This is a genomic window from Streptomyces sp. NPDC091387, from assembly GCF_044756945.1.
Taxonomy (GTDB): Bacteria; Actinomycetota; Actinomycetes; order Streptomycetales; family Streptomycetaceae; genus Streptomyces.
Genome location: NZ_JBIVTZ010000013.1, coordinates 1 through 114,019, shown reverse-complemented (window position 1 = coordinate 114,019; position 114,019 = coordinate 1). Strand labels below are relative to the sequence as shown.

Genomic DNA, 114,019 nt, shown 5'->3' with positions numbered 1-114,019 from the left:
GCCGGGCGCCCGGATGAAGGGTGATCGACGTGTAAGTTCCGGGGCCGAGAGCCTTGGAAGGGACCAATCCGGTGAACAAGAAGCTTGCGGCCGCGCTGTCCGGCGGTGCGGTACTGGTACTTACGCTGTCGGGCTGCAGCGACGACAGCGACAACAAGGTGAACGACTGGGCCAAGAAGGTCTGTGACCAGGTCCAGCCCCAGCTGCAGAAGATCGCGAACGCCAACGCCTCCATCCAGCAGCAGACCGCCGACAACAGCAAGCCCGCCGACGTCCAGGAGACCGACTCGGCCGCCTTCCAGCAGATCTCCCAGGCCTACAAGGCGCTGGGCTCGGCCGTCGACTCGGCGGGCCCGCCGCCGGTCGACGACGGTGAGACCACGCAGAAGGAGGCCGTGAAGGAGCTCAACGCCTCCTCCGTGGCGTACGCGGATCTGCAGAAGAAGGTCGATGACCTCGACACGAAGGACCAGGCGAAGTTCGCCGACGGCCTCAAGGGCATCGCCGACGAGCTGAACAAGATCAGCACCAACGGTGACCAGGCGCTGAAGGAGCTCCAGTCCGGCAAGGTCGGCACCGCGATGGCCAAGCAGGAGGGCTGCCAGAAGCCGACGGCCTCTGCATCGCCGTCGGCCGACTCCTCGAAGTCGGCTTCGCCGTCGAAGGACTCGAAGAACTCCGGGGACCCGAAGGACTCGAAGGAGGCGTCTTCTGCCGCCTCGCCCAGCGAGAAGTCGTAACCGGGCAGCCCCCGGCCGCGGCCGCACACCCCGAAATACCCCGAACGAGCAGCTGTACGACCGCCGGCCGGTGGCCGTACGACCGGCCCGGCGGCCCCTGACGGGCCGGCGGGCCGCTGCCGTTGTCAGTGGGAGCCGCCACAATGGGTCACGTGAGTAAGACCAGCCTTCCCGCACCCGACCACGCGACCCGGCTCCGCGAAGCCCTGCTCGCCGCCGCCTTCACCGCCGACGGGCTCCTCGACCTGCTCGGTGCGCCCGCCTACGCCGCGCTCGCCCGCAGCGAGACCGTTCCGGCGCTGCGGGCCACCCGGGGGGACGCGCCGCTCGACACGCTGGTGCGGCTCTTCCTCCTCCAGCGCCCGGTTCCGGCCGGGCGGGCGGCTGCCGTGCTGCCGCTGCCGGAATGCGTGGCGGACGGCTGGCTGACCGAGTCGGACGGCGAGGTGCGCGCGTCCGTCGACGTGCGGCCGTACAGCGGGCCGGACGACCAGGACTGGTTCATCGTCTCCGACCTGGGCTGCGCCGTCGGCGGTGCGGGCGGTATCGGCTCGCACGAGGAGGGCGTCGTCCTCGGTATCGGCGGCGCGTCCACCACCCTCGCCGGGATCACTGTCCGCAGGCCGGTCGCCTCCGCCCTCGACATCGGGACGGGCTCCGGCATCCAGGCGCTGCATGCCTCGCAGCACGCCACCAGGGTCACCGCCACCGATCTCAACCCGCGGGCCCTCGGCTTCACCCGGCTCACGCTCGCCCTGTCCGGCGCCGCCCCGGCCGATCTGCGCGAGGGTTCCCTCTACGAACCCGTCGCCGGCGAGACGTACGACCTGATCGTCTCCAACCCGCCCTTCGTCATCTCGCCCGGTGCCCGGCTCACCTACCGCGACGGCGGCATGGCGGGCGACGACCTGTGCCGGACCCTGGTGCAGCAGACCGGCGACCGGCTGAACGAGGGCGGATACGCCCACTTCCTGGCCAACTGGCAGCACACCGAGGACGAGGAGTGGCAGGACCGGCTGCGTTCCTGGGTGCCGCACGGCTGTGACGCCTGGGTCGTGCAGCGCGAGGTCCAGGACGTCACGCAGTACGCGGAGCTGTGGCTGCGCGACAGCGGCGACCACCGCACGGATCCCGCGGAGTACGCCGCGCGGTACAACGCCTGGCTGGACGAGTTCGAGGCCAGTGGGACCAAGGGCGTCGGCTTCGGCTGGATCACGCTGCGGAAGTCCGCCGCAGCCGCCGCCGGGGACCCGTCGATCGTGATCGAGGAGTGGCCGCACGCGGTGGAGCAGCCGCTCGGACCCGCCATCGAGACGCACTTCGCCCGCCAGGACTACCTGCGCGACCAGGACGACGCCGCGCTCCTGGCCGGCTACTTCACCCTCGCCGCCGAGGTCATGCAGGAGCAGGTCGGGCTGCCGGGCGCGGAGGATCCCGAGCATGTGGTGCTCCGTCAGAACCGCGGTATGCGGCGCGCGACGAAGGTCGACGCGGTCGGCGCCGGATTCGCCGGCGTGTGCGACGGCTCGCTGCCCGCGGGCCGGATCCTCGACGCCATCGCCCAGCTGATGAACGAGGACCCGGTGCTGCTGCGCGACCGCACCCCGCAGGCCATCCGGCTGCTGGTCGAGGAGGGCTTCCTGGAGCCGGTGCCCCCGGCCGGCCGGACAGCCGGATGACCCGGATCGCGCCGGTCGCGCCATAGCCCGGCGCGACGCGGATCGCGATCAGCCCGCTGTGGGCCGTCTCCTGCCCGGGGCGGCTCAGCGCGGGGCCGCGCAGCCCTCGAAACCGGGCTCCGCTCCGGTTCGGCCGTGCGCTGCCGTATGTACCGAACGGCCTTCCCATCAGCGTCTTCACGCTCTGAGCTGCGTGCCTGCTGCTCGGTCTGCGGATTCCGGTTCGCGCTCCGCCCAGGTCGTTGGCAGTACTGCTCGCCGCGGCGGTGCGGCGCGCGGTGTTCGGCCTGGAGCCGGGGCCCACGATTGCGTACCGCCGCAGGCCCACGCTGTCGAAACGGCACGCGAGTTGTCCGTCGTCGGCCGCACGTACGGATGACGTGTTCACAGCCCGGACCCGCTGTTCACCCGGGGTTCGCGTCGCGGACGTTCCGTGGTGCGAGCCTCCCCCCGAAACGGTGCGACACGAAGCCGTGCGGCGCGGTGTGACCGCGGGTACCCGCCCCGGTCCGCGCCGGGGGGACAGAGAGGCGTACGGACATGGAGAGCGGACCTGCGATCTTCACCGGAACGGTATTCGCGCTGTTCGGTGCCGCGCTGCTGCTGTGGACAGGGGCGTGCGTGCTGCACCGTGCGCCGGTGGCGCATCGGGTGAGCCCCGTCGCCTCCGCCGCTCTGGCCACGGCGTTCGGCGTCGTCTTCCTCGTTCTCGGGGTGTGGTGCTTCACACGTGTCTGAGAGGGGCACCTGAGAAGCGCACCTGAGACGGTCATCTGAGACGGTCATCTGAGACGTGAGTGTGAGACAGGCGTCTGAAACGTGTGTCTGAAACACCGGTTTGAACACGCGTCCGAATCTGCCGTGAACCGCTCGCCGCCCTGGGCGGGCCCGGAACACGCCCGGACGCCCCGCACCTCGCCCCCGGCATCCTCAGGGCGGCCAGACCGCCTCCGAAACCCGCAGGCAGCGGCCCTGCGAGCGGCGGACCGAGCGGGCCGGGCGGCAGGAAAGGCGGAAGTCGGGTTACCGTTCGAGTGGCCGTTGCGGGCTTTTGCCGTTTGACACGGGGGCGGGTTGTACCGTCACACTCCGCAGCGACAGCACTGTCGGCAGCGCGATCGCGCTGCCCGGATGCCCACCGAGCGTCGACCGGAGAGAAGAGCGAAGTTGTCCCCGACCAGCGAGACCGCACAGGGCGGCCGCCGACTCGTCATCGTCGAGTCGCCTGCCAAGGCGAAGACGATCAAGGGCTATCTCGGCCCCGGATACGTCGTCGAGGCGAGCGTCGGGCACATCCGCGACCTCCCGAACGGCGCCGCGGAGGTGCCGGACGAGTACACCGGCGAGGTGCGTCGGCTCGGCGTCGACGTCGATAACGACTTCCAGCCCATCTATGTCGTCAACGCCGACAAGAAGGCCCAGGTCAGGAAGCTCAAGCAGCTACTGGCCGAGTCGGACGAACTCTTCCTCGCCACCGATGAGGACCGCGAGGGCGAAGCCATCGCGTGGCACCTGCAGGAAGTGCTCAAGCCCAAGGTCCCGGTCCACCGGATGGTCTTCCACGAGATCACCAAGGAAGCGATCCGGGCAGCCGTCGCCAACCCGCGCGAGCTCAACCAGCGCATGGTCGACGCCCAGGAAACCCGCCGGATCCTCGACCGCCTCTACGGCTACGAGGTCTCGCCGGTCCTGTGGAAGAAGGTCATGCCGCGGCTGTCTGCGGGCCGTGTCCAGTCCGTCGCCACCCGCCTCGTCGTCGAGCGGGAGCGCGAGCGCATCGCCTTCCGCTCCGCCGAGTACTGGGACCTGACCAGCACGTTCGCCACCGGCCGCACCGGTGACGCCTCCGATCCCTCGACGCTCACCGCCCGCCTCAGCGCGGTCGACGGGCGCCGTATCGCCCAGGGCCGCGACTTCGGTCCGGACGGGCAGCTCAAGTCCGGCTCCGGCCAGACGCTGCACCTGGACGAGACGAACGCCAACGCCCTGGCCGCCGCGCTCGCCGACTCCGCGTTTGCCGTACGGTCCGTCGAGTCGAAGCCGTACCGCCGTTCCCCGTACGCACCCTTCCGCACGACGACCCTCCAGCAGGAGGCGAGCCGGAAGCTCGGTTTCGGGGCCAAGGCCACCATGCAGGTCGCGCAGAAGCTGTACGAGAACGGCTTCATCACCTATATGCGTACCGACTCCACGACCCTCTCGGACACCGCGATCTCCGCGGCCCGTGCCCAGGTCACGCAGTTGTACGGGGCCAACTACCTGCCGGACAAGCCGCGCACGTACGCCGGCAAGGTCAAGAACGCGCAGGAGGCGCACGAGGCGATCCGCCCCTCCGGCGACCGCTTCCGCACCCCTGCCGAGACCGGCCTCACCGGCGACCAGTTCCGGCTCTACGAGCTGATCTGGAAGCGGACCGTCGCCTCCCAGATGAAGGACGCGGTCGGTAACTCCGTCACTGTCAAGATCGCCGGCCGGGCGAGCGACGGCCGGGACGCCGAGTTCTCCGCGTCCGGCAAGACGATCACCTTCCACGGCTTCATGAAGGCGTACGTCGAAGGCGCCGACGACCCGAACGCCGAGCTCGACGACCGTGAGCGCCGGCTGCCGCAGGTCGCCGAGGGCGACGCGCTGACCTCGGACGAGATCTCCGTCGACGGCCATGCGACGAAGCCGCCGGCCCGGTACACCGAGGCCTCGCTGGTCAAGGAGCTCGAAGAGCGCGAGATCGGCCGTCCGTCGACGTACGCCTCGATCATCGGGACGATTCTCGACCGCGGATACGTGTTCAAGAAGGGCACGGCACTCGTGCCGTCGTTCCTCTCCTTCGCCGTGGTCAACCTGCTGGAGAAGCACTTCGGCCGGCTCGTCGACTACGACTTCACGGCCCGCATGGAGGACGACCTCGACCGCATCGCACGCGGTGAGGCCCAGTCCGTGCCGTGGCTGAGGCGTTTCTACTTCGGCGCGACCGCCGGGGACGCGGCGGCCGGTGCCGGAAAGGCCTCCGACGCGGGCAACGGCGACGGCGACCACCTCGGCGGGCTCAAGGAGCTCGTCACCGACCTCGGTGCCATCGACGCCCGGGAGATCTCCTCGTTCCCCGTCGGCAACGACATCAAGCTCCGGGTCGGCCGGTACGGCCCGTACATCGAGCGCGGCGAGAAGGACTCCGAGGGCCACCAGCGCGCGGACGTCCCCGAGGAGCTGGCGCCCGACGAACTGTCCGTCGAGTACGCGGAGGAGCTGCTGGCCAAGCCGAGCGGCGACTTCGAACTCGGTGCGGACCCGGTCAGCGGGAACCAGATCATCGCCAAGGACGGGCGCTACGGCCCGTACGTCACCGAGGTGCTGCCCGAGGGCACCCCGAAGACCGGCAAGAACGCGGTGAAGCCGCGGACCGCCTCGCTCTTCAAGTCGATGTCGCTGGACACGGTGACGCTGGACGACGCGCTGAAGCTGATGTCGCTGCCGCGCGTCGTCGGTGAGGACGCCGAGGGTGTCGAGATCACCGCGCAGAACGGCCGCTACGGCCCGTACCTGAAGAAGGGCACGGACTCGCGGTCGCTGACCTCCGAGGACCAGCTCTTCGACATCACGCTCGACGAGGCGCTGGCGATCTACGCCCAGCCGAAGCAACGCGGCCGGGCCGCGGCCAAGCCGCCGCTGAAGGAACTGGGCACGGACCCGGTGAGCGGGGCGCCGGTGGTCGTGAAGGACGGCCGCTTCGGCGCGTACGTCACCGACGGCGAGACGAACGCGACGCTGCGGTCCGACGACAGCGTCGAGGAGATCACGCCGGAGCGCGGGTACGAGCTGCTCGCCGAGAAGCGGGCCAAGGGGCCCGCCAAGAAGAAGACGGCGAAGAAGGCCCCGGCCAAGAAGACGACCGCGAAGAAGGCGCCGGCGAAGAAGGCGACCGCGGCGAAGAAGACGACCGCGAAGAAGACGACCGCGACGGCGGCGAAGAAGACCGCGGCGAAGAAGACGACTGCGGCGGCGAAGAAGTCCGCTTCCGCGTCTGCTTCTGCGGCGTCGACGTCGACGGAGGAGTGACCTCGCGGGGTTTCTGAACGCCGGACGGGCCGGGGGTGTCTCTCCCTCGGCCCGTCCGGCGTTTGTGCTGTTCTGGCGGTGCGGTGCGGTGCGGTGCGGTGCGATGGGTGTGGTGGGGCGCGCCTGCGGCGGGCTTTGCCCCTCCCCGCCCCTTCCCGTAACCAGGGCTCCGCCCCGGACCCCGCTCCTCAAACGCCGGAGGGGCTGTAGGGCGGGTGGAACGGGGGTGGGGTGGGTGTCCCCGGTGGTCGGGTCAAGCGTCGGAGGGGCTGTAGGGCGGGTGGAACGGGGGTGGGGTGGGTGTCCCCGGTGGTCGGGTCAAACGCCGGAGGGGCTGAAGGGCGGGTGGAACGGGGGTGGGGTGGGTGTCCCCGGTGGTCGGGTCAAGCGCCGGAGGGGCTGAAAGGGCGGGCCGGAATCGGGTGGGGTGAGTGTCTGATGGTCGTATGTTCGGACGCGGGCCCCGGGCACCGGTCCGCTCCCGATAGGCTGGGCGGATGACGCGAGCCGAGCAGCCAACGGTCGTGAGCCCCACCTCCGACACACTTGCCGCAGACTCACGCGAGCGCGCCGTACGAGCCCTGTTGCGTATTCCCCCGCTGAAGCGGTTGTGGAGCGCCCAGCTCGTCGGCGGTATCGGCGATGCACTCGCCCTTCTCGTGCTGGTGTTGCTGTCGCTGCAAGCGGCGGTCCTTGAGGGCTCATTCGGATCCGGATACCGCGGGGCGGCCTTCGCCGTCGCCGCCGTGTTCGGTGCCCGGATTATTTCCACCTTGCTCTTCGGAGCCGTACTTCTGGGGCCGTTGACGACCCTGACGGCACCGGGCGGGCCGATCGACCGGCGATGGCTGATGATCGGGGCGGACGGGCTGCGGCTCGCACTGCTCGTCGTCGCACCGCTGTGGATCGACTGGATGCCCGACCGGGCACTCATGATGGTCCTGATCACGGTCTTCGTCACCGGCGTCGGTGAACGCCTGTGGCGGGTCGCCAAGGAGAGCGCCGCTCCCGCGCTGCTGCCCGCCCCGCCCATCGAGGGCGCCGCGGTCCGCCCGCTGCCGGACCACCTCGGCGCGCTGCGCCGGCTCTCCCTGCGCACCGACTTCGCCGCCGTCCCGGTCGCCGCGGCCGTGCTGCTGGTGGCCACGCTGATCGGGAATCTGCTGGGCTCGGGCCTGGACTGGTTCTCCTTCCACCATGCGGCCCTCGGCTCGTACGTCGCGGCCGGGCTGTTCTCCTCCTCCATCTCCATCCTGTACTTCCTGGAACTGCCCGCTACGCCCACGCCCCGGCCACGCTCCCCCTTGGAGGGGCTGCGCCGGCCGTCCGGCGGCGACGGACCCGACAAGGGCCGCACCGGTGCCGTCCCGCTGATCATCGCGACCTGCGCCGCTGTCGCCGGAGCGATCGCGGCCGCGGGCGCCGCCGCCGTACTGCACGCCACCGACCTGGGCGGCGGCCCCGCCACCCTCGCGCTGCTGATCCTCGCCCTCACCGGCGGTACGGGGGTCGGTATCCGCACCGCGGGCAAGGTGCTGCCGACGCTGTCGCGGCGACGGCTGCTCTCTCTGGCCACCGCCGTCACCGGCGTCGCGCTCCTGGTGATGGGCCTGGTGCCGGACACGGCGACCGTCATCCTGATCGCGGTGCTCGCCGGATACGCGGCGGGCGTCGCCGCGAACACCGGTCATGTCCTCGTCGACCAGGAGACCGAGGAGTTCCGCCGGGCCAGGACCACCGAACACCTCCAGGCCGTCGTCCGGGTCCTGATCGCGCTCGGCGCGGTCGGGGGCCCGCTGCTGGCCGCCGCGATCGGCACGCACCGGCTGACGGCCGGTGACTTCGTCTTCGCGCACGGCGGTGCGGCTTTCACCTTGATGCTGATCGGCGCCCTGCTGCTGCCGGTCGCCGCGATCGTGCTCGCGAAGACGGACGACCGTTCCGGAGTGCCGCTGCGCCGTGATCTGCGCGAGGCGCTGCGCGGCGGCGAGCCGGCCGTCGCACCCGCCGCGACCGGATTCTTCCTCGCCCTGGAGGGCGGTGACGGAGCGGGCAAGTCCACCCAGGTGGAGGCGCTCGCCGAGTGGATCCGGGCCAAGGGCCACGAGGTCGTCGTCACCCGGGAGCCCGGGGCCACGCCTGTCGGCAAGCGACTGCGGTCGATCCTGCTCGACGTGTCCTCGGCCGGGCTCTCCAACCGTGCGGAGGCGCTGCTGTACGCCGCCGACCGCGCCGAGCACGTCGACTCGGTCGTGCGTCCGGCGCTCGAGCGCGGCGCGATCGTCATCTCCGACCGCTACATCGACTCGTCCGTCGCCTACCAGGGCGCGGGCCGCGATCTCGCGCCGACCGAGATCGCCCGCATCTCGCGGTGGGCGACGAGTGGGCTCGTACCGCATCTGACGGTGCTCCTGGACGTGGACCCGGAGACGGCGCGCGAACGGTTCACCGAGGCGCCCGACCGGCTGGAGTCCGAGCCGCCCGAGTTCCACGCCCGCGTGCGCTCCGGCTTCCTGACGCTGGCCGCGGCCGACCCGACGCGCTATCTCGTGGTGGACGCCGGCCAGGACCCGGAGTCGATCACCACGGTCGTACGGCACCGGCTCGACCAGCTCCTTCCGCTCTCCGAGGCCGAGATCAAGGCCCTGGAAGAGGCACGCAAGGCCGCCGAGGAAGAGGCCAGGCGCCTCGCCGAGGAAGAGGCGGCGCGCAAGGCGGAGGAGGAGCGCCTGGAGCGCGAGCGGCAGGAACAGCTCGCCAGGCTCCGTGCCGAGGAGGAGGAGCGCAAGCGCCAGGAGCTGGAGGAAGCACGCCGCCGCGAGGCCGAACGCCAGGCGGAGGAGGCCCGGCAGCGCGCCGAGGAGGCCCGCCGGATCGCGGAGGAGCAGCGAGCCCGGCTGGAGGCCGAGGAAGCGGCCCGCGAGGTCGAGCAGGCGCGGCTGCGCCGCCAGGCCGAGGAGGAGGCGCGGTTGCGTCAGGAGGCCGAGGTACGGCGTCTTGAGAAGCAGCGCAAGGCCGAGGAGTCGCTGCTGAGGGCCGAGGCGGCACGCCGCCAGGCCGAGGCCGACGCGGCTGCCGCGGCCGAGACCGCGCGTGCGGAGGCTGCCGCCGCCGAGCGGGAAGCGGCAGAGGCCGCCGCGGAGGCCGAGACGGCAGCGCGGGCTTCCCGGGCGTCCGGGTCGTCTTCTTCGTCCGGGTCCTCAGGGTCCTCCGGGTCGTCAGGGTCGTCACGGCCGTCCGTGCCGGACAACGAGCTGACGGTGCCGACCCCGCTCGTCAACCCGAACGAGATCACTCAGCCGGTTCCTTCCCCGGTGGAGCCGTCGTCCGGCTCGACCCGTTCCCGTTCCTCGTCCGCCACCTGGCCCTCCGACGAGGCCGAGACGACGATGATCCCGAAGTTCACCGACCCGGACGAGCGCTCCGGCGGACGGGACGCGGCGGGTTCGATGGACGAGACGACGGTGCTCCCGCCGGTACGGGACGCGGGCCGCACGTCCGCGCGGGACGCCGATCCGGCCGACCGGGTACCGCGGGGCATCTTCCGGGACGAGCACCCGGCCGGCTCCGTACCGGAGCGCGAGAACGAGCGCACCCGTGAGCTCCCGCAGGTCACCGACCCGCACGCGCCTCAGCAGCCGGCTGCGGACCAGCAGGAGCGCTCCGCCCGGCCGTCCCGGCGGCCCCGCCCCGACTGGGCGGAGGAGACCCCGCTGGACGACCTGCCGACGCTGGCGGACGAACTGCTCGGCGACCACGACGACGAGGGCCCGGCATCCCCGGGCCGGGGACGTCGCCCGCGCCGCTGATCCGGTACGTACGGGAGCCCCGGGTGCCTGGCGGTGCCCGGGGCTCCCGGCGCGTTCCCCCGCGCCTGCCGGTCAGCCAGGTCACCCAGGCCGCCCGGGATACAGGTCACTCCATCGTCCGTCTGCCGGCATTGTCAGACCCGTCCCCCACAATGGGAAGCCGGATCGACGCCTGGCCGGTGCCGGACCGACGAGAGCCGCGGCACGGGCCGGGGAGAGATCCACGGCGAGGGCCAGGACGAGATCCACGACGAGCCACACAGGGCCGCGCCGCCGTTCACACGGAGGGCAGCGCGGCCGCACACCACCGGAAGGGCGGTGACCCATGTCCGTATGGGACGACCTGGTCGGCCAGGACCGGGTGCAGGAGCAGCTCGGCGCCGCCGCCCGGGACGCCGACGTGCTGGTCTCCGCCATCTCCGCGGGAGAACCGGTGCCGCCCGGCTCGCGGATGACCCATGCCTGGCTGTTCACCGGCCCGCCGGGCTCCGGACGGTCCACCGCCGCCCGCGCCTTCGCCGCCGCTCTGCAGTGCACCAGTCCGGACCGCGCCCTGGGCGGGGCACCGGGCTGCGGTTTCTGCGACGGCTGTCACACCAGCCTCATCGGTACACACGCCGATGTCGACGTGATCCGCACCGACCTGCTCTCCATCGGTGTGAAGGAGACCCGCGAGCTGGTCCGCCGCGCCCAGCTCTCCCCGGCCGTCGGACGCTGGCAGGTCATCGTCATGGAGGACGCCGACCGCCTCACCGAAGGCGCGGGCAATGTTCTGCTGAAGGCGATCGAGGAGCCCGCGCCGCGCACCGTGTGGCTGCTCTGCGCGCCCTCGCTCGAAGACGTACTGCCGACGATCCGTTCCCGCTGCCGTCACCTCACGCTGGGCACCCCGTCGGTCGAAGCGGTCGCCGACGTCCTGGTGCGGCGCGACGGCGTCGACCCGGAGCGGGCCGCGTCCGCCGCCCGCGCGACCCAGGGCCACATCGGCAGGGCGCGCCGCCTCGCCACGGACGAGCGGGCCCGTTCGCGCCGGGCGGCGGTCCTCAAGCTGCCGCTGCGGGTCGAGGACATCGGTGGCTGCCTCAAGGCCGCTCAGGAGTTGATCGACACCGCCACCGACGACGCGAAGCAGGTCGCAGAGGACGTGGACGTCAAGGAGACGGAAGACATGAAGGCCGCGCTCGGCGCGTCCGCCGGGGGCCGGATGCCGCGGGGCACGGCCGGGGTGATGAAGGAGCTGGAGGAAAGGCAGAAGCGCCGCAAGACCCGTACGCAGCGCGACAGCCTCGATCTGGCGCTCACCGAACTGACCGGCTTCTACCGCGATGTGCTCGCTCTTCAAATGGGCTCGCGGATCGCCATCGCCAACACCGACGCGCAGGACTCCCTCGACCGCATCGTCCGCTCGTCCACCCCCGAGCGGACCCTGCGCCGGATCGAGGCGGTGATCGCCTGCCGCCGGGCGCTGGACCGCAACGTGGCCCCGCTGCTCGCGGTGGAGGCGATGACGATGGCGCTGCGGGCGGGGTGACGTAACGAGTCCGGTGGCCGTCGCGATCCGCTGACCGGCACCTAATCACCCGAATGAGCAGGGAATCGGGCGAGTCGTCACCCGGCGGCTACGCTCCGGACATGGACACCAGGCGCCCGCTCCGCACTCTCGCCCTCGCGCTCGGCACTGCCGGCCTCCTCATCTCCGGCTGCACCAGTGGGAGTTCGACGACGAGCGCCTCCTCGCCCGCGCCTGCGGCCACCGCCTCCCGCGTCCCCGCGGCGCTGAAGACGTTCTACGCGCAGCACCTCAGCTGGCGGGACTGCGGTGTCACCGGATTCCAGTGCACCACGATGAAGGCGCCGCTCGACTACGCGAAGCCGGACGGCGGCGAGATCAAGCTGGCGGTGTCCCGCAAGAAGGCCACCGGGCCCGGCAAGCGGATCGGCTCCCTGCTGGTGAATCCGGGCGGCCCCGGCGGATCGGCCATCGGCTATCTCCAGGGCTACGCCGCGATCGGCTACCCCGCCCAGGTGCGGGCCCGCTACGACATGGTGGCCATCGATCCGCGCGGGGTGGCGCGCAGCGAACCCGTCACCTGTCTCACCGGTCCGCAGATGGACGCCTACACCCAGGTCGACCAGACGCCGGACGACGCGGGCGAGGTCACCGCGCTGAGCGGTGCGTTCAAGAAGTTCGCCACGGGCTGCGAGCAGCGCTCGGGGGAGATCCTGCCGCATGTCTCCACCGTCGAGACGGCGCGTGACATGGACATCCTGCGCGCGTTGCTCGGTGACGACCGGCTGAACTACGTCGGGGCCTCGTACGGCACGTTCCTGGGCGCGACGTACGCCGAACTCTTCCCCGCACGGGCCGGGCGGCTCGTCCTCGACGGCGCGATGGACCCGTCGCTTCCCTCGGTCGAGATGAACCGCGACCAGACCGCGGGGTTCGAGACGGCGTTCCAGTCCTTCGCCGGTGACTGCGTGAAGAAGGCGGACTGCCCGCTCGGCACCACGTCCACGTCCGAGGCCGCGAACCGGCTGAAGCAGCTGTTCGCCGACCTCGACGCCAAACCGATTGCCACGGGTGACCCCCGCAAGCTCGGCGAGTCCCTCGCCACCACGGGCGTCATCGCCGCCATGTACGACGAGACGGCCTGGCCCCAGCTCCGCGAGGCGCTCACCGCCGCCGAGAAGGGCGACGGTTCCGGCCTGCTCTCCCTGGCGGACAGCTACTACGAGCGCGAGCCCAATGGCTCGTACGCGAACCTGATGTACGCCAACGCGGCCGTGAACTGCATCGACCTCCCGCCCGCGTTCACCACCTCCAAGGCCGTCACCGAGGCACTCCCCACCTTCGAGAAGGCCTCCCCGGTCTTCGGCAAGGGCTTCGCCTGGGCCTCCCTGAACTGCGCCTACTGGCCGGTCCGCGCCACCGGCACCCCGCACCGCATCACGGCGGAGGGCGCGGCCCCGATCGTGGTGGTCGGTACCACCCGGGACCCGGCCACCCCGTACAAGTGGGCCGAGTCCCTGGCCGGCCAGCTCTCCTCCGGCACCCTCCTCACGTACCAGGGCGACGGCCACACGGCGTACGGCCGCGGCAGCGACTGCATCGACACGGCGATCAACACGTACCTCCTGGAGGGCACCCCGCCGAGCGACGGCAAGAAGTGCTCCTGATCCCACCCGCCCCGCCGCTGACCTGCGACTACACCCCGGCGACAGGCCGGTACGGAGCACCCTCGGAAACTGTGTAGACTTGGGCCCGCTGCTGATCGCACCATGGTGTGACAGGGCGTGCCGCCTTAGCTCAGTTGGCCAGAGCAACGCACTCGTAATGCGTAGGTCTCGGGTTCGAATCCCGAAGGCGGCTCTGTAGAAGCCTCAGGACTCACTCGCCGTGACCTGGGGCTTTTGCTTGTCCTTTTCCCTGGCCCTTTTCTCGGGTTCTCCTTTGCTGCCTGGTGTTGTGCGCCGTGACGATCGGGCGTTGTGACGGTCGGGCGCTGTGACGGTCAGGTGTTCAGTGGCGCGAACAGCGGCTGGACGGTTTCGGTGGCCAGGTCGCGCAGCCAGGTGTGGGCGAGGTCGTTGTCGTAGCGCTGGTGCCACAGCGAGTGCAGCGGGACGTCGGGGAACCGGAGCGGCGGCGGCAGCGTGACCAGGCCGAGGTTCCCCGACCTGATCGTGGAGATGTCTCAACTGGTCAGGACCGGGGCTCTGCTCCCCGCTCAAGCTGCTCGGGGTCGGGCATGCCGAGCACGGAAGGGAATCGAAGCCGACCTGTGGGAAGGTGATCCGCTCCGTCGGCCCACGCCCGGAAGCCCGCTATGGCGAAGGCGAGGTGAAGCTGCCCGGTCGCGCGACGGCATACCGGCGGCTCGACGGCCTGGAGCGGCGGCGGCTCAAGCGGCGCAGCCTCCCGTGTGGGCACATCCTCGGCGCAGGCCACGTACAACCGCCGCTGCGGCAGCAAGGCTGGTTGGCCTGCCGCTCTGCTGCGGCCGGCGGCAGGAACAGATCCGCAAGCTGGAACAGGGCCTGGACGGCGAGCTCCTGGTCCGCGGCGGAGTCAAACACTCCATGCAGCTCACCATCCTCGGCAAGAAGGTCGTGGCCGCCGCGGCTCCGTATACCGACCAGGGCGGTGACCTCCACGGACCACGCCACAAGCCGAAGGCCCTAGCCTCGCCCGAGCCGCGGCAGCCCGCGGGCATGAGCAACGGTGAATCTGGGCGCCTCCTGCGCGGGCCGCGAGGAATCTGGATCATGGGAGGGGGTGTTCTTCGCCCGCGTCGAGGAGCTCGGTCACGAGCCGACGGGCGTACGCGGCGTCGAGTCCGGCCGGGCGGAAGAGGATGCGGTACATCAGGGGGGCGACCACGCGGTCCATCGCCGTCTCGACGTCGGGAGTGTTCTCCTCGCGGCCGATCGCGCGGGCGAGCATGACGTCGACCTGTTCGGCCGCGTAGGCCGAGCACTGACCGGCGTAGCTGCCGTCCGGGTCGCCGAGCAGAGCGTCACGGATGTAGGCGCGGCCGGAAGGGGACGACATCTCGTCAAGGAACTGTTCGGCCCAGGCCGTCAGGTCGGACAGCAGGTCACCGTGGTCCTCCGGCGCGGTGTCGGGCCGCAGGCGCTCCACCGCGACGTCCGACAGCAGCTCCTGAAGGTCGCCCCAGCGGCGGTAGATCGTCGAGGGGGTGACTCCGGCGCGCTGGGCGACCAGCGGGACGGTCACCGCGTCGCGGCCCCGCTCCGACAGGATGTCGCGGACAGCGGTGTGCACCGAAGCCTGGACCCGTGCACTGCGCCCGCCGGGGCGCACCATCGGCTTACGACTCATGACTCCACTTTAAAGCACAGTTCTTGCGTTTAGGAGGAGTGTGCCGGCTCGACGGCCGCACCAGGGCCCCCTCGCTGCGGGCACCCAGTCCTGATCCCGACCGGAGCCGAACGTCATAGGGGCCGGTCAGGAACCGCCCGGCCCGCAGGCCGCTCTCAGGCGGCAGGCGCGAGCGATCGGGCGGGCTGCGTCCGCTCGTAGGCGTGGCCCACCCGCAGCAGCTGCCGCTCGCCGAAGGGTCGCCCGAGCAGCTGCATGCCGATCGGCATGCCTGCCGTGTCGTGGCCCACCGGGACGGACAGGGCGGGCACTCCGGTGATGTTGGCCGGGGAGGACAGACGCACGTAGGCGTCGGAGACGGCCTCGGTCGAGCCGTCGGACCAGGTGACGCTCTCCTGGCCGGCCTTCACCGCGGTCATCGGGACCGCCGGGGCGGCGATCACGTCGACCTTCTCCAGAATGCGGGCCCATTCTTCCTGCATGAGCGTCCGGGAGCGCTGGGCACGCAGATAGTCGCCCGCGCCCATCAGCTCACCGGCCTCCAGGAGGATGCGGACGTCCGCCCGGTACAGCTCGGGGACGGTACGCAGCGTGCCCTCGTGGTAGGCGGTGGCCTCCGGAACCATCAGCCCCCACTGCGTGGCCTGGATGTACCGGGTCATCGGGATGTCGATCTCGACGAGATGGGCGCCGAGCGTCTCCAGCTGCGCGATGCCCCGGCGGACGGCGGTCTCCACCTCCGCGTCGACATGGTCGAAGTAGTAGTTGCGTGGTACCCCGACGCGCACGCCCGCCAGGTCCGGCTCCCGTTCCGGCTGGTGGTCGACGGCGGGGGCGTCCAGTGAGGCGGGGTCACGCGGGTCGTGCCCGGCGAGGACGTTCAGGACCAGGGCCGCGTCCTCGACGGTGCGGGTGACCGGGCCGACGTGGTCCAGCGACCAGGACAGCGATGTGACGCCGTGGCGCGGCACCAGCCCGTAGGTCGGCTTGAGGCCGACGACCCCGTTCAGCGCGGCGGGAACCCGGATCGACCCGCCGGTGTCGGTGCCGAGGGCGAAGGTCGCCGCCCCAGCCGCCACCGCGACGGCGGACCCGCCGCTGGAGCCTCCCGCGACCCGGCCGCGGTCCCAGGCGTTGGCGGTCTGCGGGGTGGTCAGGCCGTAGGCGAACTCGTGGGTGTGGGTCTTGCCGACCAGGACGGAGCCTGCGGCCCGCAGCCGGGCGGCGACCGTGCTGTCGGCGGCGGCGCGGTGGCCGGCCCGGACCCGGGAACTGGCGCTGGTGGGCGAACCGGCGACGTCGATCAGGTCCTTGAGCCCGGCCGGGACGCCGTGCAGTGATCCCCGGAACATGCCGCGGGCCGCTTCCCGCTCGGCCTCCCGCGCCGCGCCGCGGGCCTGCTCGGCGGTGACCGCGACGTACGCCTCGACGTGCGGGTCCACCTGGTCGATGCGTTCGAGGACCGAGTCCACCAGCTCGACGGGGGACAGCCGGCGGGCCCGGATCCGCTGCGCGGCGTCGGCGAGGGTCAGCTCATACGGCTGCATCGTGCTTCTCCTTTCCGGCGCGGTAGGCGCCGGCGGGCGGGGTGTCCCCGAAGTCCAGCTCACGCAGGACCGAGACGACGGAGTGGATGTGGTTGGCGGTGGTGGCGACTGCGGCGTGGCGGTCATCGGGCAGCGGAAGTCCGGCACGGGCGGCCCAGAGGTCGGCCTCGGGCGGCGTGAGTTCAACGGGGGGCACGGGTTTCTCCTGATCAGGGGGGGCGTGGCAACGAAGCCCCCGCGCTAAAAGCCAACGGTTTGCGTTAACCCGACCATAGGTCCTACTGTCGAGTTAACGCAAATTCATTGCATTTACGGAAGGGGTCCCATGCCCGGCGTCATGTCCGACGCACCCGCGCACGTCGCCCATCGGGCCGCGAAGAGGCGCACGGCTTCTTTCGCCCTCGACGTGTCGATACTCGCGGCCCTCCTGGCCGCGTCCAGCGCTCCGACCCCGCTCTACCCTCTCTACCAGGACCAGTGGGGCCTCTCCGCGCTCGCCGTCACCGTGGTCTTCAGCGCGTACGCCCTGGCCCTGTTGCTGGCCCTGCTCACCACCGGAGCGCTCTCCGACCACCTGGGGCGACGCCCTGTCCTGGCAGGCGCCCTGCTCATGGCGGCCGCCTCCATGGTCCTCCTGGCCTCAGCGGACGGCGCGGGCTCCCTGACCATCGCCCGGGTCCTGCAAGGAGCGGCCACCGGCGCGGCCACCAGCGCCGCGGGCGCGGCGCTCCTCGACCTGGAGAACCCCCGGCGCCCGGGCCGGTCCGCCCTGGCCAACAGCGTCACCCCGGTCGCCGGTATGGCCACCGGCGTGCTCGTCTCCACCCTGCTCGTCCGTTTCGCCCCCGCCCCCACCGTCACCGTCTACGTACTGCTGGCGGCGTTGTTCCTCGCCCAGGCGATCGCGGCCACCTTCACCACGGAGACGGCCCACCGCCGCGTGGGAGCGCTGCGGTCGCTGCGCCCGCGGGCCGGCGTCCCGCCCCCGGTCCGCCGCACCCTGCTGGCCGCGGGCGCCGCTGTCGGCACCGTCTGGGCGCTGGGCGGCTTCTACTCCTCCCTCGGCCCGGCCCTCGTGGGCCTGGTGGCCCCCGACGCCCCGCAAGCAGCCCGTGGCATGGTCTTCTTCACCCTCAGTGCCACCGCCGCGCTCACCGTATGGGCGCTGCGGCGCAGGCCGCCCCGCGCCACGGCGATCGGCGGCTGCCTGTCCGTCCTGCCCGCCGCGGCCCTGACCCTGAGCGGTCTGCACGGCGCCGGGCTGCCCGCGGTCTACGGCGGCGCGGTACTCGCCGGCATCGCCTTCGGCGCCGTTTCCCAGGGGGCGCTGCGTATGCTCCTCGCCTCGCTCGACGAGCGGGACCGCGCCGCGACACTGGCCGCCTACTACATCCTCAGCTACCTCTCCATGAGCCTGCCCGCCGTCGCCGCGGGCGCCGCCACCCAGCACTACGGGCTGGGGGCCACCTCACACGCCTACGCCATCACCGCCGCTCTCCTCGCTCTGGCGGCCCTGGCGGCACTCACCGCGTCACGACACGGGGCGGCCCGCCCCGAAGCCGGCCGCTCCCACTGAAGAGAACAACCGACCGCTTCCGTCGAAGAGAACCAAAGGAAACGACACACCATGCACACCTCCCCCGCTGCCACTCCCATCCCCTCCTGGACCGTGGGCGGCGTCACCGTCCACCGCATCGACGAAGTCGCTCTGCCGCTCGCGACCGGACCCTGGCTGCTGCCCGACGCCACCCCTGAGATGGTGACCGCCCAGGACTGGCTGCACCCCCACTTCGCCGGCCAGGACGGGATTCTGCACATCGACAGCCACAGCTTCGCGTTCGTCGTGAACGGGCTGCACGTTCTCGTCGACACCGGCATCGGCAACGGCAAGGAGCGGGCCAACCCGGCCTGGCACGACCTGCGGACCGACTTCCTGGAGCACCTCACCGGCGCCGGTTTCCCCCCGGACTCCGTCGACCTGGTGATCCTCACCCACCTGCACGCCGATCACGTCGGCTGGAACACGCGGCAGGTGAACGGCGAATGGGTCCCCACCTTCCCCAACGCCCGCTACCTCACCTCCCGCGCAGAGCGGGAGTTCTGGGCCACGTACGACATGGAGGAGCCTCGCGAACAGATGTTCCGCGACTCCGTGATCCCGGTCGAACAGGCGGGTCTGCTGAGCACGGTCGACGTCCCGCACGAGGGGGCCGAGATCGCCCCCGGCCTGCGCTTGATCCCGACACCCGGCCACACCCCCGGCCACGTCGCCGTGGAACTGACCAGCCAGGGTGAGACGGCACTGATCTCCGGCGACTGCGTCCACCACCCCGTCCAGCTCGCCCACCCCGTCATCGGCTCCTGCGTCGACATCGACCCGCGGCAGTCCGAGGCCACCCGCCGCAAGCTGCTCCGCTCCCTCGCCGGCACGGACACCCTCCTCCTCGGCACCCACTTCGCACCGCCCACCGCCGGCCGCGTGATCGCCCACGGGGACGCCTACCGGTTGGAGCCCGTCCCCGCTTCCTGATGCCGTTGCCACGCCGCCCAGGGCACCGCAGGTATGGCCCAGCCCCTCGGCCCCCACCAGGGCCGCTCCTCTCGAATTCGCCGCCGAGGGCCCGGCCAGGATCTCGGTGGGCCGAGGGCGAACTGGCCGGGGCGCGCTCCCGGCCGGGGAGTGGTGGGTCGTGGACCCCGCCGAGGGCAACATCAACCACGTCCAGGCCCTGCCGGAGTGGGCCGTCACCGCGACCCTGGTCCGCGACAACCGGCCGGTGCTCACCGGCGTCCACCTGCCGCTGACCGGCGACACGTACACCGCTGTCGCCGACGGCGGCGCCCGCCTCAACGGCCTCCCGTTGAAGGTGTCCGCCAAGGCCGACCTGGGTGCCGCGCTCATCGGCACCGGTCAGGCCAGGCCCGGCGAGGACGAGCGCACCTTCCGGCGGATCGGCGACTCCGTCACCGCCATGCTCGTCAACGGACTCGTGGTGCACGTGTCGGTTCCCGCCACGACGCAGCTCATCCATGTCGCCGCCGGCCGCACGGACGCGTTCTGGCAGTTCTCCGACGTCCGCTCCGGGCTGGTCGCCGGCGCCCTGCTCGTCTCCGAGGCCGGAGGCACCGTCACCGACCTGGCGGGCGAACCCTGGAGCACGGGCGGCCGCGACTTCCTCGCCGCCGCCCCCGGCGTCCACGCCGCCGCTCTCAAGGTCCTCGCGCCGATCGCCTGAACGGTCACCCGCGCTGCCACCTCCACCAGCCCCGCCCGACACCGCGAGGAGCATCACCTCATGACCGGCATCGGCATCCTGGGCACCGGCCGAGGCCACGAAGGGGAGGGGCGTGTGAAGGGTTGGGGAGGGGGGTGGACGGGCCGGTCGGTGTGGGGTTTCGCCTGGTACATTGCAATGCATGGAACCAGGTGAGGTGAGACGTCGGCCCACGGGCAGGGCGCAGTTCACCGCGATCCGGCCCGGTTCCCGTGGGGCCGTCGACCACTCCTCACGCCGGGCACGGGGCTCGGTGGGCACCTGGAAGGGCACACTCTTGAAGACCGATGAATCACTGGTGCGGGACTACCTCGCGGCAGTCGAACGCGAGACGTCGACGCTGCCGCCCGCGGCCCGCCAGGAACTCATCGCCGACCTCGGCGAACACATCGAGGTCGCGCTCGCCGAACGGCCCGGCGGTACCCGCGAGATCCTGCGCGAGGTGGGCGACCCCCGCGCGATAGCCGCGACGGCGTTCCAGGAGCTCGGCGGCGGCACCGCGGGAGCGAGGGCCCGCAAGCCGGGTCGCCGCCGCTCTCCGGTGTGGCTGCCCCTGGTACTCCTGCTGGTCAGCACCGTCCTGCCCTACCTGGCCCGGAACGTGGTCCTGAACTGGATAGCCCTCGCGGGCCTGGTCTCCGGCGTCGTGATCGTGTGCCGGGCCCGCTACTGGACGGTGGCCGAGAAATGGACCGGGGTGGGTCTGGCCTTTCTCGTCCCTCTCGTGATCAAGGTCGGCTGGTACGTCTTCGTCCTCGACGATGACGGAAGCGCCGCTGACCCGGCGCTGCGCTGGTCGGTCGTCGCCCTGACACTCGTCGTGACGCTGGCCGGTACCGGGTGGCTGTGGCGGACCAAGCGCCCGTGAACCGTCCCTGACGAGCGGTTACGCCGAGCCGCCGTTGCTCTTCAGCAGCTGGCCATTGATCCACTGGCCCTGCGGTGAGCAGAGGAAGTCGACCAGGTGCGCGGTGTCCCGAGGGGTTCCGAGGCGGCCGAGCGGGGTGCCCCGGAGGCAGGACTCCGCGACCTCCTCGTTCATCCAGCCGGTGTCCACCGGGCCGGGGTTGATGACGTTGGCCGTCACGCCCAGGTGCGCCAGCTCGTGCGCGGCGGCCAGGGTGATGCGGTCCAGGGCGCCCTTGCTCGCGCCGTACGGGAGGTTGCCGACGGTGTGGTCACTGGTCAGGGCCACGATCCGGCCGGTCCCTGCCGGGGCGCGGAAGCGCAGCCCGTACTCCCGGATCAGCAGCCAACTGGCGCGGGAGTTCACGGCGAAGTGCCGGTCGAAGCTCTCGACCGTGGTGTCGAGGAGCCCGGAGTCGACCGACTCCGCGTGGCTCAGCACGAGCGCGGTGACCGGTCCGATGGTGCGTTCGGCCTCGTCGAAGATCCGGGCCGGGACGTCGGGATCGACGAGGTCCGCCTCGATCGCCGCGGTGCGCGCGCCCTGCTCGGCGAGGGATGCGGCGATCGTCGTCGCCGCCCCCTGCTCTTCGCCCCAGGCCATGCGCCTGTCGTAGGGGGTCCAGTAGCTGAACGCGATGTCCCAGCCGGACGCGGCCAGTCGGTGGGCGATGCCCGCGCCGATGCCGGCCGTACGGCCGACGCCGGTGATCAGCGCGAGGGGGCGGGGCGACGTGGCTCCGGGGGATCGCGGGGAGGGCTGGGGCTGCTGCTCGGCTGTCGTCACAGGGCGGGATCCTTCTCGACGGCCGCACTGCCCGCAACAGCATGTGGAGCCCGTCGGTATCCGGCCACCGTTCGTGGGTCCTCACCGCCGGCCCGGCCCGTACCAGGGACGGTGACCCCGGCGGTGACCTGGACCCTGTCCCGCTAGCCCCGCAGGTACGCCAGTACCGCCAGCACCCGGCGCTTCGTCCGCTCCGAGGCCAGGGCGGTGGACCCGGCGGACGCGGCGGCGGTGTCCGCGCTGTCGGTGGTGGCGGGCCGGTTCGCCGACCTCGACGACGGCGGCATCGTCGTCAACGAGGAGTGGCTGACCACGACGATCGGCGAGCGCGTCGGCGTCTGGCTGGGCGACGGCCGCAAGGTCACCCTGCGGGTCGTGGCCGTGCTCTCCACCGGTACGGGCAACAACGGCGTCTACCTCACCCCGCGCAACGCCGCCGGGGCCGGGATCGACCGGATCGACGTCCGGGTCCGGAGCGGCACGGACCGGTCGGCCGTGGCGGAAGCGCTGTACGCGGCCGGCCGGGCGACCGGCACCGACGTGCTGACCACGGCGCAGTGGGTGAGGGCCGGCCACCCGCCCACCGGCGGCAGTACCCGGCTCGGGCTGCTGATGATCCTGGCGATAGCACTGGTGTACACGGGGATCGCGCTGGCCAACACCCAGGTGATGGCCACCGCGGACCGGGTGCGGGACCTGGCGGTGCTCCGTCTCGCCGGGGCGACGAAGGCGCAGGTGCTGCGGCTGGTCGGGGTGGAGGCGCTGGCCGTGGTCGCGGTGGGTGCGGTGCTCGGCGCGGTCGTCGCCGCGCTGAACCTGCTCGGCGTACGGACCGCGCTCGGACTGCTCGACGTCGGGTCCGGCGTCGTCGTCCCCTGGGCGGTCATCGGCCTCGTGGTGGCGGCGAGCGCGGTCCTGGCCGTGGTCTTCGCCGTGCTGCCCGCCTGGCTCGCGCTGCGCACCCGGCCGGTCGAACTGGCGGGCACGCGCGAGTGACTGTGCTCCGCGGTGGGCCGGCGGACCGGGCCCACCGCGGGCCCGGTCCACGGCCGGATCTCATCCCGACAGTGCGGCGACCAGGGCCGACGCGTCACCGATGAGGGCCACCTCGGCCGGGCTCATCGTCGGATTGGCGGCGCGGCGGGCCGCCGCGGCGGCGAGGTGGCGGGCCGGGATGCCGTCGTCGGCGGCGGCCAGGAGGGGCATCAGGGTGTCCAGCAGCGCGCGGGCACCCGCCGCTTCCGGGACCTGGGGATCGACCGCGACCTGGGCCAGGATCAGCGCGGACATGGCCCGGTCCAGGGCGGGCGGGCCCTCCTCTGTGTTGCTCCAGTCGATCACCATGGGGCCGTCGGCCGTCAGCATCACGTTGCCCGGATGCAGGTCGAGGTGGAGGATCCGGTCCCCGGGATCCTCCGAGAGCCGGGCCGGGACGCTGTGCAGATCGGCGAGCAGGCCGGCCAGCATGGCGGAGCCCTCGTCCCCGCCGAGCGCGCCGGAGACCAGGGCCTCCAGCATCGTCGGACCGGTCAGGCGCTCCATGACCAGATCGCCGGGACCTGCCGACACGGGCAGCGGACCGAGCCGGGGGATCGGGTAGCCGGAGGCCGAGAGGTAGGACATGACAGGCATCTCGCGGGTGGCGTCCAGCCCGACGCGGTAACGCCGCAGGACCCACTGCTCATCCAGTTCGTATACGTCGGCGGAGCGTCCGGTGCCCAGCAGTTGACCTATTCGCATGAGGGGAACCTACTCGCGCCGGTCGCGGGCGGGGAGACCGGGAGCGGGTGTTTCGCCGTATCGCCGCCGGTCACGGCTGCCCCATAACGTGACGCGATGGGCGGACGGGATCTCCTGGAGCCGGTTGCACGCGGCTACGTTGTCGGCAATTCCCCCGCAACCAAGGAGAGTTACGTGGAGAGATCCATGCTCCGAAGACGTGCATCGGCCGTGTGCACCGCCACCGTGGCCGTCGGTGTGCTCGCCCTGGCCGGACTGACCGGCACCGCGTCCGCCGACCCGTCCCCCGCACCCTCCGCGCCCGTCGCCGGGGCGGAACAGCTCTCTCCCGGCTTGCTCAAGGCGATGGAGCGCGACCTCGGGCTCAGCGCCGACCGGGCGCGGTCCAGGGTCGGCGCGGAGACCCGCGCGGCAGCCGTGGCCGCCGGGCTGCGGCACTCGCTCGGCGCCGGATTCGCCGGGGCCCGGGTGAGCGGCGACGCGGCGGAACTGACCGTCGCCACCACCGACGCGGCGGACACCGCGAGGATCACCGAGGCCGGTGCGCGGGCCGTCGTCGTCGGACACAGCCTGGCCGAACTCACCTCTGCCAAGGCCGCCCTCGACCGGGTGGCGCTCCACCGGGCGCCGGAGGACATACCCGTCTGGTACGTCGATGTGCGCACCAACCGCGTCGTTGTCGAGGCCGGCCGGGGCGCCGCCACCGACACCTTCCTCGCCGCGGCCGGAGTGCCGCGGAAACTGGTGACGGTCAGTCAGTCAGCGGGTGTACCGCGTACGTTCACGGATCTGCGCGGCGGTGACGCGTACTACATGAACGGCACGGGCCGCTGCTCCATCGGCTTCCCCGTCAAGCGCGGCACCCAGGGCGGCTTCGTCAGCGCCGGGCACTGCGGAACCCCGGGCGTCAGCACCAGCGGCTACAACCAGCAGGCCCAGGGCTCCTTCCAGGGCTCCACCTTCCCCGGCCGCGACTACTCCTGGGTCGCCGCGAACACCGGCTGGACCCCGCGGCCGCTGGTGAACGGCTACGGCAACGGTGATGTGACGGTCACCGGTTCCACCGAGGCGCTGGAGGGCTCGTCGGTCTGCCGCTCGGGCTCGACGACCGGCTGGCACTGCGGCACCGTCCAGCAGCGCAACAGCAGCGTCACCTACCAGGAGGGCACCGTCTCCGGAGTGACCCGCACCAACGTGTGCGCCGAACCCGGCGACTCCGGCGGCTCGTTCATCTCCGGCAGCCAGGCCCAGGGCGTCACCTCCGGCGGCACCGGCAACTGCTCGCAGGGCGGCACGACGTACTTCCAGCCGGTGAACCCGGCGCTCCAGGCGTACGGACTCACCCTGGTCACCAGCGGCACCCCGCCCGATCCGACCGACCCGACCGATCCCACCGAACCCGGCGGGAGCTGGGCGGCCGGCACGGTGTACGCCGCGGGCGACGTGGTGACGTACGGCTCGGCCGGCTACCGCTGCCTCCAGGGGCACCAGGCCCAAGCCGGCTGGACGCCCGTGAACGTCCCCGCCCTGTGGCAGGCGCTGTAGCACCCGGACCGCGTTCCGAGCCCCTCCGGCGATCGAGGAGCGGGGCCCGGCGCAGTGCCCCGGGCCCCCACGCACCCGCACGTGCCCTTCCCCACCATCCCGAGGAGTCCGCCATGACCCCCGACCCCGTTGACCGCTTCTCCGAAGACCGGCGGATCAGCCGTAAGACACTGCTCAAGGCGGCCTTGGTGGCCACCGCGGTCCCGCTGTTCGCCGGGACCGGGGTGGCGCTGGCCCGCGACACCGGTACCACCGCCCTGCCGCTCGCGCCGACCCCGGACTGCGACGACGGCGACGAACCGACCCACGACCAGATCGAGGGCCCGTACTTCAAGCCCAACTCCCCGCTCCGCACCAGCCTGGTGACCTCCAGTACGCCCGGCGTCCGGCTGACCGTCAGCGGCTACGTCTTCGGCCGGGCCTGCGAGCCCGTCGCCGGGGTGCTGCTCGACTTCTGGCAGGCCGACACCAACGGCGGTTACGACATGAGCGGGTTCGGCTTCCGCGGGCACCAGTTCACCGACGCCTCCGGCGCGTTCACCCTCTCCACCGTCGTGCCGGGGCTGTATCCCGGCCGCACCCGGCACATCCATGTGAAGGCCCAGGCGCCCGGCTCGGGAATCCTCACCACGCAGCTCTACTTCCCGAACGAGCCGCGCAACAACACCGACGGCATCTTCGACCCGGCGCTCCTGATGAACGTCCGGGCGGTCGGCTCCGCGAAGGAGGGGACCTTCGACTTCGTCCTCGACATCGCGCAGGACCCGACGGACCCGACCGATCCGACGGACCCGACCGATCCGGGCGGCGGCTGGGCGACGGGCACGCTCTACAACGCGGGAGACCGCGTCACGTACGGCGGGGTCGCGTACCGCTGTCTGCAGGCGCACACCGCCCTGACCGGCTGGGAGCCGCCGAACGTCCCCGCGTTGTGGGAACGCGGGTAGACGAGCGGACCGGCGGGCACCACCGCCGCCGCGGGTGCCCCGGGCTCCTCCCCCGGGGCACCCGCCGTTCCCGGGCCGGGGCTGCTCCACGGGCCGCCGTCGCGGCTGTGCGCGCAGTAGCCTGGAGGGACGGCAGGGGGATGGCGGGGGACGGGCCGAGGAGGCCAGAACGCATGGAGACCCTGATCGCCGTGGTGGCAGTCATCGGCATGATCGCCGTGGTGGCGCTCGCGATCCATCTGCTCAACGGACGCGACCGCCACCGGCACCTGGCCGCCGCCGCTGTTCCCCGGGACCACGGGCTCACCGTGTTCCGCACCCCGGCCGCCGGCCGCCGTGGCGGCGGCACGCCGCCTCCGGCGCCACATCCGCCGCACAGCCCCTGACCCCCTCGTTTCCCTGACCCTCATTTCGCGTCCGAGTAGCGCCGCACCACCGCCGTGGTGAACGGGAAGCGCACCGGTGTCTCGCCGAAGGCGGTCCGTCCGGCCAGTTCACCGGCGGCCCGGATCGCCTCCACCACCGTCTCGGCCTCCTCCAGCGGACAGTGCACGACCACCTCGTCGTGCTGGAAGAAGACCAGTTCGGCCCGGAGCCCGGCGGCGCCGAGCGACTGACGCAGGGCGGCCAGGAGCAGCAGTGCCCAGTCGGCGGCGCTGCCTTGCACCACGAAGTTGCGGGTGAAGCGGCCGCGCGCGCGGGCGTCGGACGAGGCGTAGCCGGGTGTGAAACCGCCGTCCCCCGGGCGCTCGGAGCCGTCCGCCGACAGGTCGTCGCCCTCCTGCGGGATACCGGCCTCGCCGTCGTCCCCGCGGCCGGCCGCGGGCGGGCTGGTGCGGCCGAGCCAGGTCCGTACGAGACGGCCTTCCTCCCCCGCCTTCGCGGCATCGTCCACATAGGCGACGGCGTGCGGGAATCTTCGGCGCAGGGCGGCCAGATTCTTCAGGCCGTCCCCCGAGGTCTGGCCGTAGACGGCGCCCAGCAGGGCGATCTTGGCGTGGTCGCGGTCGCCGTGGAAGGCGCGGTCGGACAGCGCGGTGTAGAGGTCGCCGTCGTGCCCGGCCACCTCCATGAGGCCCCGGTCGCGGGAGATCGCGGCCAGCACTCGCGGCTCCATCTGGTCGGCGTCCGCGACGACCAGCCGCCAGCCGTCGTCGGCGACGACCGCCTGCCGGATCACTTTGGGGATCTGGAGGGCGCCGCCGCCGTTGGTCGTCCAGCGGCCGCTGACCGTGCCGCCCGGCTGGTACTCGGGGCGGAAGCGGCCGTCGCGGACCCAGTCCTGGAGCCAGCTCCAGCCGTGGGCCGTCCAGATCCGGTAGAGCTTCTTGTACTGGACGAGCGGCCGCACCGCCGGGTGGTCCAGCTCCTCCAGCTCCCAGCGGCGGGTCGACTTCACCTTGATGCCGGCCTGGGCGAACGCCCGCACCACGTCGGCGGGGAGGTCCGGGCGGACCCTGCGGCCGAAGGCGGCGGACACCTCGTCCGCCAGCTCGGCCAGCTTGCGGGGCTCGCCACCGCCCGCGTACCGCTCGCCCAGCAGCTCCTGGAGGACGTCCCGGTGGACGTCGGCCCGCCAGGGCAGCCCCGCGCGGTTCAGCTCGGTGGCTACCAGCATGCCGGCCGACTCGGCAGCCGTCAGCAGGAGCATCCGGCCCGGACGGTCCGTGGCGTCGTGCCGGGCGAGCTGGTCCGCGTAGACCCGGAGCAGGGCGTCGAAGGGCAGGTCCGTGCCGGACCTGGGCTCGAACAGGGAGGACTGGGAGCCGGGCTCCGCCGAGCGCGGCGGTGGATCGGGCGGCACCGCGACGCCCAGCAGCCGGGCGTGGGCGGCGGCCGCGGAGCGGGGTTCGCCGAGCCGGCCCTCGTGTGCCAGCAGGAGGGACTCGGCGGCCTCGATGTCGTAGCAGCGCGCCACGGGCACCCCGGCGGCGAGCAGTCGGGGGTAGATCTCGGCGGTCGAGCGCCACACCCAGCGGGTGACTCCGGGACGCGAGCGGACGGCCTCGACCAGATCGGGTTCGGTCACGACCGGGGCGGTGGGCAGGCCGGTGCGGTCGAGCGGGACGAGGCGTGCGCCACCGCTCTCCGTGGTGGCCAGCGCCCAGCGTTCGGTCATATGGCCGAGTCTGGCACCCGGCACTGACAGCGAGGCGGCGTGCGCGCACGCGTCGAGGACGGGAGGATCGGCAGGGGCCTGCTTCGGGGCCCGCAGCAGCCACCGAGGGGACAGGCGCGATGGAAGCGATCGTTTTCGAGGAGTTCGGCGGACCCGAGGTCCTGCATCCGGCCCGGGTCGAGGACCCGCACCCCGGTCCGGGGCAGGTACGGGTGAAGGTCATGGCCGCCGGGGTGAATCCGATGGACTACAAGATCCGGCACGGCTGGATGCAGGATGCCTTCCCGACCTCGCTCCCGGCGATCCCCGGCGTCGAGTTCGCCGGGGTGGTCGACCGGACCGGGGAAGGGGTCACCGGTGTCGAGGTGGGTGACGAGGTGCTGGGCTGGAGCGCCACCGGCTCCTACGCCGAGTACGCCCTGGCCGATGCCGCGCTCGTCGCCCCCAAGCCGGCCGAGCTGAGCTGGCAGGACGCGGCGGCGCTGACCATCGCGTCGAACACCGCCCAGCGCGTCCTGGACGAGCTCGCCGTCGGCGAGGGCGACACCCTGTTGCTGCACGGGGCGGCCGGAGCCGTCGGCTCGGCCGCGGTGCAGCTGGCGGCGGCCCGGGGCGCGACCGTGATCGGTACGGCGTCCGCGGCCAACCACGACTATCTGCGGGTGATCGGCGCGACCCCGGTGGAGTACGGGGAGGGGCTGGTCGACCGGGTGCGCGAGGCCGCTCCACAGGGGGTGGACGCGGTCTTCGACGTGGCGGGGCGCGGCGCGCTGCCGGACTCCATCGAGCTGCGCGGCGGCACCACCGACCGGATCGTCACCATCGCCGACCAGAACGCGGCCGAGTACGGGGTCGCCTTCTCCGGGGGCGGCTCCCGGTCCGGCGCGCAGCTGGCGGAGCACGCCCGGCTCGCCGCCGACGGCGAGCTGCGGGTGCCGGTCGAGCGGGCCCTGCCGCTCGTCGACGCGGCCGACGCGCAGCGCCTCAGCGAGGCGGGGCACGTACGGGGGAAGCTCGTCCTCCTGCCGTGACGCGTACCGGCCGGGCGCCGGGGCCGGTCTGGCGAGGGCGCGCGTACCGGTAGGCCCGGGATCTCGGGTGCCGGGTCGGCGGAATTCATCCACAGCCTGTGGATGAATTCCGCCGACCCCGCCCCGCCTACCCTGACCTCATGGAACCGGTGATCGACCAGGCATTCGCGGCTGCCCTCTACTCGGACGGCGACGCCGGTCTCGACACCGGCGCCTCCCTCCTCGCCGCCGATCCGGCGGCCGACGCCGAGCTGCTGCGGCGCGGCGAGGAGTTCGTCCGGCGCGCCTGGGAGCGCGGCTGGCTGCCCGCGGATGTCGTACGGGTCGTCCGGCGCGAACTCGACGAGCACCGGGCCGGTCTGGCCGCCGGGCTGATCACCTCGGAGGTCCGGCGGTACGAGCGGCTGCCGCCGCGCTGGCAGCCCCAGCTGGACGAGCTGCCCCCGGCGCCTCCGGTCAACCGGCCCGACCGGTTCACGTACGCCTCCGAGCTGCTCGGGCTCTACCGGCTGCTCCTGCGGCTGCCCGCCATCGAGCCGGTCGGACCCCCGCCCGGCGCCCCGCGTGACGGGCTGAACCTGCCGCCCGCGCACGACGAACCCCGCATGCTGACCCGTATCCGGGCCCTGCTGGCCAAGGCGGAGGCGACCGGGTTCCCCGAGGAGGCGGAGGCGCTCACCACCAAGGCGCAGGAGCTCATGGCCCGGCACAGCATCGACGAGGCGCTGCTCGCCGCCCGTACGCACAGCAGCCGCGCGCCGGGCGCCTGCCGGATCGGGGTGGACGCCCCCTACGAGACGGCCAAGGCGATCCTGCTCGACGCCGTCGCCTCCGCGAACCGCTGCCGGGCCGTGTGGAACAGCGACCTCGGCTTCACGACGGTCGTCGGCTTCGAACCGGACCTGGAGGCCGTGGAACTGCTCCACACCTCGCTGCTGGTCCAGGGCACCGTGGCGATGACCAGGGCCGAGGCGGGTCAGCGGGCCGGCGGGCGCAAACGGACCAAGACCTTCCGGCAGTCCTTCCTGATGGCCTACGCCCAGCGGCTGGGCCGCCGGCTGGCCGACGGCACCGCCCGCGCCACCGCGCAGGCCGACGCCGAGGGCGGCGCGGCCGGCCCGTCCACCGCGGCGGACCCCGGGCTGCTGCCCGTGCTGGCCGCCCGCGACATGGCGGTCACGGACACCGCCGAGCGGATGTTCCCGCAGACCACGACCACCCGGGTGCGGGGCGCCACCGACCCGGACGGCTGGAGCCACGGGACGGCCGCCGCCGACCGGGCCCGGATGGGCGCGGACGCCCCGGAGATCTCCGGCTGACGGCATCGCGCACCACCCGCGCGCGGGCGGTGGAGGCGGTGGGTCCGGTCCGGTGACAGGGCCCGGCCACTGGTCGCGACAACTCGGGCATAACGGTAAATCCGGCTAGGCTCTCGGCATGAGCTGGCTCCGGGCGCTGAAGGAGACCGCCCGCTCGGGGCTGACGATCGAGCGGCGGCGCCTCGAACCGCTGATCGCCATCCGCGGCGCGGCCGGTCTGGCCCTGGTGATCGGCGTGAGCCTGGCCTTCTTCGGGCCCGTGGTCGCGGCCAGCTCCGCGTTCGGCGCGTTCCAGGCGGCCGTCGCCACCTTCCAGCGCAGCTGGCGGCCGCGCCCGGTGCTCGCTCTCATCTCCGGCGCGAGCCTCGCCGTGTCCACGTTCCTCGGCTATGTCACCGGTTCCCGGCTGGCGCTCTTCATGGTCCTGCTGGTGCTCTGGACCTTCTTTGCCGGGCTGGCCTGGGCGGCGGGCCCGACAGGCGGCATCATCGCCGCGTCCAACGTCGCGATCATGCTGGTGACGATCACCCTGCCCACCTCCGTCGCCCAGGCGGCCCTGCACGGGGCGATGATCGCGTTCGGCGGAGTGGTCCAGGCGGCGCTGATCGTGCTGTTCCCGGTCCGAAGATGGGGCGCCCAGCGCGACGCCCTCGCCGACGCGCTGGCCGCAGAGGCGGACTACGCCCGCAGGCTGCGCCACGACCCGGTCGCCCACTTCGACCCGGTGCCGCTGATGGAGGCCCGCAGCGCGGCCGCGGTCACCCCGCGCCAGGCCCGCCGCCGCCCGGCCGAACTGCACGGCTCACGCGGGGTCGCCGAGCGGATCAGACCGGTGCTCGCCTCGCTCGCGGACCCGGCCATGGGCGTACCGGCCGAGGGCCCGGAGCGCGACCGGGTCCGTGAACTGCTCGCCGCCGCCGCGTCGCTGCTCGACGCGGCGGCGCGGGCGATCCGGCACGGCGACCCGGTCCGGCTCCCCGAGCCCGCCCTTGCCGCCCTGAAGACCCCCGACACCGGGGCGCTGCTCACCGGCCCGCCGCTCCGCGCCGCCGACCGGCTGGCCGCGCTGCTCTCCGACGTCATCGAGGCGGCAGAGGGCGACGGCACCAAGGAGGAACGGGCCGAGGCCGAGGAGACCACCGACGCCATCGCGGCGGGCCGGGGCCGCCGGCAGCCGGAGCACCAGCGGCGCCCCACCCTGCTGCGGCTGGTCCCGGTCGTGCTCAAGTCGATGCGCGGCGAGCTGCACCGCGGCTCCCCGATCCTGCGGCACGCCATCCGGATCTCCGTCGTCGCCGCCGTCGGCTACCTCCTCGGCACCCTGCTGCCGTACGGCCACGGCTACTGGGCGCCGATGACGGCCGTCATGGTGATGCGGCCGGAGTTCTCCCAGACGTACGAACGCTCCGTGGCCCGCTTCGGCGGCACCGTCGTCGGGGTCTTCCTCGCCACCGCGATCGTCCAGACCGCCCACCCCGACGTGGAGCTGTCCGCCGCGTTCGCCGTGGTCTGCGCCCTCTTGATGTACCTGCTGATGCGCACCGGCTACTCGGTCGGGCAGGCGTGCGTCGCCGCGTACGTCGTCTTCCTGCTGGGCATGGCGGGCGACGACTGGTCGCAGACCGTGCTGGAACGGGTCGTCCTCACCCTCGGCGGCGGGCTCCTCGCGATGCTCTCGTACGCGGTCTACCCGGCGTGGGAGACGCCGCGGCTGCGCAACCGGCTCGGCGACTGGCTGAAGGAGGACGGCCGGTACGCCGCCTCGGTCGTCGACCAGTACGCCGATCCCGCCGACCGCGGGCACGGCGACGTCCGCAACGCGCTGCTGCGCACCCGTGCGGCCCGGGTCGCCTGGCAGGAGGCGGTGGCCACCGCCCAGCACGAACCGGTGCGCCACCGCGGTCTCTCGCGCGCCGCCGCGGACGACACCCAGCACGCCCTGTCCCAGCTCGGCCGGGTCGCGATGCTGATGGAGGCGCACCTCCCGGAGGGCGGCGCCACCCCCGTGCCGGAGGCCGCCCCGCTGGCCGAGGCGCTGCGCCGGTCCACCGAGCAGGGCGCGAAGGCGGTGCGGGAGAGGCGGGTGCCGGACTGGGGTCCTGTGCGGGAGGCGCTGGAGAAGTGGGACGAGGAGGAGCGGCTGCGCGAGGGGGAGTCGGACCCGGTCGTACGGAACGGGGCCGGCCTCCTGCTCGAAGCCCTGGAGGAGTTCTCCCGCGGCCTGGACGACGGTTCGCGGCCCGGTTCCGACGACGACTGAGGCCGCGGTCGAGGCCGGACCGCCCGCCAGGGGCCGTACCTGCCGGGGGTGTTACGGGGTCGGCAGGCCGGGCAGTCCTTCGAGCGAGTCGGCGTCGGTCTTGGCGAAGGTGTCCTTGGTCCCGCCGTCCCACGAGACGACGAGGGTCTTGCCGTCGTTGGACTCGACGGCCCCCGCGGTCCGGCCGGTGTCGCCGTCGGCGCACGTGAGTGCCAGCGTCACCTTGTCCGTGCCCTTGGCGCTGCCCGAGCAGACATGGGAGTCGGCGACGACGACGGCCTTCCCGGATGCGACGGACAGCACCACGGCCTTGCCGTCGGTCAGCCCGGCCCAGGCGCCCTCCAGCGCCTTGAGCCCGCCGGAGGAAGCGCTGTCCCCGTCGCCCGCCGCGGAGCCGGAGCCGTCACCGGTGCCGGGCGCCGGGGGCGTGGTGGAGCCGGAACTCCCGTCCGTGCCACCCTTGTCGCTGTCGCTGCCGCAGCCGGTCAGCGCGAGAGCGGTCAGCAGGCCGGTGGCGACAACTGCACCAGTACGTACGAGTTTGCGCATGTGGAATTCCCCCTGGATGACGAAAGACCATCCAAGCTACCAGTGGGTCGCCACAGGCTTGAGAGCGCCAACTCGGGGAATCGGGAGCGGAACCGGCCCGTCCTACGTCTCTTCTGCGAGAAGCTGTAACCAGGGGAACACCGCCCGTGCACGTGCATCTGCCCATGCATCCGCTCATGCAGGAGAAATTGAACAGAGCTATGATCCGAGACAGTTGACACTTGCACCTTGCAACTCGGGGAGCGTCCTGTGCACCACGTGTACAACGGCATGGCGGCGACAGAGCTTCGCGGAGTCGCCTGGCAGAAGAGCAGACACAGCAACTCCCAGGGATCCTGCGTGGAGTTCGCGAAACTGCCCGACGGGGATGTGGCGATGCGGAATTCGCGCCACCCCGACGGTCCGGCGCTGGTCTATACGCCGGCCGAGATAGAGGCGCTGCTGCTCGGCGTCAAGGACGGGGAGTTCGACCACCTGGTAGCGGAGGGCTGACCTCCGTCCCGCCGTGCGACACCGCCCCGCCGTCGTGCGCGGCGTCGCCCGGTCCGCCCGGCGGTGTGTCACACCGGGTCGGACAGCCGGAAGAGCGCCCAGACGACCTTCCCGCGCAGCGCGGCGCCGGGGGCGCCCTCCGTACCCAGTACGGGTGAGTGGTGCCAGCCCCAGCAGTCGCTGAAGGACTCCACCAGGAAGAGGCCGCGGCCCGACTCCGCCGAGTCGGCGGCCTCCGAAGCCACCGGGCTCGCCTGGCTCGGGTCGCGCACCGCGCACACCAGCCGTGACGTCCAGCGCATCAAGTGCAGCCGCACGGGCGGGTCCTGGGGTTCGCGCGGGATGTCGGCGGGCAGCGCGTGCCGCAGGGCGTTGGTGACCAACTCCGAGACGACGAGGGCGACATCGTCGAACCGTTCGTTCAGATCCCAGCCGGTCAGGGTCGACCGGGTGAACTGTCTGGCCCCTCCGACTGCCTCGTAACGGGCAGGCAGCGTACAGGTGGCTGATCCGGAGACGGCAGAGGGATCGATGGGGGGAAGCCCCTGCCGTAACGGCTCGAGCATCGTCGATCCATTCGTCCCCATACGAGGCACTCCCGGGATTCGCGGCTGTCTCGGTACTACGGGTACTCGGGTACAGCGGCACAACACGAACGAGCACGCAGGTGCGCGACGCCCATGGTTCCGAATGCGCAGGGCAGATGCAAGGGCAGATGCACGTGCACGCGCCTGACCTGTCCGGTCCCGTGCCGGTTCTTGCTCATTTCTTCCTGTGGGGAGATTTGGGGTCTTGGGCAAGTCTTCCCATTTCCGTAATCGAATGAGTACGGGCTGAAGCGTTTTGATGGCAGAATCCGGCTCTTGGGGTTCAGGGGGAGCCCCGATGCCCGGGAAGCGATGGGGAGGGTTGGACCAGTGGCGGCAGGCGAGTCGAGTGGATCCGTGGTGCGGCGCATCCTGCTGGGCTCACAGCTCAGACGGTTGCGTGACTCGCGCGGTATCACCCGTGAGGCGGCCGGCTACTCCATCCGGGCTTCCGAATCGAAGATCAGCCGCATGGAGTTGGGACGGGTGAGCTTCAAGGCCAGGGACGTCGAGGACCTGCTCACGCTCTACGGCGTCACGGACGAGGTGGAGCGCGACTCCCTGCTCGGCCTGGCCCGTGAGGCCAACGTGGCAGGCTGGTGGCACAGTTTCGGCGATGTGCTGCCCGGCTGGTTCCAGACATACATCGGTCTGGAAGGGGCGGCCTCGCTCATCCGGATCTACGAAGTCCAGTTCGTGCACGGCCTGTTGCAGACCGAGGGGTACGCCCACGCGGTCGTCTCCCGGGGAATGCGCGGAGCCCCCGCCGCCGAGATCGACCGCCGGGTCGCGCTGCGGCTGGAGCGGCAGAAGGCACTCGTCGCCGAGCGGGCCCCCCGCTTCCACGCCGTGCTGGACGAGGCGGCGTTGCGCCGGCCGTACGGCGGACGCGAGGTGATGCGCGGGCAATTGCGGCATCTGATTGAAATGTCGGAACAGCCGAACGTCACTCTCCAGGTGATGCCCTTCAGTTTTGGCGGACACGCGGGGGAGAGCGGCTCCTTTACGATGCTGCGATTCCCGGAATCCGATCTGTCGGACATTGTCTATTTGGAGCAGCTGACAAGTGCGCTCTATCTGGACAAGGCAGAAGAAGTCGCCCAGTACGAAAAGGCGATGGTGCGGCTCCACGCGGACAGCCCAGGTCCCGAGGAGAGCCGGGATCTCCTCCGTGGTCTACTCCAACTCTCCTGATATTTCAGTACCATGACACCCCCACAGGAGTCTGCACCTGCAGTAAGGGATCGCATGTCCTTCTTCCGCGAGCTGGCCGACCAGTACATCGACGGTGAATGGCGCACCGGCACCGGCTCGTGGGACATCATTGATTTCAATCCCTACAACGGGGAAAAGCTCGCCGCGATCACCATCGCCACCGTCGAAGAGGTCGACCGCGCCTACCGCGCCGCCGAGCGCGCGCAGCGGTCCTGGGCCACCACGAGCCCGTACGAGCGCGCCCGGGTCATGGAACGGGCCCTGCGCATCACCGAGGAGCTCGCCGACGAGATCGTCGAGGCCGTCATCGACGAACTGGGCGGCACCCGGTCCAAGGCGTGGTACGAACTGCGCGCCGCCCAGGAGTTCCTGCGCGAGGCCGCCCATCAGGCGCTGCACCCCGGCGGCCGGATCCTGGCCTCCCCGGTGGACGGCAAGGAGAACCGGCTCTACCGGCGTCCCGTCGGGGTCGTCGGCGTCATCAGCGCCTTCAACTTCCCCTTCCTGGTGACGATGAAGTCGGCCGCGCCGGCCCTGGCGCTCGGCAACGCGGTCGTCGTCAAGCCCAACCAGAACGCCCCGGTGGTCGGCGGCGGGCTGGTCGCCAAGATCTTCCACGACGCGGGACTGCCGGCCGGACTGCTCAACATCCTGGTCACCGACGTGGCCGAGATAGGCGACGCGTTCATAGAGCACCCCGTCCCCAAGGTGATCTCCTTCGCCGGATCGGACCGGGTCGGCCGCCATGTCGGCGCGACGGCGGGCGCGCTCTTCAAGCGCACCATCCTCGAACTCAGCGGCAACAGCGCCCTGGTGGTGCTCGACGACGCGGACATCGACTACGCGGTCGACGCCGCGGTCTTCAGCCGCTTCGTCTACCAGGGCCAGGTCTGCATGGCCGCCAACCGCATTCTGGTGGACCGGGCCGTCGCGCCCGAGTTCACCGAGAAGTTCACCGCACGCGTGGCGGCGCTGCGGACCGGGGACCCGCGTGACCCGGACACCCAGATCGGCCCCGTCATCAACACCTTCCAGGCGGACGCCCTGACCGCGCTGGTCGACCAGGCGGTCGCGGACGGGGCCACGGCACTGGTCAGGGGCCGCACCCGCGGCAATCTGGTGGAGCCCACCGTCCTCACCGGACTCGCGGACGACTCCCCGCTGCTCGCTCAGGAGATCTTCGGCCCGGTGGCGCTGCTGGCCACGTTCGACGGCGAGGACGAGGCCGTACGGATGACCAACGACAGCCCCTACGGGCTCAGCGGCGCGGTGCACACCGCGGACGCCGAACGCGGGGTCCGGTTCGCCCGGCGGATCCGCAGCGGGATGTTCCACGTGAACGACGCCACCGTCCAGGACGACCCGCTGGTCTCCTTCGGCGGCGAGAAGCAGTCCGGGACGGGCCGGCTGAACGGTGAGGCGACGGTGGACGCCTTCACCACCCAGAAGTGGATATCGATCCAGCACGGCCGGAGCGTTTTCCCGCTCTGAATCACGCACCGCTACTCTCATCAAAGTTGAGTAGAAAGGTGTGTGGGTATGTCCGCGATCCGGCTGCTGGTTCTCTGTGCCGTGCGGCAGCACGGCCGGGCGCACGGCTATCAGATCCGCAACGACCTGGAGTACTGGGGCGCCCACGAGTGGTCCAGTGCCAAGCCGGGATCGATCTACCACGCACTGAAGCAGATGGCGAAGCAGGGCGTCCTGCTCGCCCACGAGGTCGCCCCGAGCACCGCCGGCGGCCCGCCGCGTACCGAGTACGAGATCACCGAGCAGGGCGACGAGGAGTACTTCACGCTGCTGCGCGCGGCGCTGACCTCGTACGACCAGAAGCTGGACGTGCTCTCCGCGGGACTGGGCGGCATCGTCGACCTGGAGCGGTCGGAGGCGGTGTCCCTGCTCAAGGAGCGGGTGGCGGGTCTGGCCACGTGGCGGTCGGCGGTCACCGAGTACTACACGCCGGAGGCGGGTCCCGAGTCGATCGGCCACATCGGCGAGATCATGAACATGTGGGTGCACTCGGCGGACGCCGGCGCCGACTGGACGCGCGGGCTGATCGCCCGGATCGAGGGCGGGGCGTACACCTTCGCGGGTGAGGGCGAACCGTTCGTCGGCGTGCTCGCCGAGGGCGAGGAGAACCCTTACGCCACCGGTGTCGCCGATCCGGGGGACGCTCACTAATCAAGTTTGACGAATGCGGTGCGGCCGGTTACCTTTCCTCTGCTAGTCAAGTTTGACTACGAGGGGGGTGTGACGATTTTGACCGATGCGATCGTCGTCGAAGGAGTGCACAAGCGATACGGGGCGAAGCGTGCCCTGGACGGCCTCGACCTCGCGGTCGCCCGCTCCACGGTGCACGCGGTGCTCGGCCCCAACGGCGCGGGAAAGACCACCGCGGTCCGCATCCTGTCGACGCTGCTGCGGCACGACGGGGGCCGGGTGGAGGTGGCGGGGCACGACGTACGGCGGCAGGCGGGCGAGGTCCGGCGCCGGATCGGGCTGCTCGGGCAGCACGCGGCGGTCGACGAGCAGCTCGGCGGCCGGCAGAACCTGGAGATGTTCGGGCGGCTGTACCACCTGGGCGCGCGCCGGGCGGGCGTCCGGGCCGACGAGCTGCTGGACCGGTTCGGGCTCGCGGACACCGGCCGCAAGGCGGTCGCGGAGTACAGCGGCGGTATGCGGCGGCGGCTCGATCTGGCCGCTTCGCTGATCACGGACCCGGAGGTGCTCTTCCTCGACGAGCCGACGACCGGACTCGACCCGCGCGGCCGGGCCGAGGTGTGGGCGGCCGTGCGCTCCCTGGTGGGCGGCGGCACGACCGTACTGCTGACCACCCAGTACCTGGAGGAGGCCGATCAGCTCGCGGACCGGATCTCGCTGATCGACGGCGGGCGGGTGGCCGCGGAGGGCACGGCGGACGAGCTGAAGGCGAGGGTGGGCGGCGACCGGATCGACGTCGTCGTCCGCGACGCGGCCCAACTGGACCGGGCGGCCGGGCTGCTGACCGGCGGCGCGGTGGTGGACCGGGACCGGCGGCTGGCCGGCGCACCGGCCGGGGACCGTATGGCCACGCTCGCCCGGACCGTACGGGTGCTGGAGGAGGCGGGCATCGAGGCGCAGGACATCGCGGTGCGCCGGCCGACGCTCGACGAGGTGTTCCTGTCCCTGACCGGGCACGGGCCGGACGACGTGGAGGTGGCGGCATGAGCGCGGCGGGCTGGGCGGTAGCCGATTCCTGGACCATGACCCGGCGCGAACTGGCGCACTGGGCACGGCAGCCGGTGCAGGTCGTCGTGGGTCTGGTCTTCCCCGTGATGCTCCTGCTGATGTTCAACTACCTGGTCGGCGGCGGCCGGGGCGTCGAGGGCGACACCGCCGCGTACCTGGTGCCCGGGATGCTCGCGCTCACCATGGCCTTCGGCCTGGAGTCGACCATGCTCGCGGTGACCCAGGACCTGAACAAGGGGGTCGTCGACCGGTTCCGCTCGATGCCGATGGCCTCCGGCGCGGTGCTGGTCGGCCGGTCCGTCGCCGACATGCTCCAGTCGGTGGCCGCGCTCGCCGTGATGACCGCGGTGGGGTACGCGATGGGCTGGCGCTGGCACGACGGGGCGGTCGCGGCGCTGGGGGCGGTGGGGCTGCTCCTGCTGCTGCGGTTCGCGATGCTGTGGCTCGGCATCCTGCTGGCGCTGGTGGCCGGGCGGCCGGAGATGGTGCAGGCGGTGCAGATCCTGGTCTGGCCGGTCGGCTTCCTCTCCAACGTGTTCGCGGTGCCGGAGTCGATGCCGGGGTGGCTGGGCGCGGTCGTCGAGTGGAACCCGATGTCGGCGACGGCCACGGCGGTACGAGGGCTGTTCGGCAACCCGGGCGGCGGCGGGGACTCCTGGGCCGCCGCCCACGCCGGACTCCTCGCGGTGCTCTGGCCGTTGGCGCTGCTCGCGGTGTTCCTCCCGCTGGCCGTGAGGCGGTTCGCACGGCTGAACCACTGAGGGTTCCGGCGCCACCGCCCTCGGTGGCGCCGGCCTCTCAGTGGTGGAACGCCGTGGCCGAACCGTGGTCCCGGCTCAACGGGTGCTCCTGGGCGCGCAGTTCGGGCAGCAGCAGTCGCAGGTCCTCCAGCAGCAGCTCCGCGAGGTCAGAGGAGAAGCCGTTGCGGCACACGATCCGCAGCACCGACAGGTCCTCGCGGTTCGCGGGGAAGGTGTACGCCGGCACCAGCCAGCCGCGCTCACGCAGCCGCCGCGACACGTCGAAGACGTCGTACGCCGTCACCTCCGGCACGGTCGTCAGCGCGAACACGGGCAACTGGTCCCCCCGGGTGAGGAGCCGGAAGTCGCCCAGGTCCTCGATCTGTTCGGCCAGGCCGCGGGCCACGTCCCGGGACGCCTGCTGCACGGCCCGGTAGCCCTCCCGGCCCAGCCGCAGGAAGGTGTAGTACTGCGCCACCACCTGGGCGCCGGGCCGGGAGAAGTTCAGCGCGAAGGTCGGCATGTCGCCGCCCAGGTAGTTGACCCGGAAGACCAGTTCCTCGGGCAGTTCGGCGGGCGAGCGCCACAGCGCCCAGCCGACACCCGGGTAGACCAGCCCGTACTTGTGCCCCGAGGTGTTGATCGAGGCGACCCGGGGGAGCCGGAAGTCCCAGACCAGGTCCTCGTCCAGGAACGGCGCCACCATCGCCCCCGACGCCCCGTCCACGTGGACGGGGATGTCGAGGCCGGTGCGCTCCTGGAGGGCGTCGAGGGCGGCGCACAGCTCCTCGATGGGCTCGTAGGAGCCGTCGAAGGTCGAGCCGAGGATGCCGATCACGCCGATGGTGTTCTCGTCGCAGAGGTCGGCGGCGGCCTGCGGGTCGATGTGGAAGCGGTCGCCCTCCATCGGGACCAGGCGCGGTTCGACCTCCCAGAACGTGCAGAACTTGTCCCAGCAGACCTGCACGTTCACGCCCATGACCAGATTGGGCCGGGCGGTCGCCGGGTAGCGGTCGGCGTTCCGCTTGGACCAGCGGCGCTTGAGCGCGAGCGCGGCCAGCATGCAGGCCTCGCTGGACCCGGTCGTCGAACAGCCCACGGCCGTCGAGGGATCGGGGGCGTTCCACAGGTCGGCGAGCATCGCCACGCAGCGCCGTTCCAGCTCGGCGGTGCGCGGGTACTCGTCCTTGTCGATCATGTTCTTGTCGGTGCACTCGCTCATCAGCACCCCGGCCTGGGGTTCCATCCAGGTGGTGACGAAGGTGGCGAGGTTGAGCCGTGAATTGCCGTCGAGCATCAGCTCGTCGTGGACCAGGCGGTACGCGGTGGCGGGCGGCAGCGCCCCGTCCGGCAGCTTGTGCCGGGGTGGCGCGGACTCCATGCCCGCCGTCGGGTCGGCCTCCCCGAAGAACGGATTGAGGGACAGCCTGCGCTGCTCCGCGGACGGTTCTTTGCGGGGTGAGCCCTTGTGGAGCGGCATCGCCGACCTGCCCTTCTCGGTTCCTGGCCGCGAGGCCGTACGAATCCGACCATACGGACAGTCCGGGCGTGCGGCGCGTCGGCGGGGTCCGTCCGGGCTCAGTGCAGCGGCCTGCCGTCCTCCTTCAGCTGCATCAGCGGACGCCCCGTCACCAGCAGCCAGGCCGGCAGCGAGGCGACGCAGAGCAGCGGGAGCAGGGTCATGTCGGAGGCCAGGACCGCGGCCGTGAACAGGCTGAGCCAGCCCATGCGGGTGATGGCCAGCAGTACGCCCAGGACTCCGCAGGTCACCGCGAGGGACACCGGCACCGCGTCGACGAGCGCGTGGGCGCACAGGCCGAGTGCGACGCCGGAGAAGACGGCCGGGAAGATCCGGCCGCCCCGGAAGCCGCAGGTCGCGGCGATCAGCAGGGCCGCGGTCTTCACGACGGCCATGAGCCCGAACTCGGCGGCCGACCGGCCGTCCGGGTCGGCGGTGAGTTCCTTCACCTCCTCCAGCCCCTTGAACAGGGTGAGGTGGCCGCCGAGCGCTCCGAGCAGGCCGAGCAGGAGTCCGCCCAGCGTCAGCGCCAGGACCGGGTGCGACAGGGCGCGGAAGGCCTTGTGGGCGTACGGGAAGGCGTACACCGCCGCCAGCCCCAGCACCGCTCCGGCGGAGGCGATCACGATCGCGGAGAGCAGGTCGCCCCAGTGGGTGTGGGTGTACGCGGGCAGCGACAGGTCGAAGCTGGGGTGGGCGGCCAGGTTCATGGTGAGGGCCCCGGCCGCGCCGGCCGCGAGGGGCCCGAAGAGCCGGTCCCAGAGCGCTCCGGGCCCGGAGCGGGAGGAGAGCGTCTCGGTGAGGATCAGCGCGGCGGCCACGGGCGTGCCGAAGAGCGCGCCGATGGTGCCCGCCGCGGCGAGCGCGAGCCATACGGCGGCCGGGGAGTCCGGCGCGAACCGCCGGCCCGCCCAGCAGGCCAGCGCGATGTTGGCGGCGGTGATCGGGTTCTCCGGACCCAGGCTGACCCCGCCCGCCAGGGCCAGGACCGTCACGGCCAGCAGACCCGGCACCGTGCCCGGCGGCAGCGGCGGATCGACCAGGCCCGTGGTCGCCGGGTCGGGCCCGGCGCGGCCGGGCACCGCCCGGATGACCAGCCCGGTCACCAGGCCCGTCGCGGTGAGCATCACGATCATCCACAGCGAGGAGTACCGGCCGATGGACAGGGCGTCCGGCAGCGTCTGCCAGAGCACGTCCTGCAGCTCCTCCGAGAGCAGGCTGACGCCGAGCAGGACGAGGGCCGAGACCACTCCGACGGCCAGGGCGGGCACGAGGAGCGCCAGCAGCCGGCGCGCGGAGACCGGTTCTGCGGAGACAGCGGAGTCGGTGGACATCGGCTCACCATAGCCAGGCAAAAGCCCTGTAACCCCCCAAAAGGTCGGAGCGCGGCGGGACTGGCGGCGGATGCGGGCGGAGGTGGCCTCCTGGGGCCGGCGCTACGACGCGCTGATGGTGGCCGGTGAACCGGCCACCGGCGAGCGCGCGAGGGATCTCGCGGAGGAGCACCGGCTCCACATCACGACCTGGTTCTACGCGTGCACGCCGGAGATCCACCGCGCGCTCGGCGAGACGTATGTGGCCGATCCGCAGTTCACGGCGTTCTGCGAGTCGATCCGGACGGGGCTGGCCGAGCATCTGCGCGACGCCGTCAACGCCAAGGCGGAGCGGCAGGAGCAGGCGCCGGGAGGGGCGGACGCGTGCCGACGGGGGTGGGGTGCCCCACCCCCGTGACCGCTCAGAGCCTGCTGATCACCGCGGCCGTTCCGTACGCGCAGACCTCCGTGCCCACGTCGGCCGCCTCCGACACGTCGAAGCGCATCATCAGCACGGCGTTGGCGCCCCGGGCCTTCGCCTGCTCGACCAGCCGTTCCATGGCCTGGTTGCGGGTCTCGACGAGCGTCTTGGTCAGCCCCTTCAGCTCGCCGCCGATCATGGACTTCAGGCCGGCGCCGATCTGGCTGCCCAGGTGGCGCGAGCGGACGGTCAGGCCGAACACCTCACCGATGACCTGGGTGACCTGGTGGCCCGGTACGTCATTGGTGGTGACGACCAGCACATCGGCCTGTGCCGTCTGGCCGCCGCCGTAATCCTCAATGCCCATGGTGGTGGCACCTCCTGGGACCGAGTTTTGCCCCGGTTCGCCCCGTGTGCATCTCCACGGGGGCCAGTGGAACCCGGAGGATCTCCGTTGCGTTGATAGCTTTGGGCGGCCACGCAGCCGTCAACGACCACATCCTGGAGCCCGGACCCTTGAATACGCTTGCGCTCGGACCGAGCTGGCTGGACCCGGACTATCTCATCGGGGAATACGGGCTGATCGGTGTGCTGGTCGTCGTCTTCGCCGAATCCGGGCTGCTGATCGGGTTCTTCCTGCCCGGCGACTCCCTGCTCTTCACCACGGGTCTCCTGGTGACGACGGGCAAGCTGGACACCCCGCTGTGGCTGGTCTGCGTCCTGGTCGCCCTGGCCGCGATCATCGGCGACCAGGTCGGCTATCTCTTCGGCCGCAAGGTCGGCCCGTCGCTCTTCAACCGTCCGGACTCCCGCCTCTTCAAGCAGGAGAACGTCGAGAAGGCCCACGAGTTCTTCGAGAAGTACGGCCCGAAGTCGCTGATCCTGGCCCGCTTCGTGCCCGTCGTGCGGACGTTCACGCCGATCATCGCCGGTGTGAGCCGGATGAACTACCGCTCGTTCATCACGTTCAACATCATCGGCGGGGTCCTCTGGGGCGCCGGGGTGACGCTCCTGGGCGCGGTCCTGGGCAAGATCGAGTTCGTGCACAAGAACATCGAGGCGATGCTCATCCTGATCGTGCTGATCTCGGTCGTGCCGATCGGCATCGAGTTCCTGCGCGCCCGCAGCAAGTCGAAGAAGGCGGCGGCCGCGGCGGACGACGAGGGCCAGGACCCGGCCGCCGGGCGCCGCGGCCGTCACGCCAAGCGCTGACGCCCGCCCAGGGCCCTTCCGCGCCGGGCCCTCCCCGTCGCCTCAGAAGCCGCGCGTCCGCTTGGCCGCGCGGCGGTTCGCGCCACCGATCGCACCCGGCACCCGCATGAACAGCCGGGAGATCTCGCTCCCCAGATTCACCCCGATGGCGATGGCCCCGGCCGTCGCCACCGCGGTCGACAGCGAGGCGAGACCCTGGTTCAGCCGGTCCTGCGCGACGCCCAGCAGACCGAAGTACGTCGCGGAACCGGGCAGCAGCGGACCGATCGCGGCCGTGATGAACGGCAGCGACGAGGTGTAGCGGTACCGCGAGAACAACTGCCCGAACAGCCCCACGAGACCGGCGGCCACCGCCGTGGCCGCCACCGGCGAGATACCGCCGGTCCGGGTCATCGCCCCGAAGATCACCCAGGCCACACCGCCGTTGAGGGTCACCGCCAGCACAGTGGAACGTTCCTGCTGGAGCAGGATCGCGAAGGCCAGGCTCAGCACCATCGACGCCAGGATCTGGATCACCGGCCGGTCGTGCGAGATGAGCCGTGCCTCCGGGTTCAGCTGGGCGCCCAGCTGGAGGCCCCCGTACAGCACCAGCAGCACACCGGCGACGATGCCGATGAAGAAGTACATGACCTCCAGGAGCCGGGCGGCCGCGGTGATGTAGTAGCCGGTCAGCCCGTCCTGCACGCCCGCGACCAGGGCCCGCCCCGGCAGCAGCGCGAACAGCCCACCGGTGATGACCGCCGACGGCCGTACGTCGGACCAGTGGGTGAGCGTGAGCGCCACCCCCATCGCGGCGGGCGGCATCGCGGCGGCGACGAACTGGTAGAACTCCGGCAGGCCGCGCCCGGCGCACAGCCAGGCCAGCCGGTCCCCGAGCATCGCACCGAGCGCCGCGATCAGGAACACCAGGAACCCGCCGCCGACCAGCACCGATGCCGCGCCCGCCAGCCCGCCGGCGGCCAGTGTGAGCACCCAGCCCGGGTAGGGGTGCCGGTTACGGCGGATCTCCGCGAGGCGCCGGTAGGCCTCCTCGAGCGAGATCTCGGCCTCTTCGGTGTGGATGTCGTCGATGAGCCGGAACACCGCGGCCAGTCGGGTGTAGTCGGTGCCGCGGCGGCGTACCGTACGGCTCGCCGTCACCGGGTCGTCGACCAGCGAGGGCTGGTGCGAGATCGACAGCAGCGTGAAGGTGACGGTCGGTTCGCAGCGGTCCAGACCGTAGCTGCGGGTCACGGCGAACATCGCCGCCTCGACGTCCTCGGCGCCCTCACCGCCGGCCAGCAGCAGTTCCCCGATACGCAGGGTCAGGTCGAGCACGCGCGGCACCGCGGGACCCGCGTCGTCGGGCTTCTGGATCGGCTCCGGCGCCGGGCGCTCGGCCACCGGCATCCGGAGCATCGTGCGCATCCGGTCCTGCCAGGGGGCTTCCTTGGTCAGCCGGATCATCGGGATGCCGTGCGCCGGCGTGAAGGCGGGCGAGTCCCTGGCGCTGTAGGTGCGCGGCGGGGCGAAGGCCGAGCCGGTCGTCTCCGAGCCCGATCCGGAACCGGAAGCGGAACCCGCCCCGGAGCCGGATCCGGGACCCGGCTGCTCGGGCGTCAGGCCGGAGGGGAGGGCGAACTCCGACGTCGGGTGGTCCTCCTCGGACGGCGGCGCCGACCTCCCCACCCCGGCGGGATGGGAGAACGCACTGCGCGCCTCGTCGGACTGGGGCTTCGGGTCCTCGGGACCGCCCGGCTCCGCCACCACTGACCTCACTCATCCATCGGCTGCGCGTCTTCGGTAGCGCTCCTGCCCAGTATGGCCGCGGAGCATCCCGCCCACGCGAAACGGGCGGCACACCGGTGAAGGTGTGCCGCCCGTCGTCTGTGCAGAACCGTAAACGGAACCGTGACCGGAACCGTCTACGAAGCCGGACGGAACGTCAGTGCGCGCCGCCCTGCGCCTCAAGGCGCTTGTACGAGTTCTCGATCTCGGCCTCGGCCTCTGCGCGGCCGACCCAGTCGGCGCCCTCGACGGACTTGCCGGGCTCCAGGTCCTTGTAGACCTCGAAGAAGTGCTGGATCTCCAGGCGGTCGAACTCCGACACGTGATGGATGTCGCGCAGGTGCTCCACCCGGGGGTCGGAGGCCGGCACGCACAGCAGCTTGTCGTCGCCGCCGGCCTCGTCCGTCATCCTGAACATGCCGATCGCGCGGCACTTGATGAGGCAACCGGGGAAGGTCGGCTCCTCCAGGATGACCAGCGCGTCCAGCGGGTCGCCGTCCTCGCCGAGGGTGTTCTCGACGAAACCGTAGTCCGCCGGGTAGCTGGTCGAGGTGAAGAGTCGACGGTCCAGGCGGATCCGACCGGTCTCGTGGTCCACCTCGTACTTGTTCCGCGAACCCTTCGGGATCTCGATAACGACGTCGAACTCCACGGGTGGCTCCTCCATGATCAACACATACGACTGATGGTTAAGTGTCCCCCACGGGGATGTGTGCTCGCGAAAGGGGCTGGTCAACGGTGGCCGAGCCGGTGAAAAGACCGTCGATCAATCCGTTCGCCAAGCTGAGCGGGGCGGCCCTGAAGGACCACCTCGACCTGCGGAACGGGCTGAACAACCGGCAGTTCACGGCCGTGTCCGCCGTTCTCGGCCTGGCGCTCGCAGCCGGCGCCGTCCTCGCCGCCGGCCCCTGGGACTCGGGTCAGCGTAAGGCCGAGCAGGACTGGGCGGCCGCTCGGGCCCGTACAGGTGGCGCACATCACGACCCCGGCGCACCCGACGCACCCGCCCCCGCGCCCAGCGCCCCGGCCGTGCTCGCGGCGCTGGGCACCGCCGCCAACCGGTCCGCGCCGGACGCCCCCGATGCCCCGGACGGCGCAGCGGCCGAACTCCGCGCCGTACTGGGCCCGCTGCTGAAGGACCCCGACCTCGGCACCCGGCGCAGCGCCGTCGTCATCGACACCGCCACCGGCAAGCGGCTGTACGGGAAGGGGGCCGACACCCCCATGACACCGGCCTCCACGGTCAAGATCGCCACCATGGTCGCGGCCCTGACCGCGCTCGGCCCCGACCACCGCATCCCCACCACCGTCCGGGCCTCCGCGGACTCCCGCACCGTCACCCTGGTCGGCGGCGGCGACCCCACCCTGGACCGGGCGGCCCTGCGCGCCCTGGCCGCCGACACCGCACGCGCACTGAAGGACACCGGGGTCCACGAGGTCCGGCTCAGGTACGACGCCTCCGCCTACTCCGGGCCCGCGCTCCACCCGATCGGCCCCAACGAGAACATCGCCCCGCTGAGCGCCCTGATGGTCGACGAGGGGCGCCTCGACGACACCGCGAGCGGCCCTGCCCCGCGCAGCACCGACCCCGCGAGGGACGCCGCCGACGCCTTCGGCGAGCTGCTGGACGAGGCCGGGATCGACATCGGGTCCGGACCCGACTCGGGGCGGGCCGCCGCGAAGTCCAGGGCCGTCGCCAAGCACCTCTCCGTCCCGCTGTCCGGCCTCGTCGAGCGGGCGCTGACCAACAGCGACAACGACATCGCGGAGGCGCTCGCCCGGCAGACCGCGCTGGCCGCGGGCGAACCGGCGGACTTCGACGGCGGCCGACGGGCCGTCACCGCCCAGCTGAAGAAGCTGAAACTGCCCCTCAGGGGCGTGAACGTCGCCGACGGCAGCGGACTGAACCGCCAGGACAAGGTCACCGCCGCCCTGCTCGCCGGTCTGCTCGCCCGTACGGCCGATCCGCACCACCCCGAACTGCGGCCCGTCCTCACCGGGCTCCCGGTGGCCGGATTCAGCGGCACACTGAGCGGCCGCTACACGACGAAGTCCGGCGGCACCGGGCTGATCCGCGCCAAGACCGGCACCCTCACCGGCGTCAACACCCTCGCGGGCACGGTCGTCGACGGACACGGCCGGCTGCTCGCGTTCGCCTTCCTGGCATCGGGCACCACCGACCCGTCCGGCGCCCAGTCCGCCCTGGACTCGCTCGCCACCGCGCTGGCCGCCGGCAAGAGGCGCTGACCCGGTCAACACCTCACCGCATCAAGGGCCGAGCACGTACGGTTGACGCATGACGAGCATCGGTGGTGCGGGGATGGTCGACTGGAATCTCGCGGTTGCGACCGCGACCCGACTTGTGCGGCCTGGACCCGAGATCAGCCGCGAGGAGGCCCGCGAGGTCGTCGCGGAGCTGCGCAGGCATGCCAAGGCCGCGGAGGAACACGTCCGTGCCTTCACCCGGATGATCCCGGAGGGCACCGAACCGGAGGACACCCCGGTCCTGGTCGTCGACCGGGCCGGCTGGATCAAGGCGAACGTGGCGGGCTTCCGTGAGCTGCTGCGCCCCCTCCTGGACAAGATGGAGGAACGGCGCGGCGGCGGCGCGGGCGGCGCCGTGCTCGGCGCGGTCGGCTCCAAGGTGACCGGGGTGGAGGTGGGGATGCTGCTGTCGTTCCTGGCCTCCCGGGTCCTCGGCCAGTACGAGACGTTCGCCCCCGCCACCCGTGAGCTGCCCGCCTCCGCCGACGGCGGCGGCAGGCTCCTGCTGGTCGCGCCGAACATCGTCCACGTCGAACGGGAGCTGGAGGTCGACCCGCACGACTTCCGCCTCTGGGTCGCCCTCCACGAGGAGACCCACCGCACCCAGTTCACCGCGGTGCCCTGGCTCCGTGACCACCTGCAGGGTGAGATCCAGTCATTCCTCGACGAGACCGACGTCGACCCGATGACGGTGCTGGAACGGCTCCGCGAGGCCGCGCAGTCGCTGGCCGGCGGCCGGCCGGAGGGTGAGGAGGGCGAGGACGGCGGGCGCAGCCTCGTCGAGGTCGTGCAGACCCCCGCCCAGCGCGAGATCCTCGGCCGGCTCACCGCGGTGATGTCCCTGCTGGAGGGGCACGCCGACTACGTGATGGACGGCGTCGGACCCGAGGTGGTGTCCTCCGTCGGCGAGATCCGGGAGAAGTTCCAGCAGCGCAGGGCGCAGGGCGCGAGCCGGCTCGACCAGGCACTGCGCAAGCTCCTGGGCCTGGACGCCAAGCTGCGCCAGTACCGGGACGGCGAGCGCTTCGTGCGCGCCGTGGTCGACGAGGTCGGCATGGACGGCTTCAACCGGGTCTGGACGTCGCCCAACACCCTTCCGACGAAGGCGGAGATCGCCAAGCCGGCGGACTGGATCGCGAGGGTGCACCGTAAGGCAGAGTCATGATCACGGCGCGAACAGGGGCTCGTGGCCACAGGTAAACGCGCCGGTAATCACCCATCCGAGGGACCGTAGGGGCATGGGAAGCCGTGCAATGCTCGATGAACGGCATTGCTCTGTCACCATCGACGCACTCTGAGTGACGGCACTCTTTCCTGTCCCGGCACTCCGAGGCACCTCTCCGAAACTTCACGAAGGGCACCGGACATGGGTCCCCATCCTGCGGTCGCGGCGATACGCCTGGCGGTCCGCCGCGTACTCCACGACGTACTCACCGACTTCGCCGAACAGACCGATCGCGCTCCGCACGCCGGACGCGCCCCGCACCCCGAGCTCGCCGAAGCCGGCGCCGGCGGGCGGCGCGCCGCACTCCCCGAACGCCCCGATACCCCCCTGGTGCTGGTGGCATGCTCCGGTGGCGCCGATTCCATGGCGCTCGCCTCCGCCCTCGCCTTCGAGGCCCGCAAACTCGCCGTCCGGGCCGGCGGCATCACCGTCGACCACGGCCTCCAGGACGGCTCCGCCACCCGGGCCGCCGAGGTCGCCGGCCGCCTCACCGCCATGGACCTCGACCCGGTCGAGGCCGTCGCGGTGCGGGTCGGTCACGGCGGCGGGCCGGAGGCCGCCGCCCGCGACGCCCGCTACGCCGCACTGGACGCGGCGGCCGAACGCCACGGCGCCGCCGCCGTCCTGCTCGGCCACACCCGCGACGACCAGGCGGAGACCGTCCTGCTGGGCCTCGCCCGCGGCTCCGGCATCCGCTCCCTCTCCGGCATGGCCGCCGCGTCCGGCCCGGCCGGCCGCTACCGCCGCCCCTTCCTCCAGCTCGACCGGCAGACCGCCCGCACGGCCTGTCTGGTCCAGTCCCTGACCGTCTGGGACGACCCGCACAACATCGACCCCGCCTACACCCGTTCCCGGCTGCGCCACGAGGGACTGCCCGCCCTGGAGAAGGCGCTGGGCAAAGGAGTCGTCGAGGCCCTGGCCCGTACGGCGCAGCTCTCCCGCGACGACGCCGACGCCCTGGACACCTGGGCCGCCGAGGCCGGCCGTGACGTACGCGACGAAGCGGGCCGGCTGGAGTGCGCCAAGCTCGGCGTCCTGCCGCCCGCCGTCCGCCGCCGGGTACTGCGCCGGGCGGCCATAGAGGCGGGCTCCCCGGCCGGTTCCCTGTTCGCCCGGCACATCGAGGAAGTCGACCGTCTCATCACCGGCTGGCGCGGCCAGCAGGCCATCAACCTCCCCGGCCGCGTCGAAGCCCTGCGCCAGGGTGGCAGACTGGTGATTCGGCAGAGCTGACGCACAAGCGGCTGACATGCAGGCGAGCGGCCGCGCAGGTCCGGGACACCACCCGGGCCCGGCAGGCAAAGAAAGAGACGCGGGTGAACGAGAAGGACATGGGTACCGACCTTCAGTCGGTGCTCCTCACCAAGGAAGAGATCGACGCGAAACTCGTCGAGCTGGCCTCGAAGATCGACGCGGAGTACGCGGGCAGGGACCTGCTCCTCGTCGGTGTCCTCAAGGGGGCGGTGATGGTCATGGCGGACCTGGCGCGCGCCCTGTCCACCCCCGTCACCATGGACTGGATGGCCGTCTCCTCGTACGGCGCGGGCACTCAGTCCTCCGGTGTGGTCCGGATCCTCAAGGACCTGGACACCGACATCAAGGGCAAGCACGTCCTGATCGTCGAGGACATCATCGACTCGGGCCTGACCCTGTCCTGGCTGATGTCGAACCTGGGTTCGCGCGAGCCCGCCTCGCTGGAGATCTGCACCCTGCTGCGGAAGCCGGACGCGGCGAAGGTCGCGCTGGACTGCAAGTGGGTCGGCTTCGACATCCCCAACGAGTTCGTCGTCGGCTATGGGCTGGACTACGCCGAGAAGTACCGCAACCTCCCCTTCGTCGGCACGCTCGCCCCGCACGTCTACGGCGGCTGACCGCGGCGCGGCGCAACCCGCGCCGACTCCGGGGAACCCTCACCGATTTCCCGCCGTTGAGCCTTCGAAGGCGGGTTTGACAGACGTCCCCGGCGGTCGTCGGTGACAATGCTGGGGTACCGTCCGAAGAACAGTCTTTACTCACACGCAGCATTTACCTACGGGCAGGAGGGACGGGGCGTCTTCGCTCCGTATGGATGGACGTGAAGCGATACTTCCGTGGGCCGGTCATGTGGATCGTGCTGGCCGTCCTCGCCGTGGTCGTGTTGATGCAGGTCGTCGGCTCGTCCGGTGGCTACAAGACGGTGGACACCGGCAAGGTGATCCAGGCGATCAGTAAGAACCAGGTGGAGCAGGCCAAGCTCACCACCGGTGACGATCAAATCCTCAAGATTGAGATGAAGAGCGGCCAGAAGCTCTCCGGCGAGTCCGGCAGCAAGTTTCAGGCGAGCTACATCGGCAACCAGGGCGTCGAGCTGGCCGACACGCTGCAGAAGAAGTTCGAGAGCGGTGACATCGAGAAGGGTTACACCGTCTCGCCGTCGAAGCAGTCCCCGTTCGTCTCGATCCTCTTCTCGCTGCTGCCGTTCGTCCTCATCGTGGTCGTCTTCCTGTTTCTGATGAACCAGATGCAGGGTGGCGGCTCCAAGGTCATGCAGTTCGGCAAGTCCAAGGCCAAGCTGATCACCAAGGACACCCCGAAGACGACGTTCGCCGATGTGGCGGGGTCGGACGAGGCGGTCGAGGAGCTCTACGAGATCAAGGAGTTCCTCCAGGAGCCGGCGAAGTTCCAGGCCGTCGGCGCCAAGATCCCCAAGGGTGTCCTGCTGTACGGGCCTCCCGGTACCGGTAAGACGCTGCTCGCACGCGCCGTCGCCGGCGAGGCGGGCGTCCCGTTCTACTCCATCTCCGGGTCCGACTTCGTCGAGATGTTCGTCGGTGTCGGTGCCTCCCGTGTGCGTGACCTCTTCGAGCAGGCCAAGGCGAACGCTCCGGCGATCGTCTTCGTCGACGAGATCGACGCCGTCGGCCGGCACCGCGGTGCCGGTATGGGCGGCGGTCACGACGAGCGCGAGCAGACGCTGAACCAGCTGCTCGTCGAGATGGACGGCTTCGACGTGAAGGGCGGCGTCATCCTGATCGCCGCCACGAACCGGCCGGACATCCTCGACCCGGCGCTGTTGCGTCCGGGCCGCTTCGACCGGCAGATCGCGGTCGACCGGCCGGACATGCTGGGCCGTCTGGAGATCCTCAAGGTCCACCAGAAGGGCAAGCCGGTCGCACCGGACGTCGATCTCGGCGCCGTTGCCCGTCGTACGCCCGGCTTCACCGGTGCCGACCTGGCCAACGTGCTGAACGAGGCTGCGCTCCTCACGGCGCGCAGCAATCTGAAGCTCATCGACAACAACATGCTCGACGAGGCCATCGACCGCGTCGTGGCGGGTCCGCAGAAGCGGACCCGGATCATGTCCGAGAAGGAGAAGAAGATCACCGCGTACCACGAGGGCGGACACGCCCTGGTCGCGGCGGCCTCACCTCAGTCGGACCCGGTCCACAAGATCACGATCCTCTCCCGCGGCCGCGCCCTCGGTTACACGATGGTGCTCCCGGAGGAGGACAAGTACTCCACGACGCGCAACGAGATGCTCGACCAGCTGGCTTACATGCTGGGCGGGCGCGCGGCCGAGGAGCTGGTCTTCCACGATCCGACCACCGGCGCTGCGAACGACATCGAGAAGGCCACCGCAACGGCCCGCGCGATGGTCACGCAGTACGGCATGACGGAGCGGCTCGGCGCGATCAAGTTCGGCGGCGACAACACCGAACCCTTCGTGGGCCGCGAGATGGGCCACCAGCGCGACTACTCGGAAGAGGTCGCCGCGCTGGTCGACGAAGAGGTCAAGAAGCTCATCGAGAGCGCGCACAACGACGCGTGGGAGATCCTGGTCGAGAACCGAGACGTTCTTGACGCACTGGTTCTCCAGCTCCTTGAGAAGGAGACCCTCGGCAAGGCGGAGATCGCCGAGATCTTCGCTCCGATCGTCAGGCGTCCGGCACGTCCGGCGTGGACCGGCTCCGTCCGGCGCACGCCGTCCACCCGGCCGCCGGTGCTCTCCCCGAAGGAGCTCGCCCTCACCAACGGCGCCACCACGGCGAACGGCTCATCGACCGCGGACGTCGTCCCGGGCACCGAGTCGATCCCCGAGGAGCGTCCCGAGAGCTAGTTGCCGGACCGGTGCGACCCCCGTCACAGGGGTTCGGCCGGGCCCGGAATGGAAGCCGCGTCCTCCAGGTTTTAGCCTGTGGGGGCGCGGCTTTCGTATATCTGCGCGGATGCCCACGCAGCTGACAGTTCAGAGGAACGAGGCACAGATGACCGACCCGGTGACGCTGGACGGCCAGGATTCGATCGGCGAGTTCGACGAGAAGCGGGCCGCGGCGGCCGTACGTGAGCTGCTCTTCGCCGTGGGCGAGGACCCGGACCGGGAGGGGCTGCGGGAGACCCCGGGGCGGGTGGCGCGGGCGTACAAGGAGATCTTCGCGGGCCTGTACCAGGCGCCCGAGGACGTCCTGACGACCACGTTCGACCTCGGCCACGACGAGATGGTGCTGGTCAAGGACATCGAGGTGTTCAGCACCTGCGAACACCACCTGGTGCCGTTCCACGGAGTGGCGCACGTCGGGTACATCCCGGCGACCAGCGGCAAGATCACCGGCCTGTCGAAGCTGGCCCGGCTGGTGGACGTCTACGCCCGGCGGCCGCAGGTACAGGAGCGGCTCACCACACAGGTCGCCGAGTCACTGATGAAGATCCTGGAGCCGCGCGGCGTCATCGTCGTCGTGGAGTGCGAGCACATGTGCATGTCGATGCGCGGTATCCGCAAGCCCGGTGCGAAGACACTGACCTCCGCGGTACGCGGGCAGCTCCGTGACCCCGCGACGCGGGCCGAGGCCATGAGCCTGATCATGGCGCGCTGACGCGGCCGACTGAACTGACACTGCCGGGGAGCGGTGGTCCTGGGAAACGCGGCGGAGGGCTTATGCCCCCGCCGCGTTCTTGTTGTCGTCCTCGTCGCCCGGGAGCTTGCAGACGTGCTCCAGGAACAGGGCCGCCGCGATGACCGCGATGCCGGCCAGGACCGCGAAGCCGGCGTAGATCGCCTGGTCGCGGCGGGCCGGCATGTCGAGGGAGCCGAGCAGGAAGACGCCCGCGCCGCCGTACATCCCGGCGACGAGGGCGACGACGAGGGCGCTGGCCTGGCCGAAGACCACGGCGCGGGCCGCCATCAGCGGTTCGACGCCCTTCGCGCCCGGCCGGCGCTCACGCTGGGCGCGCAGCCGGGAGCGGATGGAGAGCGCCGTCGCCAGCAGGACGACGGCGATCACCGCGAGCACGATGGGCGCGGCCAGCGGCACGCTCGGCAGGGTGCCGAGGGCGTCCCAGAGGCGGGCGCCGCCCCAGGACAGCACCCCGGCCGCGGCGAAGATGCCGGCCAGTACTCCGAGCCGTAGTTGCTTCACCGGGTGAGCCGCCCTTCGCCGCCTGTGATCATTCCTGCTGTTCCAGTGAGCCTAACGACTACTCGGGCAGCCGGAGTTCCAGGTCGGCCCTGGGCAGTACGCTGCCGCGGCCGACACCTGCCAGCAGATCGGCGACCGGGCCGACGCCGGGCAGCTGGGCCGCGGGATCGACGTCGTGCCACGGGGCGAGGACGAAGGCGCGCTCGCGGGCCCGCGGGTGCGGGAGGGTGAGCAACGGGTCGTCGGAGACCAGATCGGCGTACGCCACGATGTCGACGTCGATGGTGCGCGGACCCCAGCGTTCCTCGCGGACCCGGTCGAAGGCCTCTTCGATCGCCTGGCCGCGCTCCAGCAGGGAGGACGGCGGCAGCGTCGTCTTCACGACGACCACCGCGTTGAAGTACGACGGCTGGGAACCGGCCTCGACGCCCCACGGCTCCGTCTCGTACACCGGGGAGACCGCTTTGACCCGGAGGCCGGGGGTGTCCTCCAGGGCGTCGATGGCGCCCTGGAGGGTCTCCAGGCGGTTGCCGAGATTGGAGCCCAGGGAGAGCACGGCGCGTTTCGGGTTGGAGAGGGTGATGTCCGCGGCGTCCACCTGCTCGACCACGGAGGCGGGAACCGGCTGTACGGTCGGGTCGCTCTGCCCCTCGGTAGAAAATGCAGTCATGCTCGGCTCCGGGTGATGGTGATGGTGACGTCGTCGAAGGGGACCGTGATGGGCGCGTCCGGCTTGTGCACCACGACCTCCACCTCCTCGACTCCTTCGTGCTTGAGGCACTGCTGGGCGATGCGCTCCGCGAGCGTCTCGATCAGATCGACCGGTTCGCCCTTGACGACGTCGACGACCTCTTCCGCGACCACGCCGTAGTGCACGGTCTTCGTCAGGTCGTCGGCGGCTGCCGCGGGACGGGTGTCGAGGCCGAGCACCAGGTCCACGATGAACGTCTGTCCCTCTTCCCGTTCCCGGGGAAAGACGCCATGGTGCCCACGGGCCTTGAGGCCGCGCAGCGCGACACGATCCACGCGAATCACTCCTGCTGTTGTTGGTCGTAGGGGGCACGGGCCGCGTGCGGGCGGCGTCCTGCCCTCATGGGAATCTACCTGCGAGCACCGACAGCGCTCGCCCGTGGGGGCCACGGCGGACCGCACGGGGCTGGTAGCCGCTGATACCCCGATGTGTCCGATTCGAATCCCTGGGAGCTGCTTTTCGAGCCCTCACCGGGGTTGTACCCATTCAGGAGGGGGAGTCCTCGTCCTCGTCCTCGCTGGTTTCGGCCAGTACGGGCGAGCCGTGGTGGGACCAGAGCTTCCAGCCGTCCGGAGTGCGCCGGAACACATTGGTGGCGACCACCAGCTGTCCCACGAGCGGCCCCAGCGAGCTGCCCTCCTCGGCCGGACCGCCGCTGAGGATGTTCTCCGTGCACGTGACCAGGGCGGTGTCGCCCGTCATGGAGACCCCGACGTCGGTCAGGAAGAACTGGATGTACTCGGTGTTCGCCATGATCAGGGCGTAGCTGCGCAGCACCTCGCCGCGGCCGGTGAGCACCGGCCAGCCGGGGTGGACGCAGGAGACGGTGAGGTCCTCGCCCGGCAGCCAGAGCGCGGTGAGCCCGTCGAGGTCCCCGCGTTCCATCGCCTCGTAGAACGCGGTGTTGGCCTGCTCGACCGCCTCGATGTCGGCGGCCGCGTCGGCGTGCTCGTCCTGCGACTCGTTCACGCGGCTCCCTCGACGGCGCGGGCGACGCGTACGGCGTCCGCGGTGGCCCGTACCTCGTGGACCCGGACGGCCCAGGCGCCGGCACGGGCGGAAAGTGCGGAGATCGCGGCGGTGGCCGCGTCGCGCTCGCGGGCGGGAGGCGGGGCGGCGCCCGTTCCGGCCAGTACGTGGCCCAGGAACCGCTTCCGGGAGGCGGCGACCAGCAGCGGGCGGCCCAGGGCGTGCAGCGCGTCCAGGCGGGCGATGAGCGACAGGTCGTGGCCGGCGTCCTTGGCGAAGCCGAGACCGGGGTCGATCACGATCCGTTCGGCCGCGACACCGCCCGTGACCACGGCGTCCATCCGGATCCGCAGCTCCTCGACGACCTCGGCGACGACGTCCCCGTACACCGCCCGGCTGTTCATGGACTCGCTGAAGCCGCGCCAGTGCATGACGACGAAGGGCACCGCCGCGGCGGCGACGACCGGGACCATGTCCGGGTCGGCGAGTCCGCCGCTCACGTCGTTGACGAGGACCGCTCCCGCGTCGACGGCCTGCTCGGCGACCCGGGCCCGCATGGTGTCCACGGAGACCGTGACCCCTTCCGAGGCCAGTCCGCGGACCACCGGGACCACCCGGCGCAGCTCTTCCGACTCGTCCACCCGGCTGGCGCCGGGGCGGGTCGACTCACCGCCGACATCGACCAGGTCGGCGCCCTCCCCGACCAGGTCGAGACCGTGCTTGACGGCCGCCGTGGTGTCGAACCAGCGGCCCCCGTCGGAGAAGGAGTCGGGGGTCACATTGACGACACCCATGACCGCGCAGCGGTCCCACTCCGGCAGGCCCTGGACCGTGCCTCGTCCACGCAACGTACTCATACGACCAGCGTAGGCCCGCCCGGGGGCCGCTCACGCCGCGTGGACGCCGTGCTCCCCGGTGGTGGCAGGCGTGTGCGCGCACGGACGCCGTCCGCCGCCCGGCAGCCTGCGGGCCAGCGGGCGGGGGAGCGCGAAGCTGACGAACCCCTCGGCCTGCATGGCCGCCAGGGAGATCCGGGGCAGGTCGCGGGCGGTGCGGTAGACCACGAAACGGGGCTCCCAGCGGGGCCGGAACTTGGCGTTGAACTTGTACAGCGACTCGATCTGGAACCAGCGCGACAGGAAGATCAGCAGGCCGCGCCAGATCCGCAGCACCGGTCCGGCGCCCAGCTTCTCGCCGCGGGCCAGCGCGGAGCGGAACATCGCAAAGTTCAGCGAGACGCGGGTGATGCCGAGCCGCGGCGCGGCCTGGAGGGACGCGACGATCAGCAGTTCGTTCATCCCGGGGTCGGCGGCGCGGTCGCGGCGCATGAGGTCCAGGGACATGCCGTCGGTGCCCCAGGGGACGAAGTGGAGCACCGCCTTCAGGTCGCCGTACGGGGAATCGGCGCTCTGCTCGTCGGACTTGTGGGCGGTGGCGATGAAGCAGTCCCCGTCGGCGCCGTCGCCGATCCGGCCGAGCGCCATGGAGAAGCCGCGCTCGTTGTCGGTGCCGCGCCAGTCGGCCGCGGCCCGCCGGATGCGGGCCAGTTCGGCCTCGCCGATGTCGGCCACGCGCCGTACCCGGGTCGCGTACCCGCCGCGCTCAATGCGCTTCACCATCTGGCGTACGTTGCGCATCGCACGTCCGGCGAGGGAGAAATCCGCGACATCCACCACCGCCTCGTCGCCCAGTTCGAGGGCGTCGAGTCCGGTCTCGCGGGTCCAGACCTCGCCGCCGGTCTCGCTGCAGCCCATCACGGCCGGCGTCCAGGAATGGGCCCTGGCCTCGTCCATGAAGCGTTCGATGGCGCCCGGCCAGGCCTCCACGTCACCGATCGGGTCGCCGCTGGCCAGCATCACCCCGGACACCACGCGGTAGCAGACGGCGGCCTTGCCGCTGGGGGAGAACACCACGGCCTTGTCGCGGCGGAGCGCGAAGTGGCCGAGCGAGTCGCGTCGGCCGTGCCGCTCCAGCAGTGTGCGCAGCCGGGCCTCGTCGTCCTCGGTGAGGCGGGCGGCAGGATGTTCGGGGCGGAACGCGAGGTAGATCGTGGTGACGGCGGTCAGCAGGCCGAGCGCGCCGAGCGAGTAGGCCACGGTCCAGGAGGTGACACCGGCGTACTCGACGGGTCCCTCGAAGCCGAACAGGCCGTACAGCACGTGCTGGAGCCGGTCGGCGATGCTGGGGTTCCCGACCAGCCGGCCGGGGTGGACGCTGACGATGACCAGGCCGAGGCCGAGCGAACCCGCGCCGAGCAGGACGAAGTTGGCCAGCGCCCGCCAACGGCTGCGCGGGTCGGGAAGCGCGGCGAATTCACTCCGGTGGCGTACCAGCAGGTAACAGAGCGTCAGGGAGACCAGTACGCCCAGCACCGAGTGCCGGTAGACGAACTGGGAGAGCGCGCCGGCCGGGAGCAGCACGACGGCCGCCCGCCAGGCCCGTCGCTTGTGCCGCTTGAGGCCGTGGGCCAGGAGCAGCAGCAGGATGCCGACGCTCAGGGAGAGCGCGGCGGCGAAGGGGCCGAGGGCGCCGGGAAGAACCTCGGCGAGGGTGTGCATCCGGCTGTGCCGGAAGCGCGGGAAGACCCCGGAGGCGACGTCGATCAGACCGACTACGGTGCAGGCGGTGCCGACGAGCACCGGTACGGATTCGGGGCGCGGTCCGCGCACGAACGTGCGTGCGCTATTCGGAACCGATCCCGATTTATCCCCATCTAGCGTGACAGACATCGTTTCCCGTGGTTCCGCGAGAGATTCTTTGGAGTCCGTCGGCCGGAGCGCTGCGGACGATGTGCGACCTCTAGGACGAGCCTTCCGGGCGGCGGGTTCACCCGTATCCCGGAAATTTCCTGACAAGAAAGTTCAACCGTCATGGGCCTTACCGGCAACGCAGTGCTGATCCTGGCGATCGTGCTGGCCGTCGTGCTGTTCGCCGTCACGATCTGGCTCTGGCCGCGGTTCGCCCGGCGCAGTGTCCCGATGGTGTTCGGCAGGGTCGGCCTGCTTCTGGCGACCCAGGTGGCGGTCTTCGCCTCGGTCGGCCTGATGGCCAACAATACGTTCCTCTTCTACGGCTCCTGGGCGGACCTGTTCGGCCAGAAGCAGGATCTGGGCGTGGTCACCGACCGTGCCGCCGGGACCCTGGCCGCGAAGAACATCGTCCGGGTGGGGACGCAGCGGCCCGATGTGCCGGGCGGATCGCTGGCCACCAGGGGCGGCCGGATCGACAAGGTCGTCATCGCGGGGCGGCATTCCGGGATCGAGAGCTCGGCGTACGTGTATCTGCCGCCGGAGTACTTCCAGGAGGCGTACGCCCGGCGGAAGTTCCCCGCGGTGGTGGTGCTCACGGGCTACCCGGGCACTTCGGAGAACCTCCTCAAGGGGCTGCGGTACCCACGTACTGCACTCGATCAGGTGAAATCCGGGCGGTCGCAGCCGATGATCCTGGTGATGCTCCGGCCGACGCTGGCGCCGCCGAGGGACACCGAGTGCGTGGACATAAAGGGCGGACCGCAGACCGAGACGTTCTTCGCGGAGGACCTGCCGCGGGCGATCTCGGCCGGCTACCGGGTCGGCAAACGGGCCCGCAACTGGGGCGTCATCGGCAACTCCACCGGCGGCTACTGCGCACTGAAGCTCGGGCTGCACTACCCGCACCGCTTCACGGCGAGCGCGGGGCTCTCCGCGTACTACAAGGCGGCAGAGGACCCGACGACCGGTGACCTCTTCCACGGCGACCAGCGGGCGCGTGACCACGCCGACCTGCTGTGGACCCTGGACCACCGGCCGATGCCCGACTCGTCCTTCCTGGTGACGACCTCCCGCCACGGCGAGGCGAACTACGCCGACACGAAGAAGTTCCTGGCCAAGGTGAAGGCGCCCGCGCAGGCCTCGTCGATCGTGCTCGGCAGTGGCGGGCACAACTTCAACACCTGGCGCCGGGAGATTCCCGCCGCCCTGGAGTGGTTGAGCAGCAGGCTCAGCGAGAACTGACCCGGCCGGGGCCGGGCCGCGTCCGGGCTCTCACGGGGCCGCGTGACCCGAGGGCGCGCGCTCACAGCCCCGCGGTCTTGGTCACGCTCGCCACGCTCTCCACGGCCACCTCGGCGCGCGGCACGGCCCGGTCGTCCGCGTCGATCGACCGGCGCAGCGCCTCATGGAGGCGGGCCGGGGTGAGCACGCCCAGGAACCGGCCCTCCCCCTCCTTGTCGATGACCGCGATCCAGCCGGCGTCGTGCTGGAGCATGGTGGCGAACGCCTGCTTGAGCGGGGCGCCGACGGGCAGCCAGGCCTCCATCCGGCGGGCGTGCTCCCGGACCGTGCCCTTGGTGGCGGTGAGCGCGTCACCGGCCGGGATCCAGCCGTGCAGATGGTCGTCGCCGTCCAGCACGACGGCCCAGCGCGCCCCCTCGGCGCGCAGCCGTTCGGTGGCCGTGGCCAGCGGGTCGTCGAGGTGGACGACCGGCGGCTGGTCGAGGTCGCTCTCCTCGATGGGGGTGACCGAGAGCCGCTTGAGGCCGCGGTCCGCGCCGACGAAGTCCGCGACATAACCGGTGGCGGGGGCGCCGAGCACGGTGGCCGGAGAGTCGAACTGCTCGATCGAGCCCTGTCCGTAGACGGCGATGCGGTCGCCGAGACGGACGGCCTCCTCGATGTCGTGCGTGACGAACAGCACTGTTTTGCGGACCTGTGCCTGAAGCTTGAGGAATTCGTTCTGCAGCCGTTCCCGGACGACCGGGTCGACCGCGCCGAAAGGCTCGTCCATCAGCAGTACGGGCGGGTCGGCGGCCAGCGCCCTTGCCACGCCCACGCGTTGGCGCTGGCCACCGGACAGCTGTTCCGGATATCGGTCGCCATAAACGGAAGGATCGAGTCCGACCAGGTCGAGGAGTTCCGCCGCGCGTTCGCGGCCCTTTCCGCGTTTCCAGCCGAGGAGATGGGGCACGGTCGCGGTGTTTTCCAGGACCGTTCTGTGCGGGAACAGACCGACCTGCTGGATCACGTAGCCGATACGCCGGCGCAGCTGGACGGGGTCGATGGCCGATATGTCGTCCCCGTCGAGGAATATCCGGCCCTCGGTCGGTTCGATCAGCCGGTTGACCATCTTCATGGTGGTCGTCTTGCCGCACCCCGATGGCCCGACGAGCGTGACGAGTTCACCCTCGGCGACCTCGAAGGAAAGATCGTCGACGGCGGTGGTGCCGTCCGCATACCGCTTGGTGACGTGCTCGAAACGGATCATGGTTCCCCATTGTGGCGCGTGTTTTGTGAAGGACATGTTGCTGGAATACAACGGCTTCCGTGATTGTCAGTGGTCGAGGATAGGCTCGCCGGACATCAGTACGAGTGGGCGATCGGGAGTGGGGGACAAGATGGCCGCACAGAACTGCCTGGTGACGAACGACTGGATCTGCGGGGAGTATCTCCGTTCCCGCAGCCAGGAGTTGACCGATGCCACGGTCCAGCACATCTGGATCACCGCCGTCTCGGTGGCGATCGGGGTCGCCGTGGCATTCCCGCTGGCCCTGCTCGCCCGTCGCAGCCGCCGCTTCGCCGGACCGGTGCTCGGGCTGACCACGGTCCTCTACACCGTGCCGTCGCTCGCGATGTTCTCGCTGCTGCTGCCGCTCTTCGGGCTCTCCGCGGCGCTGGTCGTCACCGGACTGGTGCTGTATTCGCTGACCATTCTCGTGCGGAACATCCTGGCGGGACTGGAAGCGGTGCCCGAGGAGGCGAAGGAGGCCGCGCGCGGCATGGGCTACGGGCCCGCCAGGCTGCTGTGGGAGGTGGAGCTGCCGCTCGCGATGCCCGCGCTGATGGCCGGGATACGGATCGCGACGGTCTCCACGGTCGCGCTGACGACGATCGGTTCGATCGTCGGCCGGGGCGGCCTGGGCAACCTCATCGACGACGCCCTGCCGAGCTTCTTCAAGGCCCAGGTGCTGGCCGCCTCGGTGCTCTGCGTACTGCTCGCGGTCGTCGCGGACCTGCTGCTGCTCTGTGTGCAGCGGCTGCTGACCCCGTGGACCCGCATATCAAGGACCCACGACGCCGTGGACGCGGCCGGCACGGCGAAGGCGGTCTGACCCATGGGAGTTCTCGGCGAGGCCTGGACCTGGCTCACCACCGGCGCCAACTGGTCGGGGGAGAGCGGGGTGTCCCACCGGCTCGGAGAGCATCTGTACGTCAGCGGGGTGGCGCTCGCCCTGGCCTGTGCCATAGCGCTGCCCATCGCGCTCTTCCTGGGACACATCGGGAAGGGGGGCGCGCTGGCCGTCAACATCTCCAATGTGGGGCGGGCGGTCCCGGTCTTCGCGGTGCTGGCGCTCTTCATGGTCTCGCCGCTGCGCAACAGCGGCTATGTGCCGACGATCATCGCCCTGGTGCTGTTCGCCGTGCCGCCGCTGCTGACCAACGCCTACGTCGGGATGACCGAGGTGGACCGTTCGGTGACGGAGGCCGCACGCGGGATGGGGATGTCGGGCCCCCAGCTCTTCGTCCGCGTCGAACTGCCGCTGGCCTACCCGATGATCATGACCGGGCTGCGCTCGGCCGCGGTCCAGGTGGTCGCCACGGCGACGATCGCCGCGATGGTCGGCCAGGGCGGTCTCGGCCGGATCATCACCGCCGGCTTCAACACGTACAACACCCCGCAGGTGGTCGCGGGGGCCCTGCTGGTCGCCGTGCTCGCCCTGCTGGTGGAGACGGTGCTGGTCGCCCTCGACCGGGTGCTGTCGCCGGTTCGCCGCCGCCGGACGGCGTGAGCCCGGCCCGCTTTCCTGACCGACCTCGCATATCGCATATGGCCCTGTTGCCCTGGACGGAGAACAACATGAGCAAGACCTCGCGCATAGCCGGCGCGGTCATCGGCATCGTCGCGCTGGCGGGCTCGCTCGCCGCCTGCGGCGGTGACAGCCTGGAGAAGGACAAGGGTGCCCCGGCCGGCGGCGACGACTCCGCCAAGAAGGGCTCGCTCGTCGTGGGCGCCGCCGCCTTCACCGAGTCCAAGGTGCTCGCGGAGCTGTACGCGCAGATCCTCGCCGACGCCGGATACAGCACCTCGGTCACCACGGTGAAGAACCGCGAACTGTACGAACCCTCCCTGGAGAAGGGCGAGATCGACGTCGTACCCGAATACGCGGCGACGATCACGGAATTCCTCAACGCCAAGGTGAACGGGGCGAAGGCGGCCGAGGAGAAGCCGCTCGCGTCGGGCGACACCGCGGCCACCGTCGCCGCCCTGAAGAAGCTCGCCACTCCGCGCGGACTGAAGGTCCTGCCGGCCGGCAAGGCGGTCGACCAGAACGCCTTCGCGGTCACCAAGGAATTCGCCGCGAAGAACAAGCTGACGACGCTTTCCGATCTCGGCGCCTCCAAGGTCGAGGTGAAGATCGCGGCGGGTGACGAGTGCGAGGTGCGGGCGTTCTGCGCGCCCGGACTGAAGAAGACGTACGGCATCGATGTGACCGGCATCGACCCCAAGGGAGTCGGCACCCCGCAGTCCAAGCAGGCGGTCAAGGACGGCAAGGACCAACTGGTCCTCACCACCACCACGGACGCGGTGCTGGACAGCTTCGGCCTGGTTTTCCTGGAGGACGACAAGAAGCTGCAGAACGCGGACAACGTTCTGCCGGTCGTCAATGCCAAGGACGCGGGCGCCCAGGACATCGCCGACGCGCTCGGCAAGCTCACCGGCGCACTCACCACCCAGGACCTGGCGGAACTGAACCGCAAGGTCGACGCCGAGCGCGCCAAGCCCGAGGACGCGGCCAAGGAATACCTTCGGTCGAAAGGCCTGATCAAGAAGTAGGGAAGGCCCGCGTACGGGAGCGGAAGCAGTTGTTTTAGGGGCCGTCAGGTAACCGGCGGGGAACAGATTGCCGGGCGGCCCCCCAAGCAGGCCGTACGCACGGTAAATTTCAGGCCATGCCACGTGGACGCCATCGCCATTCGCCACCTCTGCACAGAATCCTTCCGCCCTCGGTCGTGGCCGGAGCCTCTGTCCTCTGTGCCGCGGCAGCCTGGCTGCCCGCCGACCCCCTGGTCCTGCGCGCGCTGGTCGCCGCCGCGGCGGCCGCCGCCCTCACCGGCGCGTATCTGATGCGCAGCTGGGACCGGGAGGCGGGCCGTCGCGTCGCGGAGCTGACGCGCGCCCGCGCCGGCGACGAGTGGCGGGCCGAGGAACGCGTAGCGGAGATCGAGGCCGATCTGGACGAGTCGCGCGAACTGCGCGCCCGCCTGGAGACGAAGCTGCGCCGCAAGCGCGTCGAACTGGCCGGGCTCCGCGGCGAGCACGCCGCACTGCTGCGGCGGTACGCCAACGCCGAGACCGAACGCGCCAGTGTGCTGGAGAGCCGCCGGCAGCTCGCCCTGGAGGCGGCCGCGCCGCCCCGCGAACTGCCCGCCGCGCGCAGCACCCCGACAGCAGCCGGATATCTGCGCGCCGCCCAGGCGCTGGAGGACCTCACGCGCAACGGGGCGCTCCAGAAGGCACGGCGCACCGCCGAGCAGGCCAGGAAGCACGCTCTCGCGGAGCGGGCCCGGCAGGCGCAGGAGCGGCAGGGGAAGCACGCGGCGGCCGCGCACACCGGGGCCACGACGGACGACGGGCAGCACCGCCGCCCGGCCGCCGTGCCCGCGCCGCCCCGGCCGCCCAGGGCACTGCCCGTCCAGAGTGCCCAGAGCGCGGCGCCGGCCGCCGGCGCGGTCGTCCCGTACGCAGCGGCCCGCCGCCATCTGGTGCCGCAGGGAAGCTTCGACTTCTTCGGTACGCAGAAGGCGCACGCAGCGATCGAGTCCGTGCAGAACGAGGACCTCGCCGATGTGGTGGGCGAGGAGGCACTCGCCGCGCACCGCACGGGCGCGGCCGACAACCGGGCCGTCGGCAAGGTCATCGACCTGACCGCGCACGACGAGACGGAACAGCTGGACGTCGCGGAGCTGCGCAGCGCGATCTCGTAGCGGCGGGGGCAGGGGCCTCCCGCCGCGCGGGCCGGGCTACTTGTCGATGTCACCGACGACGAAGAACAGCGAGCCCAGGATCGCGACCATGTCCGCGACCAGGGTGCCGGGCAGCAGCTCGGTGAGCGCCTGGATGTTGTTGAACGACGCCGAGCGGAGCTTCAGCCGGTACGGGGTCTTCTCGCCCTTGGACACCAGGTAGTAGCCGTTGACGCCGAGCGGGTTCTCGGTCCAGGCGTAGGTGTGGCCCTCGGGGGCCTTGAGCACCTTGGGCAGCCGCTGGTTGATCGGACCGGGCGCCAGGTCCGCCATCCGGTCCAGGCAGGCGTCCGCCAGGTCCAGGGCGTTGTGCGTCTGGTCCAGCAGGCACTCGAACCGGGCCAGGCAGTCGCCCTCGGTGCGGGTGACGACCTTCAGGGTGTCCTGGAGCTCCCCGTACGCGAGATAGGGCTCGTCCCGCCGCAGGTCGAAGTCGACGCCGGAGGCGCGGGCGATCGGCCCGGACACCCCGTACGCGTGCACGGCCCGCGCCGAGAGCACGCCCACCCCGCGGGTACGGCCCCGGAAGATCTCGTTGCCGAGCACCAGCTTGTCGTAGACGTCCATCCGGGACCGGACCGAGGCGACGGCCTCCCGGGCGCGGCCGAGCCAGCCCGCCGGGAGGTCCTCCTTGAGGCCGCCGACCCGGTTGAACATGTAGTGCATCCGGCCGCCGGAGACCTCCTCCATCACGGCCTGGAGCTCCTCGCGCTCCCGGAACGCGTAGAACACCGGGGTGATCCCGCCGAGTTCCAGCGGGTACGAGCCGAGGAACATCAGATGGTTGAGGACCCGGTTCAGCTCGGCCAGCAGGGTGCGGGTCCAGACCGCGCGCTCCGGGACCTCCATGCCGAGCATGCGCTCGACGGCCATCACGACGCCCAGCTCGTTGGAGAACGCCGACAGCCAGTCGTGGCGGTTGGCGAGCATCACGATCTGCCGGTAGTCGCGGGCCTCGAAGAGCTTCTCCGCGCCGCGGTGCATGTAGCCGATGACCGGTTCTGCCTGCTGGACGCGTTCGCCGTCCAGGACGATCCGCAGCCGGAGCACGCCGTGGGTGGAGGGGTGCTGCGGGCCGATGTTGAGCACCATGTCGGTGCTCTCCGCCGCGCCGCCGATGCCGACTGTGGTCTCCGTCATGCCGACAGTATCCCTGCGGCAGGCGGCGCCGTGGGGTGCGGGGGCAGCGCTCCCGAAGGGAGCCTCACCCGTTGCGTCAGCCAGCCGAAGCCGCCCAGGCCGCCGGGCGCCGTCAGCTCCGCCGCCTCACCCGCCCCGGCCAGGGCCCGTACGTAGCCGGCCGGGTCGCTCGACGCCAGGGACAGCGGCGGGCGCCCGCCGCTGATGCCCAGGTCGTGCAGCGCCTCGCGCTGGGTGCGGATCTCCGCGGCCGGGCCGCCCGCCGCCGCGCAGGCGTCCAGCGCCACGTGGGAGGTGAGGTCGCAGCTGCCGTCCGGCACCGGCCGCACCTCGCGCCCCGCCCGGAAGCCGGTCAGCGTGCCGAAGGGCGGCCGCGCCTCCCGTACGTGCATGTAGTCCACGGCCACCGCGAGCCCGCCGGACAGTGTGGACACCGCACGCGCCCACGCCTCGTCGCGCGGGCGGCCGATCTCCGCCCGGCCGCCCGGTCCGGCCGACGGCCACCAGCGGCTCAGCCACCGGGCGTCGGCCCCGCTCACCGGCTCGCCCAGCCGCTCCGCACCGTCCGACGGCCGGACCAGCACGTAGCGGTCGACGCCGTCCCGGTCCGTCTCGGCGACCGGCGTCGGCACGTTGTCCAGCCACTCGTTGGCGAACAGCAGCCCGCGCACGCCGCGCGGGGGCTCCGCGCACCACTCCACCCGTGGGTCCAGACCGCTGGGGCGCGCGGCCAGCTCCACGGCGTACGCCCGTACCGCGAGACCGTCGCCGCCCTCCGCCGGGAGCGCGGCGAGCACTCCCGTCAACAGCTCTCCGCGCCCCGCCCCCAGGTCCACCAGGTCCACCGAACCGGTCCCGAGCTCGCCGGCCGTCCTGACCAGCAGCCGGGCGACGGCCGCGGCGAACAGCCTGGATGCGTGCACCGAGGTACGGAAATGACCCGCGGGCCCTTCGGGGCTCCGGTAGAACCCCCCGTCCCCGTACAAAGCGGTCTCAGCCGCCTCCTGCCACCCGCGCCAGTCATCCGTCACATATCCAAGTCTCCACCTTGGGGAGTACGGTCTCCGGACCCGGATCGGCCCTTTGGCTGACCCATGCACCCGTCGGCTGTCCCTACGCTGGGTTACGTGCAGCGCCTCTACGATTTCATCCGCAGACACCCGACGGGCGTCGACGGCTTCTGGGCTGTCTTCCTCCTCGGGCTCTCCGGCATGACCATTGTGGCGGGCGGTGTCGGGCGCGGCAGCGGTGAGCGCTTCGCCGTGGTGCCGGTCGTCATCGGCCTCAGCGTCGTCGTCGCACTGCGCCGCCGCGCACCCGAGAAGATGCTGCTGCTCGCCATCGCGATGGGCGTCGTCCAGCTGGTGTTCGGGGTCAGGCCGACCACCGCGAACTTCGCCATGCTGGTGATCACCTTCACCGTGGCCACCGTCGGGGAGCGCTGGGCGTCCCGGCTCGCCCTGACGTGCAGCCTGTGCGCGGCCGGGCTCTCCCAGCTCCGCTGGCCGAACGAGGAGCCGGGCAGCTGGGCGCAGAAGGGGTTCATCGTCGTCGTGATGACGGTGCCGTTCGTGCTGGCCTGGGTGCTCGGTGACTCGATGCGGACCCGGCGGGCCTACTTCGACCAGCTGGAGGAGCGCAACGCCCGGCTGGAGCGGGAGCGCGAGGCGCAGTCGAAGGTCGCAGTGGCCGCGGAGCGGGCCCGTATCGCCCGCGAACTCCACGATGTCGTCGCGCACAACGTCTCGGTGATGGTGGTGCAGGCCGACGGCGCCGCCTATGTCATGGACGCGGCGCCCGATCAGGCCCGGCAGGCGCTGGAGACCATCTCCAGCACCGGCAGGCAGGCGCTGGCGGAGATGCGGCGGCTGCTCGGTGTGCTGCGGACCGGAGACGTGCGGGAGAGCGGGGAGTACGTCCCGCAGCCCGATGTCGAGCAGATCGAGGACCTGGTCGACCAGGTCAGGCAGTCCGGTCTGGCCGTCGACTTCAAGATCGAGGGCACGCCGCGCCCGCTGCCCAGCGGCGTCGAGCTGACCGCGTACCGCATCGTGCAGGAGGCGCTGACCAACACCCGCAAGCACGGGGGCCCGAACGCCGGGGCCAGTGTGCGGCTGGTGTACTTCGACGACGGCCTCGGCCTGCTGGTGGAGGACGACGGCCGGGGCGCCGCGCACGAACTGTACGAGGACGGCGGCGCCGACGGCGCGGGCCACGGGATGATCGGCATGCGTGAGCGGGTCGGCATGGTCGGCGGCACGCTGGACGCCGGGCCGCGCCCCGGCGGCGGATTCCGGATCAGCGCGCTGCTGCCGCTCAAACCGGCCGACTAGGACTTCTCGAAGACGGCCCGGCCGTCCCCGCCCACCGAGGACCTACCGCAGAACGAAAAACAGGAGACAGAGACCCCATGGCGATCCGCGTGATGCTCGTCGACGACCAGATGCTGCTGCGTACCGGCTTCCGGATGGTGCTGGCCGCGCAGCCGGACATGGAGGTCGTCGCGGAGGCCGGCGACGGCGCGGAGGCGATCGAGAACCTGCGGTCCACCGCGGTCGACGTCGTGCTGATGGATGTGCGGATGCCGAGGCTGGACGGCGTCGAGGCCACCCGCCGCATCTGCGCGCAGCCCGACGCGCCCAAGGTGCTCATCCTGACGACGTTCGACCTCGACGAGTACGCGTTCTCCGGGCTGAAGGCCGGGGCCAGCGGCTTCATGCTCAAGGACGTGCCGCCGGGCGAGCTGCTCGCCGCGATCCGTTCCGTGCACAGCGGTGACGCGGTCGTCGCGCCGTCCACCACCCGCCGGCTGCTCGACCGCTTCTCCCCGATGCTGCCGAGCAGCACGGCCGAGCCGCGCCACAAGGACGTCGCCAAGCTCACCGAACGGGAGCGCGAGGTGATGCTGCTGGTGGCGCAGGGCCTGTCCAACGGCGAGATCGCCGCGCGGCTGGTGCTCTCAGAGGCGACCGTGAAGACGCATGTCGGCCGCATCCTGACCAAGCTCGGCCTGCGCGACCGGGTGCAGGTCGTCGTCCTTGCCTACGAGACCGGGCTGGTGCGCGCCGGCGGCGGGGCGCGCTGAGCGCGGGCGGGCCCTCAGCGCAGGATGCCCTCCAGGAAGTCGCTGCCGAGCCGCGCCACGACGGTCAGGTCCAGCTGGTGCAGTACGTACCGGCCGCGCCGCCGGGTCGTGATCAGACCGGCCCTCTTGAGCACCGTGAGATGGCGGGAGACCTCGGGTGAGGTGATGCCGTGCGTCTCCGCGAGTTCCCCGGTCGTGTACGGGGAGCGGGCGATGTTGCGGCACAGCCGCATCCGCACCGGGTGGGCCAGCGCCTCCATCCGCAGCTGGAGCAGCTCGACGGAGGCGGGGGAGGGCAGCTCGGGCCGGTGCACCGGGTAGTGGATCACCGGGCGCCAGCCCGGCGCGTGCAGCACCGTCAGGTGCGGCCAGCCCAGGCTGGTCGGGATGAGCGTGATCCCGGGGCCCACGGCCGGGTCGGTGGCGTCGGTCGAGCCCTCGGTCAGCTTGTCGATGTGGATCCGGTCCCCGGCGGCGTCCAGTGACACCGCGGTGGACACCGCGCCCAGCGCCTCGCCGATCCCCTTGTGCCGCAGCAGATCCGTCTTGTGCCGGGCGTCGGCCACCAGCTGGACCCGCGTCCGCCGCCAGGTGTCCGCGAAGAACGCCCGGTCGCAGTCCTCGAAGAGCCGCCGGACCCAGCGGCGCACGGAGGCGGGGTCGGTCAGCAGCCGCTGGGTGAACTCCGCCTGCTGCGGGCCGCGCGTCGCCGCCATGTCCAGGGCGCGGGCGCGCATCCCGGCGTCGACGAGGGGCGAGGGCGCGCCGGCCCCGTACAGGGCGGCGCAGGTGAATTCCAGGGCCGCGGCGACGAATCGCTCGTCGTCCAGCCGGTCGAGGACGTCCAGGTCCTCCGCGAGGCAGGCGCCCGTCCTGCCGTCGCCGCCCCGGACCCCCGCGAACGGCATGAAGACGTCCGAGAAGGTGTTCCGCCACAGGAAGTCCGCCTCGTGCAGCCGGTCGGCGAGGTCCGGCTCCAGGGCCGTGGCGGTGGCCGTCGCCCAGCCGTGCAGCCCCGGGTGGTGCCCCGGCTCGGAGAGCGCGTGCAGGGCGAGCCCCAGCTCCGTGAGGGGGGAGGTCTCGAAGACGATGCGCCCGGGGTCCAGCCCCGTGATGTCGATGGTCACGCTCACCCCTCCATGGTGCGGGGTGAGCGCGGCGGGCCGGGACCCGATTGACGGCCGGCGTCAATCGGCGGCCCGCCGGGCGCGCCGCTACTTCTGCCGGGCGAGCCGCTCCTGTTCGGCCACCAGCTTCAGGAAGTCGCCCAGGGCCGCCTTCACGTCCGCCGCCGTCCACGTCAGCCCCGACTCGGTCACGGTGACCTCCGTGCAGGAGATCCCGGGGGGCCCGGCGCCGGCCGGCTGCCACATGCGGAAGAGCGCCGTGCCGGTCTCCTCCGCCAGCCGCACCGACGCCTCCGTCAGGACGTCGGACGCGTACGGCAGCCACACCTGGAACTGGTGCGTGTGCGGCGGGTCGGGATGCACCCGGAACCACCCGGCACCGGCCTCCGCGAAGCCCTCGGACAGCGCCTGCGCCACCACCCGCGCGTGGGCCACGTACGACGGCAGCTTCGGCAGCTCCTGCTCCAGGCCGCTCAGGGCGGAGAGCGCCGCCGGGAACTGCTGGAAGAGCTGGCCCCCGTACCGGTGCCGCCAGGTCCTGGCCTCCTCGATCAGCGAGGTGGAACCGGCGAGCGCGGCCCCGGAGATCCCGCCGAGGGTCTTGTAGAACGACACGTACACGCTGTCCGCGAGCGCCGTGATCTCCGGCAGCTCCCGCCCGAAGTGCGTCGCGCACTCCCACAGCCGCGCCCCGTCGAAGTGGACCACCGCATCGCGTTCGCGGGCGGCCGCCACCACCGCCTCCAGCTCCTCCCAGGTGGGCAGGACGAAGCCCGCGTCCCGCAGCGGCAGCTCCAGCATCAGGGTGCCGAACGGCTCCTCGAAGTCGCGGATCTCGTCCGCCGTGGGCAGCCGGGGCTCGGACGTCGGGTGGACGGTACGCAGCCCGCTCACCACCGACAGCGCGCCGCGCTCGTACATCTCGGGGTGGGCGAGCGGATGCAGCGCCACCGTCGGGTTGCCGGTGCGCCCCGCCCAGGAGCGCAGCGCGGCCTGCTGCGCCATCGTCCCGGTCGGGAAGAACGCGACCGCCTCCTTGCCGAGCACCTCGGCGATCCGCTGCTCCAGCTCGGCGACCACGCCCCCGCCGTAGATGTCCGCGGGCTGCCCGAGGTCGGTGAGCGTGCCGGCGTCGGCGGCCAGCACGGCCAGCTGCTCGCCGAGTGAGCGGTCCATCGGAGCCCGCCACAGGGTCCGCTCGGCCCGCTGCCACGCGGTGATCCGTCGGATCCGCTGGAAGTGGCCCGCGTCCTGGGGCCCGTCCGGGCCCGGTGCCTCGTCCGCCGCTTCGTCGCGCGCCTGCTCGTTCATGTCTGCCATGGGACGATCATCACGCAGAACCGGGCTCCCGCCCACGGGTTATTTCGAACCCCCGTCCGCCCCCTGTCGGAGCGGCCCGACCAGCCGGGTTTCCCACAGCCTGTGGACAGTCGGGAGCCGGACGAAACGCTGGCGTAGCATGCAGAGAAATCGTCCGGTACCCCCCGCGGACTGGAACGGAAGGCCACTGCCGCGTGAACGCAACAGCCCCCAAGGAGCCCCTCGACGCGAGGGACCGCCCCGCCCGTCTCACCGTCGGCGTCGTCGGCGCGGGCCGCGTCGGCCCCGCACTCGCCGCGTCCCTGCGACTGGCGGGACACCGCCCGGTCGCCGTCTCCGGCGTCTCCGACGCCTCGGTGCGCCGCGCCGCCGCCCTGCTCCCCGATGTCCCCCTGGTGACGCCCGCAGAGGTCCTGGCGCGCGCCGAGCTCGTCCTGCTGACCGTGCCCGACGACGCCCTGCCGGGCCTCGTCGAGGGCCTCGCCGAGACCGGCGCGGTCCGGCCCGGACAGCTGATCGTGCACACCTCGGGGCGGTACGGCACGAAGGTGCTGGACCCCGCGCTGCGGGCCGGCGCCCTGCCGCTCGCCCTGCACCCGGCGATGACGTTCACCGGCACCTCCGTGGACGTCCAGCGGCTGGCCGGCTGCTCCTTCGGCGTCACCGCCCCCGAACAGCTGAGGCTCGCCGCAGAGGCGCTGGTCATCGAGATGGGCGGCGAACCCGAGTGGATCGCGGAGGAGTCCCGCCCGCTCTACCACGCGGCCCTCGCCCTCGGCGCGAACCACCTGGTCACGCTGGTCGCCCAGTCGATGGAGCTGCTGCGCACGGCGGGGGTCACCGCCCCCGACCGGATGCTCGGCCCGCTGCTCGGCGCCGCGCTCGACAACGCCCTGCGCTCCGGTGACGCCGCCCTGACCGGCCCGGTCGCCCGCGGCGACGCCGGCACGGTCGCCGCGCACATCGGGGAGCTGCGCGCCCACGCCCCGCAGACCGTGGCCGGATACGTCGCGATGGCCCGCGCCACCGCCGACCGCGCGCTCGCCCACGGCATGCTCAAGCCGGAGCTCGCCGAGGACCTGCTCGGCGTCCTGGCCGACGGCGGCCGTACCGATGGCGGCCGCACCGGCACCGCCGGACCGGAGGAGTCCCGATGACCGACCCCGCCGCCACGCTGCTCCGCACCGCCGCCGAGCTCGACGCGTACACCCCGGCCGCGACCGCCGCCGGCACGGCCGACGCACCCCGCGCCCGGCCCGAGCGCGCCGTCGTGATGACGATGGGCGCCCTGCACGAGGGCCACGCCTCGCTGATCCGCGCCGCCCGCGCGGTCGTCGGCCCGGCCGGTCAGGTCGTCGTCACCGTCTTCGTCAACCCGCTCCAGTTCGGGGAGGCGGCCGACCTCGACCGCTACCCCCGCACCCTCGACGCCGATCTCGCCCTCGCGGGCGCGGCCGGCGGCGACGCCGTCTTCGCCCCGTCCGCCGACGAGGTCTACCCCGGCGGGGAACCGCAGGTCCGGATCTCGGCAGGACCGATGGGCGAGCGGCTCGAAGGGGCCTCGCGCCCCGGACACTTCGACGGGATGCTCACCGTCGTCGCCAAGCTGCTCCACCTGACCCGCCCCGACCTCGCGTTCTACGGGCAGAAGGACGCCCAGCAGCTGGCGCTGATCCGCCGCATGGTGCGCGATCTGAACTTCCCCGTGGAGATCGTGGGGGTGGAGACGGCCCGGGAGCCCGACGGCCTCGCGCTCTCCAGCCGCAACCGCTTCCTCGACGCGCACGAGCGCCACACCGCCCTCGCGCTGTCCCGGGCCCTGTTCGCCGCCCGCGACCGGCTCGCCGCCCAGCAGGCGCTGCACGCCCGCGCGCTGTCCGGCGGATCGAGCGAGGACCGGGCCGCCGGGCTCATCCGGCTCGGCGAGGCCCGGCTCGCCGCCGACGCGCAGGCGGTCGCCCGCGCCAGGCCGGACGGCGGACCGGCCGCCGTGCGCGCCGCCGCCCGCGCCGTCCTGGACGACGCGGCGGCCGAGCAGCCCCCGCTCGCACTCGACTACGTCGCCCTCGTGGACCCGGCGGACTTCACCGAGTTCCCCGACGACCGCACCGCCGGCGACGCGGTGCTCGCCGTCGCCGCCCGGGTGGGTGCCACCCGGCTCATCGACAACATCCCGCTGACCTTCGGAGCCACCACGTGACCGGAATACGGCTGACCGCCCCCGCCCCCGGCTGGTCCATCGACGCCGATGTGGTGGTGGTCGGCTCCGGCGTGGCCGGCCTCACCACCGCACTGCGCTGCGCCGCCGCGGGCCTCGCCACCGTCGTCGTCACCAAGGCCCGCCTCGACGACGGCTCGACCCGCTGGGCCCAGGGCGGCGTCGCCGCGGCCCTCGGCGAGGGCGACACCCCCGAGCAGCACCTCGACGACACCCTGGTCGCGGGCGCGGGCCTGTGCGACGAGGCGGCGGTGCGCACGCTCGTCACCGAGGGCCCCGACGCGGTGCGGCGGCTGATCGGGATCGGCGCGCACTTCGACACCACGGACGACGGCGACATCGCGCTGACCCGCGAGGGCGGCCACCACCGCCGCCGCATCGCCCACGCGGGCGGCGACGCGACCGGCGCGGAGATCTCCCGCGCCCTGGTCGAGGCCGTCCGCTCGGCCGCCCTGCACACCGTCGAGAACGCCCTGGTCCTCGATCTGCTCACCGACGCCGAAGGCCGTACGGCCGGCGTCACCCTGCACGTCATGGGCGAGGGACAGCACGACGGCGTCGGCGCGGTGCACGCCCCCGCGGTGGTCCTCGCCACCGGCGGCATGGGCCAGGTCTTCTCCGCCACCACCAACCCGCCCGTCTCCACCGGCGACGGCGTGGCACTCGCGCTGCGGGCCGGCGCGGAGGTCTCGGACCTCGAATTCGTCCAGTTCCACCCCTCGGTCCTCTTCCTCGGCGCCGGCTCGGAGGGCCAGCAGCCCCTGGTGTCGGAGGCGGTACGGGGCGAGGGCGCCCACCTCGTCGACGCGCACGGCACGCGTTTCATGGTCGGGCAGCACGAACTGGCGGAACTGGCCCCGCGCGACATCGTCGCCAAGGCCATCATCCGCCAGATGCAGCTGCACGACACCGAGCACATGTACCTCGACGCCCGTCACTTCGGCGCCGAGATGTGGGAGCAGCGCTTCCCCACCATCCTGGCGGCCTGCCGGGCGCACGGCATCGACCCGGTCACCGAGCCGATCCCCATCGCCCCGGCCGCGCACCACGCCTCCGGCGGCGTCCGCACCGACCTGCGGGGCCGTACGACGGTCCCCGGCCTGTACGCCTGCGGCGAGGTCGCCTGCACCGGGGTGCACGGCGCCAACCGGCTGGCCTCCAACTCGCTCCTCGAAGGACTGGTGTTCGCCGAGCGCATCGCGGCCGACATCGTCGCGGACCGCCCGCGCGCCGGCGCCGAGGCCGTCGTCCCGCACCCGGTGACCTCGCCGCTGCTGGCGCCCGAGGCCCGGGGCACGATCCAGCGCATCATGACCCGCGGCGCCGGCGTCCTGCGTTCCGCCGACAGCCTCGCCACCGCCGCCGACGAGCTGGAGGACCTGCACCGCAGCGCGTTCCTGAAGGCCGGCGCGGCCGAGCCGAAGCTCGCGGTGCCCGGTGTCGAGGCCTGGGAGGTCACCAACCTGCTCCTGGTCTCCCGGGTGCTGGTCGCCGCGGCCAGGCAGCGCGAGGAGACCCGCGGCTGCCACTGGCGCGAGGACCGGCCCGAGCGCGACGACGAGAACTGGCGCCGCCACCTCGTCGTACGGCTCACCCCCGACCGGCAACTGGTCGTCCGCCGGACGGATACCGAGGGTTTCGGCCCCGTGCGCCCGGCCGGGGCAGCAGACTGCGCAGCAGCAAGCACCACCCACCCCACTCCCGAGGAGCCGTAACCGTGAGCACGCCCGAAGAGAATCCGCGCCCCACACCCGTGGACGTACCGCTGATCCAGATCGGCGCGCCCGCACCCGCCGCGGGCGGCTGCGGCGACGGCTGCGGCTGCGGCGGGGGCGACGGCTACGACCTGGACGACCTGGAGTGCGGCCTCGACCCGTCGCTGGCCCAGCTCCTCGCCGACGCTGGTCTGGACCCGGTCCAGGTCGAGGACGTCGCGCACGTCGCCATCGCGGAGGACCTCGACGGCGGGGTGGACGTCACGACCGTGGCCACCGTCCCCGAGGACGCCGTGGCCACCGGTGACTTCACCGCCCGCGAGGCGGGGGTCGTGGCCGGGCTGCACATCGCCGAGGCCGTCCTGTCCATCGTCTGCACCTCCGATTTCGAGGTCGAGCGGCACGTCGAGGACGGCGACCGCGTCGTCCCCGGCCAGAAGCTGCTGACGGTCACCACCCGGACCCGCGACCTGCTCACCGGCGAGCGCGGCGCGCTCAACCTGCTCTGCAGGCTCTCCGGCATCGCCACCGCCACCCGCGCCTGGGCCGATGTGCTCGAAGGCACGAAGGCCGAGGTCCGTGACACCCGCAAGACGACCCCGGGCCTGCGCGCCCTGGAGAAGTACGCGGTGCGCTGCGGCGGCGGCGTCAACCACCGCATGTCGCTGTCCGACGCCGCGCTCGTCAAGGACAACCACGTCATCGCGGCCGGCGGGGTGGCCGAGGCCTTCAAGCGGGTCAGGCACGAGTTCCCGGAGATCCCGATCGAGGTCGAGGTCGACACGATGGAGCAGGTCGCCGAGGTGCTGGACGCGGGCGCCGACCTGATCCTGCTGGACAACTTCACCCCCTCGCAGACGGCGGAGGCCGTCGCCCTCGTGGGCGGCCGCGCGGTCCTGGAGTCCTCCGGCCGGCTGTCGCTGGACTCCGCCCGCGCCTACGCGGAGGCCGGTGTGGACTACCTGGCCGTGGGCGCGCTCACCCACTCCTCGCCGATCCTCGACATCGGCCTGGACTTCCGCGACACCGACGGGGCCGGCGCCTGATGCTGCTCACCATCGACGTCGGAAACACCCACACGGTGCTCGGCCTGTTCGACGGCGAGGAGATCGTCGAGCACTGGCGGATCTCCACCGACGCCCGCCGCACCGCGGACGAGCTGGCGGTGCTGCTCCAGGGCCTGATGGGCATGCACCCGCTGCTGGGCATGGAGCTGGGCGACGGCATCGAGGGCATCGCCATCTGCTCCACCGTCCCGGCCGTCCTGCACGAGCTGCGCGAGGTGACCCGTCGCTACTACGGCGACGTCCCCGCCGTTCTCGTCGAGCCGGGCATCAAGACGGGCGTGCCGATCCTGATGGACAACCCGAAGGAGGTCGGCGCGGACCGCATCATCAACGCGGTCGCCGCCGTCGACCTGTACGGCGGTCCGGCGATCGTCGTCGACTTCGGCACGGCCACCACCTTCGACGCGGTCTCCGCCCGGGGCGAGTACACCGGCGGCGTCATCGCGCCCGGCATCGAGATCTCGGTCGAGGCACTCGGCGTCAAGGGCGCGCAACTGCGCAAGATCGAGCTGGCCCGGCCGCGCAGCGTGATCGGCAAGAACACCGTCGAGGCCATGCAGTCGGGCATCATCTACGGCTTCGCCGGCCAGGTCGACGGCGTCGTCGCGCGGATGAAGAAGGAACTGGCGGCCGACCCCGACGACGTCACCGTCATCGCGACGGGCGGCCTTGCTCCGATGGTGCTGGGCGAGTCCTCCGTCATCGACGAGCACGAGCCCTGGCTCACGCTCATCGGCCTGCGCCTGGTGTACGAGCGCAACGTGTCGCGCATGTAGTCCGGGTCCGGTCACAGGGCCCTGACCGGCGGTTCGGGGGCGCGGCGGCTCATCGGGGCCGCCGCGCCGCCCGACGGCCAGTTAAACGGATTTTGTCCCTTTAGCACGTATTGTCGCGTCATGCCCACGCCCTACGGATCACGCGGCGGTATGGCGTTCAGCGCGGACGAGCTGCGAGTGCTCCGACGTGCCCTCGCCATCGCCCTCCACCCCGCGCCCCTGCCCGACGAGGATGTCCAGGACTGCCTGCGGCTAGCGGGCTCCGTGGACGAGACGGTCAGCGAGGCGGGACGGCTGCGCGCCTTCCTCCTCGCCGACCTCGTCCGCTACCGAAACGCCCTCCCCGGCTCCCTCAGCGGCTATCTGGAGCTCCTCCAGGACGCCCTGGCCGCCGGGTACGACCCCCGCCCCGAGGATCTGGCCGCGCTGCGCGCCCTGCGCGGCGGGCCGGTCGCCGCGGCGCTCCTGGAGCGCTGTCAGGTGCTCGCGGAGCGTTCGGTGCGCGCCCGGCTGGCCGGGCGCTCCGTCGCCGCGACGACCCCCGCGCCCCGCAGCCGGCTGCTCGCGCTGCCCGGCGGCCGCGCCGCGGAGCCGGACAAACCGAAGGTCCCGGCGGCCCCGGCCCGCCCGGCGGCGCCGTCCGACCGCCCGGCGCCGAAGCCCTCGGAGGTCTTCCCGCCCCGCCGCCGCCCGGTGCCCCCGCCGCAGCAGCGCGCGGCGGGGTAGCGCGCGCCGGGGCGGCCCGACGCGCGGTGGAGGGGGCGCGCGGAAGTCCGTACCGGGCTCGTTACTCTGGACGGCATGGACTACGTATCCGCGCTCGTGCCCCCCGTGGTGATGGCCGCCTTCTTCATCGGCCTGGTCGTGACGATCGTCAAGAGCCAGGGCGGTCCCAACAAGGCGAAAGAGGACGCGGCCGTGGACGCGGCGATCAGCCGCGCCGAGTCGGCCCACCAGGCCGCGCGGACCGAAGCGGTCTGACTCCGTAAAGCCGCGCGCATCGCGCACAGCACCGTACGAAGGGCGTACGGCTCCGAGAGAGCCGTACGCCCTTTTGCTGTGTGAATAACCGGCCATTCCAGACATTTGGCACTAGGGTGACGCTGTGCCCCGCCAATTGGGAGAGCTGGAAGACGCCGTGATGACCCGGGTCTGGCAATGGAACCGTCCGGTCACCGTGCGGGAAGTCCTTGAGGACCTTCAGCAGGAACGGTCCATCGCGTACACCACCGTCATGACGGTAATGGACAATCTCCATCAGAAGGGCTGGGTGCGCCGGGAAGTGGACGGCCGCGCATATCGATATACGGCGGTCTCCACCCGTGCCGCGTACGCGGCCGCACTGATGAACGAAGCCTGGTCGAGGAGTGACAACCCGGCCGCCGCGCTGGTCGCGTTCTTCGGCATGATGTCGGCCGAGCAGCGTGACGCTCTCCGGGATGCCATGCGGATCGTTGTGCCCACCCTTCCGGAGGACGAGGTGCCGCCGGGCGGTGAAGCGGCCGATGAAGGGGCCGATGAAGGCACCGAAGCAGCCGATGGAGCGGAGTCGGAGGCCGGGCGATAGCGTCGGGGTATGTCCTCAGAGCTTCCACAAACCGATTTCCAGACCGAACCGTCGGTTATAAACGCGGCCATCACCGTCCGGCGAGCGAGGACGAGCGATGTGGGATCCGTCCGGCGTCTCCTCGACGGCTACGTACGTGAAGGCATCCTGCTCGACAAAGCGACGGTCACGCTTTACGAGGACATCCAGGAGTTCTGGATCGCCGAACGCGACGAGGACGCCCGGGTCATCGGCTGCGGTGCACTGCACGTGATGTGGGAAGACCTCGCCGAAGTCCGTACTCTCGCGGTCGATCACAGCATCAAGGGCGCCGGAGTCGGGCACCAAGTGCTCGACAAGTTGTTGCAGACCGCCCGGTGGCTGGGCGTGCGCCGGGTTTTCTGTCTCACCTTCGAAGTCGACTTCTTCGCGAAGCACGGGTTCGTGGAGATCGGAGAGACGCCGGTCGACGGAGATGTCTACAGCGAGCTGCTGCGTTCCTATGACGAGGGAGTCGCGGAGTTCCTGGGTCTCGAACGAGTGAAGCCGAACACCTTGGGCAACAGTCGGATGCTTCTGCACCTGTGACAGCCGGAAGAACGCGGAGCTCTATGTCCGAATCGCGCACGTTTCCCGTCTTCTTGTGCTCCTGAACCTCTCCCGAGGGTTTGTGTTTTCCGGGGAAAAGCGGTTTCCTTTCCGCGTACTCCATTTTCGATGAAAGGAAATCCGGTGGCACAGAAGGTTCAGGTCCTTCTTGTTGACGACCTCGACGGCGGCGAGGCGGACGAGACCGTCACGTTCGCGCTGGATGGCAAGACGTACGAGATCGACCTCACCACGAGCAACGCGGACAAGCTCCGTACGCTGCTCGAGCCTTACGCCAAGGGCGGTCGCCGTACCGGTGGCCGTGCCGCCTCCGGGCGCGGCAAGGGCCGTGCGGTTCCCGGCGGCAACAAGGACACCGCCGAGATCCGTAAGTGGGCCCGCGAGAACGGCCACAACGTGAATGACCGCGGCCGTGTTCCCGCGGACATCCGTGAGGCCTACGAGAAGGCCAACGGCTGACCAGCCGACTCATCGGAGGCCGGCCCGGTCCTGGCGCGCATCAGCCGGGCCCGGTGGCATTCCGTCGCCACGGCGTCCACGAGCCGGACGAGGTCGGGAGTATCCCCACCCCTGCTCCCGAAGCCGGAGAGGGCCGGGAACACCGTTTCCCCCTCCTGCTCGCGCAGTGGCCAGGGGGGCCGCAGCCAGACGGCGGCCCCCGGCGGGCCCGGCCGGCCCGGCGGTGGCGGTGCGGTGATCCGGCCGCCCGCGCCGAGTGCGGTCAGCGCGAGGGCGACTGGGCCCCACTCCAGCCAGTCGAGCAGTCCGGGCAGCTCGTCCGCGCTCCCCGCTGCCACCAGCAGGCTCATCCGCTCACCCATGAGCGCCACGGGCCCCGCAGCACCGCCCACCCGGCGCAGCGCCGCGTGACCGGCGACGGCGGGGACGACGAGAGCGTCGAACCGCAGCCCGGTCAGCAGCCGCACCGGGGCGACGCCCGCGGTGGCCCAGCCGAGCTCCTGCTCGTACCACTGGGCCCAGCCGTCCCGCGGTTCACCTCCGGCACGGCCGTCCCGTTCGGCGGGAAGCGGAGTGCGGGGAGGCGGGACGGTGAGAGCCATGCCGGAAGAACTCCCGATCCGGCCCAGGAGTTACGCAGCGTCCTCGACCGAACGCGTAAGGTGTCCGGGTTGGGGGCGTACGGGCGCATTCATGAGTACCAAGATGTTCGCCCGTAGCGGAGGGAACCCGCGTGCGCCGCATGGACTGTCTGTAATTGCGGGTAAGACATCCCTAGTGGGGAGGGGCGACACGCAGCCACCGGACGTCTCACGTTCGCCATCGGCGTACTGGCGATAGGGGTATCTGCCTGGCCTGCGGGAACATCGTCTCGCACCATCGGGTTGGAGCAGTTGTCGGCGTTCGGGGCAGGAGGCCTTCGCGGGTGTCGGCAGTTGAAATGAGCGGTCCCCGCTTGCGGGACTAAGCTGCGGAAGGACAGGGAGGGGACCGACCCCTTACTGCCTGACCGCTCTGAGGAGCGATTAACGATGTTCGAGAGGTTCACCGACCGCGCGCGGCGGGTTGTCGTCCTGGCTCAGGAAGAAGCCCGGATGCTCAACCACAACTACATCGGCACCGAGCACATCCTCCTGGGCCTGATCCACGAGGGTGAGGGTGTCGCCGCTAAGGCCCTGGAGAGCCTCGGGATTTCGCTCGAGGCGGTCCGCCAGCAGGTGGAGGAGATCATCGGTCAGGGCCAGCAGGCCCCGTCCGGCCACATCCCCTTCACTCCCCGGGCAAAGAAGGTCCTGGAGCTGTCGCTCCGCGAGGCCCTTCAGCTCGGCCACAACTACATCGGCACCGAGCACATCCTGCTCGGCCTGATCCGCGAGGGCGAGGGCGTCGCCGCCCAGGTCCTCGTGAAGCTGGGCGCCGACCTGAACCGGGTGCGCCAGCAGGTCATCCAGCTGCTCTCCGGATACTCGGGCGGCAAGGAGGCGGCCACAGCGGGCGGCCCCGCGGAGGGCACGCCCTCCACCTCCCTGGTGCTGGACCAGTTCGGCCGGAATCTCACCCAGGCCGCTCGTGAATCCAAGCTCGACCCGGTCATCGGGCGCGAGAAGGAGATCGAGCGGGTCATGCAGGTGCTGTCCCGCCGCACGAAGAACAACCCTGTCCTCATCGGCGAGCCCGGTGTCGGCAAGACGGCGGTCGTCGAGGGCCTGGCCCAGGCCATCGTCAAGGGCGAGGTGCCCGAGACCCTCAAGGACAAGCACCTCTACACCCTCGACCTCGGTGCGCTGGTCGCCGGTTCCCGCTACCGCGGTGACTTCGAGGAGCGCCTGAAGAAGGTGCTCAAGGAGATCCGCACCCGCGGCGACATCATCCTGTTCATCGACGAGCTCCACACCCTGGTGGGTGCGGGTGCCGCCGAGGGCGCGATCGACGCGGCGAGCATCCTCAAGCCGATGCTCGCGCGAGGTGAGCTCCAGACCATCGGTGCCACGACGCTCGACGAGTACCGCAAGCACCTGGAGAAGGACGCCGCTCTCGAGCGCCGTTTCCAGCCCATCCAGGTCGCCGAGCCCTCGCTGCCGCACACCATCGAGATCCTCAAGGGTCTGCGCGACCGCTACGAGGCCCACCACCGCGTGTCCATCACGGACGAGGCGCTGGTCCAGGCCGCGACGCTGGCCGACCGGTACATCTCGGACCGCTTCCTGCCGGACAAGGCGATCGACCTGATCGACGAGGCCGGTTCCCGGATGCGCATCCGGCGGATGACCGCGCCGCCGGACCTCCGCGAGTTCGACGAGAAGATCGCGGGCGTCCGCCGTGACAAGGAGTCGGCCATCGACTCCCAGGACTTCGAGAAGGCGGCGTCTCTCCGCGACAAGGAGAAGCAGCTGCTGGCGGCGAAGGCCAAGCGCGAGAAGGAGTGGAAGGCCGGCGACATGGACGTCGTGGCCGAGGTCGACGGCGAACTCATCGCCGAGGTCCTCGCCACCGCCACCGGCATCCCGGTCTTCAAGCTGACGGAGGAGGAGTCCTCCCGTCTGCTGCGCATGGAGGACGAGCTCCACAAGCGCGTCATCGGCCAGAAGGACGCCATCAAGGCCCTCTCGCAGGCGATCCGCCGTACGCGAGCCGGTCTGAAGGACCCGAAGCGCCCCGGTGGCTCGTTCATCTTCGCCGGTCCGTCCGGTGTCGGTAAGACCGAGCTCTCCAAGACGCTCGCCGAATTCCTCTTCGGTGACGAGGACGCGCTGATCGCCCTCGACATGTCGGAGTTCAGCGAGAAGCACACGGTCTCCCGTCTCTTCGGCTCTCCCCCCGGGTACGTGGGATACGAGGAGGGCGGTCAGCTCACCGAGAAGGTGCGCCGCAAGCCGTTCTCCGTCGTCCTCTTCGACGAGGTCGAGAAGGCCCACCCCGATATCTTCAATTCCCTGCTCCAGATTCTGGAGGACGGTCGCCTGACCGACTCCCAGGGCCGGGTCGTGGACTTCAAGAACACGGTCATCATCATGACGACCAACCTCGGGACCCGGGACATCTCCAAGGGCTTCAACCTGGGCTTCGCCGCCCAGGGCGACGTGAAGACGAACTACGAGCGGATGAAGAACAAGGTCAACGAAGAGCTCAAGCAGCACTTCCGGCCCGAGTTCCTCAACCGTGTCGACGACACGGTCGTCTTCCACCAGCTCACCGAGGAAGACATCATCCAGATCGTCGACCTCATGCTCGCCAAGGTGGACGAGCGGCTGAAGGACCGCGACATGGGCATCGAGCTCAGCGCGGACGCGAAGTCGCTCCTGGCGAAGAAGGGCTACGACCCCGTGATGGGCGCCCGGCCGCTGCGCCGGACGATCCAGCGCTCGATCGAGGACATCCTCTCCGAGAAGATCCTCTTCGGTGAGCTGCGCCCCGGTCACATCGTGGTCGTCGGCACCGAGGGCGAGGGTGACGAGAAGACGTTCACCTTCCGCGGCGAGGAGAAGTCGGCTCTGCCCGACGTCCCCCCGATCGAGCAGGCGGCAGGCGGCGCCGGCCCGAACATGACGAAGGAAGCGTGACAGGCGCGTAGCGCCCGAGCGCACGGAAGGGGCTGCCCCGGACCGATTTCGACCGGACCGGGGCAGCCCCTTTTCGCTTGTGCTCAGCGGCGCACCTTGAGCCCCTCGCCGCCGGACACCTCGCCGAAGCCCGTGACGTCGACCGTGAGGTCCGGCAGCACTTCCAGCGGGGTCAGGTCGATGGCCGGACCGCGGGGGTGCGGTGTGAGCCGGAGCCTCTTCAGCGCGGGGAAGACCCGGGGGAGTGGACCGAGGTCGCTCAGTTCCCCGAACGGATTGAGCCTGAGTACGGTGACCGACGGGACCACGGCGGCGCCCAGGAACTCGGAGGCGTTCGCCCGCACCGCCAGCTCCGTCACCTGTGGGGACTGCCGGAGTGCGGCGCACAGGGGGTGAATCGCCGTGGGGGAGCGCAGTTCCAGGTCGTGCAGGCCGTCCCAGCCGTCCAGCGTGTCGATCGTCGGCCCGTGCTTGCTGCTGAGCGTCAGCGTGGTGACCAGCGGGTGTGGGGGCACGTCACTGAGCCGGTGGGCCGTGAGGACGTCGAGGTGCAGGGTGTACAGCTCGCTCGCGGCCGTGGCCCGCAGGGCGGTGAGGGGCAGGCGGCTCATGTCCAGCCGGAGCCATTTCAGCTCCGGGAGCCGGCCGAGCGGGCCGAGTTCCTGAACGTTCGGGCAGTCCGTCAATGACAGGTCCACCAGCGTTCCGGCCGTGTCCGCCAGGAAGGACAGATCCGTCAGCGCGCTGTTCTCCCGGATGGTGAGCCCGCTCCACGGCCTGCCGCGCAGCCCGGCCCGTAACTCGGCCGAGGTGAGTTCCCCGATGGCGCTCAGCTGGGTGACGGCCGGGAGATGGCGCAGGGCCGCCAGCTGGTCCACCGTGCGGATGTTCAGCCTCCGGTGCTCCAGATCCATGGTGGAGAGGACCTGCTGCGCGTAGAGGGCTGCCGGGTACCTGTCCCAGCTGTCCCGGAACGGCAGCCCGAGCGCGGGGTGTGCGAGCGCCCAGCTGCGGGCGTACGGGACGGCCTCCGCACCACCGGCCTCCGCGATCAGATCCGCGATGTGGCGGGTCTCGTCGAAGGTGAGGCCGGGATCGGCGGGGTCGGGGAGATGGCGCAGCCCGGCCGGACCGAGCCGGGCGAGCAGGCGGGCCTCCCCGAAGGAGCCGGGCGGGAACAGCGCCGCCACGGCGTCGGAGACCCGGGTACGGGTCGCGTCGTCGAGCCAGGTCGCGTGCTGCGCGCACAGCGCGGCCAGGACGTGGAGCTCGGCCTGGGTGACACTGCCGTCCGGGCTCGGCCGGGTGTCCAGCAGGCCGTTGATCAGTACGGGGTGCTCGCGGCGGCCGCAGTGTCCGGCGGACAGCAGGATGACGTCCTGCCACTGCTGGGAGTCCGCCCGGCCGATCAGTTCGTGGAGGTGGCCGCCCTCGACGAACTCCTTCGCGGCGAGGAAGTCCTGGAAGGTCCGGTGGGCGAACTGGTAGACGCCGGCGGCCCGCTCCTGGAGGACGCCGCTGCGGTTCAGCAGATGCGTCAGGATCTCCTGCGCCGAGCCCTGGCGCCTGATCTGCTCCATGCCGCGCAGCGCCTGGTCCAGCTGGTGCAGTGCCTGGTCGCGGTCCAGCTCCGACTGGCCGCCGCGCACCAGCCAGATCGCGATGCGCTGGAGGAGCTGGGCCTGCTCGTCCACGTTCATCGTGATGCCCTCGGGGGCGTCGATCCTGCGCCGCTTGTCGCGGTTGCCGAGCAGCATGGAGAGCGCGGAGTCGTACAGGCTCCAGCGGGTCTCCGGCAGGAGGCCCTGGCGCCGCCGGTGCAGGGCGCAGATCACGGCGCACAGGAGCGGGGTGCGGGCCAGGTTGCTCAGGGTGGAGTTGGTGGCGAACTGCCGGGTCAGATCGCGCTCCAGCTCGGTCAGCGTCGCGTGGTCCGGGTCGTCCAGCCGGGCCGCCCGGTGCCAGGCGGCGACGAAGGCGGCGATGTCCTCGTTCCGCATCGGCAGCAGCCGCAGCTCCTCGAAGTCCTCGGCGGCCAGCCAGTCCGGGGCCACCGCGTGCGGGCGCACGGTCGCGACGCAGCGGGTCGCCGGGTAGCGGCGCAGCAGCCGGGACAGCCAGTCGTACGCGGCCTCGCGGTCGTCCGGCGGTACCTCGTCCAGCCCGTCCACGAGCAGCAGCCCGCGACCTGACTCCAGTACCCGCCCGGCCCAGCCCTCCGGCGGGTCGTCGACGGCCGGCCGGGCGGCGGTGGCCAGCTGCCCGACGGACGGGAACGTGCTGCCCTGGGCCCGCAGGGTGCGCAGCGGGACGACGAACGGGACCAGTCCGTTGAGCGCCGTCAGCCGCGGCCCCAGGGTGCCGGCCGAGGCGTGCGCCGCCAGCCACCAGACCAGGGTGGTCTTTCCGGCGCCCGCGTCACCCCGCAGCAGTACCCGGGGGCGGTCGGCGAGCAGTGTGTCGATGCGCCGGGGCCCGGGGTGCGGGGCGGCGGGTGCTCCGGGGAGGTCGCGGGACTGCGCCTCCAGGCTGAGGTAGGCGGTGTCCAGGTCCCATTCGGAGTCGTGCCGGCCGAGCTCGTCGAGCCCGAAGATCTTGGTGCGCCGGTACGCGGCGCCGAGCGCGGCTGCGTACTCCTCCTCGTAGTGCAGATCCTTGGGGAAGTGCCCGTGGACCCGTTCGTAGGAGAGATCATGGCCGGTCTCGCGGTAGATCAGCCGGAAGGGCTCGGAGGTGACGAGCGGGCCGAGGGGGACGCACTCCACCCGCCGGCCGCCGCGCCGGGGCGGGATCTGCCGGGCGATGCCGAGCAGGACGGTGCCCGCGAAGACCGGGCCGCCGGACAGTCCGCGCAGTGCGGGGAGCTCGTGGTCGGACCCGACGGGCGGTCCGTCCAGCTCGCAGACGAGCAGATTGCGTACCCGGCCCGCCATGGGCAGCACGGTGGCGGTGTACTGGTCGGCCTCCAGTTGCTCGTCGGGGCCGAAGCGCTGCACGTCGGGGAAGCCGGTGATCTCGCAGTCGGCGAGCGTCTGGCTGCTGTGCAGGACGCCGAGCCGTACCGGGCCGACCGGGAGCAGCGGGGCGGCGGTCTCGACGAGGGCGGCGTCGAGGCCGTGGTCGATCCAGACGACGGCCGCGTCCGTGCGGCCGGTGAGGTCCGGGTGCGCGACGGAGCAGCGGCCGCCGCCCTTGACGACGTGGGCGCAGGTCAGCACCAGCCGGTCGGTGAGCAGGACGCCGCTGCCCTGGACGGAACCGGTGCCCAGGACCACGACGGTGCGGTCCGCGGGCTGCACGGTTCTCACGGCCGGGGCCGCCCCTGGCCGAACCCTGCCGTGCTCCCGTCGCTCTCGTGGCCGATCCGCCAGGCCTCGCCGGTCGTGCCGTCGCGGGGTTTCAGGGTGAGGGCGACCTTGTGGGTCTGCCCGGTGGTGCGGCCCGCGTCGGCGCCGGCCTCCACCACCCAGGCCTTCACCCGGGTGGAGCCCTTGACCTCCTTGCGGAGTTCGAGGGTGAACTCCATCTGGATGTCGCCGACCTCGAAGGCCAGCGGGCGGCCGGTGCCGCGGGCGGCGGCCTCGATGAGCTGGTTGCGGACCGACTCGACGGCGTCGGCGAGCTCGATGCCGTCGAACCGTCCTGTGTCCGGCGTCGTACCGCCGTTTCCGCCCGTGCCTGCGGTGTTGCCGGTCATGTGGTCCCCCCGGGAGCCGATCGGTTCTCGCCGTATCAGCGTAGTCAGGTTGCCCGCCGAAGGTCCCGAATCGGACGGCCTTTGGTCCCACCGGCGGTGACAAGGCGCACAGCCCTTTCGAGGCCTACTAGGCGGCTTAGGAGAAGGTGCCCGGATCGCGGGTGGGACCTTCGGCCCTGTGGCCGGCGGGACCTTGGGGACTGCTGGGTGAAGTGCCCCGATAACGGGGCCATGTCCGATTAGGGCGGTTTGGAACTGGGGTTAAACGTCTCCGGACGGAGAGATCCGAGGGCGTCGGGAGGGGTGGGGGCCGGGACCCGCGGAACTGAATTCCCGGGGCTTCTTCTACGGCTTTTCTTCGTAGATGGGGGGTTTGAGTACAGGCGGGGGTGCGGGTTACCAAGGGATAGCCAGCCCGGCCGGAGTGCCGGGAGCAGTCATCTCCGGAGGTTTTCCGCTTATGTCGAAGCGCGTTACGTTCAAGCACTCCCACCGCCCGTCCGCTTCCCGTGTGCGCGGTGCCGTGGTGGCGGCCGGTCTGGGTACGTCGATGGTTCTCGGTGCGGGCGCTGCGTTCGCGGCCGGCACGACGGGGACCGCCGCCACCGCGAGCCCGGCGAGCGCCACCGCGGCCGACTCGGTCGCCAAGCAGGCGGCCGCACAGGGCAAGGCCGCCGAGCACACGGCCGCGAAGAAGGCCGATGCGGCGAAGAAGAAGGCCGAGGCCAAGAAGAAGGCAGCGAAGAAGCTTCGCTGGGAGACCCCGGTCCGTCACTACCAGCTGAGCGCGAGCTTCGGCAACGACGGCAGCCGCTGGTCGCACAAGCACTCCGGCCAGGACTTCGCCGTGCCGATCGGCACCAAGGTCGAGGCCGCGCACAAGGGCACCATCGTGAAGGCCGGCCCGAACGGCGGCGGCGACGGTCCCGCGTACGGCAACGCCGTCGTGATCAAGCACAGCAACGGCACGTACTCGCAGTACGCGCACCTCTCGAAGATCGACGTGCGCATCGGCCAGCACGTGGACAAGGGCCAGAAGATCGCCCTGTCCGGCAACACCGGCAACTCCAGTGGTCCGCACCTGCACTTCGAGATCCGGACCACCGCGAACTACGGTTCCGCGGTCAACCCGGTCAACTACCTCCACAAGGTGGGCGTCAAGGTCTGACCGGCCGCGACACCGATCCGCTACTGGTCGGAACCCGGGGCATGCGCCTGGGTCACCAGATCGACGGCGACCTCCAGGACGGCCTTGCGCTTGTCCTCGGGGTCGCCTTCGACGTCCTTGAGGGCGAACATGCCGGCGTGCATCGTGAAGAGCGCGCTGAAGCACCGCACCTGGTCGACGAGCGGTGCGTCGTCGTCCCTGATCAGCTCGATGAGCCCCAGGACCCGGCCCTTGATCGTGTTGCCGATGCTCAGGTCGCGTACGGTCGCCTGGTTCTCCTGCATGAAGCGGAAGAGCGGAGCGGCCTTGGTCAGCGCCTCGCTGTAGCGGCCGAGGAGTTCCTTCTTCGTCTCCAGGGTGCGCGGCTGCTCCCGCCCCCAGGCGATCAGCTCCTCGACGGGCCGGTTGAGGTCCTCGAAGATGCTGGTGAGGATGTCTTCCTTGGTCTTGAAGTGGTAATAGAGGGCGGCCTTGGTGACGTCCAGCTTCTCGGAGATCTCGCGCAGTGAGGTCTTCTCGTAGCCCTGCTCGGCGAAGAGCTCCAGAGCGACGTCCTGGATGCGCTGACGGGTGTTGCCCCGGCGCGGCTGCGGCGTGCTGCTCATGGTGCTCTCCCAAAACTTACTTGACGCCCGGCTAGTTACGGGGGTACTTTCCCCCAGTGTAGTCAACTAGCCGGGCGGCAAGTAAGTGCCTCGGTGTACAGGGGATCAGGGGAGTTGGGGATCATGTCGGACCTGAAGAAGGCGCCGGACAGGAAGGCGGAGGGCGGGCCCGCCGACCGGGCGCCAAAACGCGAGCCGCAGCAGCGCAGCGTCCGGGTGGTGGTCCTCGCCCTGATGATCGCCATGCTGCTGGCCATGCTCGACAACCTGATCGTCGGCACCGCGATGCCGACCATCGTCGGTGACCTCGGCGGGCTCGAGCACCTGTCCTGGGTCGTCACGGCCTACACCCTGGCCACCGCCGCCTCCACTCCCATCTGGGGCAAGCTCGGCGACATGTACGGGCGCAAGGGCATCTTCCTCACGTCCATCGTGATCTTCCTGATCGGTTCCGTCCTCAGCGGCATGGCCCAGGACATGGGCCAGCTGATCGGCTTCCGCGCGATCCAGGGCCTCGGCGCCGGCGGTCTGATGGTCGGCGTCATGGCGATCATCGGTGACCTCGTACCGCCCCGCGAGCGCGGCAAGTACCAGGGCATGATGGCCGGCGTCATGGCGATCGCCATGATCGGCGGACCGCTGGTCGGCGGCACCATCACCGACCACCTCGGCTGGCGCTGGAGCTTCTACATCAACCTGCCGCTGGGCGCGGTCGCGCTGATCATGATCACCGCTGTGCTGCATCTGCCCAGGCGGGAGCGTACGAAGGCGAACGTCGACTACCTCGGCGCCGGGCTGCTGACCGTCGGCATCACCTCGATCGTGCTGGTCACCACCTGGGGCGGCTCGCAGTACGACTGGAACTCCGCCATCATCATGGAGCTCATCGCGATCGGTGTCGCCGCGCTGGCCGGCTTCCTCTTCGTCGAGACGAAGGCCGCGGAACCGATCATCCCGCTGCACATTTTCCGCAACCGCAACTTCACCCTGATGTCCGTGGTCGGCTTCATGGCGGGCTTCGTGATGTTCGGCGCGGTGCTCTTCCTGCCGCTGTTCCAGCAGTCCGTCCAGGGCGCGTCCGCGACCAACTCCGGACTGCTGCTCCTGCCGATGCTGCTCGCGATGATGATCGTCTCGCTCGTCGCCGGGCGGATCACCACCAGCACCGGCAAGTACAAGATCTTCCCGGTCATCGGCTCGATCCTGATGGTGACCGGCCTCTTCCTGCTCTCGCAGATGGACACCGGCACGACCCGGTTCACCTCCGGGGTCTACATGGCCGTGCTCGGCGCGGGCATGGGCTTCCTGATGCAGATCACGATGCTCGTGGCGCAGAACAGCGTCGAGATGAAGGACATGGGCGTCGCCTCGTCCTCCACCACCCTCTTCCGCACGCTCGGCAGCTCCTTCGGCGTCGCCATCATGGGCGCGCTGTTCACCGGACGGGTGAACGACGAGATGGCCGCCCGCGGCGGCGCGGGTGCCACCACGCACGGCGCCCAGCTCGACGCGGCGAGCCTGGCGAAACTGCCGGTCCCGGTCCGCGAGGCGTACGAGTACGCGGTCTCGTCCGGCACGCACATCGCCTTCCTGGTGGGCGCCTCGGTCGGAGTGGTCGCCCTGGTGGCGGCGCTCTTCGTCAAGGAGGTGCCGCTGCGGGGCGCCGGACCGGAGACGGCCAAGGTCCCGGTGGCCGAAGCCGTGTAGGTCACGGCCGACCGAACGGTACGAGGAGGCCCCGGGGCGCACGCCCCGGGGCCTCCTCGCTGCCGCGCAGGGCCGGCTCAGCGGTCCGGCCGCTCACCCTTCGTCCGGGTGCCGCTGGCGGCGGCCTTCCTGCCGTCCGGCTCGGGACCGCGCTGTTCGCCCAGCTGGAGCATCGGGTAACTGCCGGTGTCGGTCGGCGCGTGCTCGGGCAGCCACAGCACGGCGATCGCCCCGCCGGTCCCCTCGGCCGCGCCCTCGGGGGCGGCGTTGCGGAAGGTCAGCCGGGCGCCGAGCACCCGCGCCTGACCGGCCGCGATCGTCAGCCCGAGGCCGTGACCGTGGCCCGCCCGGTCGGTGCTGCCGGTACGGAACCGGCTCGGGCCCTCACGCAGCAGCGCCGCCGGGAAGCCCGCACCGTGGTCGCGGATCCGCACCACCCGGCCCTCGACCGTGACCTCCACCGGGGTGGAGCCGTGCTTGGCGGCGTTGCCCAGCAGATTGCCCAGGATGCGCTCCAGCCGGCGCGGATCGGTGCTGACCCACGACTCGTGGACCACCTGGACCCGCACCTCCGGGTCCAGCAGCGCGATCCGGCGGCTCACGAAGTCGCCCAGCGCGACCTCCTGCAGCTCGGCCCGCTCGGACGCGCTGTCCAGCCGGGCCACCTCCAGCACGTCCTCGACCAGCGTGCGCATCGCCTGCGCCCGGTCCCGTACGAGCTCCGTGGGGCGGCCCGGCGGCAGCAGCTCGGCCGCCGTCAGCAGCCCCGTCACCGGGGTGCGCAGCTCGTGCGCGATGTCCGCGGTGACCCGGCGCTCGGCCTCGATCCGCTCGTTCAGCGCGTCCGTCAGGGCGTCCACCGCACCGGCCAGCTCATCGGTCTCGTCCCGGACGACGCCGCCGACGGCGTCCCTGACCCGGACCTCCGTATTGCCCTGCGCGACCTTCCCGGCCGCGGCCGCCGCCTTGCGCAGCCGGCGTGACAGCTGGCCGCCGATCAGTACCCCCAGCGCGCAGCCGCCGAAGACCACGGAGACCGATCCGATGACCAGGGCCCGGTCGAGATCGCCCATGATCGTGGTGGAGCGGTCGGCGAAGCGGGTGTGCAGCGAGAGCACGTCGCCGTTGGGCAGCGGTACCGCCGCCCAGACGTCCGGGACCCCGCCGCCGTCCTCCACATGCGTGGCACGCCGGTTCTTCCGGGTCTCCTGGCGCAGGCTCTTCGGCATCGTCGGGTCGTTGAGCTTCGCGCCGAAGCGGGGATCGGCCTTCTTCGTCTTCGTCGCCTCGTAGAGCAGCTGGGCGTAGGTCAGCCGCTCCAGCTGGACCTCGCGGGCGTTCTCCAGCATCGAGACCCTGGCCGCGTTGTGCACGACCAGGCTCAGCGCGACCGCGATCAGGGCGCCGACCGCCGCGATCGCGATGCTGATCTTCCAGCGGACACTCGTCCGCAGGGCGGGCCGCCTCATGCCCTGAGCTTGTAGCCGAAGCCGCGGACCGTCTCGATCCGGTCCTGGCCGATCTTCGTACGCAGCCGCTGCACATGGACGTCCACGACCCGGGTGTCGCCGCCCCAGCCGTAGTCCCAGACCCGCTCCAGCAGCTTGTCGCGGGAGAGCACCGTGCCGGGCGCGGACGAGAACTCCAGCAGCAGCCGCATCTCGGTCGGGGTCAGGCCCACCTGCTCGCCGGCCCTGCGCACCTCCATGCCCTCGGTGTCGATCTCCAGGTCGCCGAAGACCAGCACCCCGCCCTCCGGCCCGGCCTCCGCCCCGGCGGCGCCGCCCGGACCACCGCCCGAGGCGTGGCCGAAACGGCGCAGCACGGCACGGATCCGGGCCACCAGCACCGCGCCGTCGAAGGGCTTGGTGACGTAGTCGTCGGCCCCGGCCTCCAGGCCGAGCACCACGTCGATCGAGTCGGCGCGGGCCGACAGCATGATCACGGGAACCGTCGACTCGTCCCGGATGCGCCGGCACAGGCTCACCCCGTCCAGTCCGGGCACCATCACGTCGAGCAGGGCGATGTCGGGCCGGTCGGCCCGGAACGCGTCGAGGCCCCGGAGACCGTCGGGCATCGCGGTGACCACGAAGCCGTCCCGCTCCAGCGCCAGCTGGGTGGCCTCGCGGATGACGTCGTCGTCCTCGACGAACAGGACATGGGTCTCGGCCATCGGAAAGCTCTCAGTTCTTCGTCGGTTCCGTGGGCTCCGGGAAGTCCCCCTCCCCGGCGCCGACGGCTCGGTTGAAGTCGTTGTGCACCCGGTCCTGCTCGCTGAACCGGGTGTTCGCCCAGTGGTACGTGATCACTTCCTCGCCCGAGGGATAGGCGACCGAGTCCTTCTTCCCGTAGACCTGCGTCGTCACGACCAGGTCACCGCGGTCGATGGTCCCGTAGACCGCGGGCTGCTCGGTGGCGAACACGTTCTCGTACGCGCCGTCGCGGTACCGGTACACATAGGTACCGACGCCCACCGAGTCACCGCAGGTCATCACGTTCACGACCACGTCGGCCGCGGGGCCGCCGGTCAGCTTCCCGTACGAGGTGTCCACCGGGTACTCGTCACCGGTGCAGGCCTTCAGATCCGTCCTGACCCGTTCGCTCACCTTCGGATCCGCCTTGAGCAGGGCCACGGCGTCGACCCTGGGGGTCGGCCTCGCTCTGGACGGCGTCGTGGCGGTCGGCGTGATCTGGGCGACCGGCTGGGTGCCCGCCGGGCCCTCGTCGCGCGTACCGGTGCCACCGGTGGAGCAACTGACGGCGAACAGCCCGATGACGGCGAGCCCGGCCAGTGCCGTACTGCTCGCCGCCCATCCGGTCGGGAACCGTCTGCCTCCGGCGCCGGTCCCTCTCCCGCTTCCCCCGCCGGTGACCGCGCCGCCGCTTCCGTCGCCGTCACCGCTGCCTGTCAGGCCGCGCACCGCTCCCGCCCCCGCTCGTCATGACGCCCGATCCCCGGCGCCCCGGACCGTGTCCGGGGACGCACCGGAGCCGCCGCGGCACGGACGGCCGGACTGTGCTCCCGGTCCTCGCGGATCCGGGCCTCACGGCCCGCCTCTTCTCTGCTCTCCAGCTCCTGGCGCAGCCTCGCCAGCGCACGGTGCAGCGTGCTCTTCACCGTACCGGCCGACATGCCGAGCGCCGCCGCGGTCTCCTCCGTGCTCATCTGCTCCCAGTGTCGCAGCACGACGACGCTGCGCTGCTTGGGAGCCAGCACGCCCAGGACGTCCATCAGCAGGGCGCGGTCGGCGCGCTGCTCGGTGCCGTCCTCGATGCTGGCGTCGGGGAGCTGCTCGGTGGGGACCTCGTCCAGCTTGCGGGCCCGCCACCACTCGGTCCGGGTGTTGATCATGACGCGGCGCAGATAGGCGTCGGCGAGGGACTTGTCGGCGATGCCGTCCCAGCGCCGGTAGGTGCGGGCCAGCGCGGTCTGCAGCAGGTCCTGCGCGTCCACGGGGTCGGGGACCAGCCGGCGTGCGCTGCGCAGCAGCGCCTCCTGCCGGGTACGCACGTACTCCTCGAATCCGAGCACCTCGCCCTGCGCCATAACAACCGCCTCCGTCCCCGTGGAACCCCGTGGTACCGCTGCCAGCCGCTTGGTCGTCGGGCTGACGTCGGTGACGCTACGGAGCGGTTGTCACGAGGCTGTGCGGAGCAGCCATACGCCGACGCACGGCTGCCCATCGGTTGTGTAACAGCACAGGAGGAGTGGGGCAAAGAGGCCCCTCCGGGGGTGCGGAAGGGGTCCGCACCCGGGGCCGGGCGGGGGAGACCCGCCCGGCCGTCAGGTCAGCGGCAGCCGGTACTGGCCGCCCGCCAGCGGTTCGACGAGGCCGTCGGCGACCAGGCCGTCCAGCGCACGGGCCCGCTGCACCGGTTCCTCCCACACGGCGTCCAGCGCCGACTGCGGTACCGGTGTCACCGACTCGCGCAGCACGGCGAGCAGCCGGCCGCGCACCTGCCGGTCCGTACCGGCGTAGGTCTGGCCGCGGCGCGGGGGCCCCTGGTGCGCGGGCTTCCCGGCCAGCCGCCAGGCGCACTGCTCCGCGATCGGGCAGCGCGTGCAGTCCTCGTTCTTCGCGGTGCAGACGAGGGCCCCGAGCTCCATCGTCGCGGCGGCCCACCGCGCCGCCCGCTCGTCCTCTTCGGGCAGCAGGGCGCGGGCGAGCTTGCGCTCGGCGGCGGTGGTCGCGTTCGGCGGGTACTGGATGCCGGTCGCGGCCCGTGCGAAGACCCGGCGGACGTTCGTGTCGAGGACGGCGTGCCGCTGCCGGTAGGCGAACGAGGCCACGGCCGCCGCCGTGTACTCACCGATCCCGGGCAGCGCGAGCAGCTGGGCGTGCTCGCTCGGTACGTCGCCGCCGTGTCGTTCCGTTATTGCCTGGGCGGCCCCGTGCAGCCGCAGCGCTCGCCGGGGGTAGCCGAGCCGGCCCCAGGCGCGGACCGCCTCGCCGGGAGGGTCGGCGGCGAGGTCGGCGGGGCGCGGCCAGCGGGCCAGCCACTGTTCGTAGACCGGGAGCACCCGGTTGACGGGGGTCTGCTGCAGCATGAACTCGCTCACCATCACGCCCCAGGCGCCCGCTTCGGGGCGGCGCCAGGGCAGATCGCGGGCGTGCTGGTCGAACCACCCGATGACGGGGGTGTGGAGGGAGGCGGGGGGCGTCTGTGTCGCTGTCGTGGCAGTCATCGCACGTCCGATCCTGGCACGGAAGGGCGGACGACGGACCGGTGCACGGGGGTGTCGCCCCTCATAAGAACCCTTGGAGTGATAATGCCACCCGTCTGTCCCCACGCCACGGACCTCCGGTCCGGCAACTGGCCGCATCGGGTCCGGCGGCCCGGCCTCCTTAGGGCCCTGCGGATTCCCGTCGGGATCCCCGGCCAGGTTTCTGCCCAGGTTTCTGTCCTGGCTTCTGTCCTGGCTTCAGTTCGGGGTTTCTGTTCCGGGTTCCGTTCAGATAGGGACCATCAGGTGACGGAGGGTAGACATTCAACCCCTGTGATCACGTTGGGCGATCATCGCGGTGGCCGTTCCGTGGACAGCGGGAGCGAGAACGGGCCGCCCCGGGATGATGATCCGCAAAACTTGGCGATCAGGGCGGCGGGTGGGGCGGGAGTCGGGGCCGATCTCTCGTACAGTTTGCGCCGTGGGATCTCTGCGTAATCCGATCGGGCCGCTTCCCTCCACCATTTACTGGCGACGGAGGGCAGTAGCGGCGACGCTGATCGCGCTGCTCGCGTTGCTGGTCGTATGGGCCGTCACCTCCCGTGGTGGCAAGGGGGATCACGACGACTCCAGAGCCCGCGGCTCCGGTCCCACCGACGCGATCACGCCCGGACCCTCCGGCTCAGAACCGGCCATCAGCGAACAGCCCGGCGGGCGCGACGAGTCGGGTGACTCCGGCGGTGGCGGCGGCGGTAGCGGCTCGGACGCCGGTTCCGGCGGCGCGGGCGGCGGCAACGGCGGCTCGGGCACGGCAGGTTCCGGTTCGGACGGCGGCAACGACGGCGGTTCGGGCTCCGGTTCGGGCGGTGCGGGCGGCAGCGGCGGAACCGCCGGACAGCGGCTCCCGGCCGGCACGTCGATCCCTGACTGCACCCCCGGCGCACTGCGGTTGACCCTGAAGAGCGACGTCAGTTACGCACCCGGCGAGAAGCCGAAGTTCCGGCTGATCGCCAAGAACACCGGCTCCACCGCGTGCAAGGCCGACTTCGGTCCGAAGAGCGCGGTGCTCACCGTCACCGAGGCCGGGGGCGACGACGACGAGGTGTGGTCCTCCAAGGACTGCCCGCGCAACGCGGCCGCCGTGCTGCTGAAGGTCCCGGCGGGCGCGACCGTCGTCCACACCGTGGAGTGGAACCGCGCGAAGAGCGCCCCGAAGTGCGCCACGCCGCCGCCGGGGAGCGCCGGCCCCGGCACGTACCTGGTCGAGGCCAAGGCACCGGGCGAGCCCGTGCAGCGCGCCTCGTTCGTCCTCGCGAAGGACTGACCCGGCCGCGAAGGACCGATCCGGTCCCGAACGCCTCAACGGCTCCCGCGCGCCCCCGAAGGGCGCGCGGGAGCCGTTGTCACACGTACCGTTCGAGGATCGACGACTCGGCCAGCCGCGACAGGCCCTCGCGCACACTGCGCGCCCGCGCCTCCCCGACCCCGTCCACCGTCTGGAGATCGTCCACACTCGCCGCGAGCAGCTTCTGCAGACCGCCGAAGTGCTCCACGAGCCGGTCGATGATCGCCCCGGGCAGCCGCGGCACCTTCGCCAGCAGCCGGAAGCCGCGCGGCGAGACCGCGGAGTCCAGCGTCTCCGGGGAGCCGCTGTACCCCAGCGCCCGAGCGACGACGGGGAGTTCGAGCAGCTCGGTGTGGGACAGCGCGTCCAGCTCGGTGAGCGCCTCCGCCACCGTGCGCGACCGCTTCGCGGTCGGCTCCGGCACGTAGTCGCGCACGACCAGCTCGCGCTCCGGCTCCACACCCGCGATCAGCTCGTCGAGCTGGAGCGAGAGGAGCCGGCCGTCGGTCCCCAGCTCCACCACGTACTCGGCGATCTCGGTCGCGATCCGGCGCACCATCTCGAGGCGCTGCGCGACGGCGGTCACGTCCCGGACGGTCACCAGGTCCTCGATCTCCAGGGCGGAGAGCGTGCCCGCGACCTCGTCGAGCCGGAGCTTGTACCGCTCCAGCGTGGCGAGTGCCTGGTTGGCGCGGGAGAGGATCGCGGCGGACTCCTCCAGGACCCGGCGCTGCCCGTGTACGTACAGCGCGATGAGGTGCATCGACTGCGAGACCGAGACCACCGGGAAACTGCACTGCCTGGAGACCCGGTCCGCCGTGCGGTGGCGGGTGCCGGTCTCCTCGGTGGGGATGGAGGCGTCCGGGACCAGCTGCACGCCGGCCCGCAGGATCTTGGTCATGTCCTTGTCGAGGATCAACGCCCCGTCGAGCTTCGCCAGCTCGCGCAGCCGGGTCGCGGTGAATTCCACGTCCAGCACGAAGCCGCCGGTGCACATCGACTCGACGATCTTGTCCATGCCGAGCACGATCAGCCCGCCGGTGTTGCCACGGAGAATGCGCTCCAGGCCGTCCCGCAGGGCCATTCCGGGCGCGACGGCGGTCAACGAGGCGCGCATCAGCGCCTCGTTACCGGTGCCTTGGCCGGACTTTCCGGGCGATGCTGCCCGGTCGCTGGCTGCCACTGCACTCCTCCGGTCACAGGTTTGCGGTGCCCTTTGGGCCTCTCGTCCGGATCAGGTCTGATCCGAACGAAATACCCCACGTCCCTCATACCGTTCGTACGGACGGGCGAGACCAGGGCAAAGTCTACCGGCGTGCGCCGTCCTCCTGTGGGGCCTGTGCACGAGACCGGCGCGGGAGCACTCTCAGCGCGTCGCCCATGTTGGCGACTTCCGTGACTTTCATACCGGCCGGGACCTTCCCCGGATCGGTCGGAACCAGTGCGTGGGTAAAGCCCAGACGGTGCGCCTCGGCCAGTCTGCGCTGGACCCCGGTGACCCTTCTGACCTCGCCCGCGAGCCCCACCTCGCCGATCGCCACCAGATTCTTGGGCAGTGGTGTGTCACTCGCCGCACTGGCCAGGGCCAGCGCGATCGCGAGGTCCGCGGCGGGCTCGGTGAGCTTCACGCCGCCGACCGTGGCGCTGTAGATGTCCCGCTTGCCGAGCGAGCTGATCCGGCCGCGCTGCTCCAGTACGGCCAGCATCATCGACACCCGGGACGTTTCGAGCCCCGAGGTGGTGCGCCGGGGTGAAGGGATCTGGGAGTCGACCGTGAGCGCCTGCACCTCGGCCACCAGGGGGCGCTTGCCCTCCAGGGTGACGGTCAGACAGGTGCCGGGCACGGGTTCGTCGCGGCGGGTGAGGAAGAGTCCGGACGGATCGGCGAGGCCGGTGATGCCCTCGTCGTGGAGCTCGAAGCAGCCGACCTCGTCGGTCGCCCCGTACCGGTTCTTCACGCCGCGCACGAGCCGGAGCCGGGCATGGCGGTCCCCCTCGAAGGACAGCACCACATCGACGAGGTGCTCCAGCAGCCGGGGCCCGGCGATCGCCCCGTCCTTGGTGACGTGACCGACCAGGATGGTCGACATGCCGCGCTCCTTGGAGGCGCGGATGAGCGCCCCTGCGACCTCGCGGACCTGCGCCATGCCGCCGGGCGCGCCCTCGATCTCGGGCGAGGCCACCGTCTGCACGGAGTCCAGGACCAGCAGGGACGGCTTGACCGCGTCCAGATGGCCGAGGACCGCGGACAGATCGGTCTCGGCGGCCAGGTAGAGGTGGTCGTTGATCGCCCGGATCCGGTCGGCGCGCATCCGGACCTGGCTCGCGGACTCCTCCGCGGTGACGTAGAGCGTGTGGTGCTCGTCGCTCGCGGCCTTGGCCGCCACGTCCAGCAGCAGCGTGGACTTCCCCACGCCGGGCTCGCCCGCCAGCAGGACGACGGCACCGGGCACCAGCCCGCCGCCCAGCACCCGGTCCAGCTCGCCGACACCGGTCGAGCGGGCGGTGGCCTGCCGGCTGTCGACCTGGCCGATGGGGAGGGCGGCGGTGGAGACACGGCCGGCCGCTGTCGTCCGTACCGCGGGGGCGCCGCCGAACTCCTCGACCGTCCCCCACGCCTGGCACTCGAAGCAGCGGCCGAGCCACTTGGCGGTCGTCCAGCCGCATTCCGTGCAGCGGTAGGACGGCCGGTCCTTCGCGGATTTCGTACGGGCAGCCATGGCGCCACCGTATAGGTGACCTCGGACAGTGCCGTCCGGCGCGGTGCGGCCGGGGGGAGCGCACGCCCCTTTCCGCCGTGGAATCGGGGAATCCTGTCCGATCCCGTCCGCTTTCAAGCGATACATTCACCCGTAAGGGTTAAATCTACTCAAGGGGCGTCAGGGCCACACCCCGTCCTGCCTACGGTCGCAAGGTGACGAGCAGCAGGCTGGAGATCCCCGCGAGCACCCCCGGCGCACACCGGACGCAGCACCGTGCGCCCCACTCCTCACCGAAGAAGCCGCCTGCCCGTTACGAGCCGCACCTCGACGGCCTGTTCACCTACTGCCTCTCCGTGCTCTGCGACCACGACGCCGCCACCGACGCGCTCGGCGGGGTGCTCGCGCTGGCGGAACGGCAGGGCGGACGGTGTCCCACGGACGAGGAGGAACGTAAAACCTGGCTGTACGCGCTGGCCAGGTGGACGTGCCTGCGCAGGCTCACCGAGCAGAGGCAGGGCCGCCAGGCGCACCGTCAGCACGACAAGCCACGGACGCGCGGCCAGTCGGCGGCGGAGAGCCACCGCGTCCCCGCCCCGGCCGTGCAGGGAGTGCGCGCAGGACGGCGTACGCCCCCCTCTCCCGTGGCCGCCCACGCACCCAGGACCCCCGCCGCACCGACCCGTCCCGCGCCCGCACCGGAGACCCCCGCCGCCGAGGCGCACTGCCGCGAACTGGCCCAGCTCGCCTGGCCCGAGGCCGCGGGCACCACCCCGGAGCAGCGAGAGGCGCTGGAGCTCGCGGTACGGCACCGGCTCACCCCGGTCGCGGTCGCCGCCGTCCTCGGTCTGGAGGCCGCCGCCGCCAGGGAACTCCTGGCCGCGGCCGCCTGCGAGGTCGAGCGGACCAGGGCCGCGCTCGCCGTCGTCGAGTCGGGCAGTTGCCCCACGGCGGGCAGGCTCACCGACGACCGGCGCGTGCTGCTCTCCGGCCCCCTGCGCCGCGAGCTCGTCCGGCACGTGGACGACTGCCCCCGCTGCCGCCGCGCCGCCGAGCGGGCCGGCGCCGAGGGGCCCTGGCCGGGTGCGGCCGTCACCACGGCCGCCGCGCTGGCGGTCGTCGAGGCGCCGCGCCCGTCCGCGTACGTGGCCATGATTCACGCCCAGAAGCATCAGAAGAATCGGTCCGCCACTCCGCGGTTCGACCGGGCGGGCTTCCCGATGGACCCCAAGGACCACGCCGCGCGCCGGGACCGGCTGCGGTCGAGGGTCATGACGACGACGGTGGTCGCCACGGTCGTCGCCGCCCCGGTGATCGCCCTGTGGTCCGCCTACCGCGGCGCGCCGCTCACCGGCGAGGGGCACGACGGGTCCTCGGTCACCGCGACCGAGATGGACGGGAGCGGCGGCGGCGCCCCGTACGGCCGCTACGAGAACGCGGGCAACGCCACCCCCGAGTCCGGCCCCCGTTTCACGGACGGCGACGGCCTCCCGGACGTCTCGGCCGAGGTCATCAGCGTGGACACGGAGGCGGGCCCGGACACCGGGGGGCACCGGACGGGCGGGCTCACCGTCGAGGCGCGCCTCTCCGGCGGCACCACGATGATCACGCTGACCGCGTCGAAGGCCGGCCCGGTCGCCTGGTCGGCCCGGACCCCCGTGTCCTGGCTGCGCCTCGGCAACGCCTCCGGGAAGCTCGCCGCGGGCGGCTCCGTCACCATCCGCGTCCTCGTCGACCACGGGCGCGAACCGGCCTCGCGCTGGACCGCACGGGTCGCCCTCGCCCCGTCGGGGTCGGTCGTCGCGATCCACGGGGACGGCGGGGGGCGCCCGTCGGGCGGCGGACCGCGGCCCCCGCGGCCGGGCGGCTCGCTCCAGCCGCGCCCGCCCGCCCCGTCGGACCCGCCGACGTCCTCACCGGACCCGACCGACCCGACACCCGACCCGACGGACCCCACCACGACACCGACGGACCCGGGCGGGCCGGGCCAGTCACCCGGCCCGTCGGCCCCGACCGGCCCGGGAAAGGGCCCGAGCGTCCCGCCACCGGCGAACTGAGGCGCCGCGGGCCCCGGGGCTACACCGGGTCGGCCGGGTGGGGCGCCATCGGCAGCAGCGAGGAGAGCCGCTCCTCGCACAGCCCGGCCAGCCGGTCGTACCCCTCCTTGCCCATCAGCTCGGTCAGCTCGGGGCGGTACGACACGTACACCGGCTCCCCGGCCCCGTGCGCCGACGTCGCCGAGGTGCACCACCAGTGCAGGTCATGACCGCCGGGACCCCAGCCCCTGCGGTCGTACTCACCGATCGTCACCTGGAGCACCCGGGTGTCGTCGGGCCGGTCGATCCAGTCGTACGTACGGCGGACCGGCAGCTGCCAGCACACGTCCGGCTTGGTCTCCAGGGGCTCCTTGCCCTCCCGCAGCGCCAGGATGTGCAGCGAGCAGCCGGCCCCCGCCGCGAAGCCGGGCCGGTTCTGGAAGATGCACGAACCCTCCCAGCGCCGGGTCTGGCGCTCCCCATCGTCGTCGGTCTGGACCCAGCCCGACTCCGTACCCACCCCGTGGAACTGCCACAGGTCCGGGGTCAGCCGGGCGACATGACCGGCCACCCGCTTCTCGTCGTCCTCGTCCGAGAAATGGGCGCCCAGCGTGCAGCACCCGTCATCCGCGCGACCGGCCTGAATGCCCTGGCAGCCACTGCCGAAAATGCAGCTCCACCTGGACGTCAGCCAGGTCAGGTCGCAGCGGAAGACCTGCTCGTCGTCGGCGGGGTCCGGGAACTCCACCCACGCCCGCGCGAAGTCGATCCCCGTCTCGTCGGACCCGTTGGGTCCCTCTGTCTCCGGCTGCTGCATCTCCTGCTTCGTTTTCTGCTTCTTCGTGACTTTGTCCGGCTTCGCCTTTTTCGTCTTTGGCACGCGCCCAGAGTAAGACCGACCGGCGCACGGGGCGGCGTCGCGGGGCCGGGCACGCGCACCTGCGGCGTTGTCGTCACTCGACAACGCCCCGCGTCGCCTCGGTCCTCCGCCTCGCGGCCGCACGCACCCGGCCCCGCTCCTTCTTCCACCCCCATGCGCCGGTCGGTCCGAACCGACCGGCGCAGTAGCGTTCGTCGTATGAGACTCGGAGTCCTCGACGTGGGGTCGAACACGGTTCATCTGCTGGTGGTGGACGCGCACCCCGGCGCCCGCCCGCTGCCCGCGCACTCGCACAAGGCGGAGCTGCGCCTGGCCGAACTCCTCGACGAGGGCGGCGCGATCGGCCCGCTCGGCCTGGACCGGCTGGTCGCGACGGTCGCCGACGCGGCCCAGGCCGCCGAGGACAAGGGCTGCGAGGACGTGCTGGCGTTCGCCACCTCCGCGGTGCGGGAGGCGAGCAACGCCGACACCGTGCTGGCCCGGGTGCGGGACGAGACGGGCGTCGACCTCACCGTCCTCAGCGGTTCCGAGGAGGCCCGGCTCACCTTCCTCGCCGCCCGCCGCTGGTTCGGCTGGTCGGCGGGCAAGCTGCTGGTCCTGGACATCGGCGGGGGCTCGCTGGAGATCGCGTACGGCATCGACGAGGAACCGGACGCCGCGGTGTCGCTGCCGCTCGGCGCCGGACGGCTCACCGCCGGCTGGCTGCGGAGCGACCCGCCGGACCCGGCGGAGGTCAAGGCGCTGCGCCGGCACGTACGGGCGAGGATCGCCCGCAGCGTCGGTGAGTTCACCCGCTTCGGCCGCCCCGACCACGTCGTGGCCACCTCCAAGACCTTCAAGCAGCTCGCCAGGATCGCGGGCGCCGCCCGCTCCACCGAGGGGCTGTACGTGCAGCGCACCCTCAGCCGCAAGGCCCTGGAGGAGTGGGTGCCGAAGCTGGCCGCGATGACCGTCGAGGAGCGCGGGAGCCTGCCGGGCGTCTCCGACGGACGCTCCGCCCAGCTGCTGGCGGGGGCCCTGGTCGCGGAGGGCGCCATGGACCTCCTGGGCGTCGAGGAACTGGAGATCTGCCCCTGGGCGCTGCGCGAGGGCGTCATCCTGCGCCGCCTGGACCACCTGCCGGCACGGGAGGCGGCGGCCCTGGCCTGACGGGCGCCGCGGACGGTCGCGGGAGGGTCATGGCCCTTCTCACTTTCCGCCGGACGCTCTCGGCGCACCGCACCGCGGCCCGTACGCTGTCTGCGTGGCAGAACCAGTGGTGCGCATCCCGGATGCGAAGGTCGCCCTGTCGACGGCCTCCGTCTATCCGGAGTCGACGGCGACGGCCTTCGAGATCGCCGCGCGTCTGGGGTACGACGGCGTCGAGGTCATGGTCTGGACGGATCCCGTCAGCCAGGACATCGAGGCGCTGCGCCGCCTCTCGGACTACCACCAGGTGCCGATCCTCGCCGTTCACGCCCCCTGTCTGCTGATCACCCAGCGCGTCTGGTCCACCGACCCCTGGGTCAAGCTCCAGCGGGCGCGGGCGGCCGCGGAGAAGCTCGGGGCGTCGACCGTCGTGGTCCACCCGCCGTTCCGCTGGCAGCGGCAGTACGCGCGTGACTTCGTCAGCGGGATCTGGCGGATGGCGGACGAGACCGATGTGCGGTTCGCCGTCGAGAACATGTACCCGTGGCGCTACCGGGACCGGGAGATGCTCGCGTACGCCCCCGACTGGGACGTCACCAACGACGACTACCGGCACTTCACCGTGGACCTCTCGCACACCGCGACCGCCCGCACGGACGGCATGGCCATGGTCGACCGCATGGGCGACCGGCTGGCCCACGTCCATCTCGCCGACGGCAAGGGCTCGGGCAAGGACGAGCACCTGGTGCCCGGCCGGGGCGACCAGCCCTGCGCCGAGCTGCTGGAGCGGCTGGCCCGTACCGGCTTCGACGGCCATGTCGTCGTCGAGGTCAACACCCGCCGGGCGATGTCCACCGCGGAACGCGAGGCCGACCTCGCCGAGGCGCTGGCCTTCACCCGGCTGCACCTCGCGTCGTCCGCCGCCCGGATGCCGCGCTCATGACGACGGGCGACGGCGGCGCGAGCCCCAGACGGCGCGGCCGCCCCTCCCGCACCGAGGCGACGGCCGGTCCCGACGCCCGCACCCGCATCCTGGAGGCCGCCCGCACCGAATTCGCCGAGCGCGGCTACGACAAGACGTCGGTCCGCGGCATCGCGAAGGCGGCCGGCGTGGACGCGGCACTGGTCCACCACTACTTCGGTACGAAGGACGAGGTCTTCGCCGCCGCGATCGAGGTCTCCTTCGAGCCCGCCCTGGAGATCTCGGACGTCCTCGACGGCGGCACGGAGGACCTGGGGGAGCGGCTGGCGCGCTACTTCATCGGGGTGTGGGAGAACCCGGTCTCCCGGGCCCCCCTGCTCGCGATCATGCGTTCGGCGATGACCCACGACGCGGCGGCGAAGGTCCTGCGCCACTTCGTGCTGCGGCGCCTGCTGGGCCGGATCGCGGAACAGGTGGACGTCCCCGACGCCACCTTCCGCGCGGAACTGGCCGCGGCGCACATGGTGGGCATCGCGGTGCTGCGGTACGTGATCCGGGCGGAGCCCCTGGCATCGGCGGACCCGGAGAAGATCATCGCCATGGTGGGGCCCACGCTGCAGCGCTACCTGACGGAGGACTGACCGCCCCCGCCCCGCAATCCCCGGTCCCGGATTCCGGACACCCTGTCCACATCCTGGCGCCGGAGGCGTACGCTCGGAACCAGTCTTTACTGTCGAAGGAGCGAGAGACGATGCCCCAGCTGAGGTCCCGCACTGTCACCCACGGCCGCAACATGGCGGGCGCCCGCGCCCTTATGCGGGCCTCGGGCGTAGCGAGCGAGGACATCGGCAAGCCGATCATCGCGGTCGCCAACTCCTTCACGGAGTTCGTCCCCGGCCACACCCACCTCGCCCCCGTCGGCCGGATCGTCTCCGACGCGATCAAGGCCGCGGGCGCGGTGCCCCGCGAGTTCAACACCATCGCGGTCGACGACGGCATCGCGATGGGTCACGCCGGGATGCTCTACAGCCTCCCGTCCCGTGACCTGATCGCCGACTCCGTCGAGTACATGGTCGAGGCGCACTGCGCCGACGCGCTGATCTGCATCTCGAACTGCGACAAGATCACCCCGGGCATGCTGATGGCCGCGATGCGCCTCAACATCCCCACGGTCTTCGTCTCCGGCGGCCCGATGGAGGCCGGCAAGGCCACCCTCGTCGACGGCACGGTCCGCAAGCTCGACCTGATCAACGCGATCAGTGACGCGGTCGACGAGAGCATCTCCGACGCGGACATGCTCCGTATCGAGGAGAACGCCTGCCCGACGTGCGGCAGCTGTTCCGGCATGTTCACCGCCAACTCGATGAACTGCCTGACCGAGGTCCTCGGCCTCGCCCTCCCCGGCAACGGCTCCGTCCTGGCCACGCACACCGCCCGCAAGGCGCTGTACGAGGACGCCGGCCGCACCGTCGTGGAGATCACCAAGCGCTACTACGAGCAGGACGACGAGACGGTCCTGCCGCGCGCCATCGGCACCCGCGCCGCGTTCGACAACGCGATGGCGCTGGACATCGCCATGGGCGGCTCGACCAACACGATCCTGCACCTGCTGGCCGCCGCCCAGGAGGCCGAGCTGGCCTACGACCTCGACGACATCAACGAGGTCTCGCGCCGGGTCCCCTGCCTCTCCAAGGTCGCCCCGAACGTGGCGCCCGGCGGCACGTACTACATGGAGGACGTCCACCGGGCCGGCGGCATGCCCGCCATCCTCGGTGAGCTCCACCGTGCCGGTCTGCTCAACGAGGACGTGCACTCGGTGCACTCCGACACACTCGCCGAGTGGCTCAAGAACTGGGACATCCGCGGCGGCTCGCCGTCCCCGGAGGCCGTCGAGATGTGGCACGCGGCCCCCGGCTGCGTCCGTTCCGCGACCGCCTTCTCGCAGTCCGAGCGCTGGGAGACCCTCGACCTGGACGCGGCCGGCGGCTGCATCCGCGACCTGGAGCACGCGTACTCCAAGGACGGCGGCCTCGCGGTCCTCAAGGGGAACCTCGCCGTGGACGGCTGCGTCGTGAAGACGGCCGGCGTCGACGAGTCGATCTGGACCTTCGAGGGCCCGGCGGTCGTCTGCGAGTCGCAGGAGGACGCCGTCGACAAGATCCTCCGTAAGGAGATCAAGGAGGGCGACGTCGTCGTCATCCGCTACGAGGGCCCGCGCGGTGGCCCCGGTATGCAGGAGATGCTGTACCCGACGTCGTTCCTCAAGGGCCGCGGCCTCGGCAAGAGCTGCGCACTGGTCACGGACGGCCGCTTCTCCGGCGGTACGTCGGGCCTGTCCATCGGGCACGCCTCGCCGGAGGCGGCATCGGGCGGCACGATCGCGCTCGTCGAGGACGGCGACCGGATCCGGATCGACATCCCGAACCGCTCGATCGAGCTCCTCGTCCCCGACGCCGAGCTGACCACCCGCCGCGAGGCGCTGAACGGTGTGTACGCGCCGAAGAACCGCGAGCGCAAGGTCTCCGCGGCGCTGCGCGCCTACGCGGCCATGGCGACGAGCGCGGACCGCGGCGCCGTCCGTGACGTCTCCAGGCTCGGCTGACCGACCCCCCCCGTCCGGCCCCTCCCCGTGAGGGGCCGGACGCATGTCCGGACCCAGGAGCACCGCCGCGGGCGTCCCGCCATGGCCCGAGAGCTACTCCGTGTGACCGGGTGATCGCAGTAAGCTCGCCCCCTCGTCCTGCATGATCATGAATGGGGGAGTATGCGCACCTCTGTACGTCACTCAGCGGTCATCACTTCAGCCGTCGCCGCCCTCGCGGCCCTCGGCGCGGCCCCGGCCGGCGCGGCTCCGGCCGCCGTCACTCCGGCCAGTGTCTGTGGATCCGGGTACACCCAGATCGACTCGCACGCGTTCCGGGACTCGTCCGTCGAACTGGCCCGCGTCTACCTGTTCTACAACGCGAGCACCAAGTACAACTGCGTCGTCACCTTCCACGCCTCCGCCACCGCCGGCCAGACGCTGACCACCGGTGCCTGGCTCGATGTGGACGGGGACGGCAAGGAGCAGGTCAAGGACCAGGGGAAGTACTCCTCGTACGCGGGCCCGGTCCGGCTCGCCGCGGGCACCCACTGCGTGAAGTGGGGCGGCCTGATCGAGGTGGGCGGCGGTACGTACTCGTACACGAGCCCGTGGAGTCACTGCGGCTGACGCACGACGGCGCTGCGTCCGTGAGAGCGGTCGCAGCGCCACCGCCCCGGCCCTGGGACAATCGACCTCGTGAGCGAGAACAGCGAGACCCCCGACGACACCGCGCCCGGCACCGCCGAGTCCGCGACGGCGCCCGACGGCGCCACCGCGACCGCCCCCGGTCCGCAGCCGGAGCCCATCCGCTTCTTCGGCACCACCTGGGTCGCCCATGACGGCAACTACGGTCTGCGCCGCGTCGGAGTGGCCGTCGGCTCGCTCGCCGCGGCCGCAGCCTCCTGCTTCGTGCTGCGGTTCGCCTACCAGGGTCTGGAGATCGCCGACGTCGGCGGTTTCGTCGGCATCCTGGTGGTCCTGATGTTCGCCGTCTGCAGCGCGATCGCCTTCCGCAAGACCTGGGAGGGCTTCAGCGGCCGCCCGGCCGACCCCGCCCGCGAGGACAACCTGCGCGGCCTCAAGACCATCGGCTTCATCGGCGGGCTGCTCGCCTACTTCATCCGCACGTTCTCCGAGGCGCCGGGCGAGAAGCTCCGGCGCGCGGAGTACGAGGCGGCCCAGGTCCGGTACGCGAAGCGGCGCTCCGCCCGGACCGGGAATCCGGCGGTCCGCAAGACGGCCAGGGCGAAGAAGGCCCGCCGCAAGTAGGGCGTCCCGGCGCCGCGCCGGTTCGTGAACGCCTCGCCCCGGCCGGGCCGCCGAGGCCACGATGGCCACATGGCCACTACAAGCACCCCGGACTCCAGCCCGACCCCGTCGTCCTCCCCGCGCCCCTCGCCCGCGCCCCCGCGCGCCCTGTCGTTCGACCGCGCCGCCGCCCAGTACGGCGCGGCCCGCCCCGGCTATCCGGACGCCCTCCTGGACGCCGTCGAGGAACTCTCCGGCCGGCCCCTGCGGGGCGCCCGCACCCTCGACGTCGGCGCGGGCACCGGTATCTCGACCCGCCGGCTCCACGACCGGGGTGCCGACGTCGTCGCCGTAGAACCCGGCCCCGGGATGGCGGCGGAACTGCGCAGGGCCCTGCCGGACGTCCCGCTGGTACGGGGCGACGGCAACCACCTCCCCTTCGCCGCGGCCTCGGCCGACCTGATCACGTACGCCCAGTCCTGGCACTGGACCGACTCCGCCCGCTCGGCCCCCGAGGCCATGCGCGTCCTGCGGCCGGGCGGTGCGCTGGCCCTGTGGTGGAACGTCGCCGACCCCGATGTCGCCTGGGTCGCGGAACAGGGCACACGGCTGCTCGCCTTCTTCGCCGCCGAGCTGCCCGAGGTGGCCGGGCCCGCGGCGGTGAACGCCGGTGCCCACGGCTCGGCCGTGTCCCCCCGCGACCTGCCGCCCGAGCTCACGTTCGTACACCGTCGCGTGCCCTGGACCCGGCGCGTCCCGCTGGCCACCCACCTCTCCAACCTCGGCAGCCACTCCGCGTTCCTGGTCCTCGGCGACGAGCTCGCCCGGCGCTTCCTCTCCGAGGAGCGCGAGCACCTCGCGCGGCGCTTCCCGGACGGCACGGTGGAGGAGACATACGGCGTCGAGCTGAGCGTGGCCATCCGCTGAACCGGGTGGCGCGGCGGCCACGGATCCCTTGACGGAAGGACGCCACCGGGACAATATTCATCACATGATGAATTCTTCGGGCGTCGCCATCGAGGCCCGCGGCCTCACCGTCGTACGAGGCAACCGCACCGTCCTCAAAGGCCTCGGCTTCACCGTCGAGCGGGGCGGGATCACCGGGCTCCTCGGCCCCTCCGGCTGCGGAAAATCCACCCTGATGCGGGCCGTCGTCGGCACGCAGGCCAAGGTCACCGGCACCCTCGACGTCCTGGGCAGCCCGGCCGGCCACCCCGCCCTCCGACCGCGGATCGGGTACGTCACCCAGGCACCGTCCGTCTACACGGACCTCACCGTCCGGCAGAACCTCGACTACTTCGCGGCGATCCTCCAGCCCGGCCGCCGACACCGGGAGGCCCGCCGCGAAGCCGTCACCCACGCCATCACCGAGGTCGACCTGACCAGCCACCGCGACGCCCTCGCCGGCACCCTCTCCGGCGGCCAGCGCACCCGCGTCTCCCTCGCCGTGGCGCTGCTCGGCACCCCCGAACTCCTTGTCCTCGACGAACCCACCGTCGGCCTGGACCCGGTGCTCCGGCGCGATCTGTGGAGCCTCTTCCACAGCCTCGCCGCCGACCGGGGCACCACCCTCCTCATCTCCTCCCACGTCATGGACGAGGCCGAGCGCTGCCACCGGCTGCTCCTGATGCGCGAGGGCGAGATCCTCGCCGACGACACCCCCGAGGCACTGCGCACCGGCTCCGGCACCGACACCGTCGAAGACGCCTTCCTCCACCTGGTCGACGCCGCCGCCACCCGTCAGGAGAACGCCCGATGAGCACGACCACCACCACCTCACCCCTCAGCGCCGCCCGCACCCTCGCCACCGCCGCCCGCGTCCTGCGCCAACTGGCCCACGACCCCCGCACCATCGCGCTGCTCCTGCTGATCCCGGTCGTCATGATCACGCTGCTGCGGTACGTCTTCGACGGCAGTCCCCGCACCTTCGACTCCATCGGCGCCTCGCTGCTCGGCATCTTCCCGCTGATCACGATGTTCCTGGTGACCTCGATCGCCACCCTGCGCGAACGCACCTCGGGCACCCTCGAACGCCTCCTCGCCATGCCGCTGGGCAAGGGCGACCTGATCGCGGGCTACGCCCTCGCGTTCGGAGCCGTCGCCGTCCTCCAGTCCCTCCTGGCGACGGGCCTCTCCGTCTGGGTCCTCGGCCTGGACGTCACCGGGTCACCGTGGCTGCTGCTCCTGGTCGCCCTGCTCGACGCGCTGCTCGGCACGGCGCTCGGCCTGTTCGTCTCGGCCTTCGCGGCGTCCGAGTTCCAGGCCGTCCAGTTCATGCCGGCCGTGATCTTCCCGCAGCTCCTGCTCTGCGGACTGTTCATCGCCAGGGACCGGATGGCACCCGTCCTCGAAGCGATCTCGAACGTCCTGCCCATGTCGTACGCGGTCGACGGCATGAACCAGGTCCTCCACCACCCGGACATCACCGGAGACTTCATCCGCGACATCGTGATCGTGGCGGGCTGCGCGCTCCTGGTCCTCGCCCTCGGCGCCGCCACCCTCCGCCGCCGCACCACCTGACGGGCCGGTGCGAGGATGGCGGGCACGAGCACCGAGAACCGCCGGCACCGCGTAACCGCCGGCACCGCCCGGAGGGTGAACCGCATGACCCAGACAGTTGCAGTCCTCGGCACCGGCAAGATCGGCGAAGCCCTGCTCAGCGGCATGATCCGGGCCGGGTGGCGCCCGGCGAACCTGCTGGTCACCACCCGCCGCTCCGAGCGCGCCGAGGAGCTCCGCAACCGCTACGGGGTCGACTCCGTCAGCAACGCCGAGGCCGCCGGGCGCGCCGACATCCTCATCCTCGCCGCCAAGCCCCAGGACATGGGCCGCCTCCTCGACGAGCTCTCCGCCCATGTCACCGCCGACCGCCTGGTCATCAGCGCCGCGGCCGGCATCACGACCGCCTTCATCGAGGACCGCCTCACCGAGGGCACCCCGGTCGTCCGCGTCATGCCGAACACCCCCGTCCTGGTCGACGAGGGCATGTCCGTCATCTCCGCGGGCAGCCACGCCACCGGCGCACACCTCGCCACCGCCGAGGCGATCTTCGGCGGGGTCGGCAAGACCCTGCGCGTCCCCGAGTCCCAGCAGGACGCGGCCACCGCGCTCTCCGGCTCGGGCCCCGCGTACTTCTACTTCCTCGTCGAGGCGATGACGGACGCCGGCATCCTGCTGGGCCTGCCCCGCGCCCAGGCCCACGACCTGATCGTCCAGGCCGCCATCGGCGCGGCCGTGATGCTCCGGGACAGCGGCGAGCACCCGGTCAAGCTCCGCGAAGCCGTCACCAGCCCGGCCGGTACCACCATCAGCGCCATCCGCGAGCTGGAGAACCACGGCGTACGCGCCGCTCTCATCGCTGCCCTCGAAGCCGCCCGCGACCGCAGCCGCGAGCTCGCCTCCGGCAACGGCTGAGCTACCGCGCGGCGGCCTCGATCAGCTCCGCACTGCGCACCACCTCCGCGAACCCACCGCCGTGCAGCGACACGGCGGTGGCCCGCGCCAGTTCCTCCGCGCCGAGCGTCCATCCCCACGGACCGGCGCCGTCGAAGGTGTACGTCGCGTCGAACGCGAAGAACACCTCGTAGCCCAGATTCCCCGCCATCCGCGCCGTCGTCTCCGCGCACATATTGGTCTGGATCCCGGCCACCACGATCTGCCGCACCCCGCCCGCGCTCAGCCACGCCCCCAGATCGGGCGTCCCGTAGAACGCCGAGTTCACGCTCTTCGTCAGGAACAGCTCGGGCCCACCGCCCTTTCCACGCCGCTCCTCCACGTACGGCTTGAAGTCGTTCCCCGGATATCCCACCCGCAGCGGCGAATCGGGCTTCGGCGAGTCATGCCGTACGAACACGACCGGCCGCCCGCCCGCCTGCCAGGCGTCGATCAGCCCGGCGATGTTCCGGTCCGCCGAGGGATTGTTCCGCGGCCCCCAGTACCCCTCCTCCTCGAATCCCCGCTGCACATCCACCACGACCAGCGCTGCGTTCTCCGCGATATCCATGGCCACGATGCTGCCGCCCCCGGCCCCGGCGGCCCAGAGGCCGGAAAGCCATCGATCGATGCTTTACTGCCAGCATGGCCACGCCCCCGAGCAGGACCGCCGCCCCGTCCCGGATCGCGCTCGTCTCCTTCCCGGGCATCCGCGCGTTCGACGTCTCCGTCATCACGGAGGTCTGGGGCGTGGACCGCACCGACCGGGACGTCCCGGCGTTCGACCTGCGCCGCACGGCGGCCGACCCCGCCCCCATCCCGCTGCGCGGCGGCCTCTCGCTGGCCCCCGACCGCACGCTCGCCTGGCTGTCCGGCACCGACCTGATCGTGGTCCCCGGCCTCGACGACCACCTGACACCGGCCCCCGCGCCGGTCCTCGAAGCGCTCCGCCGCGCCCATGCCCGCGCCACACCGATCGCCGCCCTCTGCGGAGGCGCCTTCACGCTCGCCCAGGCGGGGCTCCTGGACGGCCGGCGGGCTGTCACCCACTGGAACCTCACCGACCTCCTGCGCACCCACCACCCCGGCGTGACGGTCGTTCCCGACGCCTTGTTCGTCCACGACGCCAACCTCTGGACCTCCGCGGGCACGGCGGCGGGCATCGATCTCTGCCTGCACCTCGTCCGTACGGCCCATGGCGCGGAGGCCGCCGCGACGATCGCGCGTTCGATGGTCACGGCCCCGTTCCGTACCGGTACCCAGGCACAGTTCATCGAGCACCCCACCCCGCACACCGACCGCGACGCCGACACCCTCGCGGCGGTACGGGCCTTCGCCCTGACACATCTGGCCGAACCGCACACGGTGGCCGGCCTCGCCGCGCGCGCGGGCATGTCCCCGCGCTCCTTCGCCCGCCACTTCCAGGCGACCACCGGCACCGCTCCACTGCGCTGGCTGATCACCCAACGCATCGCCGCAGCTCAGAAGCTCCTGGAGCGCACCGATCTCCCCCTCCCCGAAGTCGCCCGCCGCACCGGCTTCGGCAGCGAGATCACCATGCGCCAGCACTTCGCGACCCACCTGTCCACCAGCCCCCGTGACTACCGCCTGGCCTTCCACCACACCCCGGCAGGACCCGGGGTTGACACGCCCGACCCGCATCCGTAATGTGCTCCGAGTTGTCCGACGTGAGCGCCGACCCCGGTCGGTCCCCGGACAGCCATTCCGCAGTAACCACAACGAGCGAGCGACAGCTGTCGCCTGCCTGTGTGCGCATTCGCGAAATGAGGAATCCACGTTCGAAGGAACGTGGCCCCGATTAGCGTCGGGGGCCTGGATTCCGCTAAAGTCTCACTCGTCGGAACGGCCCAACGGCCCGGAAGACAAGCCCCACTGACTGGGAATCAGGCCCGAAAGGATCTGATAGAGTCGGACTCGCCGGAAAGGGAAACGCGAAAGCGAAGAACTGGAAAGCGAAACTGCGAGGCCCGCTTCGACCGGGAATCGGACACGAAAGAGTCTGATAGAGTCGGAA

At 71.6% G+C, this 114,019-nt stretch carries 99 protein-coding genes, 1 tRNA gene and 4 pseudogenes; 66 read left to right on the top strand and 38 right to left on the bottom strand.

The features are described from left to right. Window positions 1–71 precede the first annotated feature (71 nt). From ACIQM0_RS26530 to ACIQM0_RS26495, 8 genes are all read left to right on the top strand, one after another. Window positions 72–740 (top strand): small secreted protein, encoded by a 669-nt coding sequence (locus ACIQM0_RS26530; protein ID WP_401291056.1) that lies wholly within the window; start codon window positions 72–74, stop codon window positions 738–740. A gap of 143 nt (window positions 741–883) precedes the next feature. Then, window positions 884–2,419, top strand: a complete 1,536-nt coding sequence (locus ACIQM0_RS26525) for a methyltransferase (RefSeq protein ID WP_401291053.1) — start codon at window positions 884–886, stop codon at window positions 2,417–2,419. Between the two features lie 540 nt (window positions 2,420–2,959). Beyond that, a complete protein-coding gene (locus ACIQM0_RS26520; RefSeq protein WP_401291050.1) occupies window positions 2,960–3,157 on the top strand; it encodes a hypothetical protein in 198 nt (65 codons plus the stop codon). 429 nt (window positions 3,158–3,586) lie between these two features. Next, window positions 3,587–6,472 (top strand): type I DNA topoisomerase, encoded by a 2,886-nt coding sequence (gene topA / locus ACIQM0_RS26515; RefSeq protein ID WP_401291047.1) that lies wholly within the window; start codon window positions 3,587–3,589, stop codon window positions 6,470–6,472. A gap of 497 nt (window positions 6,473–6,969) precedes the next feature. Beyond that, a complete protein-coding gene (gene tmk, locus ACIQM0_RS26510) occupies window positions 6,970–10,281 on the top strand; it encodes a dTMP kinase (RefSeq protein ID WP_401291044.1) in 3,312 nt (1,103 codons plus the stop codon). A 325-nt stretch (window positions 10,282–10,606) separates the two neighbouring features. After that, window positions 10,607–11,812 (top strand): DNA polymerase III subunit delta', encoded by a 1,206-nt coding sequence (locus tag ACIQM0_RS26505; RefSeq protein WP_363031012.1) that lies wholly within the window; start codon window positions 10,607–10,609, stop codon window positions 11,810–11,812. A gap of 101 nt (window positions 11,813–11,913) precedes the next feature. Then, window positions 11,914–13,458 (top strand): alpha/beta hydrolase, encoded by a 1,545-nt coding sequence (locus ACIQM0_RS26500; RefSeq protein ID WP_401291041.1) that lies wholly within the window; start codon window positions 11,914–11,916, stop codon window positions 13,456–13,458. A gap of 119 nt (window positions 13,459–13,577) precedes the next feature. Further along, a tRNA-Thr gene (locus ACIQM0_RS26495) sits at window positions 13,578–13,651 on the top strand. Window positions 13,652–13,793: 142 nt separating this feature from the next. Here the strand turns inward: ACIQM0_RS26495 and ACIQM0_RS26490 are convergent. The 4 genes and pseudogenes from ACIQM0_RS26490 to ACIQM0_RS26475 form a co-directional block, all read right to left on the bottom strand. Then, window positions 13,794–13,949 (bottom strand): annotated as a pseudogene (locus ACIQM0_RS26490) (LysR family transcriptional regulator); the annotation flags it as partial. A 596-nt stretch (window positions 13,950–14,545) separates the two neighbouring features. After that, entirely contained in the window at window positions 14,546–15,124 is a 579-nt protein-coding gene (locus tag ACIQM0_RS26485) for a TetR/AcrR family transcriptional regulator (protein WP_401291038.1), read from the bottom strand. Between the two features lie 155 nt (window positions 15,125–15,279). Continuing rightward, complete coding sequence (locus ACIQM0_RS26480) at window positions 15,280–16,671, bottom strand: amidase (RefSeq protein ID WP_401291035.1); 1,392 nt, start codon at window positions 16,669–16,671, stop codon at window positions 15,280–15,282. Beyond that, window positions 16,658–16,867 carry a hypothetical protein gene (locus ACIQM0_RS26475; RefSeq protein WP_401291032.1) on the bottom strand — a complete coding sequence of 70 codons (210 nt, stop codon included), beginning with the start codon at window positions 16,865–16,867 and terminating at the stop codon, window positions 16,658–16,660. Before ACIQM0_RS26475 ends, ACIQM0_RS26480 begins: the two co-directional genes overlap by 14 nt. A gap of 141 nt (window positions 16,868–17,008) precedes the next feature. Here ACIQM0_RS26475 and ACIQM0_RS26470 point away from each other — a divergent pair, with 141 nt between their 5' ends. The 4 genes and pseudogenes from ACIQM0_RS26470 to ACIQM0_RS26455 all read left to right on the top strand — a co-directional run bounded on the left by ACIQM0_RS26470 (window position 17,009) and on the right by ACIQM0_RS26455 (window position 20,814). Further along, complete coding sequence (locus tag ACIQM0_RS26470) at window positions 17,009–18,247, top strand: MFS transporter (RefSeq protein ID WP_401291029.1); 1,239 nt, start codon at window positions 17,009–17,011, stop codon at window positions 18,245–18,247. A 51-nt stretch (window positions 18,248–18,298) separates the two neighbouring features. Beyond that, entirely contained in the window at window positions 18,299–19,201 is a 903-nt protein-coding gene (locus ACIQM0_RS26465) for an MBL fold metallo-hydrolase (RefSeq protein WP_401291026.1), read from the top strand. A gap of 86 nt (window positions 19,202–19,287) precedes the next feature. Beyond that, a pseudogene (locus ACIQM0_RS26460) lies at window positions 19,288–19,907 on the top strand (inositol monophosphatase family protein); the annotation flags it as partial. Window positions 19,908–20,223: 316 nt separating this feature from the next. Further along, a complete protein-coding gene (locus tag ACIQM0_RS26455) occupies window positions 20,224–20,814 on the top strand; it encodes an HAAS signaling domain-containing protein (protein ID WP_401291023.1) in 591 nt (196 codons plus the stop codon). 18 nt (window positions 20,815–20,832) lie between these two features. On the opposite strand, the gene ACIQM0_RS26450 is transcribed toward ACIQM0_RS26455, so the two are convergent. Next, window positions 20,833–21,639, bottom strand: a complete 807-nt coding sequence (locus tag ACIQM0_RS26450) for an SDR family oxidoreductase (RefSeq protein WP_401291020.1) — start codon at window positions 21,637–21,639, stop codon at window positions 20,833–20,835. 186 nt (window positions 21,640–21,825) lie between these two features. Here ACIQM0_RS26450 and ACIQM0_RS26445 point away from each other — a divergent pair. Further along, window positions 21,826–22,635: pseudogene (locus ACIQM0_RS26445) on the top strand (FtsX-like permease family protein); the annotation flags it as partial. A gap of 60 nt (window positions 22,636–22,695) precedes the next feature. Here the strand turns inward: ACIQM0_RS26445 and ACIQM0_RS26440 are convergent. Further along, a complete protein-coding gene (locus tag ACIQM0_RS26440; protein ID WP_401291017.1) occupies window positions 22,696–23,379 on the bottom strand; it encodes a phosphotransferase in 684 nt (227 codons plus the stop codon). Between the two features lie 186 nt (window positions 23,380–23,565). On the opposite strand from ACIQM0_RS26440, the gene ACIQM0_RS26435 reads away from it, so the two are divergent. From ACIQM0_RS26435 to ACIQM0_RS26425, 3 genes are all read left to right on the top strand, one after another. After that, on the top strand, window positions 23,566–24,924 hold the full coding sequence (locus ACIQM0_RS26435) for an alpha-lytic protease prodomain-containing protein (RefSeq protein WP_401291015.1): 1,359 nt from the start codon (window positions 23,566–23,568) through the stop codon (window positions 24,922–24,924). Window positions 24,925–25,037: 113 nt separating this feature from the next. Beyond that, window positions 25,038–25,871 carry a carbohydrate-binding protein gene (locus tag ACIQM0_RS26430; RefSeq protein WP_401291013.1) on the top strand — a complete coding sequence of 278 codons (834 nt, stop codon included), beginning with the start codon at window positions 25,038–25,040 and terminating at the stop codon, window positions 25,869–25,871. Between the two features lie 173 nt (window positions 25,872–26,044). Beyond that, window positions 26,045–26,257 carry a hypothetical protein gene (locus tag ACIQM0_RS26425; RefSeq protein ID WP_401291011.1) on the top strand — a complete coding sequence of 71 codons (213 nt, stop codon included), beginning with the start codon at window positions 26,045–26,047 and terminating at the stop codon, window positions 26,255–26,257. Window positions 26,258–26,277: 20 nt separating this feature from the next. On the opposite strand, the gene ACIQM0_RS26420 is transcribed toward ACIQM0_RS26425, so the two are convergent. Continuing rightward, window positions 26,278–27,990, bottom strand: a complete 1,713-nt coding sequence (locus ACIQM0_RS26420; protein WP_401291009.1) for a bifunctional 3'-5' exonuclease/DNA polymerase — start codon at window positions 27,988–27,990, stop codon at window positions 26,278–26,280. A 119-nt stretch (window positions 27,991–28,109) separates the two neighbouring features. Between ACIQM0_RS26420 and ACIQM0_RS26415 the strand changes: the two genes are divergently transcribed. The 3 genes from ACIQM0_RS26415 (at window position 28,110) to ACIQM0_RS26405 (ending at window position 32,600) form a co-directional block, all read left to right on the top strand. Further along, complete coding sequence (locus tag ACIQM0_RS26415; RefSeq protein WP_401291006.1) at window positions 28,110–29,021, top strand: NADP-dependent oxidoreductase; 912 nt, start codon at window positions 28,110–28,112, stop codon at window positions 29,019–29,021. A 140-nt stretch (window positions 29,022–29,161) separates the two neighbouring features. Next, window positions 29,162–30,340 (top strand): DUF2786 domain-containing protein, encoded by a 1,179-nt coding sequence (locus ACIQM0_RS26410; protein ID WP_401291004.1) that lies wholly within the window; start codon window positions 29,162–29,164, stop codon window positions 30,338–30,340. 118 nt (window positions 30,341–30,458) lie between these two features. Continuing rightward, window positions 30,459–32,600 carry an FUSC family protein gene (locus ACIQM0_RS26405; RefSeq protein ID WP_401291003.1) on the top strand — a complete coding sequence of 714 codons (2,142 nt, stop codon included), beginning with the start codon at window positions 30,459–30,461 and terminating at the stop codon, window positions 32,598–32,600. A gap of 51 nt (window positions 32,601–32,651) precedes the next feature. On the opposite strand, the gene ACIQM0_RS26400 is transcribed toward ACIQM0_RS26405, so the two are convergent. Beyond that, entirely contained in the window at window positions 32,652–33,149 is a 498-nt protein-coding gene (locus ACIQM0_RS26400; RefSeq protein WP_401291002.1) for a hypothetical protein, read from the bottom strand. Between the two features lie 249 nt (window positions 33,150–33,398). On the opposite strand from ACIQM0_RS26400, the gene ACIQM0_RS26395 reads away from it, so the two are divergent. Further along, the gene (locus ACIQM0_RS26395) at window positions 33,399–33,641 is read left to right on the top strand and encodes a DUF397 domain-containing protein (RefSeq protein ID WP_306089608.1); all 243 of its coding nucleotides are present in this window, start codon (window positions 33,399–33,401) and stop codon (window positions 33,639–33,641) included. A 68-nt stretch (window positions 33,642–33,709) separates the two neighbouring features. Here the strand turns inward: ACIQM0_RS26395 and ACIQM0_RS26390 are convergent, their stop codons facing one another. Beyond that, complete coding sequence (locus ACIQM0_RS26390; RefSeq protein WP_363029503.1) at window positions 33,710–34,207, bottom strand: ATP-binding protein; 498 nt, start codon at window positions 34,205–34,207, stop codon at window positions 33,710–33,712. Between the two features lie 333 nt (window positions 34,208–34,540). Here ACIQM0_RS26390 and ACIQM0_RS26385 point away from each other — a divergent pair, with 333 nt between their 5' ends. From ACIQM0_RS26385 to ACIQM0_RS26365, 5 genes are all read left to right on the top strand, one after another. Then, the gene (locus tag ACIQM0_RS26385; RefSeq protein ID WP_363029629.1) at window positions 34,541–35,422 is read left to right on the top strand and encodes a helix-turn-helix transcriptional regulator; all 882 of its coding nucleotides are present in this window, start codon (window positions 34,541–34,543) and stop codon (window positions 35,420–35,422) included. Between the two features lie 54 nt (window positions 35,423–35,476). After that, on the top strand, window positions 35,477–36,934 hold the full coding sequence (locus tag ACIQM0_RS26380; RefSeq protein ID WP_401291000.1) for an aldehyde dehydrogenase family protein: 1,458 nt from the start codon (window positions 35,477–35,479) through the stop codon (window positions 36,932–36,934). Between the two features lie 48 nt (window positions 36,935–36,982). Further along, the gene (locus ACIQM0_RS26375) at window positions 36,983–37,624 is read left to right on the top strand and encodes a PadR family transcriptional regulator (RefSeq protein WP_401290998.1); all 642 of its coding nucleotides are present in this window, start codon (window positions 36,983–36,985) and stop codon (window positions 37,622–37,624) included. Window positions 37,625–37,702: 78 nt separating this feature from the next. After that, window positions 37,703–38,650 carry an ATP-binding cassette domain-containing protein gene (locus tag ACIQM0_RS26370; protein WP_401291343.1) on the top strand — a complete coding sequence of 316 codons (948 nt, stop codon included), beginning with the start codon at window positions 37,703–37,705 and terminating at the stop codon, window positions 38,648–38,650. Then, on the top strand, window positions 38,647–39,432 hold the full coding sequence (locus ACIQM0_RS26365) for an ABC transporter permease (RefSeq protein WP_401290995.1): 786 nt from the start codon (window positions 38,647–38,649) through the stop codon (window positions 39,430–39,432). The genes ACIQM0_RS26370 and ACIQM0_RS26365 overlap by 4 nt, the downstream gene beginning before the upstream one ends. A gap of 37 nt (window positions 39,433–39,469) precedes the next feature. Here the strand turns inward: ACIQM0_RS26365 and ACIQM0_RS26360 are convergent, their stop codons facing one another. Both ACIQM0_RS26360 and ACIQM0_RS26355 read right to left on the bottom strand, forming a co-directional pair. Further along, window positions 39,470–40,891, bottom strand: coding sequence for a glutamate decarboxylase (locus ACIQM0_RS26360; protein WP_401290993.1), 1,422 nt, complete (start codon window positions 40,889–40,891; stop codon window positions 39,470–39,472). Window positions 40,892–40,989: 98 nt separating this feature from the next. Beyond that, window positions 40,990–42,264: an ion channel protein gene (locus tag ACIQM0_RS26355; protein WP_401290991.1), complete on the bottom strand. Its 1,275-nt coding sequence runs from the start codon at window positions 42,262–42,264 to the stop codon at window positions 40,990–40,992. 67 nt (window positions 42,265–42,331) lie between these two features. Here ACIQM0_RS26355 and ACIQM0_RS26350 point away from each other — a divergent pair. After that, window positions 42,332–42,661, top strand: a pseudogene (locus ACIQM0_RS26350) (TipAS antibiotic-recognition domain-containing protein); the annotation flags it as partial. A 4-nt stretch (window positions 42,662–42,665) separates the two neighbouring features. Here ACIQM0_RS26350 and ACIQM0_RS26345 read toward each other — a convergent pair. Beyond that, on the bottom strand, window positions 42,666–43,031 hold the full coding sequence (locus ACIQM0_RS26345) for a YbjQ family protein (RefSeq protein WP_401290989.1): 366 nt from the start codon (window positions 43,029–43,031) through the stop codon (window positions 42,666–42,668). A 149-nt stretch (window positions 43,032–43,180) separates the two neighbouring features. Between ACIQM0_RS26345 and ACIQM0_RS26340 the strand changes: the two genes are divergently transcribed. After that, on the top strand, window positions 43,181–43,876 hold the full coding sequence (locus ACIQM0_RS26340) for a DedA family protein (RefSeq protein WP_401290986.1): 696 nt from the start codon (window positions 43,181–43,183) through the stop codon (window positions 43,874–43,876). A gap of 42 nt (window positions 43,877–43,918) precedes the next feature. On the opposite strand, the gene ACIQM0_RS26335 is transcribed toward ACIQM0_RS26340, so the two are convergent. Continuing rightward, entirely contained in the window at window positions 43,919–45,625 is a 1,707-nt protein-coding gene (locus ACIQM0_RS26335; RefSeq protein ID WP_401291340.1) for a threonine/serine exporter ThrE family protein, read from the bottom strand. Between the two features lie 175 nt (window positions 45,626–45,800). Continuing rightward, window positions 45,801–46,295, bottom strand: coding sequence for an inorganic diphosphatase (locus ACIQM0_RS26330; RefSeq protein ID WP_123460069.1), 495 nt, complete (start codon window positions 46,293–46,295; stop codon window positions 45,801–45,803). Window positions 46,296–46,381: 86 nt separating this feature from the next. On the opposite strand from ACIQM0_RS26330, the gene dacB reads away from it, so the two are divergent. The 6 genes from dacB (at window position 46,382) to folE (ending at window position 53,983) form a co-directional block, all read left to right on the top strand. Continuing rightward, entirely contained in the window at window positions 46,382–47,890 is a 1,509-nt protein-coding gene (gene dacB / locus ACIQM0_RS26325) for a D-alanyl-D-alanine carboxypeptidase/D-alanyl-D-alanine-endopeptidase (protein ID WP_401290983.1), read from the top strand. A 49-nt stretch (window positions 47,891–47,939) separates the two neighbouring features. Then, window positions 47,940–49,073 (top strand): zinc-dependent metalloprotease, encoded by a 1,134-nt coding sequence (locus ACIQM0_RS26320; RefSeq protein WP_401290980.1) that lies wholly within the window; start codon window positions 47,940–47,942, stop codon window positions 49,071–49,073. Between the two features lie 201 nt (window positions 49,074–49,274). Next, entirely contained in the window at window positions 49,275–50,366 is a 1,092-nt protein-coding gene (gene tilS, locus ACIQM0_RS26315) for a tRNA lysidine(34) synthetase TilS (RefSeq protein WP_401290978.1), read from the top strand. Between the two features lie 98 nt (window positions 50,367–50,464). Further along, the gene (hpt, locus tag ACIQM0_RS26310; protein WP_363029634.1) at window positions 50,465–51,004 is read left to right on the top strand and encodes a hypoxanthine phosphoribosyltransferase; all 540 of its coding nucleotides are present in this window, start codon (window positions 50,465–50,467) and stop codon (window positions 51,002–51,004) included. 197 nt (window positions 51,005–51,201) lie between these two features. Next, window positions 51,202–53,229 (top strand): ATP-dependent zinc metalloprotease FtsH, encoded by a 2,028-nt coding sequence (gene ftsH / locus ACIQM0_RS26305; protein ID WP_401290975.1) that lies wholly within the window; start codon window positions 51,202–51,204, stop codon window positions 53,227–53,229. A gap of 148 nt (window positions 53,230–53,377) precedes the next feature. Continuing rightward, window positions 53,378–53,983, top strand: a complete 606-nt coding sequence (folE, locus tag ACIQM0_RS26300; protein WP_363029525.1) for a GTP cyclohydrolase I FolE — start codon at window positions 53,378–53,380, stop codon at window positions 53,981–53,983. Between the two features lie 60 nt (window positions 53,984–54,043). Here folE and ACIQM0_RS26295 read toward each other — a convergent pair whose 3' ends face one another. From ACIQM0_RS26295 to ACIQM0_RS26270, 6 genes are all read right to left on the bottom strand, one after another. Then, a complete protein-coding gene (locus ACIQM0_RS26295; RefSeq protein ID WP_401290972.1) occupies window positions 54,044–54,526 on the bottom strand; it encodes a DUF3180 domain-containing protein in 483 nt (160 codons plus the stop codon). Between the two features lie 58 nt (window positions 54,527–54,584). Continuing rightward, complete coding sequence (gene folK / locus ACIQM0_RS26290; RefSeq protein ID WP_401290969.1) at window positions 54,585–55,196, bottom strand: 2-amino-4-hydroxy-6-hydroxymethyldihydropteridine diphosphokinase; 612 nt, start codon at window positions 55,194–55,196, stop codon at window positions 54,585–54,587. After that, window positions 55,193–55,552 carry a dihydroneopterin aldolase gene (folB, locus tag ACIQM0_RS26285; RefSeq protein WP_024493348.1) on the bottom strand — a complete coding sequence of 120 codons (360 nt, stop codon included), beginning with the start codon at window positions 55,550–55,552 and terminating at the stop codon, window positions 55,193–55,195. The genes folK and folB overlap by 4 nt, the downstream gene beginning before the upstream one ends. A gap of 211 nt (window positions 55,553–55,763) precedes the next feature. Beyond that, window positions 55,764–56,246 carry a nuclear transport factor 2 family protein gene (locus ACIQM0_RS26280; protein ID WP_363029531.1) on the bottom strand — a complete coding sequence of 161 codons (483 nt, stop codon included), beginning with the start codon at window positions 56,244–56,246 and terminating at the stop codon, window positions 55,764–55,766. Further along, window positions 56,243–57,040 carry a dihydropteroate synthase gene (gene folP / locus ACIQM0_RS26275; RefSeq protein ID WP_401291337.1) on the bottom strand — a complete coding sequence of 266 codons (798 nt, stop codon included), beginning with the start codon at window positions 57,038–57,040 and terminating at the stop codon, window positions 56,243–56,245. The genes ACIQM0_RS26280 and folP overlap by 4 nt, the downstream gene beginning before the upstream one ends. A gap of 93 nt (window positions 57,041–57,133) precedes the next feature. Continuing rightward, window positions 57,134–58,975, bottom strand: a complete 1,842-nt coding sequence (locus tag ACIQM0_RS26270; RefSeq protein ID WP_401290966.1) for a phosphatidylglycerol lysyltransferase domain-containing protein — start codon at window positions 58,973–58,975, stop codon at window positions 57,134–57,136. 141 nt (window positions 58,976–59,116) lie between these two features. On the opposite strand from ACIQM0_RS26270, the gene ACIQM0_RS26265 reads away from it, so the two are divergent. Beyond that, entirely contained in the window at window positions 59,117–60,238 is a 1,122-nt protein-coding gene (locus ACIQM0_RS26265) for an alpha/beta hydrolase (protein ID WP_401290964.1), read from the top strand. Window positions 60,239–60,299: 61 nt separating this feature from the next. Here the strand turns inward: ACIQM0_RS26265 and ACIQM0_RS26260 are convergent, their stop codons facing one another. Beyond that, complete coding sequence (locus tag ACIQM0_RS26260; RefSeq protein ID WP_363029537.1) at window positions 60,300–61,487, bottom strand: betaine/proline/choline family ABC transporter ATP-binding protein; 1,188 nt, start codon at window positions 61,485–61,487, stop codon at window positions 60,300–60,302. A gap of 130 nt (window positions 61,488–61,617) precedes the next feature. On the opposite strand from ACIQM0_RS26260, the gene ACIQM0_RS26255 reads away from it, so the two are divergent. The 4 genes from ACIQM0_RS26255 to ACIQM0_RS26240 all read left to right on the top strand — a co-directional run bounded on the left by ACIQM0_RS26255 (window position 61,618) and on the right by ACIQM0_RS26240 (window position 65,206). After that, window positions 61,618–62,331 (top strand): ABC transporter permease, encoded by a 714-nt coding sequence (locus ACIQM0_RS26255; RefSeq protein WP_363029539.1) that lies wholly within the window; start codon window positions 61,618–61,620, stop codon window positions 62,329–62,331. A 3-nt stretch (window positions 62,332–62,334) separates the two neighbouring features. Beyond that, entirely contained in the window at window positions 62,335–63,009 is a 675-nt protein-coding gene (locus ACIQM0_RS26250) for an ABC transporter permease (protein ID WP_363029541.1), read from the top strand. A gap of 68 nt (window positions 63,010–63,077) precedes the next feature. Continuing rightward, window positions 63,078–64,055, top strand: a complete 978-nt coding sequence (locus tag ACIQM0_RS26245; protein WP_401290960.1) for an ABC transporter substrate-binding protein — start codon at window positions 63,078–63,080, stop codon at window positions 64,053–64,055. 116 nt (window positions 64,056–64,171) lie between these two features. Continuing rightward, window positions 64,172–65,206 (top strand): hypothetical protein, encoded by a 1,035-nt coding sequence (locus tag ACIQM0_RS26240; RefSeq protein ID WP_401290958.1) that lies wholly within the window; start codon window positions 64,172–64,174, stop codon window positions 65,204–65,206. 36 nt (window positions 65,207–65,242) lie between these two features. Here ACIQM0_RS26240 and ACIQM0_RS26235 read toward each other — a convergent pair whose 3' ends face one another. Together ACIQM0_RS26235 and ACIQM0_RS26230 are read right to left on the bottom strand one after the other, a co-directional pair. Then, entirely contained in the window at window positions 65,243–66,385 is a 1,143-nt protein-coding gene (locus ACIQM0_RS26235) for an NADH-quinone oxidoreductase subunit D (protein WP_401290955.1), read from the bottom strand. Then, window positions 66,382–67,416 (bottom strand): SAM-dependent methyltransferase, encoded by a 1,035-nt coding sequence (locus ACIQM0_RS26230; protein ID WP_401290953.1) that lies wholly within the window; start codon window positions 67,414–67,416, stop codon window positions 66,382–66,384. The genes ACIQM0_RS26235 and ACIQM0_RS26230 overlap by 4 nt, the downstream gene beginning before the upstream one ends. Window positions 67,417–67,512: 96 nt before the next feature. Here ACIQM0_RS26230 and ACIQM0_RS26225 point away from each other — a divergent pair, with 96 nt between their 5' ends. Both ACIQM0_RS26225 and ACIQM0_RS26220 read left to right on the top strand, forming a co-directional pair. Next, the gene (locus tag ACIQM0_RS26225; protein ID WP_401290950.1) at window positions 67,513–68,718 is read left to right on the top strand and encodes a sensor histidine kinase; all 1,206 of its coding nucleotides are present in this window, start codon (window positions 67,513–67,515) and stop codon (window positions 68,716–68,718) included. Between the two features lie 77 nt (window positions 68,719–68,795). Further along, window positions 68,796–69,470, top strand: coding sequence for a response regulator (locus ACIQM0_RS26220; protein ID WP_401290948.1), 675 nt, complete (start codon window positions 68,796–68,798; stop codon window positions 69,468–69,470). A gap of 14 nt (window positions 69,471–69,484) precedes the next feature. Here ACIQM0_RS26220 and ACIQM0_RS26215 read toward each other — a convergent pair whose 3' ends face one another. Both ACIQM0_RS26215 and ACIQM0_RS26210 read right to left on the bottom strand, forming a co-directional pair. Continuing rightward, window positions 69,485–70,597, bottom strand: coding sequence for a DUF5937 family protein (locus ACIQM0_RS26215; protein WP_401290945.1), 1,113 nt, complete (start codon window positions 70,595–70,597; stop codon window positions 69,485–69,487). A gap of 87 nt (window positions 70,598–70,684) precedes the next feature. Beyond that, window positions 70,685–71,917 (bottom strand): threonine aldolase family protein, encoded by a 1,233-nt coding sequence (locus tag ACIQM0_RS26210; RefSeq protein ID WP_401290942.1) that lies wholly within the window; start codon window positions 71,915–71,917, stop codon window positions 70,685–70,687. Window positions 71,918–72,111: 194 nt separating this feature from the next. Here ACIQM0_RS26210 and ACIQM0_RS26205 point away from each other — a divergent pair, with 194 nt between their 5' ends. The 10 genes from ACIQM0_RS26205 (at window position 72,112) to ACIQM0_RS26160 (ending at window position 80,307) form a co-directional block, all read left to right on the top strand. Then, on the top strand, window positions 72,112–73,074 hold the full coding sequence (locus tag ACIQM0_RS26205) for a Rossmann-like and DUF2520 domain-containing protein (RefSeq protein ID WP_401290939.1): 963 nt from the start codon (window positions 72,112–72,114) through the stop codon (window positions 73,072–73,074). After that, entirely contained in the window at window positions 73,071–74,117 is a 1,047-nt protein-coding gene (gene panC, locus ACIQM0_RS26200) for a pantoate--beta-alanine ligase (protein ID WP_401290936.1), read from the top strand. Before ACIQM0_RS26205 ends, panC begins: the two co-directional genes overlap by 4 nt. Next, window positions 74,114–75,850, top strand: coding sequence for an L-aspartate oxidase (locus ACIQM0_RS26195; protein ID WP_401290933.1), 1,737 nt, complete (start codon window positions 74,114–74,116; stop codon window positions 75,848–75,850). Before panC ends, ACIQM0_RS26195 begins: the two co-directional genes overlap by 4 nt. Window positions 75,851–75,852: 2 nt before the next feature. Beyond that, complete coding sequence (nadC, locus tag ACIQM0_RS26190; RefSeq protein WP_401290930.1) at window positions 75,853–76,896, top strand: carboxylating nicotinate-nucleotide diphosphorylase; 1,044 nt, start codon at window positions 75,853–75,855, stop codon at window positions 76,894–76,896. Continuing rightward, window positions 76,896–77,693 carry a type III pantothenate kinase gene (locus tag ACIQM0_RS26185; RefSeq protein ID WP_401290928.1) on the top strand — a complete coding sequence of 266 codons (798 nt, stop codon included), beginning with the start codon at window positions 76,896–76,898 and terminating at the stop codon, window positions 77,691–77,693. The genes nadC and ACIQM0_RS26185 overlap by 1 nt, the downstream gene beginning before the upstream one ends. A 150-nt stretch (window positions 77,694–77,843) precedes the next feature. Then, window positions 77,844–78,419: a hypothetical protein gene (locus tag ACIQM0_RS26180; RefSeq protein WP_401291335.1), complete on the top strand. Its 576-nt coding sequence runs from the start codon at window positions 77,844–77,846 to the stop codon at window positions 78,417–78,419. A 75-nt stretch (window positions 78,420–78,494) separates the two neighbouring features. Continuing rightward, the gene (locus ACIQM0_RS26175) at window positions 78,495–78,674 is read left to right on the top strand and encodes a hypothetical protein (protein WP_385035012.1); all 180 of its coding nucleotides are present in this window, start codon (window positions 78,495–78,497) and stop codon (window positions 78,672–78,674) included. Between the two features lie 124 nt (window positions 78,675–78,798). Continuing rightward, window positions 78,799–79,260: a BlaI/MecI/CopY family transcriptional regulator gene (locus ACIQM0_RS26170; RefSeq protein ID WP_401290925.1), complete on the top strand. Its 462-nt coding sequence runs from the start codon at window positions 78,799–78,801 to the stop codon at window positions 79,258–79,260. 9 nt (window positions 79,261–79,269) lie between these two features. Then, entirely contained in the window at window positions 79,270–79,827 is a 558-nt protein-coding gene (locus tag ACIQM0_RS26165; RefSeq protein WP_385035007.1) for an amino-acid N-acetyltransferase, read from the top strand. 144 nt (window positions 79,828–79,971) lie between these two features. Continuing rightward, complete coding sequence (locus tag ACIQM0_RS26160; RefSeq protein ID WP_024494064.1) at window positions 79,972–80,307, top strand: Lsr2 family protein; 336 nt, start codon at window positions 79,972–79,974, stop codon at window positions 80,305–80,307. Here ACIQM0_RS26160 and ACIQM0_RS26155 read toward each other — a convergent pair. Then, the gene (locus ACIQM0_RS26155) at window positions 80,286–80,909 is read right to left on the bottom strand and encodes an SCO3374 family protein (protein ID WP_401290921.1); all 624 of its coding nucleotides are present in this window, start codon (window positions 80,907–80,909) and stop codon (window positions 80,286–80,288) included. The two genes, ACIQM0_RS26160 and ACIQM0_RS26155, sit on opposite strands and share 22 nt — an antisense overlap. 429 nt (window positions 80,910–81,338) lie before the next feature. On the opposite strand from ACIQM0_RS26155, the gene ACIQM0_RS26150 reads away from it, so the two are divergent. Next, window positions 81,339–83,867 carry an ATP-dependent Clp protease ATP-binding subunit gene (locus tag ACIQM0_RS26150; RefSeq protein WP_363029574.1) on the top strand — a complete coding sequence of 843 codons (2,529 nt, stop codon included), beginning with the start codon at window positions 81,339–81,341 and terminating at the stop codon, window positions 83,865–83,867. A gap of 83 nt (window positions 83,868–83,950) precedes the next feature. On the opposite strand, the gene ACIQM0_RS26145 is transcribed toward ACIQM0_RS26150, so the two are convergent. Further along, a complete protein-coding gene (locus ACIQM0_RS26145) occupies window positions 83,951–87,175 on the bottom strand; it encodes an NACHT domain-containing protein (protein ID WP_401290918.1) in 3,225 nt (1,074 codons plus the stop codon). Continuing rightward, a complete protein-coding gene (locus tag ACIQM0_RS26140) occupies window positions 87,172–87,564 on the bottom strand; it encodes a trypco2 family protein (RefSeq protein WP_401290915.1) in 393 nt (130 codons plus the stop codon). The genes ACIQM0_RS26145 and ACIQM0_RS26140 overlap by 4 nt, the downstream gene beginning before the upstream one ends. A 460-nt stretch (window positions 87,565–88,024) precedes the next feature. On the opposite strand from ACIQM0_RS26140, the gene ACIQM0_RS26135 reads away from it, so the two are divergent. Continuing rightward, window positions 88,025–88,732, top strand: coding sequence for a M23 family metallopeptidase (locus tag ACIQM0_RS26135; protein WP_401290912.1), 708 nt, complete (start codon window positions 88,025–88,027; stop codon window positions 88,730–88,732). Between the two features lie 20 nt (window positions 88,733–88,752). Here ACIQM0_RS26135 and ACIQM0_RS26130 read toward each other — a convergent pair whose 3' ends face one another. Further along, a complete protein-coding gene (locus ACIQM0_RS26130; RefSeq protein WP_401290910.1) occupies window positions 88,753–89,337 on the bottom strand; it encodes a TetR/AcrR family transcriptional regulator in 585 nt (194 codons plus the stop codon). A gap of 123 nt (window positions 89,338–89,460) precedes the next feature. On the opposite strand from ACIQM0_RS26130, the gene ACIQM0_RS26125 reads away from it, so the two are divergent. Further along, complete coding sequence (locus ACIQM0_RS26125; protein ID WP_401290907.1) at window positions 89,461–91,044, top strand: MDR family MFS transporter; 1,584 nt, start codon at window positions 89,461–89,463, stop codon at window positions 91,042–91,044. Window positions 91,045–91,121: 77 nt separating this feature from the next. Here the strand turns inward: ACIQM0_RS26125 and cseC are convergent, their stop codons facing one another. The 5 genes from cseC to ACIQM0_RS26100 all read right to left on the bottom strand — a co-directional run bounded on the left by cseC (window position 91,122) and on the right by ACIQM0_RS26100 (window position 95,731). After that, window positions 91,122–92,513, bottom strand: coding sequence for a two-component system sensor histidine kinase CseC (gene cseC, locus ACIQM0_RS26120; RefSeq protein ID WP_401290904.1), 1,392 nt, complete (start codon window positions 92,511–92,513; stop codon window positions 91,122–91,124). Beyond that, a complete protein-coding gene (gene cseB / locus ACIQM0_RS26115) occupies window positions 92,510–93,217 on the bottom strand; it encodes a two-component system response regulator CseB (RefSeq protein WP_401290902.1) in 708 nt (235 codons plus the stop codon). Before cseB ends, cseC begins: the two co-directional genes overlap by 4 nt. A 10-nt stretch (window positions 93,218–93,227) precedes the next feature. After that, complete coding sequence (locus ACIQM0_RS26110) at window positions 93,228–93,965, bottom strand: hypothetical protein (protein ID WP_401290900.1); 738 nt, start codon at window positions 93,963–93,965, stop codon at window positions 93,228–93,230. Then, entirely contained in the window at window positions 93,953–94,591 is a 639-nt protein-coding gene (locus ACIQM0_RS26105; RefSeq protein ID WP_363029592.1) for a SigE family RNA polymerase sigma factor, read from the bottom strand. The genes ACIQM0_RS26110 and ACIQM0_RS26105 overlap by 13 nt, the downstream gene beginning before the upstream one ends. 237 nt (window positions 94,592–94,828) lie before the next feature. Further along, window positions 94,829–95,731, bottom strand: a complete 903-nt coding sequence (locus ACIQM0_RS26100) for an A/G-specific adenine glycosylase (protein WP_401290897.1) — start codon at window positions 95,729–95,731, stop codon at window positions 94,829–94,831. A gap of 460 nt (window positions 95,732–96,191) precedes the next feature. On the opposite strand from ACIQM0_RS26100, the gene ACIQM0_RS26095 reads away from it, so the two are divergent. Continuing rightward, window positions 96,192–97,034 (top strand): hypothetical protein, encoded by an 843-nt coding sequence (locus ACIQM0_RS26095; protein ID WP_401290895.1) that lies wholly within the window; start codon window positions 96,192–96,194, stop codon window positions 97,032–97,034. A gap of 79 nt (window positions 97,035–97,113) precedes the next feature. On the opposite strand, the gene disA is transcribed toward ACIQM0_RS26095, so the two are convergent. Further along, the gene (disA, locus tag ACIQM0_RS26090) at window positions 97,114–98,238 is read right to left on the bottom strand and encodes a DNA integrity scanning diadenylate cyclase DisA (protein WP_363029598.1); all 1,125 of its coding nucleotides are present in this window, start codon (window positions 98,236–98,238) and stop codon (window positions 97,114–97,116) included. A gap of 124 nt (window positions 98,239–98,362) precedes the next feature. Then, entirely contained in the window at window positions 98,363–99,775 is a 1,413-nt protein-coding gene (gene radA, locus ACIQM0_RS26085) for a DNA repair protein RadA (RefSeq protein ID WP_385034983.1), read from the bottom strand. Window positions 99,776–99,969: 194 nt separating this feature from the next. Between radA and ACIQM0_RS26080 the strand changes: the two genes are divergently transcribed. Next, entirely contained in the window at window positions 99,970–101,811 is a 1,842-nt protein-coding gene (locus ACIQM0_RS26080; protein WP_401290892.1) for a hypothetical protein, read from the top strand. Window positions 101,812–101,830: 19 nt separating this feature from the next. Here ACIQM0_RS26080 and ACIQM0_RS26075 read toward each other — a convergent pair whose 3' ends face one another. Further along, window positions 101,831–102,670 (bottom strand): hypothetical protein, encoded by an 840-nt coding sequence (locus ACIQM0_RS26075; protein ID WP_401290890.1) that lies wholly within the window; start codon window positions 102,668–102,670, stop codon window positions 101,831–101,833. Between the two features lie 198 nt (window positions 102,671–102,868). On the opposite strand from ACIQM0_RS26075, the gene ACIQM0_RS26070 reads away from it, so the two are divergent. From ACIQM0_RS26070 to proC, 10 genes are all read left to right on the top strand, one after another. Continuing rightward, window positions 102,869–103,819, top strand: a complete 951-nt coding sequence (locus tag ACIQM0_RS26070) for a Ppx/GppA family phosphatase (RefSeq protein WP_401290887.1) — start codon at window positions 102,869–102,871, stop codon at window positions 103,817–103,819. Window positions 103,820–103,913: 94 nt separating this feature from the next. Continuing rightward, entirely contained in the window at window positions 103,914–104,741 is an 828-nt protein-coding gene (locus ACIQM0_RS26065) for a sugar phosphate isomerase/epimerase family protein (RefSeq protein ID WP_401290885.1), read from the top strand. Continuing rightward, window positions 104,738–105,361, top strand: coding sequence for a TetR family transcriptional regulator (locus tag ACIQM0_RS26060; RefSeq protein WP_363029610.1), 624 nt, complete (start codon window positions 104,738–104,740; stop codon window positions 105,359–105,361). Before ACIQM0_RS26065 ends, ACIQM0_RS26060 begins: the two co-directional genes overlap by 4 nt. A 110-nt stretch (window positions 105,362–105,471) precedes the next feature. After that, entirely contained in the window at window positions 105,472–107,322 is a 1,851-nt protein-coding gene (gene ilvD / locus ACIQM0_RS26055) for a dihydroxy-acid dehydratase (RefSeq protein WP_363029612.1), read from the top strand. 162 nt (window positions 107,323–107,484) lie between these two features. Further along, window positions 107,485–107,931, top strand: coding sequence for a hypothetical protein (locus tag ACIQM0_RS26050; RefSeq protein ID WP_401290881.1), 447 nt, complete (start codon window positions 107,485–107,487; stop codon window positions 107,929–107,931). 69 nt (window positions 107,932–108,000) lie between these two features. Further along, on the top strand, window positions 108,001–108,573 hold the full coding sequence (locus tag ACIQM0_RS26045; RefSeq protein WP_401290878.1) for a hypothetical protein: 573 nt from the start codon (window positions 108,001–108,003) through the stop codon (window positions 108,571–108,573). Between the two features lie 69 nt (window positions 108,574–108,642). Next, the gene (locus ACIQM0_RS26040; RefSeq protein WP_401290875.1) at window positions 108,643–109,479 is read left to right on the top strand and encodes a class I SAM-dependent methyltransferase; all 837 of its coding nucleotides are present in this window, start codon (window positions 108,643–108,645) and stop codon (window positions 109,477–109,479) included. A 64-nt stretch (window positions 109,480–109,543) separates the two neighbouring features. Next, window positions 109,544–110,311, top strand: coding sequence for an ABC transporter ATP-binding protein (locus tag ACIQM0_RS26035; RefSeq protein ID WP_401290873.1), 768 nt, complete (start codon window positions 109,544–109,546; stop codon window positions 110,309–110,311). Further along, window positions 110,308–111,072: an ABC transporter permease gene (locus ACIQM0_RS26030; RefSeq protein ID WP_401290870.1), complete on the top strand. Its 765-nt coding sequence runs from the start codon at window positions 110,308–110,310 to the stop codon at window positions 111,070–111,072. The genes ACIQM0_RS26035 and ACIQM0_RS26030 overlap by 4 nt, the downstream gene beginning before the upstream one ends. Before the next feature lie 84 nt (window positions 111,073–111,156). Next, entirely contained in the window at window positions 111,157–111,966 is an 810-nt protein-coding gene (gene proC / locus ACIQM0_RS26025) for a pyrroline-5-carboxylate reductase (protein WP_385040308.1), read from the top strand. A 1-nt stretch (window position 111,967) separates the two neighbouring features. Here proC and ACIQM0_RS26020 read toward each other — a convergent pair whose 3' ends face one another. Continuing rightward, the gene (locus tag ACIQM0_RS26020; RefSeq protein ID WP_401290866.1) at window positions 111,968–112,555 is read right to left on the bottom strand and encodes a cysteine hydrolase family protein; all 588 of its coding nucleotides are present in this window, start codon (window positions 112,553–112,555) and stop codon (window positions 111,968–111,970) included. A 74-nt stretch (window positions 112,556–112,629) separates the two neighbouring features. Between ACIQM0_RS26020 and ACIQM0_RS26015 the strand changes: the two genes are divergently transcribed. Further along, a complete protein-coding gene (locus ACIQM0_RS26015; RefSeq protein WP_401290863.1) occupies window positions 112,630–113,652 on the top strand; it encodes a GlxA family transcriptional regulator in 1,023 nt (340 codons plus the stop codon). The last annotated feature ends 367 nt before the right edge of the window (window positions 113,653–114,019 follow it).

Bases quoted from the DNA above. Each gene is read 5' to 3' on its own strand.
- ACIQM0_RS26405 (WP_401291003.1), top strand. From the start codon at position 30,459: ATGAGCTGGCTCCGGGCGCTGAAGGAGACCGCCCGCTCGGGGCTGACG.
- ACIQM0_RS26180 (WP_401291335.1), top strand. From the start codon at position 77,844: ATGGCGTTCAGCGCGGACGAGCTGCGAGTGCTCCGACGTGCCCTCGCC.
- ACIQM0_RS26130 (WP_401290910.1), bottom strand. From the start codon at position 89,337: ATGAGCAGCACGCCGCAGCCGCGCCGGGGCAACACCCGTCAGCGCATC.
- folP (WP_401291337.1), bottom strand. From the start codon at position 57,040: ATGGGTGTCGTCAATGTGACCCCCGACTCCTTCTCCGACGGGGGCCGC.
- tilS (WP_401290978.1), top strand. From the start codon at position 49,275: ATGGGTCCCCATCCTGCGGTCGCGGCGATACGCCTGGCGGTCCGCCGC.
- ACIQM0_RS26220 (WP_401290948.1), top strand. From the start codon at position 68,796: ATGGCGATCCGCGTGATGCTCGTCGACGACCAGATGCTGCTGCGTACC.
- tmk (WP_401291044.1), top strand. From the start codon at position 6,970: ATGACGCGAGCCGAGCAGCCAACGGTCGTGAGCCCCACCTCCGACACA.
- ACIQM0_RS26265 (WP_401290964.1), top strand. From the start codon at position 59,117: ATGGGCCTTACCGGCAACGCAGTGCTGATCCTGGCGATCGTGCTGGCC.
- ACIQM0_RS26270 (WP_401290966.1), bottom strand. From the start codon at position 58,975: ATGTCTGTCACGCTAGATGGGGATAAATCGGGATCGGTTCCGAATAGC.
- ftsH (WP_401290975.1), top strand. From the start codon at position 51,202: ATGGACGTGAAGCGATACTTCCGTGGGCCGGTCATGTGGATCGTGCTG.
- ACIQM0_RS26480 (WP_401291035.1), bottom strand. From the start codon at position 16,671: ATGCAGCCGTATGAGCTGACCCTCGCCGACGCCGCGCAGCGGATCCGG.
- ACIQM0_RS26320 (WP_401290980.1), top strand. From the start codon at position 47,940: ATGACGAGCATCGGTGGTGCGGGGATGGTCGACTGGAATCTCGCGGTT.
- ACIQM0_RS26365 (WP_401290995.1), top strand. From the start codon at position 38,647: ATGAGCGCGGCGGGCTGGGCGGTAGCCGATTCCTGGACCATGACCCGG.
- ACIQM0_RS26210 (WP_401290942.1), bottom strand. From the start codon at position 71,917: ATGGCAGACATGAACGAGCAGGCGCGCGACGAAGCGGCGGACGAGGCA.
- ACIQM0_RS26410 (WP_401291004.1), top strand. From the start codon at position 29,162: ATGGAACCGGTGATCGACCAGGCATTCGCGGCTGCCCTCTACTCGGAC.
- ACIQM0_RS26260 (WP_363029537.1), bottom strand. From the start codon at position 61,487: ATGATCCGTTTCGAGCACGTCACCAAGCGGTATGCGGACGGCACCACC.
- folK (WP_401290969.1), bottom strand. From the start codon at position 55,196: ATGACTGCATTTTCTACCGAGGGGCAGAGCGACCCGACCGTACAGCCG.
- ACIQM0_RS26400 (WP_401291002.1), bottom strand. From the start codon at position 33,149: ATGCGCAAACTCGTACGTACTGGTGCAGTTGTCGCCACCGGCCTGCTG.
- ACIQM0_RS26425 (WP_401291011.1), top strand. From the start codon at position 26,045: ATGGAGACCCTGATCGCCGTGGTGGCAGTCATCGGCATGATCGCCGTG.
- ACIQM0_RS26105 (WP_363029592.1), bottom strand. From the start codon at position 94,591: ATGGCGCAGGGCGAGGTGCTCGGATTCGAGGAGTACGTGCGTACCCGG.
- ACIQM0_RS26155 (WP_401290921.1), bottom strand. From the start codon at position 80,909: ATGGCTCTCACCGTCCCGCCTCCCCGCACTCCGCTTCCCGCCGAACGG.
- ACIQM0_RS26070 (WP_401290887.1), top strand. From the start codon at position 102,869: ATGAGACTCGGAGTCCTCGACGTGGGGTCGAACACGGTTCATCTGCTG.
- hpt (WP_363029634.1), top strand. From the start codon at position 50,465: ATGGGTACCGACCTTCAGTCGGTGCTCCTCACCAAGGAAGAGATCGAC.
- ACIQM0_RS26345 (WP_401290989.1), bottom strand. From the start codon at position 43,031: ATGGGCATTGAGGATTACGGCGGCGGCCAGACGGCACAGGCCGATGTG.
- ACIQM0_RS26235 (WP_401290955.1), bottom strand. From the start codon at position 66,385: ATGACGGAGACCACAGTCGGCATCGGCGGCGCGGCGGAGAGCACCGAC.
- ACIQM0_RS26250 (WP_363029541.1), top strand. From the start codon at position 62,335: ATGGGAGTTCTCGGCGAGGCCTGGACCTGGCTCACCACCGGCGCCAAC.
- ilvD (WP_363029612.1), top strand. From the start codon at position 105,472: ATGCCCCAGCTGAGGTCCCGCACTGTCACCCACGGCCGCAACATGGCG.
- cseB (WP_401290902.1), bottom strand. From the start codon at position 93,217: ATGGCCGAGACCCATGTCCTGTTCGTCGAGGACGACGACGTCATCCGC.
- ACIQM0_RS26135 (WP_401290912.1), top strand. From the start codon at position 88,025: ATGTCGAAGCGCGTTACGTTCAAGCACTCCCACCGCCCGTCCGCTTCC.
- ACIQM0_RS26520 (WP_401291050.1), top strand. From the start codon at position 2,960: ATGGAGAGCGGACCTGCGATCTTCACCGGAACGGTATTCGCGCTGTTC.
- ACIQM0_RS26470 (WP_401291029.1), top strand. From the start codon at position 17,009: ATGTCCGACGCACCCGCGCACGTCGCCCATCGGGCCGCGAAGAGGCGC.
- ACIQM0_RS26040 (WP_401290875.1), top strand. From the start codon at position 108,643: ATGGCCACTACAAGCACCCCGGACTCCAGCCCGACCCCGTCGTCCTCC.
- ACIQM0_RS26175 (WP_385035012.1), top strand. From the start codon at position 78,495: ATGGACTACGTATCCGCGCTCGTGCCCCCCGTGGTGATGGCCGCCTTC.
- cseC (WP_401290904.1), bottom strand. From the start codon at position 92,513: ATGAGGCGGCCCGCCCTGCGGACGAGTGTCCGCTGGAAGATCAGCATC.
- ACIQM0_RS26060 (WP_363029610.1), top strand. From the start codon at position 104,738: ATGACGACGGGCGACGGCGGCGCGAGCCCCAGACGGCGCGGCCGCCCC.
- ACIQM0_RS26255 (WP_363029539.1), top strand. From the start codon at position 61,618: ATGGCCGCACAGAACTGCCTGGTGACGAACGACTGGATCTGCGGGGAG.
- ACIQM0_RS26525 (WP_401291053.1), top strand. From the start codon at position 884: ATGGGTCACGTGAGTAAGACCAGCCTTCCCGCACCCGACCACGCGACC.
- ACIQM0_RS26185 (WP_401290928.1), top strand. From the start codon at position 76,896: ATGCTGCTCACCATCGACGTCGGAAACACCCACACGGTGCTCGGCCTG.
- ACIQM0_RS26440 (WP_401291017.1), bottom strand. From the start codon at position 23,379: ATGCGAATAGGTCAACTGCTGGGCACCGGACGCTCCGCCGACGTATAC.
- ACIQM0_RS26165 (WP_385035007.1), top strand. From the start codon at position 79,270: ATGTCCTCAGAGCTTCCACAAACCGATTTCCAGACCGAACCGTCGGTT.
- ACIQM0_RS26030 (WP_401290870.1), top strand. From the start codon at position 110,308: ATGAGCACGACCACCACCACCTCACCCCTCAGCGCCGCCCGCACCCTC.
- ACIQM0_RS26125 (WP_401290907.1), top strand. From the start codon at position 89,461: ATGTCGGACCTGAAGAAGGCGCCGGACAGGAAGGCGGAGGGCGGGCCC.
- radA (WP_385034983.1), bottom strand. From the start codon at position 99,775: ATGGCTGCCCGTACGAAATCCGCGAAGGACCGGCCGTCCTACCGCTGC.
- ACIQM0_RS26150 (WP_363029574.1), top strand. From the start codon at position 81,339: ATGTTCGAGAGGTTCACCGACCGCGCGCGGCGGGTTGTCGTCCTGGCT.
- ACIQM0_RS26500 (WP_401291041.1), top strand. From the start codon at position 11,914: ATGGACACCAGGCGCCCGCTCCGCACTCTCGCCCTCGCGCTCGGCACT.
- ACIQM0_RS26415 (WP_401291006.1), top strand. From the start codon at position 28,110: ATGGAAGCGATCGTTTTCGAGGAGTTCGGCGGACCCGAGGTCCTGCAT.
- ACIQM0_RS26430 (WP_401291013.1), top strand. From the start codon at position 25,038: ATGACCCCCGACCCCGTTGACCGCTTCTCCGAAGACCGGCGGATCAGC.
- ACIQM0_RS26140 (WP_401290915.1), bottom strand. From the start codon at position 87,564: ATGACCGGCAACACCGCAGGCACGGGCGGAAACGGCGGTACGACGCCG.
- ACIQM0_RS26035 (WP_401290873.1), top strand. From the start codon at position 109,544: ATGATGAATTCTTCGGGCGTCGCCATCGAGGCCCGCGGCCTCACCGTC.
- ACIQM0_RS26465 (WP_401291026.1), top strand. From the start codon at position 18,299: ATGCACACCTCCCCCGCTGCCACTCCCATCCCCTCCTGGACCGTGGGC.
- ACIQM0_RS26100 (WP_401290897.1), bottom strand. From the start codon at position 95,731: ATGACTGCCACGACAGCGACACAGACGCCCCCCGCCTCCCTCCACACC.
- ACIQM0_RS26505 (WP_363031012.1), top strand. From the start codon at position 10,607: ATGTCCGTATGGGACGACCTGGTCGGCCAGGACCGGGTGCAGGAGCAG.
- ACIQM0_RS26375 (WP_401290998.1), top strand. From the start codon at position 36,983: ATGTCCGCGATCCGGCTGCTGGTTCTCTGTGCCGTGCGGCAGCACGGC.
- folE (WP_363029525.1), top strand. From the start codon at position 53,378: ATGACCGACCCGGTGACGCTGGACGGCCAGGATTCGATCGGCGAGTTC.
- ACIQM0_RS26020 (WP_401290866.1), bottom strand. From the start codon at position 112,555: ATGGATATCGCGGAGAACGCAGCGCTGGTCGTGGTGGATGTGCAGCGG.
- ACIQM0_RS26380 (WP_401291000.1), top strand. From the start codon at position 35,477: ATGTCCTTCTTCCGCGAGCTGGCCGACCAGTACATCGACGGTGAATGG.
- ACIQM0_RS26390 (WP_363029503.1), bottom strand. From the start codon at position 34,207: ATGCTCGAGCCGTTACGGCAGGGGCTTCCCCCCATCGATCCCTCTGCC.
- ACIQM0_RS26015 (WP_401290863.1), top strand. From the start codon at position 112,630: ATGGCCACGCCCCCGAGCAGGACCGCCGCCCCGTCCCGGATCGCGCTC.
- ACIQM0_RS26485 (WP_401291038.1), bottom strand. From the start codon at position 15,124: ATGAGTCGTAAGCCGATGGTGCGCCCCGGCGGGCGCAGTGCACGGGTC.
- ACIQM0_RS26245 (WP_401290960.1), top strand. From the start codon at position 63,078: ATGAGCAAGACCTCGCGCATAGCCGGCGCGGTCATCGGCATCGTCGCG.
- ACIQM0_RS26420 (WP_401291009.1), bottom strand. From the start codon at position 27,990: ATGACCGAACGCTGGGCGCTGGCCACCACGGAGAGCGGTGGCGCACGC.
- ACIQM0_RS26240 (WP_401290958.1), top strand. From the start codon at position 64,172: ATGCCACGTGGACGCCATCGCCATTCGCCACCTCTGCACAGAATCCTT.
- ACIQM0_RS26360 (WP_401290993.1), bottom strand. From the start codon at position 40,891: ATGCCGCTCCACAAGGGCTCACCCCGCAAAGAACCGTCCGCGGAGCAG.
- panC (WP_401290936.1), top strand. From the start codon at position 73,071: ATGACCGACCCCGCCGCCACGCTGCTCCGCACCGCCGCCGAGCTCGAC.
- proC (WP_385040308.1), top strand. From the start codon at position 111,157: ATGACCCAGACAGTTGCAGTCCTCGGCACCGGCAAGATCGGCGAAGCC.
- ACIQM0_RS26435 (WP_401291015.1), top strand. From the start codon at position 23,566: ATGCTCCGAAGACGTGCATCGGCCGTGTGCACCGCCACCGTGGCCGTC.
- ACIQM0_RS26050 (WP_401290881.1), top strand. From the start codon at position 107,485: ATGCGCACCTCTGTACGTCACTCAGCGGTCATCACTTCAGCCGTCGCC.
- ACIQM0_RS26355 (WP_401290991.1), bottom strand. From the start codon at position 42,264: ATGTCCACCGACTCCGCTGTCTCCGCAGAACCGGTCTCCGCGCGCCGG.
- ACIQM0_RS26385 (WP_363029629.1), top strand. From the start codon at position 34,541: ATGGGGAGGGTTGGACCAGTGGCGGCAGGCGAGTCGAGTGGATCCGTG.